The sequence below is a fragment of the Brevibacillus sp. HB1.4B genome, from assembly GCF_013284285.1.
GTDB classification, from domain to species: Bacteria; Bacillota; Bacilli; order Brevibacillales; family Brevibacillaceae; genus Brevibacillus; species Brevibacillus porteri.
Window position 1 is genome coordinate 57,672 of record NZ_JABSUT010000009.1, and the last position, 115,343, is coordinate 173,014.

Annotated in this window: 102 protein-coding genes, 3 tRNA genes and 2 riboswitches (2 of these 107 cut by a window edge); of the genes, 23 read left to right on the plus strand and 82 right to left on the minus strand. The window is 46.9% G+C overall.

Features of this window, described 5'->3' with window-relative positions:
• The 3 genes in view from HP398_RS20975 to HP398_RS20985 are tightly spaced (at most 17 nt apart) and all read right to left on the minus strand, a layout consistent with a single transcriptional unit that may run on beyond the window.
• Positions 1–435, minus strand: partial view of an AAA family ATPase gene (locus HP398_RS20975; RefSeq protein ID WP_017249000.1) — the 5' end (the start) only. Its footprint begins 1,176 nt before the window's first position; the window shows 435 of its 1,611 coding nt (coding positions 1–435); its start codon is at positions 433–435; its stop codon lies off the left edge, out of view.
• Between the two features lie 17 nt (positions 436–452).
• Positions 453–1,019: a 4Fe-4S single cluster domain-containing protein gene (locus HP398_RS20980; protein WP_158527469.1), complete on the minus strand. Its 567-nt coding sequence runs from the start codon at positions 1,017–1,019 to the stop codon at positions 453–455.
• 13 nt (positions 1,020–1,032) lie between these two features.
• The gene (locus HP398_RS20985; RefSeq protein WP_017249002.1) at positions 1,033–2,010 is read right to left on the minus strand and encodes a hypothetical protein; all 978 of its coding nucleotides are present in this window, start codon (positions 2,008–2,010) and stop codon (positions 1,033–1,035) included.
• A 165-nt stretch (positions 2,011–2,175) separates the two neighbouring features.
• Between HP398_RS20985 and HP398_RS20990 the strand changes: the two genes are divergently transcribed.
• The gene (locus tag HP398_RS20990; protein WP_069844850.1) at positions 2,176–2,628 is read left to right on the plus strand and encodes an SgcJ/EcaC family oxidoreductase; all 453 of its coding nucleotides are present in this window, start codon (positions 2,176–2,178) and stop codon (positions 2,626–2,628) included.
• Positions 2,629–2,779: 151 nt separating this feature from the next.
• On the opposite strand, the gene HP398_RS20995 is transcribed toward HP398_RS20990, so the two are convergent.
• The 5 genes from HP398_RS20995 to nrdI all read right to left on the minus strand — a co-directional run bounded on the left by HP398_RS20995 (position 2,780) and on the right by nrdI (position 9,439).
• Complete coding sequence (locus tag HP398_RS20995) at positions 2,780–3,256, minus strand: acyl-CoA thioesterase (protein WP_238144444.1); 477 nt, start codon at positions 3,254–3,256, stop codon at positions 2,780–2,782.
• A gap of 32 nt (positions 3,257–3,288) precedes the next feature.
• On the minus strand, positions 3,289–5,571 hold the full coding sequence (gene metE / locus HP398_RS21000) for a 5-methyltetrahydropteroyltriglutamate--homocysteine S-methyltransferase (protein ID WP_173623547.1): 2,283 nt from the start codon (positions 5,569–5,571) through the stop codon (positions 3,289–3,291).
• A gap of 145 nt (positions 5,572–5,716) precedes the next feature.
• A riboswitch (cobalamin riboswitch) is annotated at positions 5,717–5,915 on the minus strand.
• An 87-nt stretch (positions 5,916–6,002) separates the two neighbouring features.
• Positions 6,003–6,953 carry a class 1b ribonucleoside-diphosphate reductase subunit beta gene (gene nrdF / locus HP398_RS21005; protein WP_017249005.1) on the minus strand — a complete coding sequence of 317 codons (951 nt, stop codon included), beginning with the start codon at positions 6,951–6,953 and terminating at the stop codon, positions 6,003–6,005.
• A 55-nt stretch (positions 6,954–7,008) separates the two neighbouring features.
• Positions 7,009–9,093 carry a class 1b ribonucleoside-diphosphate reductase subunit alpha gene (gene nrdE, locus HP398_RS21010; protein WP_017249006.1) on the minus strand — a complete coding sequence of 695 codons (2,085 nt, stop codon included), beginning with the start codon at positions 9,091–9,093 and terminating at the stop codon, positions 7,009–7,011.
• Positions 9,080–9,439: a class Ib ribonucleoside-diphosphate reductase assembly flavoprotein NrdI gene (gene nrdI, locus HP398_RS21015; RefSeq protein WP_015891428.1), complete on the minus strand. Its 360-nt coding sequence runs from the start codon at positions 9,437–9,439 to the stop codon at positions 9,080–9,082. The genes nrdE and nrdI overlap by 14 nt, the downstream gene beginning before the upstream one ends.
• A 163-nt stretch (positions 9,440–9,602) precedes the next feature.
• A riboswitch (cobalamin riboswitch) is annotated at positions 9,603–9,802 on the minus strand.
• 170 nt (positions 9,803–9,972) lie between these two features.
• Between nrdI and HP398_RS21020 the strand changes: the two genes are divergently transcribed.
• Positions 9,973–10,794 carry an alpha/beta hydrolase gene (locus HP398_RS21020; RefSeq protein WP_173623548.1) on the plus strand — a complete coding sequence of 274 codons (822 nt, stop codon included), beginning with the start codon at positions 9,973–9,975 and terminating at the stop codon, positions 10,792–10,794.
• 35 nt (positions 10,795–10,829) lie between these two features.
• Here HP398_RS21020 and HP398_RS21025 read toward each other — a convergent pair whose 3' ends face one another.
• The 4 genes from HP398_RS21025 to tlp all read right to left on the minus strand — a co-directional run bounded on the left by HP398_RS21025 (position 10,830) and on the right by tlp (position 13,203).
• Positions 10,830–11,342 (minus strand): ACT domain-containing protein, encoded by a 513-nt coding sequence (locus HP398_RS21025; protein WP_017249008.1) that lies wholly within the window; start codon positions 11,340–11,342, stop codon positions 10,830–10,832.
• Between the two features lie 39 nt (positions 11,343–11,381).
• The gene (locus tag HP398_RS21030) at positions 11,382–11,711 is read right to left on the minus strand and encodes a hypothetical protein (protein ID WP_017249009.1); all 330 of its coding nucleotides are present in this window, start codon (positions 11,709–11,711) and stop codon (positions 11,382–11,384) included.
• 21 nt (positions 11,712–11,732) lie between these two features.
• Positions 11,733–12,845, minus strand: a complete 1,113-nt coding sequence (mnmA, locus tag HP398_RS21035; protein ID WP_017249010.1) for a tRNA 2-thiouridine(34) synthase MnmA — start codon at positions 12,843–12,845, stop codon at positions 11,733–11,735.
• 139 nt (positions 12,846–12,984) lie between these two features.
• Positions 12,985–13,203, minus strand: coding sequence for a small acid-soluble spore protein Tlp (tlp, locus tag HP398_RS21040; protein WP_017249011.1), 219 nt, complete (start codon positions 13,201–13,203; stop codon positions 12,985–12,987).
• A 124-nt stretch (positions 13,204–13,327) separates the two neighbouring features.
• Here tlp and HP398_RS21045 point away from each other — a divergent pair, with 124 nt between their 5' ends.
• The gene (locus HP398_RS21045; protein WP_069844841.1) at positions 13,328–13,543 is read left to right on the plus strand and encodes a hypothetical protein; all 216 of its coding nucleotides are present in this window, start codon (positions 13,328–13,330) and stop codon (positions 13,541–13,543) included.
• 3 nt (positions 13,544–13,546) lie between these two features.
• Here the strand turns inward: HP398_RS21045 and HP398_RS21050 are convergent, their stop codons facing one another.
• Both HP398_RS21050 and HP398_RS21055 read right to left on the minus strand, forming a co-directional pair.
• A complete protein-coding gene (locus tag HP398_RS21050; protein ID WP_173623549.1) occupies positions 13,547–13,897 on the minus strand; it encodes a DUF952 domain-containing protein in 351 nt (116 codons plus the stop codon).
• A 19-nt stretch (positions 13,898–13,916) separates the two neighbouring features.
• A complete protein-coding gene (locus tag HP398_RS21055; protein ID WP_017249014.1) occupies positions 13,917–14,162 on the minus strand; it encodes a hypothetical protein in 246 nt (81 codons plus the stop codon).
• A 164-nt stretch (positions 14,163–14,326) separates the two neighbouring features.
• Between HP398_RS21055 and HP398_RS21060 the strand changes: the two genes are divergently transcribed.
• Positions 14,327–15,334 carry a glycerophosphodiester phosphodiesterase family protein gene (locus tag HP398_RS21060; RefSeq protein ID WP_173623550.1) on the plus strand — a complete coding sequence of 336 codons (1,008 nt, stop codon included), beginning with the start codon at positions 14,327–14,329 and terminating at the stop codon, positions 15,332–15,334.
• Between the two features lie 72 nt (positions 15,335–15,406).
• Positions 15,407–15,595 (plus strand): hypothetical protein, encoded by a 189-nt coding sequence (locus HP398_RS21065; protein ID WP_017249016.1) that lies wholly within the window; start codon positions 15,407–15,409, stop codon positions 15,593–15,595.
• A gap of 62 nt (positions 15,596–15,657) precedes the next feature.
• On the opposite strand, the gene HP398_RS21070 is transcribed toward HP398_RS21065, so the two are convergent.
• Positions 15,658–16,710 (minus strand): P1 family peptidase, encoded by a 1,053-nt coding sequence (locus HP398_RS21070; RefSeq protein WP_069844839.1) that lies wholly within the window; start codon positions 16,708–16,710, stop codon positions 15,658–15,660.
• A complete protein-coding gene (locus tag HP398_RS21075) occupies positions 16,707–17,267 on the minus strand; it encodes a GNAT family N-acetyltransferase (protein ID WP_173623551.1) in 561 nt (186 codons plus the stop codon). The genes HP398_RS21070 and HP398_RS21075 overlap by 4 nt, the downstream gene beginning before the upstream one ends.
• 175 nt (positions 17,268–17,442) lie before the next feature.
• Here HP398_RS21075 and HP398_RS21080 point away from each other — a divergent pair, with 175 nt between their 5' ends.
• Positions 17,443–17,676, plus strand: coding sequence for a hypothetical protein (locus HP398_RS21080; protein WP_017249019.1), 234 nt, complete (start codon positions 17,443–17,445; stop codon positions 17,674–17,676).
• Positions 17,677–17,891: 215 nt separating this feature from the next.
• On the opposite strand, the gene HP398_RS21085 is transcribed toward HP398_RS21080, so the two are convergent.
• Both HP398_RS21085 and HP398_RS21090 read right to left on the minus strand, forming a co-directional pair.
• Positions 17,892–18,143 (minus strand): YolD-like family protein, encoded by a 252-nt coding sequence (locus HP398_RS21085; RefSeq protein WP_017249020.1) that lies wholly within the window; start codon positions 18,141–18,143, stop codon positions 17,892–17,894.
• 230 nt (positions 18,144–18,373) lie between these two features.
• Complete coding sequence (locus HP398_RS21090) at positions 18,374–19,348, minus strand: bile acid:sodium symporter family protein (protein ID WP_017249021.1); 975 nt, start codon at positions 19,346–19,348, stop codon at positions 18,374–18,376.
• Between the two features lie 178 nt (positions 19,349–19,526).
• On the opposite strand from HP398_RS21090, the gene HP398_RS21095 reads away from it, so the two are divergent.
• Positions 19,527–19,763, plus strand: coding sequence for a hypothetical protein (locus HP398_RS21095; RefSeq protein WP_069844835.1), 237 nt, complete (start codon positions 19,527–19,529; stop codon positions 19,761–19,763).
• Between the two features lie 136 nt (positions 19,764–19,899).
• On the opposite strand, the gene HP398_RS21100 is transcribed toward HP398_RS21095, so the two are convergent.
• Positions 19,900–20,346 carry a YhcN/YlaJ family sporulation lipoprotein gene (locus HP398_RS21100; RefSeq protein WP_017249023.1) on the minus strand — a complete coding sequence of 149 codons (447 nt, stop codon included), beginning with the start codon at positions 20,344–20,346 and terminating at the stop codon, positions 19,900–19,902.
• Positions 20,347–20,958: 612 nt separating this feature from the next.
• Between HP398_RS21100 and HP398_RS21105 the strand changes: the two genes are divergently transcribed.
• From HP398_RS21105 to HP398_RS21125, 5 genes are all read left to right on the plus strand, one after another.
• Positions 20,959–21,633 (plus strand): O-methyltransferase, encoded by a 675-nt coding sequence (locus HP398_RS21105; protein WP_173623552.1) that lies wholly within the window; start codon positions 20,959–20,961, stop codon positions 21,631–21,633.
• Between the two features lie 173 nt (positions 21,634–21,806).
• The gene (locus HP398_RS21110; protein WP_017249026.1) at positions 21,807–22,298 is read left to right on the plus strand and encodes a GNAT family N-acetyltransferase; all 492 of its coding nucleotides are present in this window, start codon (positions 21,807–21,809) and stop codon (positions 22,296–22,298) included.
• Between the two features lie 76 nt (positions 22,299–22,374).
• On the plus strand, positions 22,375–22,923 hold the full coding sequence (locus HP398_RS21115) for a GNAT family N-acetyltransferase (RefSeq protein WP_173623553.1): 549 nt from the start codon (positions 22,375–22,377) through the stop codon (positions 22,921–22,923).
• Between the two features lie 259 nt (positions 22,924–23,182).
• Complete coding sequence (locus HP398_RS21120) at positions 23,183–23,527, plus strand: YkgJ family cysteine cluster protein (protein ID WP_173623554.1); 345 nt, start codon at positions 23,183–23,185, stop codon at positions 23,525–23,527.
• A gap of 118 nt (positions 23,528–23,645) precedes the next feature.
• Complete coding sequence (locus tag HP398_RS21125) at positions 23,646–24,332, plus strand: DUF4386 domain-containing protein (RefSeq protein ID WP_173623555.1); 687 nt, start codon at positions 23,646–23,648, stop codon at positions 24,330–24,332.
• 65 nt (positions 24,333–24,397) lie between these two features.
• On the opposite strand, the gene HP398_RS21130 is transcribed toward HP398_RS21125, so the two are convergent.
• The 14 genes from HP398_RS21130 to HP398_RS21195 all read right to left on the minus strand — a co-directional run bounded on the left by HP398_RS21130 (position 24,398) and on the right by HP398_RS21195 (position 36,241).
• Complete coding sequence (locus tag HP398_RS21130; RefSeq protein ID WP_017249031.1) at positions 24,398–24,655, minus strand: HPr family phosphocarrier protein; 258 nt, start codon at positions 24,653–24,655, stop codon at positions 24,398–24,400.
• Between the two features lie 33 nt (positions 24,656–24,688).
• Positions 24,689–25,411 (minus strand): KDGP aldolase, encoded by a 723-nt coding sequence (locus HP398_RS21135; RefSeq protein WP_173623556.1) that lies wholly within the window; start codon positions 25,409–25,411, stop codon positions 24,689–24,691.
• Positions 25,412–25,416: 5 nt separating this feature from the next.
• On the minus strand, positions 25,417–26,532 hold the full coding sequence (locus tag HP398_RS21140; RefSeq protein ID WP_017249033.1) for a DgaE family pyridoxal phosphate-dependent ammonia lyase: 1,116 nt from the start codon (positions 26,530–26,532) through the stop codon (positions 25,417–25,419).
• Between the two features lie 40 nt (positions 26,533–26,572).
• A complete protein-coding gene (locus tag HP398_RS21145; RefSeq protein WP_017249034.1) occupies positions 26,573–27,223 on the minus strand; it encodes a DUF4310 family protein in 651 nt (216 codons plus the stop codon).
• Positions 27,223–28,011, minus strand: a complete 789-nt coding sequence (locus tag HP398_RS21150; RefSeq protein WP_017249035.1) for a DUF4311 domain-containing protein — start codon at positions 28,009–28,011, stop codon at positions 27,223–27,225. The genes HP398_RS21145 and HP398_RS21150 overlap by 1 nt, the downstream gene beginning before the upstream one ends.
• 21 nt (positions 28,012–28,032) lie before the next feature.
• Positions 28,033–28,371: a DUF4312 family protein gene (locus HP398_RS21155; RefSeq protein WP_173623557.1), complete on the minus strand. Its 339-nt coding sequence runs from the start codon at positions 28,369–28,371 to the stop codon at positions 28,033–28,035.
• A 3-nt stretch (positions 28,372–28,374) separates the two neighbouring features.
• Positions 28,375–28,737 (minus strand): SFCGS family glycine-rich protein, encoded by a 363-nt coding sequence (locus HP398_RS21160; RefSeq protein WP_069844824.1) that lies wholly within the window; start codon positions 28,735–28,737, stop codon positions 28,375–28,377.
• Between the two features lie 32 nt (positions 28,738–28,769).
• On the minus strand, positions 28,770–29,141 hold the full coding sequence (locus HP398_RS21165) for a hypothetical protein (RefSeq protein ID WP_173623558.1): 372 nt from the start codon (positions 29,139–29,141) through the stop codon (positions 28,770–28,772).
• Positions 29,132–30,277 carry an amidohydrolase/deacetylase family metallohydrolase gene (locus tag HP398_RS21170; RefSeq protein ID WP_173623559.1) on the minus strand — a complete coding sequence of 382 codons (1,146 nt, stop codon included), beginning with the start codon at positions 30,275–30,277 and terminating at the stop codon, positions 29,132–29,134. The genes HP398_RS21165 and HP398_RS21170 overlap by 10 nt, the downstream gene beginning before the upstream one ends.
• On the minus strand, positions 30,237–32,207 hold the full coding sequence (locus HP398_RS21175; RefSeq protein ID WP_173623560.1) for a BglG family transcription antiterminator: 1,971 nt from the start codon (positions 32,205–32,207) through the stop codon (positions 30,237–30,239). Before HP398_RS21175 ends, HP398_RS21170 begins: the two co-directional genes overlap by 41 nt.
• 190 nt (positions 32,208–32,397) lie before the next feature.
• Entirely contained in the window at positions 32,398–34,227 is a 1,830-nt protein-coding gene (locus tag HP398_RS21180; RefSeq protein WP_173623561.1) for a UbiD family decarboxylase, read from the minus strand.
• Positions 34,228–34,300: 73 nt separating this feature from the next.
• Entirely contained in the window at positions 34,301–35,002 is a 702-nt protein-coding gene (locus HP398_RS21185) for a YjjG family noncanonical pyrimidine nucleotidase (RefSeq protein ID WP_017249042.1), read from the minus strand.
• 130 nt (positions 35,003–35,132) lie between these two features.
• Positions 35,133–35,492, minus strand: coding sequence for a YmaF family protein (locus tag HP398_RS21190; protein WP_017249043.1), 360 nt, complete (start codon positions 35,490–35,492; stop codon positions 35,133–35,135).
• A 104-nt stretch (positions 35,493–35,596) separates the two neighbouring features.
• On the minus strand, positions 35,597–36,241 hold the full coding sequence (locus tag HP398_RS21195; RefSeq protein ID WP_173623562.1) for a hypothetical protein: 645 nt from the start codon (positions 36,239–36,241) through the stop codon (positions 35,597–35,599).
• Between the two features lie 117 nt (positions 36,242–36,358).
• On the opposite strand from HP398_RS21195, the gene HP398_RS21200 reads away from it, so the two are divergent.
• Together HP398_RS21200 and HP398_RS21205 are read left to right on the plus strand one after the other, a co-directional pair.
• The gene (locus HP398_RS21200; protein WP_173623563.1) at positions 36,359–36,886 is read left to right on the plus strand and encodes an isochorismatase family protein; all 528 of its coding nucleotides are present in this window, start codon (positions 36,359–36,361) and stop codon (positions 36,884–36,886) included.
• Positions 36,887–37,054: 168 nt separating this feature from the next.
• On the plus strand, positions 37,055–37,303 hold the full coding sequence (locus HP398_RS21205; protein ID WP_254476264.1) for a DoxX family protein: 249 nt from the start codon (positions 37,055–37,057) through the stop codon (positions 37,301–37,303).
• Between the two features lie 89 nt (positions 37,304–37,392).
• Here the strand turns inward: HP398_RS21205 and HP398_RS21210 are convergent, their stop codons facing one another.
• On the minus strand, positions 37,393–37,563 hold the full coding sequence (locus tag HP398_RS21210; protein ID WP_106833229.1) for a tryptophan RNA-binding attenuation protein: 171 nt from the start codon (positions 37,561–37,563) through the stop codon (positions 37,393–37,395).
• 190 nt (positions 37,564–37,753) lie between these two features.
• Between HP398_RS21210 and HP398_RS21215 the strand changes: the two genes are divergently transcribed.
• The 4 genes from HP398_RS21215 to HP398_RS21230 all read left to right on the plus strand — a co-directional run bounded on the left by HP398_RS21215 (position 37,754) and on the right by HP398_RS21230 (position 40,589).
• Entirely contained in the window at positions 37,754–37,963 is a 210-nt protein-coding gene (locus HP398_RS21215; RefSeq protein ID WP_069844813.1) for a CDGSH iron-sulfur domain-containing protein, read from the plus strand.
• A gap of 416 nt (positions 37,964–38,379) precedes the next feature.
• Entirely contained in the window at positions 38,380–39,363 is a 984-nt protein-coding gene (locus HP398_RS21220) for a zinc-dependent alcohol dehydrogenase family protein (RefSeq protein ID WP_173623564.1), read from the plus strand.
• Positions 39,364–39,465: 102 nt separating this feature from the next.
• Complete coding sequence (locus HP398_RS21225; RefSeq protein ID WP_017249055.1) at positions 39,466–39,858, plus strand: YkvA family protein; 393 nt, start codon at positions 39,466–39,468, stop codon at positions 39,856–39,858.
• Positions 39,859–39,947: 89 nt separating this feature from the next.
• On the plus strand, positions 39,948–40,589 hold the full coding sequence (locus tag HP398_RS21230) for a DUF3885 domain-containing protein (protein ID WP_173623655.1): 642 nt from the start codon (positions 39,948–39,950) through the stop codon (positions 40,587–40,589).
• Positions 40,590–40,599: 10 nt separating this feature from the next.
• Here the strand turns inward: HP398_RS21230 and HP398_RS21235 are convergent, their stop codons facing one another.
• On the minus strand, positions 40,600–41,517 hold the full coding sequence (locus tag HP398_RS21235; RefSeq protein ID WP_173623565.1) for an aldo/keto reductase: 918 nt from the start codon (positions 41,515–41,517) through the stop codon (positions 40,600–40,602).
• Between the two features lie 110 nt (positions 41,518–41,627).
• Positions 41,628–41,915, minus strand: coding sequence for a hypothetical protein (locus HP398_RS21240; protein WP_017249057.1), 288 nt, complete (start codon positions 41,913–41,915; stop codon positions 41,628–41,630).
• Between the two features lie 283 nt (positions 41,916–42,198).
• Between HP398_RS21240 and HP398_RS21245 the strand changes: the two genes are divergently transcribed.
• Positions 42,199–42,957, plus strand: a complete 759-nt coding sequence (locus HP398_RS21245) for an alpha/beta fold hydrolase (RefSeq protein ID WP_173623566.1) — start codon at positions 42,199–42,201, stop codon at positions 42,955–42,957.
• A 102-nt stretch (positions 42,958–43,059) separates the two neighbouring features.
• On the opposite strand, the gene HP398_RS21250 is transcribed toward HP398_RS21245, so the two are convergent.
• The 18 genes from HP398_RS21250 to edeP form a co-directional block, all read right to left on the minus strand.
• Positions 43,060–43,133: transfer RNA gene (locus tag HP398_RS21250), tRNA-Gly, on the minus strand.
• Positions 43,134–43,148: 15 nt separating this feature from the next.
• The gene (locus tag HP398_RS21255; RefSeq protein ID WP_173623567.1) at positions 43,149–43,298 is read right to left on the minus strand and encodes a hypothetical protein; all 150 of its coding nucleotides are present in this window, start codon (positions 43,296–43,298) and stop codon (positions 43,149–43,151) included.
• Positions 43,285–46,344 carry a cyclic peptide edeine export ABC transporter EdeA gene (gene edeA / locus HP398_RS21260; protein WP_173623656.1) on the minus strand — a complete coding sequence of 1,020 codons (3,060 nt, stop codon included), beginning with the start codon at positions 46,342–46,344 and terminating at the stop codon, positions 43,285–43,287. The genes HP398_RS21255 and edeA overlap by 14 nt, the downstream gene beginning before the upstream one ends.
• A gap of 154 nt (positions 46,345–46,498) precedes the next feature.
• Complete coding sequence (locus tag HP398_RS21265) at positions 46,499–47,260, minus strand: ParB N-terminal domain-containing protein (RefSeq protein ID WP_244521691.1); 762 nt, start codon at positions 47,258–47,260, stop codon at positions 46,499–46,501.
• A gap of 24 nt (positions 47,261–47,284) precedes the next feature.
• Positions 47,285–48,253 (minus strand): 2,3-diaminopropionate biosynthesis protein SbnB, encoded by a 969-nt coding sequence (gene sbnB / locus HP398_RS21270; protein WP_173623568.1) that lies wholly within the window; start codon positions 48,251–48,253, stop codon positions 47,285–47,287.
• Between the two features lie 46 nt (positions 48,254–48,299).
• On the minus strand, positions 48,300–49,268 hold the full coding sequence (sbnA, locus tag HP398_RS21275) for a 2,3-diaminopropionate biosynthesis protein SbnA (RefSeq protein ID WP_173623569.1): 969 nt from the start codon (positions 49,266–49,268) through the stop codon (positions 48,300–48,302).
• Positions 49,269–49,334: 66 nt separating this feature from the next.
• The gene (locus tag HP398_RS21280; RefSeq protein ID WP_017249063.1) at positions 49,335–49,571 is read right to left on the minus strand and encodes a phosphopantetheine-binding protein; all 237 of its coding nucleotides are present in this window, start codon (positions 49,569–49,571) and stop codon (positions 49,335–49,337) included.
• 25 nt (positions 49,572–49,596) lie between these two features.
• Complete coding sequence (locus HP398_RS21285; protein ID WP_173623570.1) at positions 49,597–50,640, minus strand: BtrH N-terminal domain-containing protein; 1,044 nt, start codon at positions 50,638–50,640, stop codon at positions 49,597–49,599.
• Between the two features lie 43 nt (positions 50,641–50,683).
• Complete coding sequence (edeG, locus tag HP398_RS21290; protein ID WP_173623571.1) at positions 50,684–54,049, minus strand: edeine polyketide synthase EdeG; 3,366 nt, start codon at positions 54,047–54,049, stop codon at positions 50,684–50,686.
• Between the two features lie 41 nt (positions 54,050–54,090).
• Positions 54,091–55,359, minus strand: coding sequence for an ACP S-malonyltransferase (gene fabD / locus HP398_RS21295; RefSeq protein WP_173623572.1), 1,269 nt, complete (start codon positions 55,357–55,359; stop codon positions 54,091–54,093).
• A gap of 16 nt (positions 55,360–55,375) precedes the next feature.
• Entirely contained in the window at positions 55,376–64,030 is an 8,655-nt protein-coding gene (gene edeI / locus HP398_RS21300) for an edeine biosynthesis hybrid PKS-NRPS EdeI (RefSeq protein ID WP_173623573.1), read from the minus strand.
• A gap of 1 nt (position 64,031) precedes the next feature.
• Entirely contained in the window at positions 64,032–66,719 is a 2,688-nt protein-coding gene (edeJ, locus tag HP398_RS21305; RefSeq protein WP_173623574.1) for an edeine non-ribosomal peptide synthetase EdeJ, read from the minus strand.
• Between the two features lie 30 nt (positions 66,720–66,749).
• Entirely contained in the window at positions 66,750–70,733 is a 3,984-nt protein-coding gene (gene edeK / locus HP398_RS21310; RefSeq protein WP_173623575.1) for an edeine non-ribosomal peptide synthetase EdeK, read from the minus strand.
• 33 nt (positions 70,734–70,766) lie between these two features.
• Positions 70,767–74,057 carry an edeine non-ribosomal peptide synthetase EdeL gene (edeL, locus tag HP398_RS21315; protein ID WP_173623576.1) on the minus strand — a complete coding sequence of 1,097 codons (3,291 nt, stop codon included), beginning with the start codon at positions 74,055–74,057 and terminating at the stop codon, positions 70,767–70,769.
• A gap of 17 nt (positions 74,058–74,074) precedes the next feature.
• Positions 74,075–75,238: a pyridoxal phosphate-dependent aminotransferase gene (locus HP398_RS21320; protein WP_017249072.1), complete on the minus strand. Its 1,164-nt coding sequence runs from the start codon at positions 75,236–75,238 to the stop codon at positions 74,075–74,077.
• 15 nt (positions 75,239–75,253) lie between these two features.
• Complete coding sequence (gene edeN, locus HP398_RS21325) at positions 75,254–81,769, minus strand: edeine non-ribosomal peptide synthetase EdeN (protein WP_173623657.1); 6,516 nt, start codon at positions 81,767–81,769, stop codon at positions 75,254–75,256.
• 24 nt (positions 81,770–81,793) lie between these two features.
• Positions 81,794–83,041: a lysine 2,3-aminomutase gene (locus tag HP398_RS21330; protein ID WP_017249074.1), complete on the minus strand. Its 1,248-nt coding sequence runs from the start codon at positions 83,039–83,041 to the stop codon at positions 81,794–81,796.
• Between the two features lie 78 nt (positions 83,042–83,119).
• Positions 83,120–87,625, minus strand: coding sequence for an edeine non-ribosomal peptide synthetase EdeP (gene edeP / locus HP398_RS21335; protein ID WP_173623577.1), 4,506 nt, complete (start codon positions 87,623–87,625; stop codon positions 83,120–83,122).
• A gap of 300 nt (positions 87,626–87,925) precedes the next feature.
• Here edeP and edeQ point away from each other — a divergent pair, with 300 nt between their 5' ends.
• Entirely contained in the window at positions 87,926–88,363 is a 438-nt protein-coding gene (edeQ, locus tag HP398_RS21340; RefSeq protein ID WP_069844795.1) for an edeine self-resistance N-acetyltransferase EdeQ, read from the plus strand.
• 159 nt (positions 88,364–88,522) lie between these two features.
• Here the strand turns inward: edeQ and HP398_RS21345 are convergent.
• From HP398_RS21345 to HP398_RS21400, 12 genes are all read right to left on the minus strand, one after another.
• Positions 88,523–88,604: transfer RNA gene (locus HP398_RS21345), tRNA-Leu, on the minus strand.
• Between the two features lie 44 nt (positions 88,605–88,648).
• Positions 88,649–88,733: transfer RNA gene (locus tag HP398_RS21350), tRNA-Tyr, on the minus strand.
• A 92-nt stretch (positions 88,734–88,825) separates the two neighbouring features.
• Positions 88,826–89,143 (minus strand): hypothetical protein, encoded by a 318-nt coding sequence (locus tag HP398_RS21355; protein ID WP_173623578.1) that lies wholly within the window; start codon positions 89,141–89,143, stop codon positions 88,826–88,828.
• Positions 89,144–89,209: 66 nt separating this feature from the next.
• Positions 89,210–89,776, minus strand: a complete 567-nt coding sequence (locus tag HP398_RS21360) for a thioredoxin family protein (RefSeq protein ID WP_017249078.1) — start codon at positions 89,774–89,776, stop codon at positions 89,210–89,212.
• 27 nt (positions 89,777–89,803) lie between these two features.
• Complete coding sequence (locus HP398_RS21365) at positions 89,804–89,974, minus strand: YycC family protein (protein ID WP_017249079.1); 171 nt, start codon at positions 89,972–89,974, stop codon at positions 89,804–89,806.
• A 504-nt stretch (positions 89,975–90,478) separates the two neighbouring features.
• Positions 90,479–90,676: a hypothetical protein gene (locus HP398_RS21370; RefSeq protein ID WP_069844792.1), complete on the minus strand. Its 198-nt coding sequence runs from the start codon at positions 90,674–90,676 to the stop codon at positions 90,479–90,481.
• A gap of 172 nt (positions 90,677–90,848) precedes the next feature.
• Complete coding sequence (locus HP398_RS21375; RefSeq protein WP_017249081.1) at positions 90,849–91,382, minus strand: TlpA family protein disulfide reductase; 534 nt, start codon at positions 91,380–91,382, stop codon at positions 90,849–90,851.
• Positions 91,383–91,405: 23 nt separating this feature from the next.
• Positions 91,406–92,116 carry a cytochrome c biogenesis CcdA family protein gene (locus tag HP398_RS21380; protein WP_173623579.1) on the minus strand — a complete coding sequence of 237 codons (711 nt, stop codon included), beginning with the start codon at positions 92,114–92,116 and terminating at the stop codon, positions 91,406–91,408.
• A 189-nt stretch (positions 92,117–92,305) separates the two neighbouring features.
• Complete coding sequence (locus HP398_RS21385) at positions 92,306–92,836, minus strand: DinB family protein (protein ID WP_173623580.1); 531 nt, start codon at positions 92,834–92,836, stop codon at positions 92,306–92,308.
• A 94-nt stretch (positions 92,837–92,930) separates the two neighbouring features.
• Positions 92,931–94,157: an efflux RND transporter periplasmic adaptor subunit gene (locus HP398_RS21390; RefSeq protein WP_017249084.1), complete on the minus strand. Its 1,227-nt coding sequence runs from the start codon at positions 94,155–94,157 to the stop codon at positions 92,931–92,933.
• 28 nt (positions 94,158–94,185) lie between these two features.
• Positions 94,186–97,323 carry an efflux RND transporter permease subunit gene (locus HP398_RS21395; RefSeq protein WP_173623581.1) on the minus strand — a complete coding sequence of 1,046 codons (3,138 nt, stop codon included), beginning with the start codon at positions 97,321–97,323 and terminating at the stop codon, positions 94,186–94,188.
• 128 nt (positions 97,324–97,451) lie between these two features.
• On the minus strand, positions 97,452–97,802 hold the full coding sequence (locus tag HP398_RS21400) for a MarR family winged helix-turn-helix transcriptional regulator (RefSeq protein ID WP_017249086.1): 351 nt from the start codon (positions 97,800–97,802) through the stop codon (positions 97,452–97,454).
• Positions 97,803–97,957: 155 nt separating this feature from the next.
• Here HP398_RS21400 and HP398_RS21405 point away from each other — a divergent pair, with 155 nt between their 5' ends.
• Positions 97,958–99,193, plus strand: coding sequence for a sensor histidine kinase (locus tag HP398_RS21405; protein WP_069844787.1), 1,236 nt, complete (start codon positions 97,958–97,960; stop codon positions 99,191–99,193).
• The gene (locus HP398_RS21410) at positions 99,190–99,876 is read left to right on the plus strand and encodes a response regulator (protein ID WP_017249088.1); all 687 of its coding nucleotides are present in this window, start codon (positions 99,190–99,192) and stop codon (positions 99,874–99,876) included. Before HP398_RS21405 ends, HP398_RS21410 begins: the two co-directional genes overlap by 4 nt.
• Before the next feature lie 11 nt (positions 99,877–99,887).
• Here HP398_RS21410 and HP398_RS21415 read toward each other — a convergent pair whose 3' ends face one another.
• The 15 genes from HP398_RS21415 to HP398_RS21485 all read right to left on the minus strand — a co-directional run bounded on the left by HP398_RS21415 (position 99,888) and on the right by HP398_RS21485 (position 112,527).
• On the minus strand, positions 99,888–100,397 hold the full coding sequence (locus HP398_RS21415; protein ID WP_017249089.1) for a hypothetical protein: 510 nt from the start codon (positions 100,395–100,397) through the stop codon (positions 99,888–99,890).
• A 192-nt stretch (positions 100,398–100,589) separates the two neighbouring features.
• Complete coding sequence (locus HP398_RS21420; RefSeq protein ID WP_173623582.1) at positions 100,590–102,116, minus strand: two-component system sensor histidine kinase NtrB; 1,527 nt, start codon at positions 102,114–102,116, stop codon at positions 100,590–100,592.
• Between the two features lie 359 nt (positions 102,117–102,475).
• Complete coding sequence (locus tag HP398_RS21425) at positions 102,476–102,754, minus strand: antibiotic biosynthesis monooxygenase family protein (RefSeq protein WP_235617487.1); 279 nt, start codon at positions 102,752–102,754, stop codon at positions 102,476–102,478.
• A 98-nt stretch (positions 102,755–102,852) separates the two neighbouring features.
• Positions 102,853–103,761 (minus strand): hypothetical protein, encoded by a 909-nt coding sequence (locus tag HP398_RS21430; protein WP_026043125.1) that lies wholly within the window; start codon positions 103,759–103,761, stop codon positions 102,853–102,855.
• Positions 103,762–103,848: 87 nt separating this feature from the next.
• Complete coding sequence (gene thiE / locus HP398_RS21435) at positions 103,849–104,511, minus strand: thiamine phosphate synthase (RefSeq protein WP_017249093.1); 663 nt, start codon at positions 104,509–104,511, stop codon at positions 103,849–103,851.
• A 3-nt stretch (positions 104,512–104,514) separates the two neighbouring features.
• Entirely contained in the window at positions 104,515–105,138 is a 624-nt protein-coding gene (locus HP398_RS21440; protein WP_173623583.1) for a thiamine phosphate synthase, read from the minus strand.
• On the minus strand, positions 105,122–105,484 hold the full coding sequence (locus HP398_RS21445; protein WP_106833256.1) for a hypothetical protein: 363 nt from the start codon (positions 105,482–105,484) through the stop codon (positions 105,122–105,124). The genes HP398_RS21440 and HP398_RS21445 overlap by 17 nt, the downstream gene beginning before the upstream one ends.
• 37 nt (positions 105,485–105,521) lie before the next feature.
• On the minus strand, positions 105,522–105,659 hold the full coding sequence (locus HP398_RS21450) for a hypothetical protein (protein WP_173623584.1): 138 nt from the start codon (positions 105,657–105,659) through the stop codon (positions 105,522–105,524).
• A gap of 95 nt (positions 105,660–105,754) precedes the next feature.
• Positions 105,755–106,171, minus strand: coding sequence for a DUF3054 domain-containing protein (locus HP398_RS21455; RefSeq protein WP_173623585.1), 417 nt, complete (start codon positions 106,169–106,171; stop codon positions 105,755–105,757).
• Positions 106,172–106,265: 94 nt separating this feature from the next.
• Positions 106,266–106,856 carry a GNAT family N-acetyltransferase gene (locus HP398_RS21460; RefSeq protein WP_173623586.1) on the minus strand — a complete coding sequence of 197 codons (591 nt, stop codon included), beginning with the start codon at positions 106,854–106,856 and terminating at the stop codon, positions 106,266–106,268.
• Between the two features lie 109 nt (positions 106,857–106,965).
• Positions 106,966–108,492, minus strand: coding sequence for a tripartite tricarboxylate transporter permease (locus HP398_RS21465; RefSeq protein ID WP_017249099.1), 1,527 nt, complete (start codon positions 108,490–108,492; stop codon positions 106,966–106,968).
• A 17-nt stretch (positions 108,493–108,509) separates the two neighbouring features.
• Positions 108,510–108,977 carry a tripartite tricarboxylate transporter TctB family protein gene (locus HP398_RS21470; RefSeq protein WP_017249100.1) on the minus strand — a complete coding sequence of 156 codons (468 nt, stop codon included), beginning with the start codon at positions 108,975–108,977 and terminating at the stop codon, positions 108,510–108,512.
• 47 nt (positions 108,978–109,024) lie between these two features.
• Positions 109,025–110,083, minus strand: coding sequence for a tripartite tricarboxylate transporter substrate binding protein (locus tag HP398_RS21475; protein ID WP_173623587.1), 1,059 nt, complete (start codon positions 110,081–110,083; stop codon positions 109,025–109,027).
• A gap of 147 nt (positions 110,084–110,230) precedes the next feature.
• A complete protein-coding gene (locus tag HP398_RS21480) occupies positions 110,231–110,884 on the minus strand; it encodes a response regulator (protein WP_069201640.1) in 654 nt (217 codons plus the stop codon).
• Between the two features lie 32 nt (positions 110,885–110,916).
• A complete protein-coding gene (locus tag HP398_RS21485) occupies positions 110,917–112,527 on the minus strand; it encodes an ATP-binding protein (protein ID WP_173623588.1) in 1,611 nt (536 codons plus the stop codon).
• A gap of 223 nt (positions 112,528–112,750) precedes the next feature.
• Between HP398_RS21485 and HP398_RS21490 the strand changes: the two genes are divergently transcribed.
• Entirely contained in the window at positions 112,751–114,241 is a 1,491-nt protein-coding gene (locus tag HP398_RS21490; RefSeq protein WP_173623589.1) for an NCS1 family nucleobase:cation symporter-1, read from the plus strand.
• A gap of 66 nt (positions 114,242–114,307) precedes the next feature.
• Here the strand turns inward: HP398_RS21490 and HP398_RS21495 are convergent, their stop codons facing one another.
• Positions 114,308–115,343: the 3' portion of a methyl-accepting chemotaxis protein gene (locus tag HP398_RS21495; protein WP_173623590.1), read on the minus strand. Its footprint extends 677 nt past the window's final position; 1,036 of the gene's 1,713 nt are visible here — the last part of the coding sequence; its start codon lies beyond the right edge, outside the window; its stop codon occupies positions 114,308–114,310.

Genomic DNA, 115,343 nt, shown 5'->3' on the forward strand with positions numbered 1-115,343 from the left:
AAGTGGTAAATCCAAGATCGTAATCTCCTTTTGTAGCTCAATGGGTATTTCTATACTCGGAGAAATAATAACCGAATTGGAGGGGGAGCCCATTCTTATTTTTTGTGCAAATTCCCGAAACTTCCGGATGTAAATAGGCGAACTGGAGCCTCGAATAAACGGATGCAGATCACACCAAACAAAAAGCGTCGGTTCTTTCGCTAAATCTTCCGCCATCTCCAATGCTACCCGAAAATCTGTACTCTTAGAATCTAGCTCGTCACCGTCCAAAATCAAACCCTTTGTCGCGGTCCAAACGATAATACGTTTATTAAGTTGCTTGCCAATGCTTTGAAAAACCTCCAGCGCCCGCTCCTCTTCTTGTGTAAAAATATAGAGAATACTATATCTTGCGCGTATTAAATAACCTACTTCTTCGATGAAATCCTGTAGCATATTCTTGGGCCTCCATCTTACAGCAAAATTTGTATCTTGTTTTTCATACGTTCAGTAGGAAATCCAGTTACATGAATGGATTCTGTATTTGTTACGAGTTCCACTCTTCTCTGTGGCTTTAACTCGTCAGAAGATATACGACCTGTGAGCAAAAGCAGCTTCTTCCCATGCCAAATCTCATCTGATTGATGAAGATAAGGTCCGACTAATGCCGCATCAAATTGGAGGAGTGCTTTTCTTTTGGCATTGCTTTTTAATATACTCTCTACCGTATAGCCTGAGTAAAGAAGTGCTGTGCCGGTATGAATTTTTCGAAATGCTTCAACCATATCCACCAGTTGTTCCGCTTGATCAAGTGGTTCCCCACCTGAAACAGTGATACCATCAATCTTCAAGTGTCCAAGTTCTGTTCCCAGATTTTGCGGGTCGCGCAATGTGCCTCCTTGACGATCAGGATGCGTCTCTGGATTAAAGCACCCTTTGCAACCTATGGAGCAACCCTGCACCCAGACGACCGCTCTCACGCCGGGTCCATTTACTCTGCTGTGCGTACATATTTCATGTATTCGCAATGTCGATGACAAGCTCGATTTCCTCCTACAAATCCAAGATACGCCCGCTATTCCCACTCGATCTCTCCATTTTAGTCGATGCAGTTTCGTCAGTTACCTCGATATCCAATTTTCGATTGTTTGTGGTATGAGAAGGCGAGGTGGACATGTTATGATTCTCCGATGTTTGTAAGTACCTGCCATCTCGAGTATTCTTGACAATGTCCACTTGCGTCGACAAGTGTGCTTTATCCAGTGCTTGTAAAAAGTAGGTCATGAATTGTTCCGGTGAATCTTGAAAGCTACTCCCTTCCATTTTTAAGCGTATGACTTCATCTTGGGAGATTCCAAGAAATAGGAGCAATCCTTGTCCATCATTCCCACTACCTAATAGACCCAGCTTTTTAATATCACGAAGCTGCCATTCCCTTCGTACTGCTTTCAAGTTCTCATTCATCACGATACAAACAAGTGCATCCTGCTTGACGAGAAAGACTTTGTTTCCCGGCTGTACATTCGTCCAACTTTCAAAATCCTTATACAAAGCGTTGACAATATCTTTTGAAGTAATAATTCCAATTTCCTCTAATTCAAACAAGGAAGCATCATCAATTTTCGTATGGAGCGAAATTCGTCTTTTAAAAGTGTACTGAAGTACTAAAATACCAATGACTCCGAAAGAAATCGCATAAAAAGTCGATAACTTTAGTAGAACGCAAACAAGAATAAGTCCCGCTAGCCCATACTGGCTATATGTAATCTGCTTAATCTTTTGCTCCCCAGTCTTACGGAAAAACGAAAATCCTTTTCCAGGTTGATAATCCGTTAATTGATTTTGTAGCATTTTCTTAAATTTCCCAATCCCCCAAATGCCACCAATTACAAATAACAAACCAATAAGAATAAGAATGACATTTCCAGCAAAAATGCCTACAATAGTAAAAAGGCCAAAAATAATGACACTTTTCCATAACGTCTTAATTTTGGCGTTAATTTCTTTGACAGTCTCATCTTGTGTATCCATATAGGTCCCCCCTCTATCATTATGCTATTATATTACTTTTTTCCCATATAACACAAAATGTTCTTGCTATTAATCGGCACGCTGAGCATGACAGCGTTTTTTTTGCATGCAAAAAATCGTTTATGATAAGCTATCTTCCAATTGGAAAAGCAGGAGGAAACAATCATGCAAAAAACAACAAGCGCAAATGCGATACGCACCCTTTATGAGCAACTCATCACAGGCTGGAATGATCGCAGTGCTACTGGTATGTCCACTCCTTTTGCGACAGAAGGTGAATTGATTGGCTTTGATGGCAGTCAGATCATTGGGCGTGACGAGATTTTCAGTCATCTCGACGAAATTTTCTCCCATCATCAAACTCCTCCCTTTGTCTATAAAATCCGGTCGGTACGGTTGTTGAGCGAAGAAGTTGGTATCGTCCGAGCAATAGCAGGCATGATTCCACCAGGAAAAAGCGAGTTGGACCCCGCATTGAATACGCATCAGACGCTCGTAGCGGCAAAGCAAGGAGACAAATGGGAAGTCACACTCTTTCAAAATACCCCTGCTCAGTTTCACGGTAGACCCGAGTTAGTCGAGCAGTTTACAGAAGAGCTGCGGCAAGGGTTGCTCTAAGGAGGGACTTACGCATCATGCATCATGCATCATGCAGTATGCGTTTTACGAAATGGAAGTCATTTTGAATGTTTGAAAATGGTGTATGAATGCGAATAAAGATGCCTCCAGTAACCTGTTGCATACAAGGTCAATGGAGGCATCGTCTTCTTTACATCTCTACCTTACGCTTTCTTCTCAATCCATGGCGTTCCTTTGCTTTTTCATACTGTATGCGCTCTTCTTCTGTATCAGGAATGACACCAGGTACGATCGTCGGCTTTCCTTGATCGTCGAGGGCAATCATCGTCAGATACGCGCGTGCTGTCATGCGCTTTTCCCCCGTCAACAAGTTCTCCGCTTCCACTCTCACGAATACCTCCATCGATGTCTTATGGGTCCAGGTGACATAGGCCTCCAGGTTGATCGCTTCCCCTGTTTTGATTGGTGCGAGAAAATCGAAGGAATCACTGGACGCAGTGACAACAGGTTTACGGCAATGTCGCATGGCTGCGATGCAGGCGATCTTGTCTACATATGCCATGACTTTCCCGCCGAAAATGGTATGGTGGTGATTGGTATCCGGTGGCAAGACGAGATCAGTCAAAAAGGTTCTCGATTGTTGGATCGGTCGTGCTTCCGTCATCATTTGTGTGGCTCCTCTCATCGTGTGCACCTTCCCTACTGGGATGTCAAACGATTCCGAATCGCCTTCGTTGCCGCAACCATGTTTCGTAATGACTGAACGGTTTCTTCTCTCCCTCTTGTCTTCAGCCCGCAATCCGGGTTAATCCAAAATTGATCGGGTGGAAGTACTTGTACACCCCGTGCTACCATATCTTCCATTTCTGAGACTGCTGGAATTCGGGGGCTATGGATATCATATACGCCGAGCCCGATGCCTTTGTCATACGTACCTGTTTCGAACACAGACACGAGCTCTCCGTGGCTGCGGGAAGTCTCAATCGAAATTACATCGGCATCGAGTTCGCTGATGACATCCATAAAATCATGGAATTCGCAATAGCACATATGGGTATGAATTTGGGTACTTGGCGCAACGGTAGAGGTCGCTAGACGAAACGCTCTGACGGCCCATTCGAGATAAGCTGCTTGCTCTTCTTTTTTGAGCGGCAATCCTTCGCGAAGTGCTGGCTCATCGACTTGGATCATGAGAATACCCGCCTCTTCCAAGGCTTCTACTTCTTTTCGCAATGCCAAGGCGATTTGCTCGCACACTTCTTGTCTGGAGACATCGACCCGCGCGAACGACCAATTCAAAATGGTCGCTGGACCAGTTAACATACCCTTCATTGGTTTGTCCGTCAATGATTTTGCATACACACTTTCTTTGACTGTCATTGGTGCAACAAACTCCACATCTCCGTAAATAACAGGTGGCTTTACGCAACGGGAGCCATACGACTGCACCCAGCCATTTTTCGTGAACAAAAAGCCATCGAGCTTTTCTCCAAAATATTCGACCATATCTGTTCGTTCGAACTCCCCATGGACGAGGACATCCAGACCGAGCTCTTCTTGTATATCGATCCATTCCTTGATTTGCGCTTGAATGAAAGCATCATATTGCTCCGCTGCCCAGTTACCTTTTTTAAACTGTTGTCGGGCTTGGCGAACCTCTGACGTCTGCGGGAAGCTACCAATTGTGGTCGTTGGCAGCAGTGGCAACTTCCACGTATTTTGTTGAATCTCACGACGTTCTTGGTATGGAACGCTTCTTTCAGGTTTTCCAGCTGCCATTTGGCGTAGCTCATTCTTCACTTCTTGACGATTCCTCGCTGGGGATAGTGCCAGCTTGAGCAAGTCCGTTTCATTTTGAGCAATCTCTTTTGAGATGACATACTTACCATATCGGAATCCTCGGACTAAAAGCTGAACTTCCCCCAACTTTTCATCCGCAAATGCCAATGCAGGCATGACTTCCTCAGGCAAGTCCTTCTCTGCTTCAACCGATACTGGTACGTGCAATAAGCTACTGGACGGCTGCAACCACAGCTTTTCGAGTGGAACAATCTCGGAAATTTCTTTGACTAGTTCCCACTTCTCCTCAATCGATGCACGCCATATGTTTCGACCGTCGATGATTCCCGCTGCGAGAATCTTGTCTGCTGGAAACCCGTGTGTTTTGAGATTGGTCAGATTACGCTTCGCTCCGTGTACAAAATCAAGACCGATTCCTTTTACCGGTAAGAAAACTAGCTCCTCATACCAATCCACCGCTTCAAAATAAGTTTGCAGCATGCACTGGATATGCGGTAGTGCTTGACCGATTTGCGTATAGATACGTTTGATGATGGCGCGATCACGCACCGAGACATCCAGTACAAATGCAGGCTCATCGATTTGCACCCATTCCACGCCGTGTAGCTCCAACTCCCGGAGAACGTCTATGTAAAGCGGAACGAGTTGATCCACGATGGGCTCAAATTCGTTTTTCTCATATCCTTTGGACAATTTGACAAACGTATACGGACCTACAATGACAGGCTTTCCGATGATTCCAAACTTTTCTTTGGCCTCCAAATATGCCTGGAGAGGCTTGTTCTCCGTAATGACTGGTTGACGTTCACCGAACTCCGGGACGATATAATGGTAGTTCGTGTTAAACCATTTCGTCATTTCACTGGCGACAGCTTCCTTCGAACCGCGAGCCATGGCGAAGTATGTGGCTAACGAAACCGGGCCACCCTCGTATTCATAACGCTTGGGGACCATTCCAAACATCACAGCCATATCCAGCATGTGATCGTAGTACGTAAAGTCACCCACAGGGATCAGCTCGACCCCTTTTTCCTGCTGACTCAGTAGATGTTGTTGACGGATTTGTTCCATTTGCTGCTCCAAGCCCACCTCACCGATAGTGCCTGCCCAAAATGCTTCCAATGCCTTTTTCCACTCGCGGTTCTTCCCGATCCGTGGATATCCCAAATTGCTGCTTTTCATGAGCTTCCTCTCCATTCTTTATTCGATCTTGACTTGAATCCGCCCAATAAAAAAAGCATCTCCAACGATCAAAAAGAACGTTAGAAATGCCAAATAAGCACTGAGATCACAGCATCCTAACACCTCCCTATCTCCCGTAGGTTAAGCAGTGTCGTCGAAACAGGCAGGTCTCCTGACTTTGGGATCATCATCTGCACATGCCTTCCCAATCCGTTTGGATCAGTGGCTGAAAAATGTGCCGACTCCCCTCATACAGTGGCGGGACCGTGTCGGATTCTCACCGACTTCCCTTTTCATCCTTGGTCCATCTTGATGACCAAAGAACCTGTTTCCACTCTTATGAAATTGTCATGGTTCTGTGAAGTGCCCCCCATAAATTAGCAGGGCAGCATACTGTTCATACAGTAACACAGAATCCATTTTTTGTCATACTAAAATTTAAAATCATCATCGGTCAACGGCTCTACGTTTAGCGTACGGACATAGCCATTTCCTTTTTTCGAGAAGAAGTCATGCTGCTTCGTCTGCGTGCGAATGCCGTTCAGTACGATCGGGTTCACTTCTTCCTCTGGGAATAACGGGTCCAGCCCCAGATTCATCAATGCTTTGTTCGCGTTGTAACGCACGTACACATGAACCTCGTCAGCCAATCCGATTTCCGTATACAACGAAGTCGTATAGGCCTCTTCATTTTCTTGCAGCTCATGCAAAAGGGCATACAGCTCCTCTTTTGCTGCGGTCTGCTCGACCACACTCAGACCTTGATATACTTCTTGCGCAAGAACGCCGACATAGAGTCCGTGGATGCTCTCGTCGCGAACAATCAGGTCGATAATTTCCCCGCTGCTAGTCATCTTTCCTTGCCCCGCCAAATAGAGCGGATAGAAGAAGCCGCTGTAAAACAGATAGCTTTCCAGGAAGACAGAGGCTACCATCGCCATGTACAAGTCTTTCGGTTTCTCAATTTCTTGATAGCGTTTCGAGATGAGGGCCGCTTTCTTTTGCAGATGCGGATTGTTTTCCACCCACGAAAAAATACCGTCAATCTCTTCTGTCGATGCCAGCGTTGTAAAAATACTGCTGTACGATTTGGCATGGATTTGCTCCATCATGCCCATGAAGGCGAGAACCGCTTTTCTTTGCAGTCCATCGACATGCTCCATGATCTTCGGCATCCCTACTCCACCCTGGACCGTATCCAGCAAGGTGAGACCGCCCAATACTTTTTTATACGTGTCCCGTTCAGTCGCACTGAGCTCCATCCAGGACATCTTGTCATCTGACAGTGGTATCTCATCATCCGTCCAGAACTGCATGATGTTCTGATTCCAAAACGTCATCGTAAAATCGTCGTCCGGCCTGTTCCAATTGACTGCTTTCATATGGCGTTCCTCTTCTCTTTTTGCTTGATGCTTTTCCTTTTATGAAGCTCGTTCACTAAATCGCGCAGCTAATGCACTCTTCTACAGTCAAATGCTTCGTACGCGTATAGTAGAGTGACTTCAGACCTTTTTTCGCTGCGTAAATGTAATAGCGAGCCAGTTCTCTGGTTGAAATATTGCTGTTCACGTGCAGCACAGTCGAAATTCCTTGGTCAATGTGCTCTTGAATTTCGGCAATCAGATCAATCACTTTGAATTGATCGATCACATACGCCGACTTGTAGTAAAAATAGTTTTCCTGCGACAAGTACGGCATCGGGTAATACGTCGTAGAGTTAGCATATGTTCTCGTTTCGATATGCTCAACGATTGGCATCACACTAGAAGTCGCATTCTGAATGTAGGAAATACTCTGAGTCGGTGCAATTGCCAAACGGTACGCATGGTAGACGCCATGCTTTTGCACCTTTTGCTGTAGTTCCGCCCAATCCTCTGACGTCGGAATGTGCATTCCTTCAAAGAGAAGCTTTGCTTTTTCCGTCCGCGGGCTGTAATCGTTCGTCAAATACTTGTTAAAATAAGTGCCTTTTGCATATTCCGATTGTTCAAAGCCCAAGAAGGTCTTGCCTGTTTCCTTGGCAATTTCCATGCTTTTTTCCAAGGAGTAGAAGTTCATCATCATGAAAAACGTACGAGCGAAATCCTTGGCTTCTTCACTTTCGTAAGCGATTCTGTTCTTTGCCAGATAACCGTTCAGGTTCATCGCACCGAGACCTACTGAGTGCAGCTCACTGTTTGCCTTTTGAACGCCTGGAGCGTTTTCTACACGCGTCATGTCACTCACGGCTGTAATGGCTTCGATTCCTTCGTGGACGGATTCACGGATCATTTTGCGTTCCATCACGTTGACGATATTGAGCGATGCCAAATTGCAGCTAATATCGCGACGGATGATATCCATCTCGCCGTAATTGGTAATCGTCGAAGTCTCCTGCAATTGGAAGATTTCCGTGCACAGGTTGGACATTTTCACCGAACCGAGATCTTTCAGTGCATGGTTGTTGTTCGCATTCGTTTTGTTCATGATGTACGGATAGCCCGATTCCATTTGAATCATCGCGATTTTGGTCAACATCTCGCGTGCGCTCATCACGGTCTTTTTCTTGATGCGATCGTTTGCCAAGAGCTCCTCGTACATGTCATCGAGGTCCATATCATCCAGATGCACACCGTATTCTTTGTACACGGAGTACGGAGCAAACACAGTCAATGGCTTATTTTCTTCAGCCAGCTTGTAGAACACGTTTGGTACGATCAGGCCGATGGACAACGTTTTGATGCGTGCTTTTTCATCCGCATTGATCTTTTTGCAATCGAGAAACTCGTTGATATCCCAACCGAAGATGTTGTAGTACGCTGCACCCGAGCCTTTGCGTTGCCCCATTTGATCTGCGTAGGAAAACGCATCTTCCAACAGCTTGAGAACGGGCATAACACCTTTTGCTGCGCCCTCGACGCCTTTGATCGGCTCTCCTCGTCCGCGGAGCTTGGACAAGTTCACGGCCACACCGCCGCCAATTTTGGATAGCTGCATACAAGTTCCCAAAATAAAGTTGATGGAGTTCAGTGAATCATCCATTTCGAGCAAGAAGCAGGAGACCATTTCTCCACGGCGGCTTTTGCCTGCATTCAGGAAGGTTGGTGTCGCTGGTTGCAAGCGTTGATCCATCATGGATACTGTCAAACGCTTAGCGAGCTCAAAGTCACCTTGTCCAAGGGACAGTGCCACAACGGCCACCCGGTCTGGATACTGCTCTAAGTACATCGATTTATCGTTCGTTTTCAACGCGTAATCTTTATAAAATTTGGAGATAGCCATGTACGAAGCAAATTGAAAATCAGCGTCATAGGCCAAACGGTAAACTTCATCGACCTGCTCAACAGTGTATGTTTCATAGACGTTTTCATAGAAGTCATTCTCGATCAAATAGTCCATGCGCTCTTTGACACTGCCAAAAGTCATCGTATTGGACTGCACTTCTTCCATGAAGACCGCAACCGCTTCCCGATCCTTTTCCAGTTGATAAAATCCGTCATTGCCACGCTGCATCAGTTCGTTGTTCAATTCAATATGCCGCAATTGCTGCCACCCCACTCGTAAATTGTTCCACGTCACGGCCGGTACCGGACAGTTCAAATTTAGAAATCACCGGAACGCCATATTGGCTCGCGATCGTATCCGCGCTTTTGGCAAAGCTGGTTCCCCAGTTGCGGTTACCGCTGGCGGATACTCCCCGCAGATGGACATGATTTCGCTTCAGGAACGTCGCCACCTTCTCCGGCACTTGTCCGAATCCCGTCGTGTATGTTATCAAAATGAATGGCTCGTCTAGCACCATATCTTGATCAATTTCCACATGTGGCAAATTAATTTTGTTGACGAATCTTCGGACGTTTCCTGTTTTTGAATCATAAGCGATTAGCATGTCCCTCATCCTATCCCCTGCTATTTTTACTCTGTATGTATGTTATTTAGCCAAAGTAAAAGCGCATCCGACGTTTACATGCCGAATGCGCGTGATGACTTCCATCTAGCAATTCGCCAATACGAATTGCGCGCTCGAACACTTCCCTATCTCCCGTAGGTTAAACAGTGCAAGCGGTTAGGCAGGTCTCCTGGCTTTAGGATCATCGCTCCATTTTCACCTTCCCAATCCCTCAAGATCAGTGGCATTCTTTCGCAAATGGAACTCTCTCATTACAGTGGCGGGACCGCGTCGGATTCTCACCGACTTCCCTATTAAGTCTACCAAATCTGGCTGGTAAACACCTCACCGCATCAATATGTAGTTGGTAAAACTTACTTTACCTCAATATATCGTAGGAGTCAAGCTCAGTATGCGCTCTTTTCGAAAACTAACTATTCTCCTTTTTCGGCTATTGCCAATCTCTGGTTCTCGTTCATATAATAGATTTTGTGTGCGTTGGTTAGCGTTGGAAAGATTGGAGAGTAGCCCTCATGAAAAGCACCGACTATCAACCTGTCGTCATTCCTCGTTCTTACAGTAAAATCATGACTTATCAAGAGCGTGACTATCACATTTTTGTAAGTATACCTGCCGATCCCCCTCCGGAATCAGGCTTTCCCGTCATATATTTGCTAGATGGCAACTCTGTTTTTGCAACCATGACCGAAGCGATACGAATACAATCACGTGGCCCTGAACGAACTGGCGTGTATCCTGCTATCGTCGTCGGGATTGGGTATCCAACGGACGGTCCGTACCATCCTGCCCGTTTCTTTGATTACACGTATGAAGTTCCCGTCACAGAGCTTCCTGGCAACCCACAAGGAGCCGACTGGCCTCAGATGGGGGGAGCAGAGCAGTTCCTCACCTTTTTAGAGGAGGACCTCAAGCCGAGTATCGAAAACGACTTCCCCATCGATCGGACGCAACAAGCGATTTTTGGACATTCGTTAGGTGGCTTGTTTGTCTTGCATGTACTTTTGTCGAGACCACACGCTTTTCAGCGTTATATAGCTGGCAGTCCTTCGATCCATTGGAATGAGAGCGTACTGCTTGCGAAGGAGAGTCAATTACCGAGCCTGCTGACAGATGACCTCGACGTCCATGCACTCCTCACCATCGGGGAGTTGGAAAACGATGGGCGATTCTTAGTCAAAGAAAAATCTCTGGCGATGATCGAACGATTGTCCTCCATGGGCAAAGGTCAAATCAAGGCTTCCTTTAAAGAATTTGCTGACGAAAATCATTCGTCCGTCTTGCCCGTCTTAATTTGCCAAGGACTCAAATTCGCTACGAAAAAAACTGCCCGCTAATAACGGGCAGTTTTTGTTTATCATGATTCGCTCGCTTACTGCAGAGATAACACTTTGGTGATTTGGGGCAGCTCTTCGATGGCAGATACAATCGTCGGTGTAATCTCTTCATCGGTCACAGAGATAAGCAGGGCATTCTTCCCTTTTTGCTCACGCGATACATTCAACTTGGAAACATTGATTTGATGTTCGGCCAGTTTTCGTGAGACATCATAAATCACACCTGGATAATCGATATGGCGAACCAACAATCCATGGGCACCTGGAGGTATGCGACACGCACAGTAATTGATTTCACTGATGTACACTTCTCTCCAATCTTGCGCCAAGGTGTACTTGTTCGCTCCTACCCGCAACACCGCCAAATGATTCGCATATTCACCGGAGCTATGTTGGACAGGAACCTTCGTCCCTAGTCCTTCCACTAACTGCGTTGCAATTTCCTCTTTATTTTCATGAGCAAGAATACTTAATTGTGCACCCGCTAACTCTGGCTCGAGTCTTTGAATCAGTTCAGCTAGTTCACGCAGTCCAGCATATTGGGTCATGTGTTGCCTTCACTCTCCCAGTCAGGTTTATCCTTGTTTTCACGGCAGAATCCAAGCTTCCGGCTCTTTCTTGATAGAGGATTCGTTATCAGCACGATACCAAGCCGTCAACGTTTGTCCATCTTTCGTATAGTAGATTCGGTAGATGGTATTGCCTTTTCCGCTATTGGTAAAAGGACTTTCCTCCTTCGGAACCGCTGTCACTCCACCCGCAACTACAGCCCCGCCGTTCTCCTTGATGACGTTTTGGATCGTCGCCATATGCTCTTTACCCATGGAGGCCATCCCAAAATAAGAGATGATCGCCAAGAGAACCGCTCCCGCCAAAAACGAAACGATAATCACTTTTGATTTTTTCGTAGCATCCACCGAGTGCTTCCCCCGTCTATCTTAGTTCTCTTTATCAACTAAGCGTACCTTGTCAATCGTACCGCCACCCAAGCACACTTCCCCATCGTAGAAGACGACAGCCTGACCAGGTGTTACTGCTTTTTGCGGCTGGTCAAAAATGACCTCCACGTTTCCGTCCTCCAGCAGGTGAATAGTTACTCCCTGATCTGGCTGGCGATAACGGAATTTCGCTGTACAAGTAAATGTTTCGGAAGGCTTTTTATCACTCGTCCAGCTAACGTTGGTTGCCAAGAGGCTCTTCGAGTACAGACGGATATGATCAGAGCCTTCACCTACGATCAGGACATTACGCTCCAGATCTTTGTCTACAACAAACCAAGGCTGTCCGCTCGTGCCATGACCTCCACCTATTCCTAAGCCTTGTCGTTGACCCAATGTATAGTACATCAGTCCGTCGTGCGTGCCGATGATTGCTCCTTCTACGGTCTCGATATTTCCTGGTTTGGCAGGCAAATAGTTTTGCAGGAACTCACGGAAGTTGCGCTCTCCAATAAAACAGATCCCTGTACTATCCTTCTTTTTCGCTGTATAGAGTCCTGCTTTCTCTGCGATCTCCCTTACTTGAGGTTTCGGGAGATGACCAATCGGGAACATCGTTTTGGAAAGCTGTTCTTGGCCCAATACATTCAAGAAGTAAGTCTGATCCTTGTTGTTGTCAGCGCCACGAATGAGTTTGTATTCGCCATCAATGTGCTTGACCTGCGCGTAATGGCCGGTGGCAATATAATCCGCCCCAAGATCCATGACCTTGGCAAGAAGCTCGCCGAACTTGATTTCACGGTTGCACATGACATCCGGATTCGGTGTACGGCCTCGTTTATATTCATCCAAAAAATACTGGAATACCTTATCCATGTATTCTTTTTCAAAGTTTACCGTGTAATATGGAATGCCGATCTGTTCACAGACGCGCCGGACATCCTGGAAGTCTTCTTCCGCCGTGCAGTGGCCGAATTCATCGGTATCATCCCAGTTTTTCATGAAGATGCCGATGACGTCATATCCCTGTTGCTTAAGCAGGTAAGCCGTCACGGAGGAGTCGACTCCGCCGGACATGCCGACAACGACGCGTGTATCTTCTGGTCGCTTCATAAGTCTTTCTCCTCTTATTCAATTTGTACCATTACAGATTACCATGTTTCGCAAAACAAATCATGTTTTGTTACACTTTTGCCCAATAGAATGAAAAAACGCCTGACGCATAGTTGGCGCCAGACGTTTGGTAGTAAGGTTAAGCCTGCGAAGATTCATCCTTGATTTCCGCGCGATATCCCTCGATGCTTTCTTCACGACGCTGATTTTTTGCTTCGAGGTTTGTTCTTTCCTCCTCGGAAATCTCGCCAGCATTAGCCGCTAGGTAAGCTTCGGACTCACGAATGTTCTCTTCCGTATTAGAAATCATGTTTTGCAGCTTTTCTGCGTTGTCAGAACGGTCATCCGGCTTCGCCATGATCGATACGCCTCCTACAAAGGGTTATATGCAACACCTTTACCATTGTGCGCCAATCATGGTTTCTTTATGTACCCGTGTTATAATAGAAGAAACGGATTAAACGAAAAAGAGGGTTTCCCCTATGGCTTCCTTAGATTTGCTGGAAAGAAAGCTGCTTCGGATCATCTCTGATACAGATCCCGTCCGCCTGAAACGACAATGGGTGAAGGGGCAAAAGGTACCTGTATCCGAAGTGGAACAGCGCATGCGAATCGATCTTCTCTTGCGCAGACTCGACAAGCTACCTGAGGCCAAGCGCCAAGAAGTGCTTGCGCTACTCAAATGGTTTAACTGGTAGAGATTAGCGGATGGACGTTCCCAGACGCCACTGGCCGTCTATCCGATTCAATTGCTTCATATCCATAATCGCATCTTGATTCAGCGGTCCATAGATGTGCGGATACAGCAATCCATCCTTCGCTGCCTCGTATTTGACTTCCGAAGTCGTTTTGGTTTCATCGACAACGAGTACATACAACTCCTCGTCAAACTGTGCGTAGACGCGGTTTGCTACCTTTTCAAGCAGCTCGTCCCCTTTTGTCGCGTGAATAAAGCCTTCCTGCTCGTAATCGCGCGGTAAGTAGTGATCCTTGTCCATCCACTTTTCCCAATATGCTTTTGGTACCATGCAGTAAATGATAGAGTTTTGCATGTTTCTCCTCCAAATTTGATTATTTTTTTGGCATTGCTTTGTTCAGGTGACGCATAGCTTTATCATAGAACATCTGGTCCATCTGCCCTTGATCATATCGCCATTGAATGAAGTTACGCAGAGAGTGCAAATCCACCCAAGCATCCTTCGCTTGCGGATTGCGGTCAGGTACGTCTCCTGTTATTTCACCCTCGTAGACAAGCTTCGCCATCTCGGTTGGGTGCATGCCGATCTGATAAGCGATTTGGTGTAATGCGATTTTCATGGAACCTCCCCTTGCTTTCGCATGGATACATCTTATCTTCCGTCTATTGTGCCAGTCTTTTCGAATGATGCCAAGCCCCTAGCACTACTCCCAAAGGTTGTACCTTCCTCCTTACGTTTTGCTACAATGAACACAGTATTACAAGGAAGGGGCAGTATCCCATCATGTCAAAACAACGAGATCAACTACAAAAGAGATGGTTCCAGCGAAAACGCATCTGGATTCCCCTGCTTATCATCGCATTCCTGTTTCTGGGTAACAGCTCTTATCTTGCAAAAGAGCCAGAAGGGGAGCCTTTTTTACTTGCTCACCGCGGGATGGCACAAACCTTTCATATGGAGAACATCACCAATGAAACTTGTACGGCAGAACGGATTTATCCACCGGAACACCCGTACCTGGAAAATACGATTCCTTCCATGAAAGCCGCTTTTGATGCAGGCGCGGACATCGTCGAGCTCGACGTGCAATGGACCAAAGACAATCGATTCGCCGTGTTTCATGACTGGACGCTCGACTGTCGGACAAATGGAACCGGTGTGACGAGAGATTATACCTTGACCGAATTACAACAGTTCGACATTGGCTACAATTACACAGCGGATGAAGGGAAAACCTTTCCCTTCCGTGGAAAAGGGATTGGTATGATGCCCTCTCTCGATGATGTGCTACAAACTTTCCCTGATCGCTCCCTGCTTATTCATATCAAAAGCAATGACCCACTTGAGGGGAAAGCGTTGGCGGATGTTTTGGCAGCATTGCCCGCTGAACGATTGGCACAGCTTTCTGTTTATGGAGGTGACAAGCCAATCGAGATACTGAAACAACAAATGCCAGAGCTGCGTGTCATGTCCAAAGCATCACTAAAAAGCTGCCTCATTCCGTACATGGCAGTGGGTTGGTCAGGATATGTGCCCGATGCCTGTTCACAGACTCAACTACATATTCCCGATCAGATCGCCCCTTGGCTCTGGGGTTGGCCGAATCGTTTCATGGCAAGAATGGAAGCAAAAGACACCCGCGTGATCTTAGTCGCAGGCAGTGGAGAAGTGTCGCAAGGCTTTGATGTTCCGACTGATTTAAAACGAGTGCCCGCAAGCTTTACAGGGGGCATATGGACGAACCGGATTGATCTGATCGGTCCAGCCTTTCACGAAAACGTAGAAAAATAATGAAACGATTCTCTAACATATTCGTATATACTTATACGGAATAGACTTCCAACCTAACTAGGAGTGATTGATATGCTCAAGAAGCTTTTGAAAAATTTACTCGGTAATCACTCATCTTCGCACAAGTACCGGAAATACAGCAGCAGCGATTACAAACATCGCAGAAAATACAGCTCTAGTAGTAATCGGTACGGACATTCCCATCACGGCAGCTCTCATTATAAAAGAAAGCGTTCCAGCCGTAGCTTCTTCAGTAGTTAAACAATTGTTTAACAAATGAGCTGACAACAAAACTCCGCTAAGCGCTAGCGGAGTTTTTTCATTTAACGAGACATGATTTCTACGAAACGATCAAGTGGTAATGCATGTACGGTTCTGTTTTTCTGGCCTTGTATCGTTTCCGCCATCAGCATGGAGTTCAGGATCGCTTCCTTGACCGCTTCGATTGCTGCTTCAAACAGTGCATCCAGTTGTTCGGACGGAAACATTTTCATTGTGCTCATTTGCTCGTCGCCATATGAATAGCAATTTCCTGTGGAAAAGGTCAGAAAGAAATCACCGCTGCCCTCCTCGCCAATCGCACCGAGCTGTGCCATCGCGAGTGACGCTCGCTTGGAAATGCGCTTGCATTGTGTCGGCAAGAGAGGCGCGTCTGTCGCAATCGTGACTAAGAAAGAACCATCATTTTCTGGTGTTACCCACGGCAAAGGAACTTCATTTTCGGAGATCATCTGGCCCACAGGAATGCCATTCACTTTCAAATCCTGTCTTCTGCCAAAATTCGTCTGCACTAATGCCCCAACAGTAAAAGTGCCACATTCAGTCTCGACGATGCGTGAGGAGGTTCCGATTCCGCCCTTGAATTCAAAGCAGATCATCCCGGTACCTCCGCCTACATTGCCTTCCTCGACATTTCCTGTATGCGCCTCTACAATCGCTTCTTCCAAATCCTCATACTGAATCTGCGTCTTTTCGAGATCACTTAACCAACCATCCCATGTCTCCGCAACGATTCCATTAGAAAACGGTTCAAGCCCCTCGATTTTTCTCGTCGCACGAGCAAGATGGTGATGTGCCAGCCCTAGCAGATGGCTTCCCGTAAATACGATCGGTGTCACAAGCGTACCGGTCTCTTCTATCCAGTGACTTCCCGTAAACTCTCCCGTACCGTTAAAGGAGAAAAAACCAGCAGGAAAATGCTGCCCCTCCAATTGTCCGTCGTTGGGAACTATCACCGTGACACCTGAACAAACGTCTTCCTTGTGAATCGTTTTGTGGCCGACTCGCACTCCTTTTACATCTGTAATTGCATTATACACACCTGGGGTACCCGTCCCAATCAATACGCCACATTCTCTCGCTCGTTTTCTCGTCATGTTACTCTCCTGTCATTTTTGAATCTTCCCATAATAATGGTGTTGTAGAAATTGCCATCGGAAAGAACTTTGTCGCCTCTGAGTACCCCTTCGATTTCAAAACCAAAGCGTTTGTAAAGCTCAATGGCTTTCTCATTCGTTTCCATCACATTCAACGTCATTTTGGTAATGTGGTTGGCGTCTGCCCAGGCAACTGATTCTTGCAAGAGATTTTTCCCAATGCCATAACCCCAAAACTCTTGTAAGACGCATACACCAAACTCTACTTTGTGTGCAAATCTGTTTAAGTAAACACCTGCACATCTGGAAAACCCGACAATCCGATCCTGTACAACCGCAACTAAAAACAAGTTTCTTGGACTTTCTGCATCCCTATTGATGATGTATTCGAATCCTTGCACATCGATGAAAGCCTCTCCTCTTTCTCTGTCCAAATTTTCAGTCTCTCCATCGATTTGCAGTCGCAATTCCGACAACTGTTCTGCATCTGTTTCTATTGCAGAGCGAATCGTGTAGGATAACCCGTTCACAGAAAGTAGTTGTTCGCTGATTATCATCATTTATCTCCTTTGGTAAAATTTCGGTCTTTTATTCTATCATAGGTAGCAATCTTTGTGAATCTTCTCTCTTCATACTAGAAAGAGGAAATTACATTGTTTACATAACATTTATTATGTTCATTTATACGCCTGACTGTGGATATGCTACAATAAGGGAAAGGAGCGTGCTCGCATGAATTTTTCCAAATCATTTTATTATACGGTCGACCATTCCAAGGTAGAGGAATATAAAAAGATGCTTGATCTAATGAAAGTCCCCTACATCGTGGAAGCACCGATCGTCTTGCTAAATCAAGGAGCGAATGAATACTCCTTCGTTTTTCCTAACATGTCAGGTCGTCTTTATGGAATGGTGAGCAAGTTATTTCAAGCCGATGGGAAGCCATATCCGAAGAATGAAACATAGGCAAAAAAAAGGACCCCATGATTGGGTCAAATAGGAAGTGGAGAGAATGCATGCTATGTAACATATTCTAACACGAAAAGAACGAATGTCAACCAAACTTTCGAATTTTCTGTGTTTTTGCGTTAGGTTTTATTACATATAGACTTGGGTTTTTGTGCAAAAAAGAAAGAAACCCTGCATGAGTTGAATTTCATGTAAGGTTTCTAAACGCACAGCTATGCATGGACATTGATAATTTTCTCCATCTCGATCCATTGACTAATCGTTTGGTTTGCTAATTGAACACGCCTGGCCTTCGGGTCTACCCATTTGACCACACCCCACATGCTGCACGTATTCCCCCGCTCCCCCTCAAAGGACACACACCAGCTCACATTCAATGGATAATTTTCTCTTCCCGAATCTCGTAGCATGTACATAAATGCCTCTCTTTCTTTGTCCGTTACTTCAAGATCGCCGTTAGCCACGCGTTTCCACCCGCCTCATCCTGTGTGAGAAATTGTATTTCCATTATAGTGATTACGAACACAAGTTCGCAACCTTTTTTTCAATTCCTCATGAACGGGGAGAGAAAACGGTAGGTACTTGCCTTATGAGAGGTTCCTCTCGAAAAGTCTCCCCATTTGTTCTGCCGAGTCTTGAGGACCATAAGAAAAAAGCCGTTTTCCAAAAATTAATTGGAAAACGGCTCTTACTTTTAACTGGATAATTCCTGTGTTTGATGCTGCGGTCTTTTCTCGACCAGCTCCAAAAACTTTCCGAAGGTAGAAGCGAGTATTTGCTGAAAAAGCATACCGAGAACAACGGGAAGTGCAACAGGCGCAGGAAAGTACGTGATCGCCATAACTGCCCCAGCACTAATGTTTCGCATTCCACTGTTGAAGGTTAACGTGACGATCACATCACGCTCCCATCCGAACAGCCTTGCGATCCCCCACCCCATCAAATAACCCAAAATAGCTACAAACAACACAAGGACCGCCATCCCCACCAGTTTTGCGTCCATCATATGAAAGTAAGACGAGACCATCGAGCTGTTGATCGCGACGACAACACCCATTCCCATCTTAGAAAATGGCGCTAATTTTGGTGCCAGCGTTTTTTTGACGTTCCCTTTTGATAAATGGTTGAGCAGCATACCGACAAGCGATGGCAACACGATCATATAAAATAAACCCTTCATCAATTCAGCCAAATCCATCTCAACTGTTGCCCCTAAAAACAAGGACATTCCCAACGGAACAATCAATGGGGAGAGCATCGTATCCAACAAAATAATGGATAGCGTTAGTGCGATGTTCCCGAAATAAATCGATGACCACAAAAAGCTCGTAATCCCCGTTGGAATTAAAGCAGCCAATAAAAAGCCCGTGATGACATGGATATCATCTGGATAAAACAACCGTGCCATTGACCAAGCAATTAGCGGCATAAGGGCATGAAGAATGAATAAGTTGACGATTAAAGGTAGTGGTCTGGTCAGTACCTTTGCAAATTCTTTAAATCCTGAACCCAGACTGCCGGCAAATGTCATGAAGGCAAATACCCAAGGAGACAAAAAAGCAAACGGTTGCAAATGTGTCCCTGCTATTACGCCAATGGCAACACTACTCGGCGTGAGTATGGGCATGATTTTCTCTAGCGATCGATTCAGTTTGGCTAACCCGTTCATCTGATACACCTCAAGTCTCGTCCTTTGATGCTATTGATGTGAGGTATGTTATCATGAACAGATTATTGTTACAAGACCAAAGTTCATTAGTAGATTACATACAAGTCATATATTCGCAATTTCACCTTGCATACTTTCGCACCTGGGAGTAAAGCCTATGACGGAAAGGAGGTATTTTATGAACGGAATGGATTGGGTAGAATTTATCCGAAAAACCGAAGATAAGATGTATCACCTCCATCGAGCGATAGATGGAATCTGTAATGATCCCGACTATAAGGAATCCGTTACGACCTTGACGGAAGTGGTAAGAGATTATCAAGTACTTGTGGAAAAAGCCAAGGGTGAATTACGCGGCATCGACTTCCATCGAGATCGAGAGCGCGCGCATCATTACGATCATGATCACCACTAGCCTATATAGACTCCCAGTTAGGGAGTTCTTCTTCGCTAGGTAATCACAGAATATTCATTTCACCTTGATCATTCTGTCAAAACAGACAGCAAGAACCTCACTCTACCCATATAGTGTGTGAGGTTTTTGAAATAGGCTAGCCCTTCATTTTCTTTTCTATTTCTTTTAAGGATTTCTTCTTCTGGCATGCTGCTTTTACATCGGTTGGCCACGGTTCGTCACTTAGCCTTTGTAAATCTTTTATCAATCGCTTGTCAGCTGTCACATGAATATTGGCATCTGGAAAAGCCTCTTTTAATTTCTTTCCGACTTCTTTTTGAATCGATTCCAGCTTGAACCGATTAAAATTCGTTACTTGAATAGCTACGTCGAGCTCTTTGTCGATTTGCACAGCCACTATTTTGTCTATGCCCTTCACGCTCGCTGTAATCGATCTCGCGCGCTCTTCCCATTGATAATGTCTAACGGGAACAGGCATGCACAAGGACTCCGTTTTTTGCTTCGTTTCTGTACCAGATTGCTTCGTACACCCCGTTACAATCAAAGCAAAAGCCAGCGTCAGCACCACGAAAGTTGCCCGCACACAAAACACCTCCTGACCAAAATCACCTGTTACTAGCTTGACCTGGAACGGAGGAAGTATGTAAAAAAAAAGCGGTGACTCCTCTGCATAATTTGAGTCACCGCGGACCCCAAGAACATTGCAAGTCCTATGTATAAGGATATAAAAAATCGCATCGAAACGCGATAGGAGATAGCTGGATATAACATGGAACAAAAAAAATCCCAACCAACAAAAAGTGGTTGGGGCGTACGGGGTAGTACGCATATGTCATACGTGAATGATATAAGCATAAAGGACTTCGCTTCAATTGACAACGAACAATAATAGGTACATTTACCTATCGGTGGAACAAAAAAATTGCGCCGACTTTGACTGCATCATTTAGTCGAACGCGTTGAATAGAATCCCCAAGGTTGGATTATACTAGCTAGCTTGGATTACTTTTCTATTATCTTGAAAACTTATCGTTCACGCTATGCGAAAATAATGGTAACAGGTGAAAATCTTTCCTATAAAGCTTGATCTACTATAGAAACCCTTCGCTGAAATGTGTGATTTGCTACAAAAAAGCCAGCCAGAAGTTTCTAATCGTGTTATGATATCCCTGTAAAATCTTGAGGAGTTGAGATCATGAATAGAGAGCAATGGACAGCGGTTGATCACTATTTTACGGATAAATTACTGGAAGCCGATCCCGTTCTAGTCACAGTTCTTCAAGAGAACGCAGCTGCAGGCCTTCCAGCTATTGATGTAGCACCCAATCAGGGTAAATTCCTTCATCTGTTAGCACGGATCCAAGGCGCTCGTTCGATCTTGGAAATTGGCACTCTTGGTGGATACAGTACCATCTGGCTAGCCCGGGCACTCCCTGCTGACGGGCGTCTCATTACTCTCGAATATGATCCGAAGCATGCAGAAGTTGCACAATCGAATATTGCACGCGCAGGACTCGATCAAATCGTAGAAGTGAAAGTCGGACTTGCCCTTGATTCCCTCATCCAACTTCACAAAGAAAATCAGGGTCCTTTTGATATGATTTTTATAGATGCAGATAAAAAAGGAAACCCCGACTATTTCCAATGGGCATTGAAGCTCTCTCGCAAAGGTACTGTGATTATCACGGATAATGTTGTACGAAGTGGTCAAGTCTTGGACGAAACAAGCACGGATCCTAATATTGTCGGTGTACGTCAATTCACCGATTTGGTAGCGGAAGAGCAACGTGTCAGTGGAACCGTTGTACAGACAGTTGGCAGCAAGGGCTATGATGGCTTTGCGATCATGCTTGTCACCGGAGAGAACTAGTCTTTTTCACTTTCAAAGGTTGTAACGAGTAGGAGTGTGTACATCTTGTTTAGGCTTGGTTTACCTAGCTTTATGCTCATCGCTAATGTCATTTTGGTTCTCACGGTACTTTCGTTGATTATCAAAGTGTTGGTGAAGAGAGAATAGCTGATGTTTTTTGGAGGTGCTTTTCCTTGGAGCCATTGCGTGATCAGTCCCTTGCTTTACGTGAAGTAACAGAAGCAGATCTCCCTATATTTTACAGGCAGCAATTGGACAAATCTGCTCATGAGATGGCGGCCTTTACTGTCAAGGACCCTGAAGATAGAGACGGATTCACCGCTCATTGGACAAGGATTTTGAACAATGATTCGATTGTGAAAAAAGCCATTGTCTTGAATGGGCAGATTGTCGGTCATGTTTTGTGCTTTGAACTGTTTGGCTTGCCTACGATTGGATACTGGATTGACAAAAGCTTTTGGGGTAAAGGAATCGCGACAAATGCACTTACCCTCTTTTTAGAGGAACTCCGAACACGTCCTGTATATGCGCGTGTCGCTCATGACAACATTGCATCCATACGTGTGTTAGAAAAAAACGGTTTTCAGCCTATTGGTGTCGATCGGGCATTTTCGGAGGCACGAAGTGAAGAAGTGGAAGAACTCATTTTGATCAAACACACATGAGGTCAGAAGCGCTTCCGTGAGCGCTTCTCCTTTTTTTATGCAGCGCTCATTTTCTAAATGGAAAGGGACATCCTACATGCAAGCAACGATATCTGCCATGCACTTAGAAACAGAACGACTCATCATCCGTCCTTACGCAGAGGATGATTTGATGGAATCTTTTGAACTCATGCAAAACCCGGAGTTGTTTACCTACCTGCCCATGGACGTATTGCCTCTGGAAAACTACAAGCGCTTATTTCGCTGGCTACGAAGCAGTTATGAAACCCCTTTTGACAAGCCTTTTAAATATTCTGTGGCCATACGCGAAAAGGCTACTGGCAGGTTCATTGGCTGGTGTGGTGTTGACGTTCTCGATTTTCTGGCTCCGGAAAAAGAGCTCTATTATTTAATCGGACGGGATTATTGGGGGAACGGCTATGCTTTTGAAGCTGCCTCCGCTCTTACTACGTACGCATTTGATGTAATCGGATTGGAACGATTGTACGGAAAAGCACACCCAGACAATAAAGCATCGCTACACATCATTGAGAAACTCGGCTTCTCTTTTGAACGCGTCTTAGATGGCCTAACTGGGGACGACGAGGACTGCAACGGTGAATGGTTATATGTTTTGACGAAATAAACAAGAGAGCATACAAAGGGGCCTGCTGTATGGCAGCCCATTCACTCCCCTACCCAAACGTTCCGCCATTCTTTCGAAAGCATTCGTCAAAATCTTCCTACATGTGTTATAATAAAAGTACAGTATTCTCTTCTTACCGAATTTTTGAATAACCAACACAATTGAATGCGGTAGTTCTTAAGATGATCTCCTGAAACAGCGAGGATCATCTTTTTTGTTCTTTCTAGCAAACATCACATGACGAAAGGTTGTAGATGATATGGATGCATTGCCTTGCCAAGGCTGTAAAGGATTGTGCTGTGGTCCAGTTCCCATAACAGAGAAGGAGTATAAAATGATACACAAGAAATTGAAAGCGCTTCCAAAAAAGCTCCGTGACGATCTGAAAAATCAACCGAGAATGTTTGGAACTTGTATCTTCTACGACATGCAAAAAGATCTGTGTGGCATCCATAGCGTTCGACCGGAAGTGTGTCGCGCTTTTGGGTATTACAAAGAGCTTGTCTGTTTTCGCAAACCGGAATTGGCAACGAAAGAAGCGCTGACCTTCAAAGAGAAACAGATTGGGTATTTGAGTATTGATTTTACTTGGCAGCATTTTTAAAGAAACGGAGCTTTCAGAATGAAGCAAATCATGGATCTCAACTGAATAATAATGTTATAGGAAGGCAGCATCACTTCATTTCATCCGCCGAGGGTAGTGTATGAGAAGGAGGCTCATTATGCTGAGAAAGAGTACAAATGCAGGTAGAAGGTCAGCAGTAATGACTGGGGTGTTATTAATAGTCGGGTTGGTTACAGGTATATGTAGTGTTGTTCCTGTTATAGATGGAGCAAACTACCTTGTCGAAGCTTCTACAAATGAAAATCAGGTACGAATAGGTGCGTTTTTCCAGTTGTTAATGGTCGTTGCCTATGTTGGTATACCTATTTGGTTATATCCGATTTTAAGTAAGCATCATAAAGGTTTAGCTCTTGGCTCTGTTGCTTTTGGGATCATTGCGGGTGTGTTCATTATTATTGGTGTAATCACTCTTCTGTTGCTATTGACAGTAAGCCACGAATTTGCAAAAGTTGGAACTTTGCATGTATCGTATTTTCAGACCCTGGGTGGATTGTTACGGGAAGGACGTGATTTGGTTAACCATGTGGCAACGACACTGGCATTTGTTTTGGCTATGTTCTTGTTTACCTGCGTATTTTACCAAACAAAATTAGTTCCACGGTGGTTGTCAGTCTGGGGTCTTATTGGGTCTACATTGTCCATATTGGCAAGCTTATTCTTTATGATTCGCTTCATCGGTCTGGATGCAACCTACATGACGTTGAACATTCCAATAGCCTTTCAACAATTGGTTTTGGCTATATGGCTAATCATGAAAGGATTCAACTCAACGGAACAGGATTGAGAAAGGGATGTCTCCTGACTTTTCATTGGAGACATCCCTTTTTTTACACGCTTTCACGCATCCCTTTACTCCACACTAACCAAAACGCGCTCCAACGCATCCAGCGCCTGTTCCGCGTCTGCACCATCCGCAGTCAAGACGACCGACTGTCCTTTTGAAACAGCAAGGGACATGACGCCGATAATACTCTTGGCATTCACCTTCTTCTCATCCTTGTTCAATCCGATTTCACTGGAAAAGGAAGCTGCCACTTTCACAAACAAAGTAGCCGGACGCGCGTGTAATCCCTGTGCCAACCCGACGATGACCTGTCTCTCTCTCATCTGATTCACTCCTACCCCTTTCTCGTAAAATTGCTACAGGCCTTCTATAGCAGTCAGCAGTTCTTCTACCTGATCCAAACGAGTCAATCCCGTTTCCTTGTCGACGATCGATGTATAAATGTGAGGAATGACCTGCTTTGCACCTGCGGCAAGGCATACCTCCACAATCGGACGAATCGAAGCTGCATCGATCCCGCCAGTCGGCTCAAAAACGGGAATCCCGTAACGTACGGCTGCTTCTGCCATCGCTTTGATTTCATTGAGCCTCTCCAGCCCGTCAACTGGATAAAATTTGACCGAGTGTACGCCAATCTCCGCCAACATCGCGGCGGCTGCATCGCAAGAGAGCCATTCAGACACTTTGTTGCTCATTGGTCCTGTGGTGACTTGAACCTTTCCTGGTTGTCCGCCGGGGGCAATCAATGCATTCACGATGGTATGCGAGTTGCCGACTGCCTGTAGCCCCCCGAGCGTATAGCCTGCTGCCGGAAATACCTGATTGACGTGATCTGGCTGTGTCTGCACCGCGACTTCAGCGACCTTTTTCCATTGAGTAGGATCACCTGCGCCCAGCCCTACAGACACTGGTACACCTGCTTGCTGATATTGTTCAACTGCGGTTATTGCTGCTTCTACGGACGCAAATCCTTTGACTAAGATTCCGATAAGAGCGCGGCCATCAGCCACGGAACATATTTGTTTTGCGTTTTCTACATCCCTTGCCAAAACGTTTAAACGAATTTTCGGTGTGCCCACTTTTGTTATTCTCCTTCTCTCTGTTTTAGCAGCAGTTCCTTCATTCGCGCTGCGATGATGTGCTCTTGCCCCTGGTGAAACGGTCGTGGATCAAAGGCAATCATACCCGTATTCACATAATGGTTGCGGGTAAAAATAGCTGGATTTCCTTGCTCCAGTTGGCGTGTAAGCTCCCGAGCAGTCATTCCCGTCACTCGTTCGTCAAGCTGAACTTGCACGCGATAGATCGCCCGACCTGCCTCATCCTGTGCGATCACTGCTTTCACACCAGGCAAGCTGTTCAGTTCCCCTGCCAGCCACTCTACTCGCCTACGCTGCTCGGGAACATTTTGCTTTTCGGGGTGATATTGTCCAATCGCTGCAAGTAAACCCGCAATGGCTTCCTTTCCTACCTTCATGGCACGACCGATGCCTTTATATTGCGCGCGACATGCAGCCACCAGATCGGCACGACCTGTGATAAACCCAGACGTTGGCCCGCCGATTGCTTTTCCGCCACTGTAGATGACCAGATCGGCACCCATCGCTACATAGCGCCGCAGATCCTCCTCCGCCGCTGCGTCTACGATTACCGGAATTCCAAACTCCCGACCGAGTTGAAGCATCGTGTCTAGCGACTGCATCCCTTTTTGAATCGCATGATGAGATTTGACATAGAGCAGCGCAGCGGTCTGATCATCAATGGCTTCTCGCAAATGGTCTTCTTCTACGTGATTGGCATGCCCGACCTCTACGACTTTCCCACCGCCCAGTGCAATCATCTGTTGAATGGAAGCACCGAAGTGCACCGCGTGTCCTTTTTGGATAATGATCTTGTTATTCAACCCGTCGGAAAGAGGAAGCCGTTCGATCAAACTCAGATGGCAACCGGCTATGACTGCCGCTACACTAATGGCAATGCCTGCAGCTGCTCCCGAGGTAGGACAACCGTCTTCTGCTCCGGTCGCCTCTGCGATATGACGACCTGCCACAATCATCAGCTCGCTAATTTCTACATAATCCATGGCCGCTTCTCCCATGGCCTGTGCGATAGAAGGATGGACGGCACTTGCACCCAGTGCCGTCATCTTACCGCTTGCGTTAATGACTTGCTTCAACCCTAGCTGCTGATAGATTCCCATGGTTTGCCCATCCTTCCTGTGAAAACTCTTCGCTCTTCCGTCATTGTGTCGGGATCGGGAAAATGGCTCCAAGGATCATGGCTCCGATAATCGCACCACCCGCAATCGGTTTGTTGTAATAGTAAAAAATCGCTGCACCTGCTGTTGCGCCGAGTCCAACTGGAATCGAAGCCATAATCGCCGAAATGACAATCAATGGACCTAAGTAACGACCTGCTGCATTTCCGGCTCCCATCATGACATCCGCACCAAAAGTGGAGTTCGATGCGTTGATCGTGTACTTCCGAATCAAAATAATCACGGTACCAATGATGAAGCCCAAGAGTGCACCTGTCGCCAGCGCCAAAGGAAAAGAAGTCAACGGAGCTGTAAAGCCTGCTCCCAACATCAATGCTGGAACGCCAATCCCGATACCTGTTTGCAACGAGCCGCCAATATCGAGAATTCCAACCAGCGGTCCCTCCAAAACGCGGGCGAACAAAAAGCTCGCACCAAACGCAGCAGCCGCCCCGTATCCGCCACCCTTGATCCCTGCCTCCAGCATCGCAACGATGGCGATATCGTTAAAGGCCCCGACATGATACACATAGTAAAGATGAGTACCTGCAAAGATGCCTGAAGACAAACACGCCACAAAGAGGGGAAATGCCCATTCTGAATACCAAAACCCTTTTGCCTGCAATTCACCCATTACTTTTTCACCACCGATCCGAATGTTTCGTGAAGCTCTATCAACCACTGTGGAATTTCTACATACATGCTCTTCAAGAGCGCGACGTCAAAACCGCGGAAGAAGCCACTGAATACAAACAAGAGAATGACTGCAATAAACATGGATTTCGTAATTTTGTTCCAACCACTGTCATCCAAGCCTTTACCGATCAATATACCCAAGACGATTCCAGGCACCGCATTGCCCATGACCAAATGCGATAAACCGCCCAAGACCGTTCCCCAAATCCCTGTCCGTTTGCCTGCATCCATCGCCGCCATCCAGAACACAATCGGCATGATCGGGTTGATCAACCAGTTCGCAGCAGGAACCAGTACCTTTGTCGCGACGAGCTGCATCGATTCGGGAATCGCTGTTGCTGTAGAATTCAAAAGTGTGACCACAACGACACCAACCGCCGCCCCGGCAATCGCCATTTGCTTTGGATTGTGCAACGTCTCTGCCACATTCTTGTTACGCCAGAGCAGCACAGCCGCTGCCCAGTTCGGGATGACGCGATGATCCACATCTTGCGTCAAAGCACCGGCACCGACAACAGACGCCCATGAGTTGAACAAAAAGCCAAGTCCAAATGAAAAGTGGGAAATGGGATCGCCCGCACATGCGTTCAGCTCTCCAAAAGTCCGGAAGGCTCCCATCCCTTGGACATTGGGTGCATGGAACATCCTCGCCGCCCCCGCACCAACACCGAAGCCGACCAATGCCCCGATGACGATCGACTTCAACACAATCATCAAAGTAACCATGAACCTACCCCCTGTCTGCTTCTATCGCTGACGAACCAACTGCCCCATACCCGCAGTCTGCTCGGTCTGCTGCTGAAACGTTATGTTTTCTACCTGGACCAGTCCCAGCCTCACTTGAATATCTACAGTGATGTCATACCGCGTTCGTTTGCGTGGAAAGAACAATCCAAAAAACCGCTCATGCTTCACTGTTTCTGTCGCAGACACAATGGAAACTCCTACTGGTTCGATTCGCACGACCAAATCACTCGTCTGTCTCGCCACTACATGCTTGATTTGGGAAAAAATCTTGTTGAAGGCTCCTTCTTTCGTATCGCCACTGCCGGATAATCGCAAGGTCAGCGTCGTCTCCGTGTACATGGATTACTTCCCTCCCAGCTTGATATATTCTTCCACCATGCGTCTGCCCAGCTCTTCTATATCCATGAAGCCAAAACCAATCACTTTTTTGCCGCTACGCAAGGCAGTAATACCAGCATCGACTGAGCGCAAGCCGTACTCGACTGGAAAACCATACTTGGTCTTGGCAGTCAGTGCCCCAGCCCCACCACTTCCGCAAAAGGAAAGCCCGAGATCTGCACTCTCACTGACCATGACATCTCCTACCTTCATATCAGCGCCAACACCTGGAATGACGATCGCGGTCCCGCCAGCAGCTTCGATTCCTTTTGCGATGTTCTGTCCTTTTCCGAGACGATCACCAATTACGATTTTTACCTTAGACATATACATACCCTCCTTTTATTCACAGCGATGATTTACGTTGGCCCCATCTGCATGGCACGAATGGCTTCAAAATGAACAGCCAACAGAAACGCTTCAGTATCATCTGCCTGCCACGCACTTTTTTCTTCTGAGAGGACTTTGTGTGAGAGTGTAACCATATCGGGATGAATTTCGGCGAACAACTCCGCTTCAATCACGGGCAGCTTTTCACCGTTTGTCATCCGTCGTACAAATGCCAGTACATGAGCTCCGATAGCTAGCCAGCGATCTCGCGGTATATGAATCTCCATGAGGCGAAACTCCTCCTCTATTTTTTGGAGAATCTGTTTTGATTCAGAAATTTCAGATAAATAATCCGATTTTGTCTCAGCCAGTTCCTTGAGAATGTCATCAATCATTTGCATGTCAGTACCTTTCCCGAAGTAATCGCTTGATAAGCCACTATTCTTTCCTTTGTCTCCAACGTTTCTTGTTCACTGTCCGTCAAAATTGTCGGCTCTTTTTTGATCTGCAAAATGGATACGTCCGCGCATGCCCCTATTTTCAACGTTCCGATCTCGTTTTCCAGCCCGAGAATTCGTGCTGGACCTAGCGTACTCGCCGCAATCACATCGTCGAGCGAGTAGCCCATAGCGAGAAACTTCGTAAGTGTGTGCGTCAAGCTGTGCACAGGACCATCGATGTTGCGCTGGTGAACATCCGTGCTAATGACATGTGGCATAATACCTTGGGCCTGCGCATGACGCAGTGTTTGGAAGCTGAAGCTCGCTTCGCCGTGCCCGATGTCGAGTAAGACTCCCCGCTCCAACGCGTCTTGCGCCTCTGGAATCAACTCGCCTCGTTCGTCGAACATCCCTCCTTTTTTTCCGTGAAACGCATGTGTCACCACGTCTCCTCGGTCTAGCAGAGGCAATATTTCCGTGAGTTTTGGCGGAGCGTTTCCGATGTGCACCATCATGGGAACGCCCGCTTCCCTTGCGGCTTCCTTGGCTACGAGCAAGGGATGGATCCCGTTTTGCTTGACGACAGAACCGCTCATGCGGGCTTTTATCCCTCGTAGTATCGGCTGTTCTCGTATGAGGGCTGCCGCTTCTTTCGGGGTTAACCGCGACATGTCTGCGAGCTCCCCGCCGCCTGTGCACAAACCATCCCCTGAAATGTTCAGAAATGCCAGAACACGAGTAACAGAAGGATACACTGCTTCTTCAAGAAAAGCATCAAACGACCATAGCCCGACACTGCCAGCATCTACTACGGTTGTCACTCCTTGCTCGACGCCGACCCGATCCGCGACTACGCCCAAACTCGTCTTTGTCGGAAAAACGTGAGCGTGCAGATCGATCAGACCGGGGGTCACCACATATCCCTCTGCATCGATCGTCTCCTTGCTTTCCAGATTCATCCCTTGGTCATCGGTTGTCTTCCCTTTCTCATACAACCCAACGATCCGCCCTTCCCGAATAGCAAGATCATAGTGCCCGTTCACATTCTGCGAAGGATCAATGACCTGTCCGTTGCGTATGAGTAGATCCACTTTCACTCTCTACCGTCCCCTTTCCTAAAAAATAGCGCATAATGGCCGTCACTTCACTAGGCGGAACTTGGAGGTTTGCCTCAGCCAACAATTGGTTCAGCTTTTCACGCCATGCCTTCCATTCTCTCGATTCTGCCTCAGTCGCCGATTCCCACTCCTCCTGATAGGGTGAGCCAAAAGCCAGTCGATTCACCATCAACAGCAGGTGCAGCGTCAGTCCGCTTGCCATTTGTTCCGTTACGTACTCCCGAAAAGCAGTCACGATTTTTTGACTGATCTCATACCCTTTGCAGATAACTTCCTGGGACAATCTCTCCACCACCGGCAAATCTGACGGATTGAGATCAGTAGTCAGTGTTGGGAACCAAGCTTCCTTGCGAGCATTCACAGCCTGTTGTCGATTTCCTTCCGCCACTTGCAAAGCTTCCAGACAGTTCTGAATCTGGTTGATATCTTGGCGTGTTGGAAGAGGACTGACAATCACAACAGGCACCTCGGCTTTGATCGGCAGGACACTGATGATGACATCCACGCGACGACTCGCCAAATACTTCTCTACCTCTGTGCTGGAACACAGACCTACGACCCGAAGTGAACGCAATTCGCTTTCCAGATACGTTTTCAAAAACCGCGAAGTCCCTCTGCCTGTTCCGCAAACGACAAGCGCATCTGCCTTTTTCTGCTCCAGCCAGCGATCATAACCTGCTTGGAAATGCAGGACAAAGTAAGCAATGTCTGCATCAAGCCAATAGACCCCCCGATGCCAAAATACTTCTTCGCAAGAGCGTTTGACTGCATCAAACATGCGTGCGTAGGAACGGCGAATCTCCTCCGTCAGTGGATTCGCAAAAAGAACTCCCTGACGATAACGGTTCAAGCTATCATCCAGATGAGCAAAAAGCAGTCTGACCAGCTCCTGATCCTCGTACAACGGTGCCAACATCCGACTGCTAACCGCTTCTGTCAGCTCCTTGGTTGCCTGGAAAACGTCCAAAACGATCCTACCTGCACGCGCTTCTCTTGGCACCTGTTCAGTCCCTAGTAGCGGAAGGCACGCATACGCAATCTCGTGTTCGGGAATATCGACGTTCAATCGCTGGCAGAATGCTCGAACCTCGTGTGAAAACAGCTCGTACCCGCTCCAATGCCTCGCTTCTCCCATCTCGGCATCATCCGCATTGACCATTTGGCCCCTTTGTACACGATGGACGACAATGCATAAGCGAATCAGTAAACTAATCAACACTCGGTCTGCCAGCGTCTCCGCAGCAGCATTCATCCATGCTTTGATGCTGTGAATGATCTCCCCTAACTCTGTCCGACTGATCAGCCATTTCTCCAATAACGGACCTGTTCGCGCTTCTTGTCCATACTCTAAAAGCATTCCCTGTACCATCCGATACATGTCGATTCCATCCAGCAGATCGTGAATCAAGTTTTCGAGAGCATACCGCTTGTGCCGCTCACTCCCGTCCACACGTACACCGTACCTTGGCTTCGTGACGAGCTCGAGACGCCAGCCATCGAGCAGCTTTTCCGCGTCCTTGACATCGGCCACGACAGTATTGCGACTGACTCCCATATGGTCGGCCAAATCGTTCATCCGCTGATACCCTTCTGACAGCAGAAGAATGAACAAAAAATGCTTGACCCGATCCTTTTGCGGCAGAATGAGTGTCTTGCTGTCATCCCTTTGCAAATTTTCCTTCAAAGCATTTCGATGCTCTTGCTCTTCCGTTATCCACAGCCCTTTATTCGGTTGAGAATGGAGGATGACATTTCGTTCCTTTAGCCATTGCCTGACGTTATCCAGGTCGTACTTGACGGTGCGTTCGCTTACCTGGAAATCGCGCGCGACGTCCTTAATTTTCAGCGGATAGTAGCTGTCGAGTATCACCTTCAGTAATGCATGGGAACGTGTGGTTAAGAAGACCATTCCTTTCTCCTTTCCATAAAAAGCTGTGTCCTTGCTTGAGATTCATTATAGAAAACGCTTTCTCAGTGGTAAAGAACGATTCCTTTCCCCATCAATCGTGCAATTTTTGCAATTATCAGTTCGATTCGACAGCGCATAGAAAAAGCCCGCAACGAAAGGTTACGGACCTCTACTTTTAAAATGAGCTCACTTACAGGATTCCACCCAAGCTCGCACCTTTGACAAACAGTCGTTCGATATTTTTCTCGACAGTTGGATCGGGTACCAATGGCGGTGCTTGATGGGGCTTGGTACGTGCATCGATAATCAGATTATCACAACCCCAATGCTTGTTCTCGTAGTAGCTGTTCACGCCGTAAATGTCGTGGGATGGATTACTGCGTGTAAAGGTTGCCCACAGGAAGTTTTGAAGAGACGTGCTCATGAATGTACTGTCGTCACAAAGGATGATCATCGGGCAAGACGGGATCGGACCTCTCGCTTGAATCGCGTCACACAGATTCTGTAATTGCTGCTGGGCGCTCGCGTAATCGGTAAAAGCAGGACCTTGGATCGACACCACACCTGGCATAATCAAGCGGGCATTCTCAAACTCTCGCAAATCCTTCAGCTCATCCGGCACCTCTTTGCACAGCTCTCGTTTTTGATCGCCGTAAGCAGCGAGGACAACCTTACTGCCGCTGTTTAAGCCTGTTCCCGAATAATCCAACGTATCAATGGTCGTGTTTGTATAAAAATGAACATCGCGATGCAGATCGATTCTCTCCAAAATATAGGTCATAAAATCGACTTCATCATGCGTCGTCAATGGTCGATTTTCTTCTGCGGTAATGAATAAATACTTGGCCAAGCTCAATTGGCCAGTTCCTAAAATGCGGTTGGCAATGGTGAGCATCTCCGTCGGCTGTTTGACTTGCTGATAAGGCGTATATCGCTCGCTTCCGATGGCAAACAGCAGCGGATGCACACCGGCAGCATCTACAGCATGAACTTCTTTTACACCTGGGATTTCTTGCTTGATCGCATCGCCCGTTAACTCGTGAATCAGTTGACCAAATGACGTATCTTCTTGTGGCGGACGGCCCACAACTGTGAATGGCCAGATCGCATTCGGCTTGGCGTACACTTTCTTTACCTTCATCACAGGGAATGGATGGATCAGACTGTAATAGCCCAAATGGTCGCCGAATGGTCCTTCTGGTTTCGTATCTCCAGGATAAATATCTCCCGTGATTACAAAATCCGCATCATTGCTTATGCAGTAACCATCGATATAGCTGTAGTGAAAACGACGCCCAGAAAGCAAACCGGCAAAAGTAATTTCGCTCAAGCCTTCTGGCAACGGCATGACAGCCGATAAAGTATGGGCAGGCGGACCGCCAACGAAACAACTTACTTTCAGCGGCATCCCCATTTTGGTCGCTTTGGCTTGGTGGACACCAATTCCACGATGGATTTGATAGTGCAAGCCAATTTCTTTGTTTACCTCATATTCATTACCAGTCAACTGCACACGGTACATCCCCAAATTGGAATTCATGATTCCAGGCTTGTCCGGATCTTCCGAATAGATTTGGGGCAACGTGACAAAAGCTCCACCATCCATCGGCCAGCTTTGGATAAGTGGCAAGTCTGTTATGCTGATTTCCTGTGCGGTTACCGGCATGCTAGTCGATTTTTTTGCAGGCAAAGCCTTTAGAGCAGCAAAGCCGTTTTCGATATTTTTAAATGGCTGCTTTAGCGCTTTCATCGGATCATTGCGCATAGCGATTATATTTTCAGCGGCTTGCCAGGTGCTTCTGAAAATAAACTTGCTGCGCTCAATTGTGCCAAAAAGATTGGATACCGCACGAAACTTTGAGCCTTTTACGTTTTCAAACAGTAAGGCTGGCCCGCCAGCTTCGTACACCTTCAAGTGAATCGCGGCCATTTCTAGATAGGGATCTACTTCTTCGCGAATACGGACCAAATGTCCGTGCCTTTCCAAGTCAAGGATGCACTCTTCTAAATTCTGATACATATCTATAGGGCTCCAATCACTAGATTCTAGATTTACCTGTAGATCAATACCTTCTCATCATACAGGAAAGATCCTACAAATTCACGTTACCCTTCCGCACAATTTCTTGAAGCTCGCTCAGTTCTCTGATTTCGTAGGTTGGCTGAATGCTCGTCTGATTTTCCTTGCCCAGAGGGTTGAACCAGCATGTATCGATCCCGTAAAGGGCTCCCCCTTGTATATCAGAGGTCAACGAATCTCCCACCATCAATACGTTCGCCTTCTCCGTCCATTGCAGTTTGGAGTACGCGTATTCAAAAATTTCCCGATCCGGCTTCTTATAGCCGACCTCTTCGGAAATAATCAGGTGCTCAAAAGAGTTGCTAAGCGGTGAAGCGGCAATTCTTGCCGTTTGCACAGAGGCGAACCCATTCGTAATGATCGCCAAGCGGCAATCCTCCAAACTGTTGCACAATTCAACCGCTCCCGGTACCAAATGCACTTCTTTGCCCAAGGATTCGAGATAGGCGCTGCCGAACGCCTCTGCATCGACGTCTAGCTGAACAGCTTTGAAAAGTCTTCGAAATCTCTCTACACCCAGCTCTGCTAGAGTGATTCGCCCCTTTTCTAAATCCTCCCACAATCCTTTACTGATCTCTTTGTAAGTCACTCCATAATCAGACGATCCCGTAGCGAGTCCAAACTGAGAAAACGTCTTTTGCAAAGCATTTTCTTCTGTCGTTTTGAAGTCGAGAAGTGTATCATCTACATCGAATAATATGACTTGATAGCGCATGGTAACCTCCATAAATCTTTACTGATCAAGTATTCGTACAAACTAACACCTTTCTATCATATCAAAAACAGAAGGCCAACCTGCATACAAAAAGCCTCGAACTGTATCATTCGAGGCTGTGCGAGATTTATTAGAGGAGCGGCTTCTGGATCAACGTGGCGAATTTGAACCGATGGACATGTCCGTCGTTAAACGTGGTCCTCCCACTTACGAAATGAACATGTTTTCCATTTCCAACCGGAATTGCGGGTCCAGTTACAATTCGCACGCGATGGAGATGAGTGAAGAAGTCTGTATTGGACCGAATGACATGAACGTGGCTTTTTCCTCTGGGGATTGCTTGACCAGTGACGCCAGCAAAACGGTGATTGTGTCGATCTGCTCCTTCTTCTGCAAGCTGCGTGCTACCTAAAAACTCATGAACATGTCTCTGAATTCTTGTTGTACGTTTACTTTTTAACTTCCATTTTAATCTTTTTTTATTAGCCATTGTTTTCATCCTTCCATCCCAGGCTTGCTATCACTGTATTCAGTGTGACAAGGAGGCGAACTGGTCAATAGCTTGTTTCCTACGAAAATCCATACTACCCTAACTTAATTCGCGCTTTTTCCTACATAGCTCCCTGCCATGATGATCGAATTCGTGTATCCACCACTTACATTTTCGAAACCTGAGAGCAAGGTTGGGACCCCAACAAATTCAACCGTATCATCTTCATAGACATCTAATGCACCTAGGTAAACAACTTGGTAGCTATCCTCCTCGTCATTGACGACATGCAAGACGGAAATCATCCCGATTTCCGGTATTTCTTCTTCTTCGATGCTCAACACCGTTCCTTTATCTTGAATCATCGAAGCATGATACTTGGAAATGTTTTTATTGATATGTTTCGGTTGCACATTTTGATCGACTAATTGCTGAGCTTCCTTCACTTTGTCCCCAGTTGCCGGAAACAGATGAGCATGCTTTGCCAAAAACGCTTTGGATTCCGGTGGAAATTCTTCTCCAGCTTCAAAGCCATTCCCTTCATGTAAGGCGAGTACAGCCATCGAAAAGTACATATCGTCATTATTATTTTCTGATTCCGCAACTGCCTCTGTACCTTCACTCGTGGAAGAAGAGCCTTGTTTGGCTAAATTGGAAAACACGGATGAAGTACTTGAATTCGTTGAACCACATCCTGTAACGAGAATGAATGCGACAAAAATGAATGCATAAGAAAATGAAATTCTCATCTCACTCAACCTTTCCTATTATTTCCTTCCCCTCATTATCTCATGGTATTTCCCTTGCAGGAAGTCCACCCTTTCCTTCCGAATTCTCTCTCTACATGGTAGAAGGAAGGTGAAACAATGAACGCACTCTTAGTGATTGATGTGCAAAACGGAATTGTGAGTTGTGGGGATTACAAAGAGGAACTCTTTTTGATGGAACAGGTGATCAAAGATTTTAAAGAGAGCAATGGTCCTGTCATTTTTGTCCAGCATGTGGATGATGCAGAAGAAAGTCCCCTGAAAAGAGGCTCTATCGGTTCTGAAATACACCCTTCATTAAAAGACTATTCCGACTTCATCATTGAGAAGCAAACCCCTAGTTCTTTCTTCCAAACTGAACTCACACAGACTTTAGAAAAGCTAGGAGTCGATCATCTTTTTATCATTGGTTTTGAGACGGAATTTTGTTGTATGTTTACGGCGATCGCTGCCTATGATCGCGGCTATAAAGTGACGTTCATTAAGGACGCAACTGGAACAACCAATACCGCCGAATCATACAGCATGCAAGGATTAGACATTAAACAGTTTGTCGGAACCGTTCTCCGTTGGTCAAGTGTCATTGAAGTAGTAAACTACACCGAGTACACTGAAAAATACAAGTGATGTGAGCAGGTCGTACCTGTTATCCGAGGACTCGCAGATACACGATCCTTTGTAGAACGTTCAGTCATTGCTATATGACAAAAGATGTCATAATGGGCGGTTTATACTGAATCCATCAACGAAACGATTGGAGGATTTCAGTATGATAGGTCTGCGTATTTTTGCAAAATGGGTAATGATCGTAGGGTTGTGATCGGTTTAGGCGAAGTGCTCGGCGGGCTGGGCTTACTGATGAAAAAGTATGCGCGGTACGCCGCCTATACGCTCGCAGTGATTATGCTTGGTGCTACAATCACTCTTCTTTTACACGGTGATATGACTACGGTAGCGATTCCGTTTGTCTTACTCCTTGTTTTCTTGCTTATCGGTCGCCAGAGTGGTAGCAAAAAACAGCCGAATAACGCTACTCCGATTTAATCCGACTGCTCACAAAAAAGGCCGTCAGTTCCCACCCGTAGCTAGGTGAGGATCTGACGGCCTCCCGCTTTTTCTTTAAGCTCGTTCGTTTACAAATGCTTTTTTATAAAGTGTAAGAGGGTCTGACCTTGTGCGGTAAGAATCGCTCCCTTACCTTGGCATTTGGGGCATGATTCCTCTTGCTTGTTTTCATTCACTAGAGTCCCCTTGCCTTCGCATTCCCAGCAGGATTGCTCTAAGTCATCCATTGAAATCGTCATGATGCAAAACCCTTTCCCTGCTAAAAATAACCGTACCTTGTCCTGATTTTAACACGAATTCGTCATGTTCTGCCAGCAAGTTCACTATCGCGATGGCTGGCTCTTCCTATGTAGTCAAACAATTATTTTTCACATACCCTTCTGCTCGAAATCATAGTAGGTAAAGATAGTAAAAAAGGAGGGATGACATGTGGATCAAGAAAAAGTAACCATCAAGATTAACGACAATGGATCAATTCGTGTGACTGGTGCAGTTGAATTGCTGGATGGAGCAGGCGACAAGTATGAAGTCGGTTCATCTTTTTCACTCTGTAGATGCGGTCAATCCGAGAAGAAACCGTTCTGTGATGGCACGCATAAAAAAGTAGGCTTTGAAAGTGCACCACGAGCAAAAGCATGATTTGAAAGAGCGCAGATGCGCTCTTTTTTCACTTATTTATCGCTTATGATGTCAAATTGTTTCATCATTGAAATATTGGTATAATTTTGAAGAATACTGTTGGAAAGGTCTTGATTACATGCTGTACTTCGTAAGTTTTATGGTCGCTTTGTTTCTCATCAGCTTTTTTAATACACTGCGACAAGTCATCCATAACCCGAATCAATAACTTATGTCTGCAGCTATCACGGCATTTTTAGGAGCGGTCCTATTTATCTTGATTGTCCTGAATCTCTAACATTACGCAAGCCAAATTCTCGTTTTGATTGACGGGGTCTATTTCTTATACCTAAGATAAAGACATTCCGATCCCATACGCATTGACGAAGAGCTATCCTTCGTTCGGTTATGGCTGACAAAGTTAGGAGTACACTACCATGTATGCACAAACAGTACGTTACGATCAATTTGGCGAACCTCATCAAGTATTGAAGGTTGAACAGCGGCTCATTGAACCTCTGAAGCAAGATGAAATTTTGGTGAAAATGAGCGCACGTCCTATTAATCCTTCTGACGTCATTCCGATTCGTGGTGCCTACAAGCATCGCATCAACCTTCCCGCCATTCCTGGGTATGAGGGGGTTGGTACCGTTATGGATACAGGTCCTTTTGCTCCCCGCTCTCTTATCGGTAAACGTGTTCTGCCTTTGCGCGGTGAGGGTACGTGGCAAGAATATGTAAAAACGACAGCCGAGCTAGCCATTGCGGTTCCTGATTCGATCCAAGATGATATCGCTAGTCGGTTGTACATCAACCCGATCACTGCGTGGGCCATTTGCAACGAGACACTACAAATGTCTCCTGATCAGGTATTGCTAGTCAATGCCGCCAACTCAGCCATTGGTCGCTTGTTTATTCAGCTATCCGCTCTGTTCGGTTTTAGGGTGATCACCATCGTCCGAAACGCAAGATATACTGAGGAGTTAATGCAACTTGGGGCGTGGCATGTCATCGACAGTTCACGTGCGTCTATTTATGATGCCATCATGAGTGTAACGAATGGACAAGGTGCTCATGCGTCTATTGATTCCATTGGTGGCCCAGATGGTTTAGAGCTGGCGAAGTCTACACGTGCCGGCGGGATTTTCTTATCGTTAGGTCTTTTATCGGGAGTTCAAGTGGATTGGTCGATCATCTCGAAAGCGCTTGGCGTTTTCCCCCAACTTTTTTTATTGCGCCACTGGAATCAACGAGTTTCCGTGTCTACCTGGCACGAAACGTTTGAGAAAGTCATCGAGCTCGTTCAGAATGGGAAGCTCCTTTTCGAAGAGCCTGGAGAGAGATTTGCTTTACAAGATGTTCGAGAGGCAGTACAGTTTGCGGAGAGCCGTCAGCGTACGGGGAAAATCATCTTGGTGTAATCGAAAAGAGTACATGGGATGTACAAGTCGCTTAAAAAACACCGAAGCCAAAAATGAGCGTTTTCTCGCCCTTTTTGGCTTCGACGAAACACAGGAGGTCCTATGGCTAAACATGAAAAGATGTTTCTTAAAAATTATGAATCAAAAGCCTCTGAATATCTGAACGATAAAGAAAAAGCATCAAATCTCCTAAAAAAAGCAATGAAAAAAGCAGATAAAAAAGCGATCGGAGATGCTTGGGAGAATTTACAGCTCCTCTTTCATATTTTCGGTGATTGGACGAGTGGAAAATATCGAACAATCCCTGTTAAATCCATATTGATGATTATTGGCGGAATTTTGTACTTTGTTTCACCCATAGACGCCATCACAGATTTTATTCCTGTTGCTGGTTTACTAGATGACGCGACAATCATTGGATTGGTGTTTCGACAAGTGAGCAGCGACCTTACTCTGTACAAAGAGTGGAAAGAAAAAGATTTTTTACAGGAATAGAGGAACAATCCATTCAATGGATAGTAGGAGAGTCTCTATTCTCTCCTATTTATTTTCTCTGTATCCTATTAGTAGAGCGAGGTGCTTTGATGACAGCACACGAGTATTTACAGCATACCTTTCCAACGTTAAAGCTAAGACCACCTTTGTTTTACAGCTGGGATATTGGAATCCGCTTTGAACTAGGCGTGAACTATGATTATCATTACGTTTATGAAAATTGCCCCTACTTACAGGGGGTTTATACGCGAGCGATTGCCTTATTTAAGGCTTCACATTCACCTAATGATGACATTTTTATCGTAGTGGATGTAAACGATTTTGGAGACAGTCGGGCCTTTAAGCGTAAATTGAACGCCTTTTCCAAGTATGTGAAGAATAAATCACTTTTGTATAAGCTTAGGCAAAATACCATTCCTTATGTTTTTCCAGAAGACGATGAGAATGAAGTCTATCGAACGCATCGGTTCTTCATGAAGTGTAAGACGTCGGACTTTGCCTATGTTCCCATGATAAAAGCAATCTGCCGTCAGGATATGGGATTAAAACCACGTATTTTTCATCGCGTCTACTTTATCAATACGAGCAAACATACCATCTTTCACATCTATGACGATCGAGGCTGTGATTTATTAGCCACTTCTCCTGAAACAATCAGAGGGATATATGCCAGCTATCCTCATTGGATATTAGATTATGACAGAGCCAAGATCGATCAGGTATTTTTGTAAATGGAATCAGTTACGGCAACACATTTCCGGCAGAGCGATAGATGTCATACCACTCCTCTCGCGTCAAACGAATATGGGTCGCTTTCACGCACTCTTTCATTCGGTCGATATTCGTCGTGCCAATGACAGGTTGCATGTTCGCCGGGTGCCGTAGTAACCAAGCGATGGCGATTGTTGTGTTGGATACCTCATATTTAGCTGCCATTTCATCGATTTTTTTGTTCAACTCAGGAAATTTCTCGTTCCCAAGGAAAGATCCTTCGAAAAATCCATACTGGAACGGCGACCAAGGCTGAATCGTAATATCATGCAGCCTGCAAAAGTCGAGTACACTGCCATCGCGGTTCACAGCCGAGTTGTTCTCCATATTGACGTTGAAGCCTTGCGAAATCATCGTCGCGTTCATCATGCTGAGCTGCAACTGGTTAGCGACGATTGGTTGCTTCACATACTTGTTTAACAGCTGGATCTGCATCGGATTTTGATTGGAGACGCCAAAGTGGCGTACTTTACCCGTGCTTTCCAGAAGATCGAACGCTTCCGCTACTTCTTCCGGCTCGACAAGAGTGTCTGGGCGATGCAACAGCAATACATCTAAATATTCCGTTTTTAGACGTTGTAGAATGCCATCCACAGCATTCAAAATATATTCTTTGGAAAAGTCGAACATGCCGGGCCGAATGCCACATTTCGATTGCAAAAGGATACGCTCACGAACGCTAGAGCTCATCTGAATCGCTTCTGCAAATACTTCCTCACATCTGCCCTTTCCGTAAATATCTGCATGGTCGAAGAAATTCGCACCTTCTTCAAGCGCCGTTTGTACGAAGCGCTCCGCTTGCGGCTTGTCTAGTGACCCCATCCTCATGCACCCAATTGCGATGACTGGTACTTCTAACTTGCTCGTGCCGAGTGGTATGGTTCTCATGTCAAACCCCCGATTCTAATAAGTGGGTCGTGCGATAGAGCAAAGAGCCTTCCCCAATTACCTGGAAGGACTCTTGTTTGGTGTAACTTCCCTGTACACCCGTGATTCTTCTATTTTCGGTAGTAATATTTCGCCCATTCGTTGATGATTTGTTTTCTCGTCTTCGCCTTCACCTTAGGGACATCGCTTGTCTCCCAATCTCGAATAGCCTCTCGAAATGACTTGTAAAACCAGAAATCATTAATAATCCATGAGCAAAAAATTTTTCGATACATGCGTCCCGCATGAATGCCAGAGCTGTATCTTCTTACAGCCTTACTTGCTAACCGTTTTGCAAACTTTTTACTTGGTCCAGTCTTGTCCTTTACAACCGGGAACTTCTTATAACTTTTACTCATCACTAACCTCCTTTTTGGGAAGTTAATGACCGTAATTCATCTCCTTCATCGCACACCCTCCTTCGGGTTTATCTACATGAAAATACTCATGAACCACTTAAAAGTTTCGCTTGTTCCATGAAAATAAAGTTTTAGACTAGAAAATAAAGTACTAGACTGATGGTAAATTATTCAACTAATGGGCAAGGCATCTCCATTGTTCATGCAAGTAAACTTACAAAAAAAGGGATTATTAAATTGTTTGTGGAAATTCACCTAATGAATAATATCTGGAGGAGATAAAATGAGTGACATGGTAATAAATGAAACGAGTCAAAAACTCGACATAGGCGGAGTTAAACTATGTTTTAAATATTATGGTGAAATAAGTGATTTTCCAACGGTGGTTTTTGATTCTGGTTATGGGTGCACATTAAACTACTGGAGTTCCATTAGTACTGAAATTTCAAACCAAACAAGGATGTTCATTTATGATAGAGCAGGTATAGGTGAAAGTGAAAGTGATGAGAGACCTCGACATAGTCAGCAAATCATTGAGAATCTTAGAAGCTTGCTTCAGAAAGCAAACGTGTCCCCCCCTTATGTTTTGGTCGGGCACTCTTTTGGGGGATTGAATGTTCGACTATATGCAAGTACATATCCAGAAGAAGTTGCCGGGGTGATTTTATTAGATCCATCTCATGAAGATCAAAATAGAATCATGGTTCCTTTATTTTCGGAAGAAGTTCAGGCAGAGTACTATAGTCAGTTTGTTCTTGAAGGCTCTATTCAAGAAATTGAAGAAAGCTTTGATCAAGCTCGAAAATCTAAATCACTTGGTAACAAGCCGCTCATTGTCGTATCAGGTACATTACAACCTCATCATAATCCTGAATCTATGTCTGCTTGGATCGCATTACATAAAGAGCTTACTAAATTATCAACCCTTAGTAAGCATATAATTGTTGAAAATGCCGGTCATGCAATTCATATTGATCAGCCAAATGTTGTAGTCGATATCGTTAAAGACATGCTACTTTTATGTAAAGCTCAAAGTAATTGAGGTCATTCGTTCATCAGTGTTTTCTTTGATCGGATCAGTCTAAAACTTATTTGAACAAACAAGAAAAGCCTTTGTAAGCAAAGGCTTTTCTACCATTTCGTATGGAGCGGGTGATGGGAATCGAACCCACGCCGCAGGCTTGGGAAGCCGGAGTTCTACCATTGAACTACACCCGCATGATGTTATCGCATTCATTCCAACTGCTTCCAATTATATAACTGTCTGAATTGTTTGTCTAGTACATCCAATCGAATGGAACCGTGCCACTCATGTAAGAAAAGACCGCCGGGTATCATCCCCGTACGGTCTTCTCTGCATGCTTTGCCATCAGGCATGCGCAAGTGTTTGCTCCGAAATAATTCGCCCACTCTCCATTTTCACTACCTGATCAGCAAGATGGAAGTAGCGATCGTCGTGTGTGATCGCAATTACACATTTGCCCTGTCTTTTCATTTCTGGCAGCAAGGATTCGTAAAAGAATTGACGATATTCTGGATCTTGGTCAGCAGCCCACTCGTCAAAGAGGAAAATCGGCCGATCTCTGACCAGACTGAGCATTAAGGCAAGACGCTTACGCTGCCCAGTAGACAGCTTCGTCGTGCTAAACGTTCCCGTTTCATCCACTTCTACTTTGTCAGCGATGCGAAGCACCTCTAAATGTTTGCTCACTTCTTCTTGCTTTGCTTGGTAATCGATTCCATACATCTTCTCAAACAGATAGAAATCACTGAAAATCGCGGAGAAGAATTCGCAGCGTTGATCAGCATTCACTTTTTGGCCGTTCATGAAAAACTCGCCCTCATCTTGCTCATACAATCCGGTAATCAGCTTGGCAAACGTTGACTTCCCGCTACCGTTCCCACCAACAATGAAGACGATTTCCCCTTTTCGGCAGGAGAAGTCCAGCGGACCTACGGAAAACTCTTCGCCCTCTTTGTTTTTGTATCGGAAACGCACCTGTTCAGTTGAAAATCTCTCAAAGTCTTGCGTGTTCCGCTTAGCCAAGCTTTCCTCTTCTCTTCTCGTTTCCACTGATAACGAATCAAGCAGCGCATTCAATCTCTGCCAGCTGATCTTGATCCGAATCAGCTCCGGTACCGCATTCAAAATACCGTGAACGGGCCCTGTCATATACAGGAAGACAAACACATAACTAATCAGCATTTCTTTTTGCAGGGAAGGGAAGAGAACCGGGAATAAAAAGGCAACCGTACCGATTACCACGACGAATAGCAATTCCCCAATCAAATACACGTTCACAAATTTAAATTGGCCCGCTGATTTCTTATGTCGATAGTCAGAGCAGCTTCTTTCCATGTCTTCTTCGAATTCTTTTCGTTGTGCCTGCGTTAGATACAGCTCCTTGAAGCCCCCGATCATATCGGTAATATAGGAGAAAAACACATTTTGGATGTCTCTGGTTTCCTCCCATACTTTGTTTGCAAAGCGACCTGCCAGCGTATACAAGCCTACAGCCACAAAAATGACAGCCAGACAAAACAAAAATCCGTATAGATCCAGCGAGCCTAGATAAATGAAGCAAAACACGAGTGTAACCGCACTAGTTAGTGCCACAACGACACTATTGGCGAACGTACTAATCGTTTCCGTATCATTATTTAACCCCGCATATATTTCACCGTTATCAAGTGTCTCGTACTTTTGATAAGGGGTCCGAAAAATTTTGCGGATCAGTTCCATTCTTTTTTCGTATACGATTTCATTTGTGATCACAATCAATCGGCTACGCATCATTTTCTCCCCGACGATATACAACAAGATACCCAGGAGAAAATACAGGAAAATGGATGCATGAAACTTGTTTGTAGAAGTGAGCGCCAGATTGATCATAAAAATAATCAGCGCATTCCCAAATCCGCTGATCAGCCCCTGTATGACAATAGAGGTCATGGATGTTTCTTGCGATTTCGGGAACAAGCGGGTGAGTGTGATGTAGACATTAAACAGAACGAGTCCTGCCACCAATGCGTACATAGCGTAAAAAATGGTGATGGGAAGCCAAACCTCGATGAACGACCATGGTAAGCCCATAAAAAAAACATCTGGCAAGTAGTATAAGGCGGCTGTCAAAACACTTCCCATGACAACAAATGCAACGAAGGATGCCAGACAGATTCGCCCCGCATTCGCGGCGAGTTTTCGTTCGCCTCGATAAACTTGCACGAAAATCTGCACGATCGCCCCACCAAGTACCAACAAAAGGATACCAAGGATCACGAGAGAAATGCTTGCCATACGATCCGCTTGAAGATTGGTGTCAGACACGATTAAGGGAGCTTCTTTGCCTAGTACGAGATTGACGGCCCCCTCTGCGATAACAGATGCGTTCAACGAGTTGATATTGGTCAAAACGACGGCGCCCAGCTTTTCCTCTGGACGAAATACCATGTACGAAGAAAATGCAGGGTTATTGCCGCCATGCGAAATTTGCCCTCCACCATCCTGATAAATCATCCAGCCTGATGCATACGAAAAACCATCTCCAGCAGGAGCTACCGAACGATCAGGAAGATGGGAAGCACGCACCAGCTCAGGACGAAATGCAGATGCCTCCAACCCCAACTGAATCTGTAACCATCGTTCCATATCGTTTAAATTGGAAACGACATAACCGGCTGGCGTATTTCCACGATATTCCGGTGCATCATACACGCGTGGGGAAAATAGTTCGATTTTGTGCCCTCTTGCCATCTCTGCCACGGGTGCCTGTGCCTTCAAAAAGGTATGGGTTAGCCCCAATTTAGCAATGACTTGTTGCTGCACATACTGTTCATAGGACTGTCCGGTAACTTTCTCGACCACATAGCCCAGGATATCGTAGTTAATGGTGGCGTATTCATACTCGGTCCCCGGCTTGCGAACCAGTTCAGTATCATTGATCGCTCGCACGGTTTCTTCGATTGCATTCTCACTGGAAGAAATAGGGATGGAGCCAATGCTTTCAAAAGGAATCCCGCTGGTATGATACAGCAAATGCTTAATCAGGATCGGTTGCTGTTGTCCTTTATAGGTAACGCGAAACCACGGGATATAGCTCTGAACCGGATCGTCCAGCGAAAGTCGCTTTTGCTCGACAAGCTGGTGAACAGCTAGCGACGTAAAGGCTTTGGAGTTCGATCCGATTTCAAACAATGTGTCAGCAGTAACCCGCTCTTGCTTCTGGGTGTCAGAGAAACCAAACGATTGCTTGTAAATGGTTTTCCCCTCTTTGACGACCACAACAGCTGCACCCGGGATTTTTTCCGACTCCATGGTTTTATTGACTAGCTGCTCGATTGCCGTTGTGATTTCCGTATCCTGTCGAACGCTCGTTTCGGCGTACACGGACATACTGCCGGAAAATACGAGAACCAGACATATCAGCAAGAATCCTAGTTTTCGTCTCGACTCATCTATGATCTTTTGCAGAATGATCCACTCCTTTTTAGGCACTGCGTCTGTGGGAAAGACCGCAACCAGTACGTGATGTAATTGGGATTGGATAGAAACCGTGGCGAATCAAACTCGCCACGGTTTCCTATTACGCATCGCACATATACACGGGTTTCGAGTAGAGGCGCAAGGTTTCTCTCCATTTTTTAACCAATCGCTCCCACTGTTCTAGCTCGATTTGCTCCTGTTTCAATAGGCTAATCGGGATACACAAGTTTAATAGACGCCCATCTATTTCAAAACGGGTAACACCCGCAGGCAAAACATGCCCTTCCGATACGATACGCTCCAATTCTGCCAGACTGATTGGCGGGAACCGTATCAAGGCGGCTCCTGTTTCCGGCCATTCGAGCATCCCTGTGGGCAGACGATGCACCTGGTGGCTATAGTTGTAACTGTCCACTAATTGACGCCATAGCGTCATTCGCCACTCATCATCGTGCCGATTCTCATTTGGATACAGATAGAAGCGTTTCTTGTTCCCTATCTTCATTTCTGCCACAGGCGTTTCTCGTAAACGCTCTGTTTCCCATCGAAACACAGAATCTTGCTCCACTGATTGCAACCATGTAGCGACTGGCACAATATGATCCCACATATCCAAGTGAAAATCCTCATGCTCCACTACCTGTACGGGGATATGTTTGCACCCAAGCGCTTGAAGAGCAAAGGTCCGATGTGCACCATCAATGATCAAATACTGGCCGTTTTGCATGAGAATCGCCAGCGGAGGATGGCGCAAAATACCTTCCTCCTCAATGATCTGTCTGGTCTTGTGTAGTCGCTTGTATTCATGTGACTCGTGCAAACAAATTCGAGATGACTCTACCAGTTTTAGATTTGCCAGCACATCGTACAAAATGGTAACCTCCAGTTAGTCTTGCAAGTGAGTTCCGATCCCCTGCGAGAGTGCTTGTTTGTAATAGTAGCCAGCAATGGCGATATCAAAAATCGCCATCCCCATCGGATTAAACATGATGGGCTCATCTTGTGGAAAGTCTTTCATCTGGTCAAGGCAGACGATATCTGTGATGGATTTGGTATCTTCTTTTTGCAACCCTCTCTCTAGATGCATGATCTCGATGTCCGTGTTCTCACGGCAAACTTCGATCCAGTCGTCTACGATAATGGAGCGGGTATAGTCGAGAATTTTTGGTGTAAAATCGCGTAACGACACATTTAACAACAAGGAATGACGTTTTGGTTGCTTGTCAATAAAACCATGCGGTGATACTGTGCACGTAATGAACACATCTGCTTCGCAGTATGCTTCTTCCCACGTTTGCGCGATAACCGTTTTCTCTTTGATCTCAGCCGGAATATACTCCTGTTGGATACCCGCAATGTCATAGAGAACCACCTTGGCGATCTTCTCTCCTAATAAGGCCGTTACCATTTGCAGATGAAGTCTGCCAATCGGACCAAATCCGATAATTCCGACCGTTACATTTTGCAGGGGGCGTACTTGTTCGTAATGCTTGAGGAGAAGACCGGAAACAGAAGCAGTTCGAATGCCGCTGACCAGAGCCGTATTAATCGTTGCCACAGGCTTACCTGTTCTGGCTTCGTTCAGGATGGTAATCGAATGCGCGCGTTGGATACCCTCTTGGAGGTTTTTCGGGAAACTGGCAATCCACTTGATTCCCGCCATGTAGGTATCTCCGCCTACAAATGCTGGCATGGCAATAATGCGGTTTGACATGTCATGATATCGCAAATAAGGTTTAATCGGCTGCGCATAATCTTCCTTTTGTAAGGCATGCACAGCATGTTCAATTACACCAATGGTTTCCTTCCAATTCTTGCCGATCTTTTCGATATCACTCGTGTTTAGATATAACACCGTGCATCCCACCCTGCTTATCGTAGTAGATTTGATTAGACACTGCTTAATTGCCAACGAAAGAATGCTTTTGCTGGTGTAACCACTGAACCCATTCCTGGTTGTATACGGTATTGACATAGGGCATACCGCCGTCTGGGCATAAAAAGACAACATTTGGCTTGGCTACGTGCTTTTGATCTTTGAAATACTTTTCAATCGCCCAGTAGGAAGTCCCAGAAGATCCTCCAGCAAAAATGCCATGCTCAGCGTACAGCTGATAGCAAGCCTTGACTGTGTCCTCCTCCGAAACATGGACGACCTCATCAATAATCGCGCCCTTAAGTATGTCAGGCCGCATGCTCGATCCAATTCCCGGGATGTATCGTTTTTGCGGCTCTTGTCCAAAGATAACGGATCCTTCTGTATCGACAGCAATGATTTTGATGTCTGGAAAACGTTCCTTCAATCGCTGCGAAATTCCAGTAATTGTGCCCCCAGAGCTAACGCCGATAAAAGCATAGTCCAATGTCTCAAAGCTGTCTGCGATCTCGGCTCCCAGTCCGTAGTAATGGGCTCGAGCGCTATCCGGATTTCCGTACTGATTGGTCCAAAACGAGTTATTCGTCTCATTCAGCAGGCGATTGACCGTTTGGATGCGCGTTAGGAGAAATCCTCCTGTCTCGTCACGGTCCGTTACTTTTACGACCTCATGGGAAAATGCCCTGAGCAAGTTCTCGTAGACGGGATTGATGTTTGGATCGATGACTGGAATAAATTTAATTCCGAGTCGCTTGCACAAAGTCGCCAAAGCGATAGCAAAATTTCCCGAAGAAGATTCGATTACAGTAGTTTCCTGCGTGATCTCTCCTCTTTTGATCGCCTCCTGTAATATGTAAAAGGCCGGCCTCACTTTTACACTTCCCATGAGGTTGTTGTATTCCAGCTTGCAAAACAGATTGATGTGCTCATGCTCAAGTTTGTTTAAAGGCGTATTGCCAATCATGTGACTTATGGCCATCATTTTTGTTAGCATATTGAGCCCTCACTCCCGATTTTTCCCGTCTTCGTCCGATTGACTATATACATCTTGGCCCTTCGATCAGGCAGATTTTTCATCCATTTTTTGCTGGATGTAACCTGCCAACGTTTTCATATCTTGAAAGTTTTCCAAATGGAGCATGTCATCATCGAATTCAATGCCAAACTCCTTTTCAACCTTTACGACCGACTTGATAAAGGTCAAGGAATCAATGTACTCCGTAAGTTCTCCGCTTTCGTTCACGTACTCAGAAAACAACCGGAGGAGCGTCTCGTATACTTCGTTTTCCCTTTCCATAGGAGTCCCTCCAAGTGGTAGATGCTTACACAACAACGCCAACTCGTTCCAGTACTTCTCTTGTTTTAACGACCGCTTCATATTCCTGTGTTTGTATGCTGCTGATTTTTTGGAGAACGCGATGAACCATGTCACTGCGATTACTGTCAAAAGCCTTAAGAATCATATTGGTCGTAATTTTCCATTGATGCCCGATACTGCGATACTGCTCGGCAAGATCTGCAAAGTTTTCGTACTTCTCACTGATCGCCTGCAGGACATTGGCATACATCGCTCGTGTTTGGGCCATGCTGATCAAGCTGTGGTTAAGGATATCGAGATGATCGTCTGTAATCTCCACTCCGCTAGCGAGAAAAGCCTCTACGTCTTTGAGAAAAGGATCAAGCGATTTCAACCCAACCTCGACGTTGACATCGTCGGGTACATCCAACTCCCGTTTGATTTGACTTACTTCGCAACGACCCTCTAGTACGCTGAGATTGCTTCTGACTGCTTCTATCAACTGATCGGGCGTCGGATGCAGGGAATCGGAAAGTACCAATTCAAATGAACGATTGTGGAGTGGATACCATTCACCTGTACCTGCATCCCGATAGGAAGAGTTACTAGCCTGTAAAAATTGCTCGATGGGCAACAGTCCTTTGTAGCGGTAGTAATCATCGACGATCAGAAGCTGGTTATCTTCTCTTCCTGTGACAATGATGCTATGCATTTCTGGCAGGTCCTGATAATAAGGGTTGTACGGGAGTTCTGCCATATTGCAGAGGACGATTGTCGGTACCTCCCGTTCCAAACGATCTTGTATATTTGCCAAAAATAGGTCGTCTTCTGGTTCAGCCCGTCCTTCTACGCGGATATTGTGAATCCACTTCAACTCATCGACTGTTCTCATGTATTGACCATTTATATCTCCATAAGGCGAATCCTGCGTTTTAAGATAGATGGCACCGCACTGCTTCCATGCTGTTTCCAAGGCGGAAAAGTTCAGGTATTTCAGAACTGTGTAGATAGAAGCACCGATGCAATCCAGGTTCGGATGCTTGCTCGGTTGAATCTCGGTGAGTGACATGAGCACTCTCCTTCCTGTCTATCGTAATGGTAAACACATGCGACTATCGGATATCCGAATCACGTTCTCGCAAGGCAAATACTTGTTGCAAAAATTGACTAGTGAGAGACCTCACCTTATCGACAGCAGCTTCCATATCGGATCGCTTCAACATTTTTTCTTTGTATAAGCTAAGAGCATAGCGGTTCACCACGTGATTGGATGCCTGCAAAATCTCCTCCGCCATTTCGCGTACAGACTGATCCGCCTGTGGTATGTACCAATCCACTAATGTTTCCATCCACAGTTCTTTCCCGCCTAATTGAACGTAGAGCTCGTTTAAATTGGCTTCATGAAAATAGTTGTCTGGCTGCTCCGTTAGTGACAGCAACAGCGTAAGCTCACGGCCAACTTGCTGTTTACTCTCAACCACTTTTAGTAAACACAGCAACTCCTGTTCCGCGCTGGTACGTAAGATTGCTTCGTCATCTGTAACGCGATCGAGCACCATGATCAGCCGGGATTGCGGCTCTAAATTCGCATAAATCTCCTCAAGCGTTTGATACGTGGTGGAAAATTTATCGTACTGGATTCGTTGAGCCTGCCCGCGAGTCAAATGATTGTGATTGATGATCGTATAAACCTGCTTGTCATGGTCATAGCCAGTGATGACGGTGAGATGATCGGTATGTTCCTTCTGGTATTGCGGCGTGTAAAAGGTGTAGTACTCGTCAAACGCAACCATTACGGGCTTTCCTTGATCCAACTGGTGAATGATCGACTCATGCAATTCATCCAGACGAGCGACCGGGACGAGTTTGACTCGATAGCCAAATTTGTAAAGCATCTCCTCATCCGACAAATATCCCATAACCTCAGCATGCTCCCGATACGAATAGGGGTACCCCTCTGCATCAAGCTGATAGCCGCGCTTCAACCCTAGAAAAAGCTTAAAATACGGAATCAGATGGGCATCCTGCTCTTCCATTAATAAAGCGAGGCCGCGATCATAACAATTCCATTGACGCCAGGATAATTGACTGACATCGGCATACGAGCTGCGTTTGATTTGCGTACCATGCAATGATTTTGTGTTTCGTGATTGAACAGTTTGGACGGCAGTAGCAGCTGCCTCTGCTTTCGCAACCTGTTCAACTTCATGCCCAGCAGCATCAAGATAGGCAGCAAAATCGGAAATCGTCAAATGGGTAAGCAGGTCTTGTACTTCTACTTCTCGGTTCATCCGCTTTGAGATTTCGCTGATCATTCTAATCGCGATGATCGAGTCCCCGCCCAGCTCGTAAAAATTGTCATGGACGTCTACTTCTTCAAGCCCCAGAACATATCCCCAAATGTTAGCCAGCTCTTGCTCTAAAACGGTGAAGGTATCCTGTTTTCTCCCACGTACCACCACGTTTGGCAGCTTCGCTTCTCCAGATATTTGCGGTGCAACATTGTCTTTTTCTCTCCCGGCATCCTTGTCAAGAGAATGAAGGGAAGAGATGTCCAGCCAACAACGCTTACGCTCAAACGGATAAACAGGGAGGTGCACGCGGCGCGGCTTTTTAAACGTATACATGGCACTCCAGCGTACATCTGCCCCACTCACATACAATTCGCCGAGCTCTTTCAGATCAGATAACTCTTTGCTTTGCGCCAATAAAAGCTTTTGCAAAAGTGCATTAGATGCCTTATTCATCGCTTGTTGTTCTGCCTCAGTCAGTATCCCAGGCTCTCTATCCGCTTTTTCCTGCGAGATTACCTTGTGCCAGCCAAAGAAAATATCTGGTTCAGAAAGTGTTGTCCAGTCGCTCGCGCACAACTTGGAGATTTTTGCAAAAAAATCATCCATGTCCCTGCAAATCAGCAGCAAACGGTAGCCGTGGTGACTACGTCCCGTATTTGCCGTAAAGCTGAGACTTTCCAATGTCGGCATTTCCTCCACAGGCTTGCTGGTCCACTTCTGAAAGCGGAGCAACAGGTTGAGCAAGCTCTCCTTGCTTTTAGCGGATAAAGCGATTGCCTGAAACCCTTCGTCTTGCTTGAGAGGCTGAATGAATGGTGCTTCCTCTACAACGAGGTGCACATTCGTTCCACTCATCCCAAACGAACTGATTCCGGCCCGTCGCACGCTTTGCTCTGGTTCCCACTCTGTCAATGTGTCATGGATGTAAATGGGGGATTGTTCAAAAGGAATCATCCGATTCGCGCGCTGAAAGTGCAAATGCGGAGGTATCTGCTTTTGTTTCAGAGACAGGATCACCTTGAAAAGACCAGCCATACCTGCTACGTGGTCGGTGTGACCGATGTTCGTCTTTACCGAGCCGATCCCGCAAAATTGGCGACGGTTTGTGTAGGCGCGAAACGCTCTCTCCAACCCGTCCATCTCCATAGGATCACCCAGCTTAGTGCCTATGCTGTGCACCTCGATATAGGAAAGGGTTTCGGGGTCTATCTGCGCGTCTTTCCATGCCTGCTGAATCACTTCGGCTTGTGCCAATGAATTAGGCGCCGTAAGCCCGAAAGAATGGCCGTCTTGATTGGCGGCGCTTCCCTTGATCACGGCATAAATCGAATCCCCGTCTGCAAGAGCCTTTGTCAACGGTTTTAGCAAAACGGCGCCAACGCCTTCACCGACACCCGTACCGTCTGAATCATTGTCAAAAGGGCGAGTACGCCCAGATTGCGATAATATTCCCAAATCATTGCTTCCATCTTGTAAAGACAGCAAGATGAGCTTGACACCGCCGGCCAGCGCCATCTCACATTCTCCTCGACGAATTGCTTGGCATGCCAGATGAACAGCCATCAACGATGAGGAGCAGGACGTATCCACAAGCATGCTCGGACCTTTGAGATCCAACAGGTAGGAGATGCGAGAAGCGATGACCGATTTCATATTGCCAATGATTGAGGTGGACAGCGCATCTGGTTCCAGCTCTCGAATCATTCGTCTATACTCTTCACCAAAATCACTGCTAAACCCCAGATATACACCTGTACGGCTACCAGCGAGCATCGTTCCACCATACCCCGCGTCCTCAATCGCCTCCCAGCATGTCAGCAAAAATAAGCGCTGGTTCGGGTCCATCTGGCTGGCTTCCTTCGGAGAAAGACCGAAGAATTGCGGATCGAATTTATCAATTTCATTCAGGTAGGCAGCTTCTCGAAATTGAATTTGTTCCATCGTCAAGCCTTTGGCGAGTAACAAAGGAATCAAATCGTTCTGGCGCGCTCTGGGCAGCTCTCGCACACAATCTTGACCAGCTTGCAACAGACGCCAAAAGTCTGCCGGGTTTTCTGCGCTTCCGAATCTGCAAGCAGCACCAATCACCGCAATATCGTGTGAATTGGATTTGCTGTCTGTTGAATGAGCATCCGTCTGCTGTTTATTCAGTTTGACTCGGTTCAGTCCTAATGGCTTGCTCACTGCATTCTTCCTCCTTGGTTCCTCTGCTCACCTGGTTTGGCTTAGCTAGCTTGCCATTCGTTGCCGATCTCAGGAAATCGCTGTTGCAAGTCCGATTTGCTGGTCAGCTGATCAAAGCGCATGGCTTGTTCCGCGTCAGGAGCTTTTTTTGTTTGGAAGATCAAACGAAGCAGAGAAAAAGCTTCGCGTACATCTCCATAGCCCCCCTCTTTTTCTCCTTGTTCCAGCTGTTGTCTCAGTTGTTGTAGCGCTTGATAGGGAGCGATCACCCCTTGCTGGTACGCTTCTTCATCAAGACCGCGATTTTTCGTGCAAACAGCAATCGCAATGCAAGAATCGACCAGTTGGGCAATTGCTGCTTGATTACGCGCTTTGGCATCCTGAAGCTCTTGCTGATAACGATTGATCTCCCCCTGCTTGTCAAAGGCAAAGGCGCGAAGGGGATATCCTTTGGCCAAATTTGTCAGTACATTTTTAGGGCCGAGCTCAATTACGGTATTCGCTCCCTGTTTTACCAAGTAATCCATCGTAGATTGCCAGCGAACAGGGCTGGTTGTCTGTGCTGTGAGCAAATCGACAAGTTGATCAGCATGGGCATAGGGTTGTGCTGTCACATTGGAAATCACAGGCCATTTGGGATCGCAATACGTGTATCGCTTCAGTTCTTCATGTAATTGTTCGGCTGCTTGCACCATGAGTGGTGAATGGAAAGGCGCACTCACCTTGAGGCTGACTACGGAAGTCGATCCATGCTGCTTGCACGCTTCTTCTACTTGCCGCACCGCATGTGCATGGCCGGAGATGACGATTTGATCAGCGGAGTTATGGTTGGCGACCACGACGATCGCATCGTCACGAGAATGTTCCCGACAAATCTCCTCGACAAGTTGAACATTCAACCCAAAGATTGCTGACATCGCTCCGACACCCTGCGGTGTGGCCGCCTGCATGAACTGACCGCGGCGATAGACAAGGCGGACGGCATCTGCAAACTGGATGGCACCGGCACAAGTCAGGGCCGTAAACTCGCCCAGACTGTGTCCAGCCACCCACTTCGGTTCGATGTTCATTTCCTCTGAATAAACGCGGAAGGCTGCGACACTTGCCGTCAAGATTGCTGGCTGTGCATGCTCTGTTTTGGTCAGTTCTTGTACATCCCCTGCAAAACAAAGGGTCTGCAGGTTAAATCCAAGCGCATCACTTGCTTCTTCAAAGGTGCGAGCGGCAATGGGATGGGCCTCACATAATGCTTGACCCATTCCAACATATTGCGAACCTTGTCCCGGGAATAAGAGTGCGATTTTGTCCATTTTTGATCACCCTTCTCTACGTCATGTATTCATTCACTAGCATCCTGAGCAATTGCTGGTAATCCTGAGTCATCTCCGTGACTTTTTCTGCGCGGAGGCAATCTGGGTCGAATGCACACACGATATCAATCACGTCTTTTCCTTCCTTGATCCAGAAAGTAAGCTCATGTTCAAGGTGTGTGAATGATGCATCTGTAAACTCATTGACACTGCCGAAGAATGGAATAATGGTTCCGTCGTTGCGATCCGTCCGCAATTTTTTTAGCCACAACGAGGCTTCTCCCGTCATTTTCTCGATGAACTGTCGCTTCTGCTGCACCTGCTTGAATAGATCGAAGAAGGTATTGACCTCTGACATGTTCACCCGGAATGGATAGGCATTCATCTGCAGCTCCTTGGCGACAGCCACTTCCATATAAAGATCCTGCTGTCCCGTCAATTCAGCCATGAGGTATAGATACATCGAAAGCAGAACGTCTCTAACCTCAACAGCCTCCATTTGACTTACCTGCTGCACATTCTCAAACAGATCATCCGTAAGTGAGAATTGGACCCAGTTTGTGTCCGAATTCGCTTCTCCACTAGCCCAATACTGAGACGGCAACTCGATCAGCGAGACACGATCCAACTCCTTCAACCAATAAGTGGTCGTATCGGTTTCCTCTTGTTCATCTGCTACATCTAAAGCGGTGTTCTTCAAAAAGTTGGTTAGGCCAAACAGCGTAGGATGGGCGAACAAATCGGCAATTCGAACCCGTCCAGGGTAAAGCTGTTCAAGCTTGGCATGAACTTGCACCAGTAAAAGCGAATTACCGCCTATGTGGAAGAAGTTATCCTGCATACCGACCGTTTCACGCTTAAGCACTTCCCGCCAAATGTCAGCCATCTGTTCTTCCAGTCTGGTAGCAGGAGCTTGATATTCGGTGTGCTTGTCTTGAAGGGCATCAGGCTCTGGCAATGATTTGCGATCCAGTTTTCCGTTTGGTGTCAGCGGCCACACACTCATATGCGTATAGAAATGTGGAATCATGTAATCGGGTAAACTTTTGCTCAGCATAGCTCGCAATTCATCGCTGTCCAACGTTCGAGTTGCCATATAGTAAGCAGCCAGGTAAGGATCGCTAGCGGTATCTCGCACACTGACTACCGCTTCCGTAATATCCGGATGCTGGCAAAGGGCACTTTCAATCTCACCTAATTCGATGCGATAACCGCGTACTTTGCACTGAAAATCGGATCGTCCCACATATTCAATACGTCCATCCGGCAGCCATCTCGCGAGATCACCTGTTTTGTACATGCGTTGACCAGGTTTAAACGGATGAGGGATATAGCGCTCAGCCGTCAGTGTTGGCTGACCGAAGTAGCCTCTCGTTACCCCATCCCCTGCAATGTAAAGATCGCCAGTGATCTTCATCGGCTGCACTTGCAGATGCTCATCGAGGATGTAGACTTGTGTATTGGGCAAAGGTGCACCAATCGTTACTTCCCCTACGTCGGTCAAGTCCTGCACCGTAGACCAAATCGTTGTTTCCGTCGGACCGTACAGATTGTAAAGTCTCGCCTTCGTCTGTGTGCGAAGCCGTTGGAACAAAGTCGCCGAAAGGGCTTCTCCTCCAAGCAGGATCGCTTTCAGGCAGTCAAGTGCGTGCAAGTTGCTCTTCTCTTCCAGCATGAGCTGTAAACGGGATGGAGTCAGTTGAAGGAAAGTGATTTCTTCCTGCAAAATCAACTCCTTGAGCACTTGCGGGTCTGCTTGTTGTTCTTCCGTTGCAATGACTACGGTCATCCCTTTCGCCAGCGGTACAATCGTTTCAAGCAGAAAAATATCAAACGAAATCGTTGTCACAGCCAGCATTTTGTCTGCGCTGGCAAAATCGATGTGTTCCCCGATCCCCGAGCAGAAGTTCATCAAATTGCCGTGCTCAACCATAACGCCTTTAGGCTTGCCTGTAGAACCCGATGTGTAAATGACATAGGCGAGATCGCCAGGTGTAGCCTGTAGCGGAAGATTGGAATCGTCTTCCCTCTCCAACCGAGAATCATTTACGTCCACTCGGACAACACTTCCCCACTGCTTCTCTGCCAGAGAATCGTGGGTTAAAACGAGACGAGTCATGCTATTTTCCAAAACGTAGGAGATACGTTCTTCTGGATATTGCGGATCAATCGGAACAAACGCAGCCCCTGCTTTCAAGATCGCCAAGAGTCCGACCATCATTTCCACAGAGCGATTCGTCAAAAGGCCCACGCAAGTATCAGCAGTGACGCCGTGTTGCTTGATCAAACGAGCTACTTGGTTTGCCCGCTGATTTAATTCCGCATAAGTGACTTTCCCATCTCCGCATGTGACAGCTAACGCGTTCGGCTGTGTTGCCGCTACTTCTTCAAAGAGCTGGACGACTGTTTTTTCACGAGAGTATTCCAAACTCGTGTCATTCCACTGCTCTATCAGAAGTAAGCGTTCTTCTGCTGCCAGCATGGACATCTTGCCGATCAACTGTTCAGGATCTTCCACCATCTGCTCCAGAATCTTCTGGAAGTGTGTGGACATCGACGCGATCGTCTCTTTGCTAAACAGTTTGTTGCTGTATTCGATATCGACAATCAGGCGCTGTTCTCGCTCAATGATGTCAAAGGTCAGATCAAACTGCGCAGAGCGCTGTTCAAATGGATAAGGAGAGAGCGTCAACCCATTTGCACTCATGCTTCCCTTCGCATCGCCGGTATTTTGCAGAATGAACATCACATCAAACAATGGGTTGCGCGCCGTATCCTTTGGCAACGTCAGACGATCCACCAGCATTTCGAACGAATAGTCGGCATGAGAGAGCGCCGCTAGTGCCCGTTCTTTTACTTCCTGAAGGAAATCTGTCACGGTTCGATCGCTTCGCGGGAAGTTTCTCATCGCCAGTGTGTTCAGAAAGACACCAACGATGTTTTCCAGGTCTGCATGATGACGGCCAGCCACTGGCGATCCAATGATAATGTCTTCTTCGCCAGCGTATTTCGACATCATAATGGTGAGCGCTCCCAGTAGTGTCATGTACAAGGTTGAACCATTGTTTTTTGCCAGTGCCAGTATCTTCTCTGTCATCACTTGAGGAATCTCAAAGGTCAGGACATCCCCCTCAAAGCTCTGGACGGACGGTCGAGGGTGGTCCGTAGGCAGGTTAAGCACAGGAAGTTCTCCATCCAGCTCTTTTAACCAGAATTTCTCCTGAGCGGCCAATACCCCATTACCCAGCTGCTCTGTTTGCCACACGCTGTAGTCTTTATATTGAATCCGCAGCTCTGGCAACTCGAGTCCTTGATACAATTGGAAGAACTCGCGGATCAAAATGTTGATGGACACACCATCGGAAATAATGTGATGCATGTCGAACAGCAACAAGTGTTTGTTGACATCCATGCGAATGAGCATACCGCGTACAAGCGGCGCTTTTGACAAGTCGAATGGTTGAATAAATTGTTCGACCGTTCTCTTGGCCTCGTTCTCGTCGACTTCACTATACGTCAACGTAAAATCTACGCTCGGTTGAACCGTTTGCATCAAAACTCCATCCACGATGGAAAACGAGGTGCGCAGCGACTCATGACGCTGCACCAGCGAGACAAATGCATGTTCGAAGGCCATTCTGTCCAGCTCGCCTTCAAGCATCATGACTGTAGGGATGTTGTAGGCAACTGCCCCTTCCTGCATTTGTTCCAATACATAAATTCTCTGCTGAGACGATGTGGCGGGATAAGCTTCCCGATACTCTGCTACAGGAATCGCTGACACAGCTGTTTCTTCATTCGGAGCCAGTAACACAGCCAATTGACGGATTGTCGGAGTCTGAAACAGGTCGGTGATTGTCATCTCTTTTTGCAACTGCTTGGTGACACGGGAAACGATACCGATTGCCAAAAGCGAATCGCCACCCAGCCTGAAGAAGTCGTCGTCAATGCTCAATTCGGAGTAACCCAGCACATCGGACCAAATCTGACCCAAGTCTTGCTCCAACACCGTGTACTGATCGCCTTCCTCCCTGCCAGACAAAACAACACGGTTTTGTATGGTAACTGCGGATGGTACTTCGCGTTCCTTATGAGATTTCACGCTTGCAAAGATCGTGTCTCCGAGCTTTACTTTCAGCGACGGTGCCCATTCCTTCAACACTTGCAAATCAAATTGTCCAATGATCAAATGCTCAGTTTGGCAAGACAGCGAAGCATCAAAGGCCTGTATCGCCCCATCCATTGGCATGTAACCGATAAAACCAGGACCTGTTATGCCTTCAAACGCATACCAGTTCAAAGCGATCGTTGGTTTTCCCGTTCGATTGCGAGCTGCACTATAGGCATCCAGGAAGCAGTTGGACGAGACATAGTCACTGCCAGTCGCTCCACCCCAAATCGAAGCAAGTGATGAGAAGATCACAAAGAAATCCAGATGCTCCGGTTCAGCTATTTGATCGAGGATGACTGTGCCCGCCATCTTCGCTTTCAAACCATTTTGAAAATGGGAAAACGACTTCGTCTGAATCGTCTCGAAGGTGATATGCGCCGCGGATTGGATAATACCGTTGATCGGTCCGTAGCGGGCGCGGACTTGCTCGGAAATATCCTCCATCTGCTGACGGTCGGACACGTCGGCTGCGTAGCAGACTACCTGCGCTCCCATTTCCTCTAGCTCAATCAGTTCTCTCAACTTTCGTGCCTCAGCAGCACTGCAGTCTGGATGCTGTAAACGCTCCTGCCACTCGTGGTTAGGTGGAAGTGGAGAACGATTAATCAGCACGAGCGTCACATTTTTTTGAGCGGCTAGATGCTTACTAAATGCCAGTCCCAGTTTTCCGGTACCTCCGGCGATCAAGTAAACGCCATTTTCACGTATCTCTACAGGCCGTTTTGGAATTTGATCGATATCGCAGCGATTCATTTCTGGTACGATGCGATTTCCTCTATAGGCCACCAAAGTGTCATCCCGATTGCAACGAATTTCCGCTAGAAGCTGACCAGCCAACTGCGATGTTGAACACCCTTCTGTTGCGAGATCCAGGCTAAAGCATTGCAGTTTTGGATTTTCCTGCGAGATAACCTTGGCAAGACCGAACAAGGGAGCTTTTTCTGGAAAAACAGGGCCGTTGTCATCTACTGCTTGTGCGTAGTTCGAAACGATCCGTAAATCTAGCACCTGCTTCAGATCCAGCTCAAGCAACGCTTGTGTTAAATGGAACAAACTGTAAACGCCAAGATGTTGCGCTGACTCCAGAGCTTCAAGCTCTCCGAGACCATTTGGCTGTTGGACGCCCGAGGTCAAGCTCCATAGGTGGATAATCCCAGTCAGCTTTTCCTTTTTGTCCCCGAGTCTCTCGAACACACGCCGCAGATCTTCTGGCTGGCTGGGGTCTAGGATAAACTCGTGGGAAGAAACGGAGGCAAAAGCCTCACCGCTGCGAAGTTTGAACACTTCATGTCCTTCCGATGCCATCGCGTCAGCAAGAGTTTCTCCTACACTGCCTTCATCTTGAAACACTAACCAGATCCCTGGACGTTGGGACTGATGATTGGTTGTTAGCTCTTTCGTTTGCCAATTGATCTGGTAGAGCCACTCTCGATACTCTTGTGGCGTATACGCTGAGTGCCCGACCAATAACGCTGAATCAGACAGATCAAGCAGCGCTGTTGACGACGGATACATGGCAACCGATTGATAGTTCGTATCCCGAAGAGCCTTTTCCCAGCGTGAGGCATCCATCAGTCTGGATTGGTGTCGCAGATCGGTGTCTTCGTACTGCCACCAGTCTGCGGCAAGCCCCCCGATCACATTTGCCGTTGAACGATTTTTCACGAGCTCAATCGCAAACAGCACGCCCTGCTCTGCAAGCAACTGATGCAAAATCGATAAGGATGCCCGAACATCCTTCGTCCTGTGTATAGCATGATTAGCGATAATCACATCGTATGCGTGTAGATCGAATCCTTGTTCGGCTGGGGCCTTCTCCATGTTGAACAGGCGGAACTCCACAAATGGATACACTTCTTTGCACTCTTTTTCTGTCTCATCGAGAGTCCCTTGGACACTATCCGTAAACAGATAAGTGACTGCTTGATTTTCAATCTTCGGCAGCAAGAGGCGTGCAAGACTGCTTGAACCGCCTCCAACCTCCAGAATACGGACAGGACGGCTATACGAATGGATGTATTGGGCAATTGTTTCCACTGCCATAAGTCCAGAAGGGTTTTCAAGAGTAATGCGATCCGCATACAGCTTGAAAAAGTCAGAAGTATCGTCCGACATAAGTACGGTCTGCCCTGTCATGATGGTTGAGTAATGGGCAAAACACGTTTTTAACTGGGTGAACGTCTCACGCTCATTCGGATAACGATCTAGACAATCCTGATAAAACGTTTCCGCATCGAGACCCTCTGCTTGAGCAGCAAGTCGATATGTTCCTGCAACTTGTTCAACAAGGGACGCTTGAACGACGAGCCCAAGCATGAGTTGGAAGAGATGTTCATTCCTTCCATCAAACCTTACAGCTTCACTCAATTCTTCCAGCGTATACGTTTGACTCTGCTTGTGGAAAACGCCCAGTTGATTGAAGCATTCAAGCGATGACAAGCCGGAATAAAAAGTCTCATCCTCTTCCAAGCCTGTTTGCTTTTGGACATTCACCTGATTCAGTAAAGTTTCCCCAAACGTAAAGAAGGTGGAAGCAATTTTATGAACATCAGCAGTTGCGTTCTCATGTGCCGCCTCAGTTGCTACAGCAGCGGACTGCTCAATTGTTTCGCTTACAGATTGATCCGATTGCACCCAGTGGCGGGTTTTGGCAAAAGAATAGGTTGGCAAAGGTACTTTTTTCCATTTAACTGGACGGTAGAATTCATTCCAATTAATTGGCACCCCTCGCACGTACTGTTTCGCCATGTCTACTGGGTCAGAGCTGTCTAATTGCATGCTGATCGGCAATGAACTTTCACCACGGGAATTCAATACCCCGTAGAACACCTGGTTCCCATCAACAAGCGGAGCACCGTCCTCCATCCGTTTTCCCGCGCACAGGCCATGGATCTTCTGCAAAAGGTCCTCTTTGCTGTTGATGATAAAGGCAAGGCGATACCGATAGTGTCCGCGCCCAGTATTGGCAGTAGCGCACATATCAAGAAGGGAATGCTCAGAAGGCGCTGATAAAAATGCTTGGTATTTCTCGAGCAAATCCCATAGTGACTCACTTGTCTTGGCAGATAACGTAAATAGGTAATTGCCAGATTCTGAAACGGCTGTCGCCTCGCGCTTAGGAGGCTCTTCCAAGATGACGTGGGCGTTTGTCCCGCTCAGGCCGAATGCACTTACGCCGGCTCTCCTCACAGGTTGGTCAGCCTCTACATCCCAAGCCTTTAGCACATCATTTATATAAACAGGCGAATCTATAAAAGGAATTAAGGTATTCGGACGTTTTACATGTAGCGTCGGCGGAATCTGACGATGCTTCATCATCAAAGCCGTCTTAATGATCCCAGCTACACCGGATGCCGCTATCGTGTGCCCGATATTGCTTTTGACTGAGCCTATTGCGCAAAATTGCTTACGTTTTGAAACTTTCTGAAAGGCATGCATGATCCCCTCAATCTCAACAGGATCGCCTAATCTTGTCCCGGTCCCATGTGCCTCAATGTAGGAGATGCTCTCCGGATTGATTCGCGCCCGCTCCCACGTTGTTCGCAACAAAGCAGACTGGGAAATCGCATTGGGCGCTGTAATACTGGTAGAACGGCCATCACAATTGACCGCTGTGCTTTTAATCACGGCATGGATATAGTCGTTGTCCTTGACTGCTTGATCGTATGACTTCAAAAGAACAGCGCCAAGACCTTCTCCCCATACTGTTCCATCAGCAAAGTCATCAAATGCTTTGGTTTTACGTTCTACAGAAACGATGCCAAAGTCAGTATCTTGTTGAATCGGAAACAGGGAAAGGTTCACTCCACCTACGAGAGCCATTCGACAATCGTTATTTCCAATGGCCTGACATGCTTGGTGCAGAGCGACCAAGGAGGAAGAGCAAGATGTATTAATCAGTTGGCTCGGACCTGACAGATTCAGCAAATAGGAAATTCGTGAAGCAATAATTGCTGCAACGTTGCCAGCCAGCGAGGACGAATCAACGTTTTTCAGCACACGCTGGTATTGTGATTCATTGTCACAATATCCCAGAAATACGCCTGTAGGAGAACCGCTGATCATCTTCTCGCTATACCCGGCATGTTCAAATGTTTCCCATGCCAACTCGAGAAACATCCGCTGATAAGGATCCATGGTTCGAGCCTCTGCAGGTGATATCTCGAAAAACGCATGATCAAATAAATCCACGTGATCGAGATAACCCATCCGCTCATACGTAAAATCTGTGTCGTTAAAAAATTCTCTCGCTACCCTCTCGACATCTGGACGCCTTGCAGCAGGGATATCACTGATTGAATCGTGCCCTTGTTGCAAATTGTTCCAGTATTCTTCGAGGCTGCTGGCTCCGGGAAAACGACAAGCCATACCGATGATCGCGATATCTTGGCGAGTGTTTACGTTGGCAGAGGACAGTTCTTTCAGCAAAGGAAGTGCTTCCTTCTCTTGCAGTCGATGAGCAGCCACTTGCTGCAAGATGTATTTTTTTAGCAAACTCATCCTATTTCCCCTTCCTTTTGTCGATCAGTTCGGCACCCTTGTCTACGGAGAGAACTCCCTCCTTGACCTCCCTCAGCAATTCCAAAAGGGATTCATCATCATCGCCTTGATCTTCCATTGATGCAAACTGATCCTGTTTTCTTTGTTCGAGAAAATCCACAAACATAGCAATCGTATAGTAGGAAAACAAATGTGCGACGCTAATCTCGCTATCCACTTGTTTTACAATTTGCGCATGCATTTTGAGCAACAGCAGGGAATTCCCTCCCAGCTGGAAAAAGCTGTCGTGTACCCCCACTTTTTCGATTCCCAAGATTTCTTTCCAGATGGTAACCAGCTGTTCTTCGTTCTCATTTCGTGGGGCTACATAGTCAGCATCGGACGCCTGTTGTTCATCCACTTCAGGCAGTAGCTTGCGATTGATCTTGCCCCCTGCTGTCAACGGCATTTTTTCAATGCTGACAAAAAAGGAAGGAATCATGTGATCGGGAAGCCGTTCGCTGAGATAACCACGCAAGTCACTTGCGGTCAATTCCTGAGCATTCGGTACGTAGTAAGCGCACAATCGAGCCTTCTCTTCTTGAAATAGCACGGCACACTCTTTTACTAGCGGGTGGGACAATAGAACCTCATCAATCTCGCCAAGCTCAATTCGGTGCCCGCGTACTTTTACTTGATGATCGATGCGACCGCAGAACTTGATATTGCCATTCGGCAGATATCGCCCAAGGTCGCCTGTCCGGTAAAGCTTTTGATAACCAATTTCCGGATAAGGGTTGTCAACGAAGCTGGCTGCTGTTTTCTCAGGATCGTGCAAGTAACCGTGTCCCAAGCACAAGCCTGTTATATAAATCTCCCCTTGATGCCCCGCCGGAACTAGTTTGCGATTTGAATCCAGCAGCAGAATTTTCGTATTGGCTATCGGCTTTCCGATCGGTATCGGTCCCTGATGGGTATGGTCGATCTCAAAGTAGATGACACCAATAGACGTCTCCGTCGGACCGTACAGATTCGTAATACGAACGTGGGGAAACCGCTGAAGAAACAGATGCACGGTGTGAGCCGTAATTTCCTCTCCCCCCAAGATCAGGTGGCGAATCGAAGAAAGTGAATCGTGTATGTCCTGCCGTGTTTCCATTTGATCCACCAGCAGGTTGAAGACCGACGGCACAAAGTCCGTAATCGTAATCTGATAGGTTGAAATGGCGTGCAACACTTGATCGAGCGTCATCTCAAATTCAGGAATCGGCAATACTGTACGACCACCGTGCAAGAGCGGCCAGAAAAGTTGCCAGACCGAACTGTCGTAGTGATGGGGAGTCGTCTGGAAAATGGCGTCCTGTTCCGTACAACCGTAGTGTTCATCCATCCAGCGAAACCGATTGAAAATACCGATATGAGGAACGACAGCACCTTTTGGTTTGCCGGTGGAACCAGATGTATAGATCACATAAATCGGGTCGTCCACATCGACCTGGACATGTAAGTCCCCTTCTTCCCGGATTTCATCCGCATCGACGATTACAGCACGTGTCAATTGTACGAATGATGGTTCCTGACGTATTTCTGGTCCGATCAGCGTCACCGGACAATCCAATTCATCCAGTAGCTGCTTTTTCCGTTCGTTCGGACTCTGCACGTCTAGCGGGACAAATGCCGCACCTGTTTTCATCACGGCTAGCAGGGAAATGACCAAATTCAAGCTACGATTCATCAAGACCGGAACATAGCTTCCTTTTCCAATGCCGCTGTCCTTCAACATGTGTGCTAGGCAATTCGCTTTCCCATTAAGTTGAGCATAGGTAAGGGTTTTGTTGCCAAACACAGCTGCTGTTAGGTGAGGAGTACGCGCTGCCTGTTCTTCAATCAGTTGATGAATCGGCTTTGGAGCAGAATGAGGAACATCTGTTTGATTGCGGGTATACAAAAGATCAGTCCGCTCTGCTTCTGTCACCATATCGATTGTGCGAACCAACCGCTTGGGATCGGCGACCACTTCACGAAGAATTTGTAGATAATGGCTGATCATGCGTTCGATGACAGCCTCTTGGGACTGCTCGCCCGCATACCGTACGCGACCTGTGATTCCATCTTCTGTTTGCTTCAATGCAAACACCACTTGCAGGGACAGGCCTTCCAAAGCAGCAATATCTTGCATGTTTTCTAGTACGAAAGCAGTATCTGTCAGTGTCATCAGATCGGTGTCGGATAGATCAAGCCATTGCATCATTTGCGAAAACGGATAGTTCTGATGCTCAATTGCCTCTTTGACCAGCTGCTTACCCTCTTTCGCCACTTCTGCAAAAGTAGCTTCTTGATGCATCCGTACACGCAGCGGCAGTACCCGATTCCAAGCATTAGGGGGAAGCGGATTCTGAAAGACGGGCGTGAGAATGATCATGTCGTCTGTCTGCTTATACCGATTCAGCATGATTTGAAACGTCGACAGAAGGAACAGGTAGAGCTTCATCGGATGATGATCGCAATGGGACGCAACGGCAGCGTTCAAATCATCTGGAAATACAAAAGATATTTCTTTTGTCTCCTCCCCATCGCCCTCCTTCTCCGTCCCTTCGGCTGGAAGGAGGGAGAGCGTCCACTCCCCCTGTAGCTTCTCGCGCCAGTAGTGCTCCTCCCGGCTAAATTTTCGACTGGTTAGCAGAATGTTTTGCGAAATAGTAGTCTCCATATGCCCTCCCCCTCTTACTCACCGCTTGCTCTAAAATTCAAAATCCCAATCGACGCCCTGTGCTTGAATAAGGGCTACCTCACGGGTCAATTCAAAGTCATGCAGGAGGCGCTCGGGATCTTCCATCACCTGCTGCAACAAGCTTTTGAAGTCATTCACAAACTGTTCCATCGTTTCTCTTCCAAACAGGTCACTGCGGTAATCCAGCTTACATGTAAGTCTGTCAAAAACAGGATAAGCCGACAGATGAAGGTCAAGCTTAGCCGTGTTGTTTTGCAGTGGATAGTTTTTGACGATCATGTCTTCAAGCTCCAGCTCCCCTTCCGGATTGTCCATGTTTTGCAGGACGAAGATCGTATCAAAAAGGGGCTGACGACCTGTATTTGGCTCAAGACCAAGAGTCTGGACAAATAGATCAATCGGGTAATCCGCTTGTTCAAAAGAGGCTAGCGTATGCTCACGGACCTCCGCAAGAAACTCGCGATACGTTTTCTCGCCTTTTGGATAATTGCGTAGGGGAATGGTGTTGATAAACATTCCGATTACTTCATCAAACTCTGCAAATTTACGCCCAGCTACTGGAGTTCCGACAACAACATCCTCTTGGCCGCTGTATTTGGCAAGCAACATGTTGTAAACCGACAACAGCACCATGTAAAGTGTCGCATGTTCCTGTGCTGCCAGGTCCTGCAACCGCTGCTTCTCCTCTGCCGATATCTCGAACTCAATCGTCTCACCAGGAAACGTAATAGATTCTGGCCTTTCGTAATCAGTCGGAATCGATAGAAGTGGAGCTGGGCTGGTAAACAAGTCTGCCCAATAGTCAGCTTGAAGCTCCCCTGACTCGAGTGCAGATTCTTGCCAAACAGCAAACTCTTTTTGCTGAACTTCCAATGCAGGAAGCGTCACGCCTGCATAGAGTCGAACAAAGTCCTCTACAAGAATGTCCATAGATACACCGTCTGAAACGATATGGTGCATGTCGAACAACAAGAGATGCTTTTCCGGTGCAATCCTGATTAGCCCTGCACGCAGCAAGGGCGCTTGACGCAAGTCGAATGGCCGTACAAACGTTGCCAGGTTGGCCTCCAACTGCTCTGCACTTGCTTCGCTCACTTCCAGACGGAAGACTAGCGAATCATGTACAATTTGAACCACTTGCCCATCTATATAATCAAACGAGGTACGAAGAGATTCATGGCGGTCAATCAATCCTTGAAAAGCATGTTCTACCTTCTCACGGCTCAAATCACCCTCGATGAAGCGAGCAGCCGTAATGTGAAGACTTGTGTCAGCAGGATTCAACTGCTGAAGAATAAAGAACTTACGCTGGGCAGCCGTAACAGGATAGTACGATCTGGCTTCGACCGGGAATCGTCTTTTCATAATCGTCTTGTCTGCTCCATCAATCACTTTGCCAAGATCCTGAATAGTTGGGTGATTAAACATGGTTCGCAGTGGAAGCTGTACGCCAAACTGCTGTGCAACCTGCGTAGCCACGGCGTTGATTTTTAACGAGTGCCCGCCTAGAGCGAAGAAATTGTCCCGAGCGCTGATTGTTTTTGGATCGAGCTGTAGCACATGCGCCCAGATGTGGGTGAGAGCTTTTTCCGTCTCGGTTGTAGCTGACACAAAAATAGATGTGTCTATCCGATCCTGTATGCCAGGCATCGGTAGAGCGCCTCTGTCCACTTTTCCGTTAGGGGTAAGTGGCAATACATTTTGTTTTACATAGTGCATCGGCACCATGTATTCCGGAAGCACCGTAAACAGATAATCACGCACATCTCGGACGGAAAATTCCTCCAGGGGAACGACATAGGCACATAAGTACTTTGCACCCGTGTCCTCTGAAAGTGCTAATACCACTGCATCCTTGACCGCAGGATGTCTGCGCATAACCTGTTCAATCTCACTCAATTCGATTCGGTAACCCCGAATCTTGACTTGATTGTCCATTCTCCCGAAGTACTCAATATATCCGTCCTCCGTGATCCGGCCTACATCACCCGTTCGGTAGAGGACATGATAGTCAGGGTCTTCTACCCAACTGGCATACGGATTTGCTAGAAAAACTTTTTGCGTCCGTTCCTCATCTTTGTAGTAGCCGTATCCAACCCCCGGACCGGCCACACCTATTTCACCTTTTACGCCACGCGGGCAGATACACTGATTTTGATCAAGTATGTAAATATGAGTGTTCTGGATCGGTATGCCGATGGGAACCACAATCTGCTGATCGCTTGGCATTTCCCTGATAATGTGGTGGGTAATATCATCGGATGCTTCCGTTGGCCCGTACATATTCACCAATGGAATTTCCGAATAGCAGGCAAACCAGCGCCGTACCAGAGGAGCAGGCAACTCCTCTCCTGTCACTGCCATCCACCGCAGATCAGGGAAGCTACGTTCGGAGTCGGACCATTCTTGAACGAGATCGAGCAGCACAGAGAGCAGAGATGGTACCACTTCCGCTACGGTGACGCGGTTGGAACGCAGTACGTTATGAAGGGCCTGCGTATCCATTACCGTCTCTGTATCGACCACTTGCACAGAGCCACCCACCAGCAAAACAGCCAGATATTGCCAAACAGAAATATCGAAGCAAAGGGAAGCCGTTTGTGCGACAAGATCATCCTCGCAGAGGGATAGATCGTTGATTTTAGCGAAAATGTGGTTAATCATTCCACGATGGTGCACCATAACGCCTTTCGGTTGTCCGGTCGTGCCCGAAGTGAAGATGATGTAAGCCAAGTCTGTTCCCGCACTCTCCCGATCGATGTCCTCTCCCGAAAGTGACTCTACTGATTCGTCGGATTGACCAAAGACATAGAGATACTTCAGCTCAGGTGAGGATGCTTGAATCGACTCCAGTCCATCTAGCAAGTCGGGCTGAGTTATCAACCCTGCAATCTCGCTCTTCTGCACAATGTACAAGATCCGATGCTGCGGATAGTCTGGGTCAATCGGTATGTAGGCTCCCCCCGCTTTGAACACCGCGAGTATCGCAACAAGCGTATCCACGTTGCGCTTCATATAGATACCGATTTTCGTGCCAGGTCGTAATCCTTGCTGGATAAAATGGCGCGCGAGTCGATTGGATCGCTCGTTTAATTCCTGATAGGTTAAGGTTGTTTTTCCGTCTGTCACCGCTTTGCGATGAGGAGTCTTTTTTACTTGCTCCTCAAAGAGGCGATCAAAGCTCTGATCGCGCGGAAAATCAACCCGGTTGTCGTTGAATGAAAGAACTAACTCCCGAACCTCTTCCTCAGATAAGCACGCTATCTCAGCGATCTTCTGATTCGGTTGCGTTACGATAACCTGATAGATACGGACTAAATGCTCCATCATCCGTTCCATCATAGGTAGTTGGTATCTTTGCCCCACGTAACGCACGAGTAATTCGAGCGAGTTTCCCTTTTTAGAAAAGAGGAATTGCAACTCGCTCGAAACCTGTTCCAGGCTGTCCTGATCATGAAGGACGTCCAATAAGCAAGTCGCCTCAAAAAACGGTGTGCTGTTCCCCTGCTGCGGTACTTGCAGTTCCTCGATCAACCGCAAGATTGGGTAGTTCTGATGTTCCACAGCGACCTTTAAGATCTGCCGAACTTCTTGTAGCAGCTCCTTGATGCTCCATTCCGGGAGTACCTGATGACGCAAGGGCAGTACCTTGTTCAAAAACTCACCCGGCTCTGTTTGACGAAAGATAGCCGTTCCAACGCATATGTCCTGATGTCCCGTATATTTGGACAACAAGATGCCAAATCCACTCAGCAAAGCCATGAACAAACGCTGATCCGAGCCATTGCTCAAATGAATCAGTGCCTTGCTCAGCTCGTCCGGAAACACGATAGTCAGCTCACGAAGTTCAGACTGACGCTGAAACGAGGCCCGAGAGTCTGTTGGAAGGTCGAGTGAATGAAACTCTCGAGAGAGATTCTCCATCCAATAGTCTTTTTCGCGATCAAACTGCCCACTGGCCAGCAAGATGTTTTGTGCAGTTATCGTTGTCAAGCCAATCCCTCTTTTCTGTCCGTCATGTATTTCTTAAAAAGCAAAGTCATCGTCGTCCACTTGTCCCTGTGCTACTTGTACTACTCCATGACCGATCTGAAGTTGTCCGATGGTTCGGTTCGGGTGGGCTACCATTTGCTCCAGAAGAATGACAAAGTCTTGAGCCATCTTCTCGATTGTTCTTCTGTGATACAAGTTCGTGTTATATTGCCAGTGCATGCATATGTGATCCTCAGCCTTAACCACTTCCAAAGCCAAATCGAGCATGGCGGCTTTGCGTCTGAACTCGTACGGAGCAAACTCGATTTGATCGAGATGAACCTTTTGCTGCTCTGCTGCATGATGCAGGGTCAGCATGGCGTCAAACAACGGGTTCCTTGCTGGATCGCGAGACAATTGAATCTGGCTTACGAGTTGATCGAATGGATAGTCTCCATGCTCAAAACCGCTTAACACGTTTTGGCGTACCTGCCCGATATACTCTTGGACGGTCAATTCTTTCTTCGGCCTGTTTCGCAAGGCCAAGGTGTTAACAAACATTCCGACAACAGGGGCAAACTCCGCACGTTGTCTACCATCCATGTCGCAGCCGATGACGATGTCTTCCTGATTGCTGTATTTGGATAACAAAACAGAATAGACGGCCAAAAGAAGCATGTACAGCGTCGCAGAACTCTGACGGGTGAACGAGTCGAGTTTTTCCAACCACTCTCCAGACAGCTCTGTCAGCAACTCGTCTCCATCAAATGTCATGGTTTGGGGGCGAGGATAATCGGTCGGGATTGTCAACGGTTGCGGCTGCCCGGAAAATGCATCCAACCAGTAGGCTTCATGCTCAGCCCAACCAATCTCGGCAGCTTGTTCTGTTTGCCACCAAGCGAATTCCTTGGCCTGTACCGACAATTCCGGCAACACGTGTCCTTGGTAAAGGGTACAAAACTCCTCAAGCAAGATGGACTTCGATATGCCATCTGAAATGATATGGTGCATGTCGAAAATCAACAGATGCTCCTCTGATGAAACCTCAATGACACCGATACGAAGCAAAGGGGCTTGCTTTAAATCGAATGGCCGGAAAAAGCGTTCGATTGTCTTTTCCACAGCTTCCTCGTCTGCTTTCCATGTCTCGATCTGTACAAACAGGTCACTGTGTACTTTTTGTTTCACCTGACCTTCCATTAAATGAAACGAGGTGCGCAGCGCCTCATGTCGTGCGAGGAGTTGATCCGCAACGTCTTGAAGACGCCCTGAATCAAGGGAACCGTTGATCCGCATAACTCCCGGTGTATGATAGCTGGTAGCATCTTCTTCCAACTGCCACAACAGGTACAGCCGCTCTTGTGCGCGCGTGACAGGGTAATATTCCTGATCAGAGAGCAAGACGATCGGTTTTTGCTCCATCTCTTGGAGATTGCCTGTGAGCCTTGTCGCCAAACCACGAATCGTTGGCGCATCAAACAGGTCGCGCATGGAAAGCTTCACTTGAAAGTCACTTTCAATCCGGGATAAAAGCTGAATGGCCTTCAGCGAATGTCCTCCCTGTCCGACAAAATGATCAAGTACACCAGGAGATGGAATCTGTAAAACATCCGACCACAACTCAGCCAGCTTTTGTTCGATAGGATTTGCCGGAGGCACGTAATCACTACTGACGCCGGGCTTTACCGCAGGCAAAGCTTTACGATCGATCTTTCCATGCGGGGTAAGCGGCATCTCGGACAGTTCCATAAAGTAACTCGGGATCATATATCCGGGGAGCCACTCTAGCAGGTGCGTACGAAGCCCATCTGGCTGAACGCCATCCTTTTGCCCTACATAGTAGCAAGCCAGTTCGGTCATGCCCATTTGATCAGTTATAGCCAATACAGCTACCTGATTCACAGCAGGATGCTGAAGGACAGCGCGTTCCACTTCTTTCAGTTCCACACGATAGCCGCGCACTTGAACCTGATCGTCCATCCGCCCTAGATATTCAAATACGCCTGTTTCGCTGAGTAATCCTACATCTCCCGTACGGTAAAGGCGCTCGCCGGTAATGGGATGATTCGTAAAAGCTTTCTCGGTCAACTCAGGCTTACCCAAATATCCGTCGGTGATGCCAATGCCCCCGATACAAATCTCGCCCTTGACATCTGGGGGACAAATTTCCCCCGTCTGTCCAAGGATGAACATATGAGTATTGGCAATGGGAACACCAATAGGGATTCGGAGTGTTTCTTCAGCGGGCTGCTCTGTGCAAAGATAGACAGAGGCGTATATCGCTGATTCTGTCATCCCGTAAATATTGGCGATTCGCGCGATACGGAACAGACGATTCCATTCGCGAACCAGATTAGCCGTCAGTGCTTCTCCTCCATTAAAGACCCACTTCAAGTGGGGCAACGGATCTTGTTCATTACGAGAATGCACATGAGCCAGAAACACATTCATCATCGCTGGAACGAACTGGGTGACTGTAATGCGTTGCTCTTGCAGCCAGTCATACAACGCTCCCGGATCTTTCCCGTCTTCCTCTTTCAAAATAGACAGCTTTGATCCAACCATCAGCGGCCAAAACAATTCCCACACCGAGTCCGTAAAAGAAATCGAGGTTTTTTGGGCAACTACGTCTGTCTCGCTTAGCGGAAATGTCTCCTCTAGCCAAAACAACGTATTCAGGACCTGTTTGTGCGTAATCATGACGCCCTTCGGTGCACCGGTCGAACCAGATGTGTAGATGACGTAAGCAACATCATCCTCTGAACCTGCCGGGGCTATCGCCTCATCCTTTTGACCGCGAATATCGAGCGCTGTATAGACCTTGTATCCTTCGTGCTGGAAGGAAGTCTCGTCCAAACAAATGATCGTTTCGATGCTGTCAGGTAGGTCGGGTATGATCTCATCGAGATAAATAGATTCTGTTACAAGCACCTTGCAGCGACTATCCTGCAAAAGATACCGAATTCTAGCTCGGGGATAATGCGGATCAACCGGGACGTATCCCCCACCTGCTTGGAGGATTGCAAGAACTGCCGCTACCAAACGGGAGCTCCTGTCTGCGAGTATTCCTACGAGTTGCGAAGGAACTACACCCGCATCTTTTAGGATACGGGCTAGCTGGTTTGCTTCCGCGTGTAGTTCTGCGTATGTTCTTTCTCGATCCGCCTCTACCACAGCGACTCTATCAGGCGTTTTTTCCGCTTGCCGGGCGAACAGTTCAGCGATTGTTACTTTGTTGCGATACGGTTTGTCTGTCTGATTGACTCGGGTTAACAAGTTCGCTTCATCATCAGTGAGCAGGTTAAACTCGTTCAGATCCAGATCGAGCTGCATACGTCCATTCATTGCGACTCTTCCCCTTTTTAGGTGGTGGTGAAAAAATCCCGCAAACGATTAATTCCCTCGTTATACTTGGCGGCAGAGTATGAGAGGCGCAGTGTGTTCGGGATACCAAAGTCAGAACCCGGTACAGTTGCCACATGTGTAGCTTCGAAAATTTGCGTAGCCAACTCAAGCGAAGTGCTGATACCTTTTCTCTTCATAAATGCTTCGCAATCAAGCGTGAAGTAGAAGCTGCCTCTCGCTGGCAGAGCACGGACATCCGCTACATTTTGGAAAGCATCGATCGTGTAGTCCCGACGACCTTTGTACAATTGGACCAAATGATCAACCTCATGCTGGTAATCAAGCGCAGCCATTGCTCCGAACTGTACGACTGGGTCAGCTGTGAGCAGTGTGTGGTGCTGAATGACCGTCAGTGGCTGTACCAGCTCATCTGGTACGATCGCATATCCGACACGTCTGCTATACATCCGATATGCTTTGGAAAACGCATCGGTTGTGATGAACGTAGACTTGGTATTTTTCAGCTGCATCACGGATTCGCACTCGTCATCGAAGTAGGTATTCGCATAAATTTCGTCATTGATAATAGCCGCACGACCGTCTACGATGCTGTCGATCGTATACAATTCGTCTTTTGTAAGAATATTTCCCAACGGGTTTCCTGGCGTGTTGATCACGACCACTTTCGTCTTGTCTGTAAAATTCTCTTTAAACGACTCCACATCAAGTCTCAATGTATCCATATCAATTTTGTAGTAACGAACTTTCGCTCCGACTAGCAGCGCGCAGAAATGGTAAAGCGAGTAGTACGGAAGTGGCAACAACACTTCATCGCCCTCTTTAAGCAGGAGGTAGAACAGGTTACGGAAGAGTGTGCTGGTACCGACACTGATCACGAAATTCTCCGGTTTAATTGACACATCGTATTTTGTTTTATAGTGGGTCGCGAGCTTATCTTTCAGTTCTGGCAGCCCACCTGGATACACGAGCGAATATTTTTCAAAGCTGTTCAATGCCTGTTGCATGGAATTGATAATTTCGGGATGCAGCGGCATTTCTGACTTCCCAAGAGTCATGCGGATTGCTTCTCCACCGTTTCTCTCAAGCTCATTTGCCATCTGGTCCAGTACAAACATCAAAAAGCGCTCGTCGTGAAAATTAATAGAGGATCTGATTTCCATATTTTCCTACCCCTTTTACTTTATTTTGGATTTTTCTGCTAACATTTTTAGGATTTTCACATAGCGATCCGAAAGCGATTCAACATATGCCGTCTGAAGCATAGATGGATCATAGGTAAAAACGACATGGATACCTTTCGAAGTTTCTGCTACCTGAAGAACTAACGGACTTCCAGCCATTTCTGGCTCAACTGAACGTTTGACTTCACGTTTCCAAGTAGCTGACTGAGCTTTGAACGGAATCGTCTGGTTGACAAAAAGTGTCGGCCATTCCATATGCGTCGTCGCTTGCCAGTGCTCTGACGGATACAAAGCGAGCGTTTGCATTCGGGCACGTACTTGCTTCGTTTGATCCAATAATTGTGAAAACGAACTGATCGTCTGCATATCGACGGTGAGTGGTACGATGTTGTCAAAGTTGCCTAGCGTTTGTTCCAGCACATCTTGCGTCCGATTCGTTGTCACTACCCCAAGTGTCAAACTCGGCAATTGGGTGACCTGTCGAAGCAACAGCAGATAGGAGGCAAGCAAGATATCTCCCAGCTCTTGATCGGCATGAGTAGCTACATGCAGCAAATCAGCGTGACCTATCGGGTCGATAGACTGCTCGACTTGTCGCGTCGCTACCCCACCCGCACCAAATGGTTGAGCAGAATGTGGATTTGCTACTGTCAACCACTCGTGACGCTGGGCCTCGAGATGCCCGTAATAAAGCATTTTTTTCTGCCAAACAGCGAATGCTTCGTAGCGAGGCTGTTCTTCCACAGTCGGCTCATGCCCTTCTGCAATCGCCTGATACAGAGCCTCCCATTCTTCCAGGAGAAGTCCGAGACCTCGCCAATCACTAAAGGAGCTGTGAAGACTTCCAATCAATCGATAGCGATCAGTAGCCAGCTTTATCAGTTCAAAACGAGCCAAACTTCCTGCTTTGTCCTTAAACGGCCTCTTTTGCTCGGCAGCCAATCGTTCTCGCAACCATATCGTTGCCTCTGCCTCGCTTTTCTCCTGTAAATCACATAGCGCAAGCGGAATCGGTTCGGAAAAGCCTTGGGGCGATAGCAGAGGAAAACGTCGCACAAGAGTTTGCCATGCTTGCTGCATATACGCCAGTTCGATTCTGCTTCGAAGCTCGATGTCAAAACATCTGACAGCCACAATCCCATCTTCTTGTTCCTGCTTGAGCAAACGTTCCTGAACGAAGGAATAGATGGGCGTTGTTTCCGAATGAAACTCGCCTAGAATCGGCTTAGGTCTTTCTGCAGCTGATTTCCCGTCGGTTAAAAGTAGGTAGGGGGCATCTGTCAGTTGCAGAATACTTCCTGCCCGGTCTGCAAAAGAAACGGGAATGCCGCATGCTATCAAGGTGTCGATCCGTTCGATCAGGTTCGCTACCCGATCCTCGATTTGGTAAACGCCAGAACCACTTTTCATGAGCTCGCGTTGTTCTTGTGTGTGCTCCATTCGAGGCTCGACTAACTGGATGCTGCTCTCTCTCGCTTTGCCAAGTGTGATAATACTGGCTTGCGATTGCCGATCCAGATATTTCTCGTGAACACGGTAGCCCATAAACGTATAGAACGACAGTGCCTTTTCAGCATCTGAAGTAAGCAACCGGACAGCAGATCGCTGATCGCTGCTTTGCCATTTGTCATGCGTCATGTTCTCGCTCTCTACAAGTTCAATCAAGCCAACTGATTCCAGAAAGAGAAAGGCAACGAGTCTATGATTGAAAAGTACCGCTGGCTTTGGAGCGCTGACCAAATCGTATTTGAAGCCAGAATCAACTAACATTTTCAAAAAATGATCAATATTGGAAACAGAAAAACATAGATGGTACGGACCCGTCCCCTTTTCTTCCAACAAACGAACACAAGGTGACGTTTCATCGACAGGCGCGATTAGCTCGATTGGCACACAGCCCGGTTTCATGCACATCGAGAGATACACGTTTTGTTCTGGATCATGCAGGGAATCGCTTGCATCAAATCCAAGAGTGCCATACATGATTTGAGCCGGACCCAGTTCTGGAACTGCAACTCCGACATGATGAAGGCGGTTCATCACGCCCTCTTTTTCTGTTTGGTGATATTCGATCTCAACATCATCCAATCGCTGTTTCGGATGCTTCAGAAGCGCTGTGAGTACACGCAAATAGTTGTCCGCGAAGCCTTCCATTGTCTCCGCTTTAAACAACTGGGTATCGTATTCCAGCACGCACCTGAATTGATCAGCAAGCGGTGTAATATCCAGCTTAAAGTCAAGCTTCGACGTCTTCGATTCATGCGGAACCTCTTCAAATTGCGCGTCGCCCACTGTAAACTGCACTTCTTGCTCCCGCTGGTTATGGAAGATCAGCATCGTATCAAACAATGGATTTTGCGTTTGCTGGATGCCTGCGGCGCTACGAGCAACGATCTCTTCAAACGGATACTCCTGATGTTCGTAGGCCAGTAGCAGACTGCGCTGAACCTCTTGTACAAAATCGGTATACACAAGATCGGCACGTGGACGATTGCGTATCGGAAGGAAGTTGATAAAGACACCGACGATCCGCTCCAAATCGGGATGGTTTCGTCCAGCTACGAGTGAACCGACAACGAAATCTTCCTGAGACGTGTATTTCATCAACAACACGTAATAAGCTGACATCAAAACAGCATGGACAGTCACTTCGTTCTGCTTGGCAAATGCATGCAAATCACCGTACGTAGAATCAGTAAGGAAGAACGTATGGTGATCCCCCTGGAATGTCTTAACAGAAGGACGCGGGAAATCCAGCGGAAAAGACATGATCGGGACTCGGTCGCTGAAAGCATCCACCCAGTATTTTTCCTGCTGATTCCACTGATCGCTCGCCCGCTTCTGCCACTGCCAGTCTGCGTAGTCCTTGTACTGAATAGGCAATGCAGGCAGCTCTTCACCCACATACAATCTAGCGAAGTCTTCCATTAACACATTCAGTGAAATGCCATCCAAAATAATATGATGAGAGTTGAACAGCAGATAATGCTGAGTGGCTGTGACCTCGACTAGGCAAACTTGAAGGAGAGGTGCTTTCGTCAAATCAAAAGATTGCCGGAAGTCTTCCATCAGTTCGTCCAATGTCTTGCCGTCGCTATGAATGGTTTTGATCTCAAATGGCACATTGTCGCTAATGTACTGATACACTTCCCCATCCTGTACCACAAACGAAGTACGGAATGCTTCATGCCTTTGGATGATTTCCGTAAACACACTTCTCACTCGACTTACATCCAGATGACCGTTCACCGCGATTACACCCGACATGTTGTAACTGGTGCTTTCCCCTTCTATCCCATGCATCACGAAAATTCGTTTTTGTGAAGAAGAAGCCCTGTATCTCTCCGCTTTACTTACCCGATCAATCGGCGCGTAGGATATCGGCTGTCTACCCCTGATGCGGTCAGCTAATTGTCGAATGGTCGGGTTCTGGAATACATCCTTGATCGTGATGTCTGTTTTACTCTCTTTTTGCAATCTGGTCACGAGTTGGGCGGCCTTCAGCGAGTGGCCTCCTAGCGAGAAAAAATGATCGTGCACACTTATTTTTTCGACTGCCAAAAGTTCTCGCCATATTTGTGCCAATTGCTGCTCAAGTTCATCTGCCGGGGCCTCTTCCTTTCCCGTGCGATACTGCGTGTAATCCAGACGTTGCAAGGCAGTCTTGTCTACTTTTCCACTCTGCGTCCGAGGCAACGCATCAAGATGGACAAAAAAGGCAGGTAGCATGTAGTCAGGCAGATAAGTCAGCACTGCTTCTCGCAGAACGTGTTCCTCAATCGGATGCATCGCAACCAGACATGCAACCAAATAAGGATCACGTTTTGACTCCTGAATGGCCACTACCGCTGCTTCCCGGACACCAGGCTGACGGCGCAGGACAGCTTCAATTTCCTCCAACTCAACGCGGTTGCCACGAATCTTGATCTGAAAATCCTTACGACCAAAATATTGCAGATGCCCTTCATCCGTCCAGCAGGCCAAGTCTCCTGTACGATAAAGCCTGCCAAACGGGGTCAGGATATAGGACGCTTTGGTTCTTTCCTCATCAGCGATGTAACCTTCCGTTACTCCCATCCCGCCTACGTACATTTCCCCTATTACCCCTTTGGGCAACAGATGAAAATCTTGGTCCAGAAGAAAGACACGAACGTTGTAACTCGGATGTCCAATCGGAAGCGGGTTTTCAAAAGGCCCTTGTCGCGGTACACAATACCCAGATGCTGAGATACTATTTTCCGTTGGGCCATACAAGTTGTACATCTGCGCTTGAGGTAGCAAGGCTGCATGTCGCTCCACTAACGAAGAAGACAACATCTCTCCTGTACACAACACTTTTTGAATCGAATTCATCGAGCCATCAGTCACGTGGTCAAGCAAAGCGTGATACATCGTAGGGACGACGAGTATCACGTTTGCCTGTTGGCTCTCGATGGCAGCGGCGAGCTTTTGCGGAGACTTGTTTTCATGTCGCTGCAATAAGCAAAGGGTACCGCCGCTGATCAGTGTGCAGAATATCTCGACAACAGATGCGTCAAAAGTCAACGTGGCGATCTGCAACGTTCTCGTCTGCTCTCCGAACCCGACAAACTCAATGTGCCACCAAAGAGCGTTGATTAATTGATCATGCTTTACACGCACACCTTTTGGTGTACCTGTCGAACCAGAAGTAAAGATGGCATACGCAGTACTCGAAGGTACCGTTTTTCGCTGTGGTGTTTGAATTAACTCCTGCGCCCAGCATGTTGGTTCATCCAGACGAAACACCCTTGTTTGCAAGTCAGCGACGAGTTCCAGATAGCTACCCTCTGTCACAATCAGACTAGGCTGAATCTGGTTTACGATCTGTTCGATTCGCGCTTTCGGCAAGTCTGGATCAAGCGGGACATAGTAACACCCAGTTTTGAGGATAGCTAGCAGTGCAGTAATCATTTCAGGGGAACGATCACACATGATAACTATCGGTCGACCTGCATCTGTCACCTCCTTTTGCAGAGCCCAAGACAGGCGATTGGCTTGCTCTTGTAACTCCTTGTAGGTCACAGTCTGCTTTCCTTGTACAAGCGCAACTGCATCCGGTGTTTTTTCTGCCGCTTGATCAATCAACTCGTGCACGCAGTAGTTACTCGGAACTGGCACGACCTTCATCTGTTCCTCGATCATCTCGTGCCGCTCATGATCACTGAGCAAAGTAAGATCACGAATCTCTTGATCCGGATCAGCCGCAATCTGCTCGAGAAGGCTCAGATAATGAAGCGCCAGGCGTTCGATTTCCTTCGCTTGAAACTTCCATGCCTGGTAGTTGACATGGACTGTCCATTCATCACCTGGTGATACTTCCAGCACCATTGGATAATCGGTTGTTTCATGTGAAGTGATATTCTCCAGCTCGAAGTCAAGTTCCAATCCGGCCAGCGTCTTGTCGATCGGATAGTTTTGGAAAACGAACAAACTGTGCGCCAAAGGGGTTTGTGCGTCCATCTCTGAGCAGTTTTTCAACTCAACTGCTGGCACGTACAAATGCGGGGCCATCTGGTGCTGTTCTTCCATCATGACACCCAGTAGATCTTTGACTGTTGTCGTTTCTGTCCGTTTGACCCGGAGCGGATACGTCTTGATGAAGAGGCCGACGATATCCTCTACTCCAATGAGATGGGCAGGACGTCCGGCGTACGCCACTTCAAAAAGAGCATCCCGCGTATCGCTGTATTTTTGCAGCAAAATACCCCATGCGGCTTGCAACAGTGTGCTGATTGTCACACGGTAACGCTTGGATGTTTCCTCCAATGTCTTCGATAGCGTTTGACTGAGCCGAAGATGATAAGAAGAATACCGCGGCTCTTCGTTACGATCCCGCATATAGGGAAGCGGTGTAGGAGAGCTAATTCCTTGTAAGGAATCTTTCCAATACGATAACGATTGTTCTTTCGATGCTTCTTTGAGGAAACGCAGATACTCCTTGTATTTCGCCTTCTGTTTGATCGCAGGGGACAGCCCCGAGCACAATTGTCCATATGCTGTAAATATCTCTCTTAGGAGAATGCCGGAACTCCATCCGTCCATGAGTATGTGATGAAATGACCATATGACTTCATAACGATACAACTCCATCCTTACTACTTGAATGCGAATGGTATTGCCCAACTCAAGCGTGAAGGGTGTTTGCTTGTCCTGTGACAACAAGACAGACAGTTTTCTTTCCCGCGCTCCAGATGGTAACTCGCACCAATCGAAATAAGGAATCTCCAATGTCTTTTGCTTGAGAATCAGCTGGACAGGGGCTTGAAGCCCCTCCCAGCGAAAAACCGTACGAAGCATTTCATTGGCCTCAAACGCCATCGTAACAGCCTGCGTAAACAAATCCAGCTGAAACTTGCCACGAAGGGTTAGCCGATGCTGTTCGAAATACAAATTGGAATCCTTTTGGAGTCGGTAGTAAAACAGCATGCCCTCCTGCGTTGGACTTAACGGCAAAATGTCAGCTATATTGTTTTTGTCGATCTTGTTCATCACAATTTTTCTCTCCTGACTCCCTTACCGAACAGCTTCACTCGGCAGGTTTTCCACGATCTCCCCATCTGCATCCACGTACGGCAAACCATTGTGTTTGAACACATGGTCGAGACAATACATCTCTCCCTGCTTGTAGTCCAAAATCATCAGGTCTTCTGAACGGGTTGGGATTAATTCCTTCAACCGCTCTGGAAGATAGTCTGGTCCGACCGCTTGATGCCATTTCAAAACAATTTTTTCAGGACGCTCAGCTGTCGGATAAAAACCACAAATCTCTAATTTTCCAAAGTCGTGCGAAGTAAGGAGTACCCCTTTTTTCTCCAAGCCACCCAGATTGCGTTTGGACTCGGCCACATTCCGGAACGCCTCGTCCAGTGGAATGGCATACTGCTCGACTCCCCTGACTGGCATAAACACTGTCAAATAATACGAAATGATTCGATTATCGAGAAACTTCCGTTGCAAGTCGATCAAGGTTTCGACAGAATCGTTTACTCCGCGAATAATGGCAGGCTGTCCGCGAATCTGTACACCGACAGATAGCAGCGCTTGTGTTGCTTGGATCGAAACGTCGCTAATTTCCCCGGGATGGTTGAACTGGGAAATCACACTTACCTGCTTGCCGGGTGTCTGTCTAACTTGGTCAAAAAACGCAAGCAGCTCTCCATCAAGAAAACGAGCCGGATCATAGGCCAAAGCCTTGGTTGCAAAACGAACGAGTCGAATACTCTTTACACTTAAAAGAGTGCTAATCAGCTTGATTAAGTCAGAGCTTTTACGGAAGGAAGCTGGATCTCCGCCAGTAAAGAGGACATTATCGATGTACGGATGAGCTTCCAAATACTGCACTGCCCTTTCTGCTTTTTCCATAATATTGGTATATCCAATATCTTCATGGCGGATTTCGTTCACTTTATAGCAGAACTGGCAGTTGGCAATACAAAAGTCGTCGATGTGAAGCAACAATGTCTTTTTGTACTTGTGTTGCAGGAAAGCTGTTTCATCCTGACGGTACGACTTGTTGCCATACGGATCAAAGCGCCCTTTATAGGGTTTCTCTCCCGGTGGCGGAAGCACGATATTGATCATCTGGGTACGATAAGGCTCTGATTGACTCGCAATCAACTCGGCATAATAGCGAGTCACCTTAAATGGCATATAAGACTGCTCCAGTAATGCACCGCGTTCTTCCTTCTCTGCTTCTGTAAAGCCGACAATTGTTGCGAACTCCTCAAATCCTTTTTTTCCCATTAATACCTTAACACTCAATGTAATCCCTCCCGTTCATTCATAAACACTGGTCATCTTTGCTTTCTCGAACACTTGGTCAACCATGTGATTCGCTTGTTAACCAAACAGCAAATCCAGTTCTTTTTGTGTCAATTCCACATCTTCGAAATCCGATGGAGTAAATTCTGGGACGTCCTGTCGGCAACAATGATCTATGAGCTGCTCTAATTCATGGAAAAACAACTCGAGTAACTTCTCCATGGTCTCCTCGCGATACTTTCGCAAGCTGTACGTAACAGAAACCTGGAGTTCTCCTTGACGAATGAGAGCAGCCACGTCAAGCAGTGCTGTCAAATGATTACCCACTCCGGCATCAACAGCCAAGTTTCCTCCCATGAGAACCAGATCATCACTCAGTTGATTATCAACGGTTCCCAGATAATTGAATCGAACATGGGACTTTTCCTCTGCCGTGAGCAGATGAGGCTTTAGCCAACCAAACCCAAGCCCTCCCATCGGAATCTGACGCAATTTCTCCTTAACTGCTTTTAGGTGATCAGTCCGATTGGATGGATTCGTTTCGAAAAGAACAGGATACATGCTGGTAAACCATCCTACTGTTCTGGTTACGTTCATCGTATGAATAGCAGACTCACGCCCATGCGACTCCATTACCAGCAAGAGACGCTCCCTTTCAAACACATCACACAATGTCCGGGTAAGTGCTGCAACCAATAGGTCTTGGGGACCTGTGTTGAACATTCGGTTGGCCGTTGTCAACAGTCGCGACGTTATCTCGGCTGAAAGTGTGCGTGTAGATGTAGCGCTGTATTCTACCAAGTCTTCGCCAAAATCGTAATCCGTAGGAAGTTTGTCTTCCGGGATGGAAAACATGTCCCAAAATGCTTTTTCTTTGATTGCCTGATCCGACTGGTAAAAGGCGGCGACTTCCTTTATCCAAGCTTGCATCGAATGTGTTTTATCCGGCAAGACGATCGGCTCATTCCGTTTAAGACTGGACAAGGCACTCATCAAATCTTCCAGGAGAATCCTCCAGGAGACACCGTCCACAACCAGATGATGGGCCGTCAGAAACAATCGCTGAGGTCGATCGGGACCTAATTCAAAGAGACAACCGGTAAACAGCAAAGATTCTTCCAGCTTGAAGCTCACAGCGCAAGCTCCCATCGCCTCAAGCATTTTACTCTCCTGTTCTTCCTGCGGTAAGGAAGCAAGGTCGACGCAAGACACTGACACTCGGCTGGTAAGGTGGCTCTCATTGTAAAAGAGCTTCCCCTCTTTTGCAGAGTAATTGAGTCGCAAACAATCGTGATGGTTAACCAGTGCAGATAGACTCGCTTCAAACTCCTCCAGCGTTACTTTTTCTTTGCTTTCAAGGAGCAACGACTGGTTCCAATGATCAGCATTGCGGAACTGTTGGGACAGAAACCAAGAAACGATGGGAGATGACGGCAACTCGCCAGTACACGGCTCTTGTGAGATCTGTTCCACTCCCCAGCTCCAGTCACTTCTCGCTTTTAGTTCTGTAATCGTGTCATAAATCAAGATGTCTCTCACCGGAATCTTGATTCCTCGCTGATGCAATCGATAGGAAACCTGAATCGCCTTGATCGAATCCCCCCCTAGTTGGGAAAACGGGTCATGTAGACCAAATGGTGAACGACCAAGCACGTCCTCATACACTTCTACCAATAGCTTGTCAAACTCGTCACGAGGACTGGTTTCATCCTCCGCACCTTTTCGCTCCATGACAGGTTCGGGAAGCTGTTTTCGATCTACCTTGCCATTTGAGGTCAGCGGAAACTGTTCAAGCTGCACGATTTGCGACGGGATCATGTAGGCGGGCAATCGACTTGCTAGCTCTTCGCGGAGCTCTTTTTCCCGGAAAGATGCTTCCGTGATCAAATAAGCACAAAGGTACTTACGCCCCCACGTATCCATGCGATCGATCACCACTGCCTCACGCACAGAAGAATGACCAAGTAGCTGCTGTTCAATTTCACCCAATTCAATGCGGTAACCATGAATCTTCACCTGATAGTCAGCCCGTCCCAGATACTCCATGACTCCATTTGGCCGATAGCGGACCAGATCGCCCGTCTTGTACATCACTTTTCCTGGCGAAAACGGATCGGGTAGGAAACGCTCTTGCGTCAATTCCTCGCGGTTAAGATACCCCCGTGCCACACTATCTCCCGAGATGAAAAGCTCTCCTGTCGATCCGATCGGGATTGGTTTCCCATATGAATCCAAAATGTAGAGCTGCACGTTACTGATCGGATGTCCAATCGGTACAGATCCCTCAACATCGATCTCTGGATCGTATTGATAGATCATGCACCCGACTACTGTCTCGGTAGGGCCATACTCATTGAGAATTTCGATTTGTCCGTTCCATTTCGCATGAATCGCCTCAGCCAGACTCACCTTCAAGTCCTCGCCGCCCACAATCACTCTCTTTACTGTAGTAGAAGGCAAAGCGATTTCTTGCAGCAAAAACAGATGGGCAGGTGTTAGCTTTACGACATGGGAGCGTCCATCGCTAAAGATGCGCGATAACACAAACTCTGAATCAGAGTTCGGATAGATAACCATCCGATTTCCCTTTACCAACGGGCAAAAAATGGACGTAACCGTCAAATCAAATGCCAGTGAGGAATAAAAAGCAAACGCTTCTTCAGGACAGGAGAGATAACGGTCTTTTGCCCACGAAATATAGTTGACTAACCCTCGATGAGAAACCATGACTCCCTTCGGATTTCCGGTAGAGCCTGAGGTATAAATAACATAGGCCAAATCCTCTGGCTGATTAACCGATTCCAGGATTGCCCCATCATTTAGATACAAGGACGAATCACTGAGCTCCAGGATTACTTTGGACCACGAAATAACCTCTGTTCGCGAGGTGTGTCGAAGCAACAGGTCCGCTCCAGAATCAGATAGCAGATATTCGATGCGCTGAGAAGGGAGTTGAGGGTCAATCGGAAGGTAAGCCCCGCCTGCTTTTAGCACGGCCAACAGCCCGATGATCATCTCTGGCGAATGATCTGCCAGAAGCGCAACAATAACGCCAGGGCCAACTCCTCGGTTACGCAACGACTGAGAGAGTCGATTTACTTGATCATGCAGTTCCTGGAATGTCAGCATGCGCCCCTCTGACTCCAATGCAACTCCCTGTGGCGAGCGTTTAACTTGCTCTTCAAACAACTGGACAACCGTCTTCTCGCTGGAATAGGAAGCAGCTGTATCGTTCCACGTTTTGAGCTGTAGTGCCAACTCTTCGTCAGCAAGGAAGTTCAGATTGGACAGTGGTACTTCTGGATTCGCGATCATTTGATTGAGCAGCCTTACGAGATGATCCGCTATTCGATCAACATCATTTTCCGTGTACTCGGCGATCTTATAATCCATTTCCAGCGTCAATCGTTCATCTGTAGCCCATTCCCTGATAATTACTTGGAGCGAATACAACTGGTGACCGTTGTAAAACTCCTCATTCGTCACGGGATACCCACCAATGGTGAAGGGCAGCTGCGTGCTGTAATAATTTACACAAATCTGAAACAGGCTGTCATAGCCATGTTTCTTCAATTCCAATTCTTGAGCCAGCAAATCGTACGGATATTTCTGATGAAAAAAACAGGAAGTCAATTCCCTGTTGACATGTTTAACATAATCGAAGGCATCCATTTCCATCGGAACTGCCAGACGAAATGGCATAGTGCTGGTGAACATCCCGAATATTTTGCGCTCCACTTTGCCTGAACGATTTAACAGCGGCGTACCAATCACGATCTCTTCTTGCCTCGTACAACGCTGAAGGTAAAGACTGACGAGAGCCACAAACAAGGAATTTAGCGAGCATTTCATCTGGTCTGCAAATTGGCGTATTCTTGTCGAATCTTCACGGTTGAATGCATAGACTTTGCGCTTGCCCTCGGTCGTATCTGTTGCCTTTGCTAATGTCGTGATCACAGGCAAGCTCTGAAACTTGTCCCGCCAATATCTCTTGTCCTTTTCAAATCTCTCAGACTGAGAATAGGCATGCTCCCTGTCGACAAAAGCTTGATACGCGTGTTCATCTCCTACATGAACGGTACCGCCTGCTAACAACGTGTCATAATAGTGAGCAATTTGTTCTGTCATAATGGAGATGGACCAACCATCAGCAATCAAATGATGAAACTTTACAAAATATCCCGCTTCTTCGTCACTCAGTTGAATCAGACAAAAGTAGAATAGAGGCTCCTGTCCGATCGAAAATGGTTTTGCAAACAAAGCTTGCAGGAATTGTCTGCACCGATCAGGGGCATTCGGTTCTTGTCTGAAATCAAATACCTGCAATGGCTGCGGTTCATACTCCCCAACAAACTGAAGGACTGTCTCTTCTTCCTGATAGTTGAGTCGCAAAGCATCGTTCTTTTGAATGAACAGGTGAATGGCCGCTTCAAGTACATCCAGTTTCACTTTTCCTTGAACCCGCACCATCCCCCCTAACGTATGGACAGGAAGCTGTGGATGTAATTTTTCCGTATACCAGATACGCTTTTGTGGATGACTTAAAGGATATCCGCCATTCCATTGCTTCTTATCCTGATGCAATGCATTTCCCCCCTTTCGGAATTGTGCAGATGTAATCACAATTCGGATATGGCAAAAAATCTAATTGATTACAAATACTTCCATCCCAACTATATCGATGACTCTTCTATAGTGTCAAATGAATTTTCCATTAAATGTTATTTCTGAAAATTAGATGAATTCCATCTCTTTTTTCCATTTTCTAGCGCTGCATAGAATGGAAAAAATTTTGTGCACGCTATTGATTTTGGCTGTCTTTTCACGTAGGATAAAATGTAATATATTGGCAAAAACACCCCCTGGAAGGATGAATGTGATTAGATGTCTGTGACACTTCGTGAAGTAACCCTGGAAAACTGGGAAGAGTGTATTGAACTGGAACCTACTCCTGAACAGAGTGAGTTTGTTGCCCCGAACCTCTACTCCATAGCCGAAGCAAAGTTTCAAACTACATTTGTCCCTTTGGCCATATACCATGAGGACACGATGGTTGGCTTTGTCATGTATGGGCTTGACCCTGACGATGGAAACTACTGGATTTACAGACTCTTAGTTGATGCCAACTATCAACGCCAAGGCTACGGACGTGCTGCGATTTCGCAAGTCATTGATATACTGAAAGCAAAAGACGATTGTCAAAAAATTGTCATTGGTTATGCTCCAGCCAATGTCGCAGCCGAAAACCTTTACGCTTCACTCGGATTTCAAAAAAATGGCATGGTTCTGTTTGGCGAGACGATTGCAGAATTGAACTTTTAAGCCAGCTATTTTCGTTCCCCGAAAATGAAACAGCGGCGACCTAAGACCTAAAAATCAAGTCTTAGACTCGCCGCTGTTTGAATTGTTTTCCGTATATGAAAAAAGCACACCTTCCATGTGTCTGTAAACATCATGGTTAGTGTGCATTCGTTTTTAATATGGTGCCGGTGAAGGGACTTGAACCCCCACGGTTTCCCTCACGATTTTGAGTCGCGCGCGTCTGCCATTCCGCCACACCGGCATGTGAAACTATGAAAAAATAGCACATCATCAATATAAAATCAATGGTGGGGAGAGACGGATTCGAACCGCCGAACCCGGAGGGAGCAGATTTACAGTCTGCCGTGTTTAGCCACTTCACTATCTCCCCACAATATGTGCTGTCTTTCTTCTGCGTTTACTTTCTTCAACCAGAAGCGACATTTATTAATTTACCATGAACTTTGTTTGACGTCAATATATTTATTTGGATTGACTCTCTTTTTTCGCCAAAATCTCCTGTGCCCACTCGTGGAAGACGCGCAGTGCCTCGTCTACTTCTTGAAATATTGCTTCTTCCTCACAGGAGTATTCCGGGAAGTCAAGTATGCGGTTTTTACGAATCTTCACTTGCTCTTCTTCGCATTTTATCTCCAAGAAGTAGGGAACGGCTTCATCTATTCCATAGCTGTTTTCTAAAAACTCGTAGGTACGTACCCACTCCAGAATTCGAACTTCCGATGCCTTTAAACGAAGCACCTGCTCCAAGGACATAATGGTTTCATTCCCGTAGTAATACATGTTATTCAGCCCTTCTGCATGAAAATGGACGGAGCCGTGACTCCGCCCTGTTATTGATGTGATAGATTAGATCGAGGAAAGTAGCTCTCTCAGTTCTTTGACAATCACTTGCTGGTAGCCAGTACCTTCTCCATATTGCTCGAGCATTTCGGCACGTGCCACTTTGATCTTGTCTTCATAATCTGGGGCGTTTCGATCCGGGTTTTGCTGTTTAAACGCCGTCATGACAGCTTGGACATGCTTCGGTCTCGGTCCCCATTTTGCCAGAACATGCCCGCCTGTGTCCGCAAAAATAACAACAGGGATCGCCCGACCGCCCATCGTGAGAAACTCATCCATGAGATCGAGGTGTTCTTCCATCACCATAATTTCCACGGGCATGTCTGTTTCTTTCAAAGCATGCAAGACGACTGGCAAGTTGCGAACGACGTCGCCACACCAGTCCGCAGCCAAAATCAAGCATCTGAGGTCATCACGATGCTGGAGCGAAGCAAAAAACGCACGGTCTTGTTCATCCGTCCATGAAAATGCATCCGACCAATTTTGGTATGTATCCTGATTCTTTGTCATGCTTTCCACAAACGCCTGTGGCTTGAGCCCCGTACGGAATTTATGTGCTACGTTTGCCCCCATCTTTTCTCCTCCTTTTGTATCGCTCGCCTATTCTTGGTTTTTATTTGCTGCTTCGTTTGCTTCCTTCTCTTGATTAGCCAGCTCCATCATTTTTTGCAACAAGATATGCTGTGGCATGTGCATGAGACGCTCCAAAGGTACCTGAAGAGCTTCCGACAGCTTGACAGCCGTCTCTGGTGATATTTGTAATGGACGCATGTCATTTTTGCCCCTTTCCCTTGCTTTTATCAGTCCCTTCAGTATAATACACAGCCGTTAAACCTGCCAGCATACAAGTCTGGTACTCTGAAGCCTTTAAATAACAAGCTAACATCATTGATTAAAATGACATTAGCTTGCTAGGCAGCAGATGAAATTAGGAGTTTACGAATCCCACTAGATGAAAAAGTCGTTTATTTGGTCTGCATTCTTGCCTATTTGCCAAATAAGCATCCCCAGTATCACGTATTTGAATAAGACCAGCCTTTTCCTGGCTCGAATTTTGGGGGCAGAGAAAGCCCAATCTTTTCTTGGTTATCAGTCACATGGCTGTCATCCCCACCAGTTACACATCGTCATCAAGTACTTTGTGACATGTTGGCTCTACTGAACCACTTTTGACCCATTTACTCACCTCTCAACTCCTCATAAAAAATGAAAAAAGAGCCACACGAAGGGACTCTCTCTCATAAACCCAATATTCCGCACATGGAAAAGGACGAGCTATGGCTTTTGCTTAGTGAGGATGCATGGTACACCTAAGCCGATCGCGCCGGGCTGGGACATCTGTTCCAGATATGCCAACCCTCGTGCACATTGCTGCTTGCATACTTGACATGTATGGGACGTTACGATTTTCAACTGTACTTGATTGGGGTGCTGTCGCGAATTCTTCTTTTTGATCTTTTTGCCCTTGGCCATCCGTTTTCCTCCCTTTGCCCTAGATCACTCCAGTCTATGAAGGAGAACAACCCCGCTCTTTAGGCAAACATACAAAATCAAGATATTCACTTGCAAAATGGGCCTTGTCATACGTGTCTACAAATAGAAAAAGTCGCCGGAGAATTCTCTCCAAGCGACTTATGAGCCTTCCCTATGGCTTTGGACTTAGCAACTGGCGCAGTTCTAGCTCCAGTGTAGGAGCATCAACCATTCCGATTATCTTCTTTCGTACAATTCCATCTGTGTCAATCAAGTAAGTAGTTGGAAATGCCATCACCTTGTAACGGTTCGACACAGTACCAGCTACGTCCATTGGTATCGGAAATGTCAGCTTGTAGGTAGTGACAAAGGCCATAGCTGTTTCCGGGCTGTCATTGCTCGTGACGTTCACGCCATAGAGATCAACCTGTCCACCATATTTTTCGTAGACTTTTTGTAAATCTGGCGCCTCCAGCTTGCATGGTCCACACCAGGAAGCCCAAAAGTTCAAGACTACTGGTTTTGCCCTTTTTCCTTCTACCTTGTACGTCTGCTGGTCTAGTCCTGTCAGTGTAAAATGAGGAGCCGCAAAGCCAACTTCCGGTTTTTGAACCTCTGCTACGATTGCGGCCGTTTCTTGAGGCTTTTCCCAAACAGCAAGTCCGACCCCCAATAATACGAGCACCGCGAGCAACAGCTTTTTCATTTTGTCACCTCTGCCCTACTGAGTTAGAATCCCGTAAAGCCTCCGTACATTTGAATAAGAACGCGTGTAATATCCGTCAGTTTATCTGTATACAGAAGAATACCAAACAAAATCATAATGGCTCCTCCGATTTTCATAAACATGTCGGAATACTTCACAATCGCGTTCACCTTACTGATGAAGAACGTCATGACAAAAAATGGAATGGCGAATCCGAGCGTATACGCCAATGTGTAGGCCAAGGCGCTTGCAGGATTGGAAACACCCATGACGATAATGCCAGAAAGAATAGGTCCCACACAAGGTGTCCATCCAGCTGCATACGTCATTCCCACCAGTATGGACCCAGTATACCCCAATGGCCTCGATTTTAAATCGATTTTAAAAGAACGCATCATCCAATCCATTTTAAACACGCCAAGCATAACCAAACCAATGATAGCAAGCAAAATACCGCCCAGTTGACGAATCAAGTCCTGTTGGTCAGTGAACAAGCTTCCGATCCAAGATGTAGACAGCCCGAGCGCAACGAAAATGATCGAAAACCCGACTATGAAGAAAAAGGTATGCAAGAAGGCTTGCTTGCGAAAAACAGCTCTCCCTTTCTTCACTTCATCAACCGTAACCCCAGTTATGTAAGACAAAAAGGAAGGATAAAGCGGCAGGCAGCAAGGGGAAATAAAAGAGAGAAAACCTGCTGCAAAAGCCAAAAACACAGTAATATCGCCAGTCATATGTACCTCCGGTGGGTATTTTATCCACTATCTTCTCATTGTATCGAATCTTTTCCCCCTTCAAAAGTAGCAATGACACTTTGTCTTAAAACCGTGACAATTTACTTTACATAATATTCATTATGTCTTAAAACTCAGCACAAAACGTAACAATTGGATGGATAGATCTAGTCCACTTTAGAAAATAGATCAGATTTGTGACAAATGTGACATGTATCTTTCTCGGAAGACATGTAGATGATGAGCAGCATGCCCAAGGATAAAATAGACGAGTGCAGTTGCAGTTGTCTTGTCCTGAATAATCACGCCCGAACGACTCAACTCTTCTTCTGTAAGCCCTTTTACCAGTGCTCGAGTAGAAGAGCGCACAGTCCGATACTCCTCGAGAAGATCAACAAGCGGTCGACGGTCAAAATTCGTACGACTGACGTACATGTCCTGATGCCTAGGCAAGGGTGTCTTATCTCCGCGGGAAGCACACAGCAAGCGATAGCCCATGATTCGCTCTGTATCCATAATATGGCCGAGAACTTCCTTTCCACTCCATTTATCTTCCTGATAACGGAACATGCTCTGTTCCTCCCCGCAAGATCGAAAGCATGCAAGTATTTCTTCCTCCTGAGCGCAAAGCAACTCATTCAGATTCCCTTCAGGTGCGATTTTGATATAGGTTTCAAACTGCGCAGGATAATCACCAGACTGTGGTTTGCGGAAGCACAAAGGAATACACCCCCTTTTGGAATAGTGAGACGAATACTTCCATTGTACACAAAAAAGAGGCGGATGTACTCCGCCCCTTCTCTGCTATTCTTTTTTACTGAATAGTGACTTTGCCGCCATCTTGAAGCAGTGTTTGCCCTTTTACCACGATCTTATCGCCGGCAGACAAGCCTTTCAAAATTTCGATCGTATCACTAGAGGATTTCCCTGTAGTGACCTCGACTTGTTTTGCAATGTCACCTTCCAGCTTAAATACATACTGTTTACCATCGCGATCAAAGACCGCACCGCGCGTTACCACGATCGATTTTGCTCCACTTTCCCCAACCGTTGGGAAGGTTACATTCACTACCATATCGGACTTCAGCTCATTGGATGGGTTTGGAATCGTAATCTCCACTGGATATGCCTTGAGTTGCGTATCCATTACAGGACTCATCGCCGTTACTTTGGCATCAATCGTTTTTCCTGTCGATTGTACGTTTACTTTTACGGTAGTTCCTACTTTTATTTTTGTGATGTCTGCTTCTGACAGATTCGCTTTTACCAGAAGTGGATTCGTGTTAACGACAACTACAACCGGCTGCTGACCTGCCATTTGACCAACTGCGCCGCTTACGCTGGAAATATATCCATTGATCGGAGACGTCACAGTCGCATTCGCTAATTGCTCACGAGCATTTTGCAGACTTACTTGCGCTTGCTGTACAGAGGCTTCGGAAACTTGCACACTTGTTTTTTGTCCCGCAGATTGCACTCCCTGCTGCGCGTTATCATAAGAGGTCTGTGCCGTTGTCAGTTGAGAATTTGCCTGCTCCATCTGCTGAGCGGAAATCGCTCCTTGTGAAAAGAGCTGTTGCATCCGCTGCTGGTTTACTTTCGCATCCTGAAGTGCGGTTTCTGCCTGCTTCAGGCTATTTTTCGCTTGAACCAAGCCTTGATCAGAGCTGCTGCCTGCTTGGTTTAAGCTCGCTTTTGATACGTTGTAGGCTGCTTCTGCTTGTTTGACACTGTTCACCAGATCTTTTTCATCGAGCTTGAACAATACTTGACCTTTTGTCACGTATTGGCCCAGTTTCACTGGCAGGGAAGAAATTTTCCCACCCATTTTCGGGGAGACTTGCACTTCCTCACTCGGTGCCAGCTTTGCCGTGAGACCAGAATCGGATACCACCGTTCCCGTTGCAACAGTTTCAATCTGTACAGGGGTTGACGCTTCCACTGTTTCCGTAGGCGGCGTTTCCGCTTGCGGGCTGGAGCACCCTGCCACTAGCGAGATGGCCAGTAGTGCCAAAATGACGGGTTTTTTATTTAGTTTCATGTATGTCCCTCCTCTTCCCACAAACGTCTTACGATTCCAAAGCGGGATTGATTGTCTTTTGTTTCTTAGCAAGTTTCTTTTCGAGTTTCAACTTTTTCTTCAAGCGTCTCTTTTTCCCTAAATCATCAAACCAGGAAGCAACGACAGGAACCAGAACCAGTGTAATCAGTGTAGAGAATCCGAGACCGAAAATAACCGTCACGGCCATTGGTGCATTCGTCTCAGATCCGGCACCGCCAGAGAATGCGAGCGGTCCAATCGCCAGAATGGTGGTGAGTGTCGTCATCAAAATCGGACGAAGACGAATCGGTCCAGCATGCAGGATCGCATCATACAGCTCCATGCCTTTTGCACGCAATTGGTTCACGTAGTCGATCAATACAATCGCGTTGTTCACGACCAGACCGATCAACAAAATGTACCCGATCAAAACCCCAACGCTGATCGTTGTGCCTGTCGCCAATAGTCCAAGCAGAACGCCTGTAACGGTCGGTGGCACGGAGAACATGATGATAAATGGGGTGTAGAGCGATTCAAACTGCGCTGCCATTACCATATAGAGAAGCACAACTGACAGTACAATCGCGAGAGCAAGGCTAGTGAATGATTCCATCATTTCTTCACTTTGCCCGCCAAAATCGACTGTGTAGCCGTCTGGGAGATTCAGTTTCGAGATTTTCTCTTGCACTTCCCGTGTGACAGAGCTCAGGTCACGCCCTGCCAAATCACTCGTTACTTGAACTTCACGGCTGGAGTTGGCACGGTTAATCGAAACCGGCACGTCTACTTTACTGATAGTCGCAACTGAGGTCAGCGCGATCTGTGCTCCACCTGGAGCGGAAATACGCATATTGTTCAAGAAGTTTATATCTTCCTGAAACTCTTTCGGCAGCTTGAGGTTGACGTCAATCTCGTCATCACCTGTACGATAATACGTTACCGTTTGACCTTGGAAGGAAGTGCGAACACTGGAGAGAATTTGTCCAGTCGTCAAGCCGTACAAGCTCGCTTTCCCAGCATCGATCTTCACTTCCAGCTCTTGTCTTGATTCTTCCAAGCTGGTTGTTACGTTACTCGTACCAGCTACCTTCTCAATTTCACCTTTAATGATACCACTAATGTCTTTCAATACGGCCAGATCATCCCCGCTAACCTTTAGTTGGATTGGGGAACCTGTAGTCATACCAGATGGTGCGCTTACCTTGATTTCAGGTCCAGCAATATCTTTCAGCTTTTCCTGGAGATCCATTACAACTTCATTGGAGGAACGTGTGCGCTGGTCGAGATCTACCAGCATCAGGCTGATCGTTCCCTGATTGGATGACAAGGTGCTCGCTATCGGTGATGCATTGCTACCAACCGAAGTCGCAACAATTTTCTTCTCCGGAACCGTGTTGACAATTTCTTCTACTTGTCGGGTAACTTTTTCAGTTTCAGCCAGAACGGTACCATTTGGCATTTTGATGGAGACATTTACTTGACCTTGGTCCATGGCCGGGATAAACTCTGCCCCGATCAATGGAGTTAATGCGAGAGAGCCCACCATCATAACCACCGAAGAAATCATGACCGTTTTACGATGGCCCAATGACCATTTTAACAATCTTTGGTAGCCTTTTTCTACTTTGCTAAATCCAATGTTAAACCACGTAACAGGATTGATTCCACGATAGTTCTCATGATGTGTATGCGACGGAATTTTGTTCAAAATTCTCGAACTCAGCATCGGCACGAGCAAAATAGAGAATACAAGCGCCGCAATATGTGAGTAAACAACCGTCAATGCAAGTGGTCCAAACAACTCAGAGGCAATACCTTCTGTGAGGGCAATCGGCAAGAATACGCAAATTTGCGCCAAAGCCGAAGCCATAACTGCCGTTCCTACTTCTTTGGAACCATCCAAGGCGGCTTCCATCATGCCTTTTCCCTGTTCTCGATGGCGGAAAACATTCTCGAGCATAACAACTGCAAAGTCAATCAATGATCCTAATCCCAATGTCAAACCGGAGAGGGAAATCAGGTTGATCGTCTGTCCAGTCATGTACATCAGCAAGAACGTAGCAACGATCGATACTGGAAGAACGATGACCGCAATGACCATGGATCGCAAGCTGCCCAAGAAGAAGAACAGCAAGATCATACCGATACCGCCACCCAACAGGGCATGTTCAGCGGTGGTGTAAACGGAATCCTTAATGTAGATGGATGTATCCAGAGTCGTAATGATTTCTACGCCTTCTGGCAGCTCGCTTTTGATTTTCTCCAGCTCAGCTTTTACGTCATCTGCTACCTCAATGGTATTTCCGCCTGAAGCTTTTGTCACTTTAATCCCCAAGCTAGGTGTTCCATTTACGTAACTCATTTGCGTTACATCTTGATGCGTGTCTTTTACTTCGGCAATATCGCTGAGCCTGATGGAGTTTCCACCGACAGAGATTGGTGTCAGCGCGATTTGTTCGACATCAGCAAACTCACCTTGTACACGGATGTTGAGCTTGGCGTCACCCTCGCGTACCGCTCCACCGGAACCTGACATGTTGCTGGTTTGGAGGGCTTGCTGAACTTGGTCAAGTGACAGTCCGTACGCCGCTAGTTTGGCTGGGTCGACTGTAACATCGATGATCCGGCTTTGTCCGCCGCTGATGGAAGCAGATGCGACACCATCAATACGCTCCAGGCGTGATTGGATCATATCCTCTGCCATCTTTTTCAATTTGTTGATATCTTGCTCACCCGTCACCGCAAACTCAATGATCGGTGTACTGTTCGGGTCAATGCGCAGTACGCGTGGCGCTCTAGCTGAGTCAGGCAAAGAGCCACGAACCTGATCTACCTTCTCCCGCATGTCGAGAGTCGCCTGATCAAGGTCTGTCCCCCAGTTAAACATGAGGATAACCTGCGAAGCGCCTTCCATCGATACCGATTGTATACTATCTAAATCGGATACCGTTGCAAGTGCGTCTTCGATCGGCTTCGTTACCAGTTTTTCTACCTCACTCGGAGATCCGCCGTCAACGGATGTAACCACGACAGCAACCGGGAAGTTAAGATCCGGCATGAGATCAATCGACAAGCGAGGCAGTGAAACGAAACCAAAAATCATCATGGCCAGAGTCAACATAATCATGGTGACCGGGCGTTTAATCGATAGTTCAGAAAGATTCAATCCACTCACCTCTTCTTTATATATCTGCTAATTCTTTGTGAGTAATAGTTCGCATGACGAAATGAATAAGGTGAACCTCGTAGTAGCATTTCGTTTAACGAAATATCAAGGGATGAAACAAACCATTTTTAAACGGTTTGTGAATTTCCCCATTTCACATCTCGCTGTTGGTATACACGCTCTGTCAGTGACACCCACACAACTCGTCGATCTGATTGGTCTCGGAACCTGCGTACCAGTTTTTCCTGCTCCAACCGATTAATGAGACCGGAAGTTGTGCTGTATGAAAGACCGACAGTCTTACTTATGTCCCCCATCGTTTTTGGCCCATTTCCAAGCTGCTCCAGAATCAAGACCTGTTGCCAAGTTACATCGCTTGTATCCAGCTCTTGCTCAGAAATCGTGGTAAACAAAACACTGGCTTCTTGCAGGAGTTTTGCCAACTGAATCAGTTCTTTCATGAGAACCTCCCTTGCCATCCTTACTTAACCACTTCACACCCATAACTAATCGTTTATTTCCCAAAAATAATTCTACTGAAATGTATATGTAGTGAAGTCTACCCAGGGGTAGATTTCTGACAGGGATTTATCTATCTGGAGATAGACGACAACGCATGCTAGAATGAAGTTAAGTGATTATTCGGCAGAGAAAGAAGGACTTCTCATTGTTGAAGATAATGATGAAAGCCATACAAAAACGTTTACTAATCATGTGGTTTTCCATCTTAATTGTATTAGCTTTGCTTCCTGATTCATTTAAACGGGAAACTCCGTTGCAATTTTCTCTTACCATTGTACTATTTATTTGTTACCTTGTGGTATTTTGGACTTCCAAGAAAAAATGGAAGCCTTTCCAATTCGAGTTAGTGACAGTCGTGCTTGGAATTGTCTCGTTACTAAAATCCCTCATCTTGGGTGGAGAGGGCTTCGGCTTGATGCTCCCACTCGCTGTTTTTATCGGTTTTCACATTCATGGACGCCGTGCATTGGCTTATGCTACTTTTTTTGGTACGTGCAGTACGCTTTTTTTATATTTTGAAGAAAGCCTGAAATTCACGCACATCATCTCTTATATCCTTACGTATGTGGGTTGCTATATCGGCGCACGTGGCTATCGGATTCAAACTGAAGCGTACGAAACCAACCAACAGCACCTGGAGCAGTTGCAAAAAGCACATACAGAGTTGCAAGAGGCGCACTTACAACTTCAAGAAGCAGCACTTCACTCCCTTCAAGTAGCGGTTCTGGAGGAACGAACGAGAATTGCCCGTGATATTCACGATGCATTGGGCCATAGTTTGACTTCACTCATTGTCCAGCTACATGCCTTGAAGTATATGTTGCAAGATGGACCTGACAACGCACAAGAAGCCGTGCGCAACATGCTTGGTGTTGCCAAGCAAAGTCTGGAGGATATTCGCACGTCTGTCCATACATTGGCCCTGGATAAAACCTCCTTGGGGCTTACGCCTCTGCGAGCTCTCTTATCGCAGGCTCAAAAGCATACAGGAATAAAAATGGAGTTGATATGCTCCGATCTGGACATTCCGCTCTCTCAAGAAATGACGATAACGTTTTATCGAATTTTGCAAGAAGCGATCACCAATTCACTACGTCATTCTGACGCAAAAGAAATTCTCGTCATCATTGAACAAAAGAAGGACATCCTTTTGTTGTCCATTCGAGACGATGGAAGCATCACGAGCGACCAAAAAATCAAACCTGGCTTTGGCCTAACTGGCATATCTGAACGAATTCAGTTATTGAACGGAACTCTCGCGTATCGCATTCGAGAGCCTCACGGATTCCAACTCGATTTCAGCTTTCCGATTCGCCAGACTGAACCTGAAAGGAGCATGCGAACATGACCGGTAAACAAAAAGAAGGAGCCATTCGCGTGGTCCTAGTAGATGACCAAACCATGATTCGCCAAGGGTTGGGTTATGTCATTCAAATGCAATCCGATATGGAAGTAATTGGGGAAGCTTCCGATGGCGTGGAAGCTGTTGAACTGATTGGCGCCCTCGCACCTGATGTCGTTTTGATGGATGTTCAGATGCCCAACAAATCTGGCATTGAGGCCACAAAAGAAATCATGCAGCAGCATCCTCGCACAAAGGTATTGATTCTTACCACCTTTGACAATCACAATTATGTGGTGGAAGGGATTCGTGCTGGAGCTGTCGGTTATATGCTAAAGGATGCCGACTCTCAGGAAATGCTTGACCTCATTCGCAGAGCCCATCAGGGAGAAGCCCTCTTCCACACCGTGACAGCTGCAAAAGCCCTTGCCGAAGCTCTGCTAGGTCAACGTGAGACACCTGATTCGACTACCTCTTCCCAATCAGTCTTGCTAGATGAATTGACGGATCGAGAGTTAGATGTACTTCAACAGATCGCAGATGGCTATCGAAATGATCAGATTGCGCAAAACTTGTTTATATCAGAAGGCACTGTAAAAACACACGTGCATCGGATTTTGCAAAAAATGGGTGTCGAGGATCGTACCCAGGCAGTGGCCAAAGCTCTACGGCACAAAATCGTGAAATAAATCAGACAGTTTTAGGCAGGAGGACTAAGTGGAATCAAGTTTCCATCCTCCTGCTTTATGCTGATAGAAAACCCTCCGACCAGCTGTGCGCTGGACATCGCTTCAAATACAGCAGCAGCCGCTTTCTTTGTATCGATCACCCGGCAAATGACTGCCAACGTCCTCTCGCTGTCTTCCCCACCGTCGCTGTGGCCATTCCCTGTCTTTCCCAAGCATTCGTCTAACAGCTGTTCGATCAAATAGCGCATCTCAATCTCTGACTCACACAAATGGGGAAAGCGAATGATCATCGGATGGAAATCGTTCTCTTTCATGACCTGATATCCTTGTTCTTTCATCTCTTCTGCCCAGTTCTGCAAAACTTCGTCAGGCCTTCCCTCGATCTGTTCTGCTACTACAGCAAAATAGTCACCAATTTCCCCTACATTTCCGTAATGAACGGTGTAAAGATGCTCCGTTTCCTCATACCAAACTTCCCAGTAGCTCCACCTCGTTTCGTTTCTTTTCAGCATCCGAATCACCGTTGTTCAACTCCGTTCAAATTGTAACCGTTTTGTAAATTATTCCACTGATCGACACGCCTTGACAACAACTTACAAAGAGATTGATTCGAAAGACTTGCAACTTTTTCGCGAATAGGACCATCTACTCAATCGAACATAAAAAAAGACGGATATCCGATCCGTCTACAGTCACAATCCTTTTTTGTTTTTTTAGGAAATGGAAAGAGGTAAACGAATCTCAAAACGAGCTCCTTTTAGTTTCGGAGAGTTTTCCGCATAGAGTTCGCCACCGTGATCCGCGATGATTCGTTGTGTCGTAGACAATCCTAACCCCGTTCCCTCTTGTTTGGTCGTATAAAAAGGAACGAATAAATTTTGGAGGCAAGAATCTGATAGACCGGGTCCGTTGTCTTCCACAACAATGATCACTTGATTGAGAGATGAGTACACTTTCACTTGAACGAGGTTGCCTTGGGTCATCAAAGCTTCAAGGGCATTTTTCAAGATGTTCAAGATGGCTTGCTTGATTCGCGAACGATGACCAAACACATGCCACTCGCCTTGTGCAATGTCCAGCTCTAGCTTGATTCCTCTTCGATTCGCTTCTGGCTCCAGTAAACGAATGACTCCATGTAACTCATCCATCACTAAGAAACGTTCCGATACGATTTTATCATCCCTGTACCGGGCCAAAACAAGGACATCGTTCAATAACCCATCAATGCGTTCAATTTCCGTTAAGATGACTGAAAAATAAGATTCACTACGATTTGCTTCCCCTTGCTCCCGCAACAACTGAATGAAGCCCTTGATGGCTGTCAGTGGATTCCGAATCTCATGCGCCATCCCAGCAGCCAGCTGCCCAACGGCTGCCAGTGCTTCTCGCTTGCTCAATTCTTCTTCGTACTTTTTGCTTTCCGTAACATTCCGAAGAACGGCGATCGCTCCCCACATCTCTCCACCGTAATAAATGGGGCTCGTACTCACTGTCGTCCATTTGCCTCTGTATTCCGCAACATAATGGCCGGACTGCCCGCGTTCAATTACCCACTGAACAAAACGCTCGCTTATATGCGGGCGGAGGGCATGATCAATGTTTTGACCAATGAGTTGATTCCGATCTACGCCAAATAAATGACAGACGGCGTAATTCGCTTCAATGACTCTTAACTGGCGATCGATCATCAAGACGGCAATATCGCTGGATTGCAGAACCAATTGAACAAGCTCCTGTTCAGCGAGCATTGTAACATCTTCTCCTTTGGCCGAAGTTGCAGGAGAAGTTTGTGTTTTTTCAACTGGAAATTGATGCGAATTTTTGTTAAAGACATCGTCCATTTGATGCAAAATGTAGTCCATCGATTGATAGAGACGAATCTGTCCTTGCAAAAGCTCTACTCGCTCCATTTCCGTCGTGGCAAGAGAAAATGAGTTGATATTCATTTCTTCCATAATAACGTCGCGACACTTGCGCAAAAATTGCTGTAAATACGTAAGATTCATTCCGAGTAACGAAAATTTATACGCAATTTCGCTCAATTCTCGTTCGAATGCATACGTGTCGATTACATTTACTACTTCAATCCATTTCGTGATTTGCTGAACAAACAAAGCCTCTGTATTTTCGCGGTCTTCTAGAAGCAAAGCAGAGTAATGATGATCTGAAAGAAAGGAAAACGTCTTGGCCACCGCCGCAGGGACCAAATGAGTAAGATACTTACTTATTCGATTTTTCAAAACACTCTGGCTCCTTTTCTCCGTGCTTCATTGAGGCTATTTTCCCAAGTATGTATAGGCTCTATTATGGACGTAAATGAGACAAGATGTAAAGCGGCTTGATGATATCCTCGTGCAGAGAATGACACCATCCAATCTGGTTCTCTTCTTATCCTTACAGACAAACAATCTCGGCTAGCATCCTATTATCGCGCGTTATCTATTACCTTTTTCGGACCCTTCACCTCCTGATCACGTTTGACTGAAACCGCTTTCCCAACATTTTCTATCATATCACGATCGAGCATAAAATGGTAAAGGATGTTTATTATTCAATTATCCAAAAAGCATTTGCCCCCGCAGAGACAAATGCTTTCGCTTTATGAATGGGATTTGACAGCGTAATTGCGCAAATCCGATTTTACCGGGCTATTTGGGTTGGTTCCTGTATGCGCGCGCTTGAAAGCTTCGCTTTCTGTCCAATTTTTAAACGATTCCTCATCTGTCCATTTCGTAAAAACGATGTATTCGTCACCTTCCGTTGGTGCCAGGAAAAGGAACTCCAAAAAACCCGGAACCTCCTTCATCCGTTCTCCCCCATTACCAAATGCGCGTTCCAAATGGGATTGGTAGTCTGCTGGTACAGTCAGTCTGTTCATGGATACATACATGATGGTCACACATCCTTTTCATTGGGTTCATCTACCAACTCCCATTATACTACTACTTTTGGTGAAAAACCTAATAACCGCAAACGCTATTCGCGCCTGCGGTTGATTTGTTGCTCGAGCATGATATCCATCAAGAGTGTATCTTGCAATGGATCTTTGGGGTCTAGCGTCAGAAGCGCAGCGACAGCGGCCATCGCGCATCGAACGGATTGGTAGGAATAAAAGGCATCTCGCTCCGATTCGCTGAACAAAGATAAATCCGATCGTTCTTGGGCCGGGTATGGGAAGTCAGTCTCGACACCAGCACGATCCAGAACAATGAGTGCCTGTTTAATCGCAATCAATGCCGCACTGACACTAATGCCGTATTCTTGGCGAAGATCCTCCCACACCTGAAATGCAGATTTCTCTACCCTTTCCTGATTGGGGCGCGTAATGATTCCTGTTTTACGCCCTTCTTTCAATAACCAATCCACAAAAATATCATTGCGTGGAGGAAAAGCGTATACTTGCAGCTTCATTTCCATTTCTGTCGGGTAATCCTTGGCAAAACGCGCGTGAGCCATTGACATTTCGTAGCGCCGCGATGGATGCCCAGGAACAGTGACAAATACCGTATCTTGTCGCACTGCTGCGATCTGCAGCTTGGTTCTTGCGGGTATCCTGCCTTGAGGTGCCTTTTCCCTGCGAATATTGCCAGGAATCAACTCTACTCCGAATTGATGGTACTCCAACGGTGAATCTATCCAGGGGATGGGCTCTCTCGACTGTATTTCGTATAGCCCGTTAAACGTCACCCATTCACCCGGGCGGCGCTGGCTGCGAACCAAAACAGCATGAACTTCCTTTTCTGGTGGCAATTCCGTATCTTGATCCTCCGGTGGGGGATGCATTCGCTTGTGTTCGATAAGAATGCAATCGGTCATGAACAATCGCTCGAGCAATTCCCGTTTGCTCACCCATTCATATCCGATACGGTAAATCCGATTTTTCATCGGCTTCACCTCCTTTTGATCACCAATATTGCATCATCCTGGTTTGTTTCTATTACCCTACCATATGTAATCGTCGCTTTGTCCGTGCTAACGAGATCGTACAATTCGCTGTAGCGCTTGCGCAGCTTCTTCAGGTGAATCGGCCTGGCTGATCGCACTGATAATCGCGACTCCATCGGCCCCGGCAGCAAGCACTTCAGCAGCATTTTCCAAGGTAATGCCACCAATCCCGACGATAGGCAAGTCATGACCGACTGCCTTACGGATCTCCTCTAGCCCATCTGGTCCGATTGGCTCGCCTGCATCTGCCTTGGAACGGGTAGCGAACATCGCTCCTACACCAATACAATCAACGCCACCGTTCTGGGCAGTGAGCGCCTCTTCGACCGTACCTGCCGAAACACCGATGTACATCTCGGAGCCGACTTTAGCCCGTACCTCCGACAAAGCCATATCATCTTGCCCGACATGAACGCCGTCTGCCTGCAAGCGAATCGCCAGATCTACATCGTCATTCACAAAAAATACGGAATCATGGTCACGGCATAGCTGTTGCAGTTGTCTGCCCAGCTCATATCGTTCCTCAGCGGTCAGCTTGCTTCCTTTATCACGCAACTGAAGCGTGCCTACTCCTCCACGCAATGCTGCTTCCACAATTTGCACAGTCTTTTCGTTGGAATACCCGCAGTCCTGCGTACCAACGACAAAGTAGACACCCATCTTTTCCCGAAGTCTTTGTATATCTCGCATGCTTTATTTTCCCTCCCAACGATCCAATGCCTCTCGATAAGCGCTGGCTGCTGACTTGGCATCAGTTGCATCGGTGATCCCCGATAAGACAGCAATGCCCGCACAACCTGCTTTCAAAACTTGCGCCGTCCGATCCGGTGTGACGCCACCGAGTCCGATGATCGGTGTATCCCATCGTGCTGTTATCTGCGCAAGTTCTGTTGTTCCTCTTGGCGCAAGACCTGGCTTCGAACCACTCGCAAAAATATGCCCGTAGAGCAAATAATCGACTTGTGCGGCAATGGCTTGCTGTGCTTCCTCCACGGAATGGACGGAACGCCCTATTTTTTGACCTTTCTTCAGCACCATTCTCGCTTCCGCAGGAGACAGACTATGGTATGCCAGGTGAGCACCGGCACAACCTGACGCAGCAACCACGTCCACCCGATCATTCACGATCAAGGCCGAAAGGGGGGTGACATTCGCCAATGCCTTTACCCAGTCCATGCATTCCTTTGCGGTACGCTGCTTTTCCCGTATGTGTAAAAAGTTCATACCACCTGCATAAGCAGCTTCTGCCATTCGCAATGCCTCATCGAGCGAATGCCGACCGCTCGTAATCACATGCAGCTCACGAGTGCTCGACATCAGGTTGGACACCGCCTCCAGCGAGTGCTGTCACACACTCCTGTAGCCATTGCGTCGTTCGGTCTTCTTTGTCCGTCGGCGACTGAGCCAACAGCTCAACCACGAGCCGACGCAAGAAAAATGCCTGCTGCACGGTAAGTGGAAAGGTAATATTTTTCGGTTTGGCTTCCTGTTTCTCCAATGTCTCCACACCCGCCAGCAAAATATCACCGATGGACTCCACGAGTTCGTGAACCTGCTCATTTTGCTTCAAATCGTCATAGCAGCCATCATATAGTCTGCACAAAAGTAAAAACGCCTGTGACGACAAGGTCACCGGCTGTACATTCTGCATCGGTTCCGTCATACGTTTCCCTCCACTCACTAGAAAAAAACAAAATCTATTATATCACATCATGACCTGTATCAATGAAGAAAACCGCTGATTGCTCAGCGGTCTTTTGAAGTTCCTTCATTTCGATCATTATGGTTCGATTGTCGTAAATTTGTGTTGCGATCTTTTTCATCCAGCGTTTTGCCACGGTTTTTTCCGAGGTCCTTGCTGTTGTTGTTCTTTCCCAATTGATTCACCTCCTAAGTCGTTCATAGGATAGCGTAACCAATTCGGGTCACTTTATTAGCTGGTTGCGAGTAGTCTCTTACGTTTGTAGATCGCGTATCCGATGGCGAACGGTACACGCCACCCGAGCAAAAAGGCCAACGTAATGAAATAAGTCACACCTGCAAAAATAAGCGTAGTCGGTACACCTGTCCACCAGGAGCGGATCAGTAAGCCAATTGGTGCAGCTACTGTCCACGTAATCAGTGCAGATAACAATTGTCGGCCCGCAGATTCATACGTTCGCTGTCCGTAGCTCTTGAAAAGCAGAATCGCGATGATCCATCCCACCAGGAAAGGGGCTAATGTTTCGATAATCCCCATGACCGTGACAGGGTAGCTATGAATGATTTTTCCGTAATAAACAAAAAGCACAAAGGCGATCAGATCCCCGAGCAACAATAAATAGCCCGGTGGCGACAAACGCAGTCTCATGTATACCCTCTTTTCCGGGTCTTGTCAGAGTAAACCCTCTTGGTTCACCCCTATTGTACACATGCGCTGAACGCCCTTCAATCAATCCAAGCCTTTATTCACCAAACAGCAACAATTGCAGCTTTTGCTTGACTTCTGGCCATTCACAGTCAAGTATGCTGAAGTATACCGAGTCGCGAATGTATCCATCTGGCAACACCATATGATTGCGCAGGACTCCTTCTCGAATGCCACCGATTCGGGCAATGGCACGTTGCGAATTCAAATTGCGCGAATCTGTTTTGAGCTGTACGCGTATACACCCCAATTGTTCGAAGCAGTGACGCAAGAGAAGCCATTTACATTCTGTATTGACGCCCGTTTTCCAGACGGATGGGGTCAGCCATGTAAACCCGATTTCCAATCCGCGATCCTTTTTCGCTATCCCTAAAAATCTCGTGCTCCCGATGATCTGCCCATCTGCTTGGCGAATGATGACGAATGGTAATTCTGTTTGGGCTTGTTCATTTTCTAAAGCTTGCAGAATAAAAGCCTGAGCATCTTCTCTCGTTCGAATGGTAACGGACATATGCGGCCAAATCTCTTTGTATGCGCCTGCTTCCCAGATTCCATCCACATGTGTCATTCTGAGCGGCTCCAATCGGACCAGCTTGCCTTCTAAGATAACAGGTTCAATGTTTAACATGTCTGTCTCTCCTCTACTGTTCTGCTTCATCCATCAAGCAGAACAGTTTCCCGAAATTTTTCCAATGATACGGGCTCGCGAGGACACTGTCAAGACAAATAGTAGGGTGTTACGCTTCTTCACTGATAATGACTTGCTTCCCTCTGCGCTTTAAGAAGAGAGGGATCAGCAACCACAGAAGCGCACAAACCAGAAAAGCAGCGGAAAGCGGCTTCGTGAAGAAGATCGAGAAGTCGCCATTCGAGGTGGTCAACGCTCTTCTCATGTTATTTTCAATCATCGGTCCCAACACAAGGCCGAGGACGAGCGGCGCCAGTGGAAAATCGTTTTTCGTCAGGAAATAGCCAGCTACGCCACAAATCACGAGCAAAATCAAATCAAACGTACTGATTTGCACAGCGTACACACCGAAAACGGAAATCGCGATAATGAGCGGAATCAAGAAATGGGACGGTGTTTCAATGATTTTGGCAAACACTTTCACTAATGGCATGTTCAAAATCAACAGCATGACATTTCCGATAAACATACTGGCAATCAAGCCCCAGGCAATCTGCGGATGATCACTGAATAATAGCGGCCCCGGTTGTACGTTATACATCAATAATGCACCCATTAAAATTGCAGTGGTACCGGACCCTGGAATACCCAACGTCAATAGTGGAATCATCGCACCGCCAGAAGCAGCATTGTTTGCAGACTCCGGTGCTGCTACCCCTGCAATCGCTCCTTTTCCAAAGCGGCTAGGATCTTTGCTCAGCTTTTTCTCAAAAATATACGAGAAGAAGGATGCGAGGGTAGCGCCAGCACCAGGCAAAACACCAATGAAAAACCCGAGCAATGAGCCGCGTGTAATCGGTCCGGCACTTTCTTTTAGGTCTTGTTTGGAAGGCAGTACCCGCCCCACTTTAATAATTTCCTTTGTGGATTGATCGTCTTCGATAATCGTCTTGAACACTTCTCCAAGGGCAAACAACCCAACTGCTATCGTGAGGAACTCCAAGCCTTGGTACAAATCGGGAATATCGTAGGTAAACCGAGCCACACCTGAAACGGTATCCATCCCAATTGTCGCAAGCAAGAGTCCCATGACTGTCATAATAAGGGCTTTGGTCATCGATTTCCCCCCCAGTCCGCTGACCGCACACAAGCCGAGAAGCATGAGGGAGAAATATTCAGCAGGGCCGAATTTCAAAGCAAGATCGGATAATGGATCAGCCAAAAACACAAGAGCAATCAATGCCACGAGCCCTGCGACAAAAGAACCAATCGCTGCAATCGACAACGCTGCGCCAGCACGTCCCTGTTTGGCCATCTGATAGCCGTCCAATGTCGTAACGACTGAAGAGGATTCACCCGGCGTATTTAACAAAATGGATGTTGTGGAACCACCGTACATCGCGCCATAGTAAACGCCTGCCAACAAAATCAGTGCGCTAGCCGCTGCACTTTCAGGAGGTAAGCCAGAAGTCAAAGAAGCCGTAACGGGCATCAATAACGCCACTCCGCTCATTGGACCGATGCCAGGAAGGACCCCTACCGCAGTACCGATCAGGACGCCAATAAAGGCAAAGACAAGATTATGCCACTGTAAGGCAACGAGAAAACCATCCGCCAAAAATTGCAATGCACTCATGCTAATCTATCCCCTCCCTAGACGCCTAGCCAGGCAGGTAGTCCTGGAAGCGTACCTTTTAGCAAATGCACATAGATGACATAAACGCCTACTGAAAACAGTAAGGAAACGATTCCTGATTTAAGAATGTTTTTACTTCCCATCATAGTGAAGGCGTACAGAAGGAAAGCGAAGCTCGAGATGACATAACCGAGTTGCTCCAACACCAATACATACAAGACTGTCGCTGCCAAAATGAATAAAAACCGCTTGTATCGCAGTGGACTCTGTGACTCGGATGAGGAAGCTGCCACGCCCTTCTTGTAGGTCTCCCACAACAGTCGCAAGCTCAACAAGATCAGGATGACGCCAAGCCCAAATGGAAACATATTCGGTCCGACCTGACTTCCGTAAGCACTAGACGAAATATTCCGACTTTCAGCAATGAAGAGTGCACCTACTAGCGCAAAAAACAGGCTACCGATACGATCAAACATCAGGTTCATGTATACCTCCTACGGTGTGGAAAAAGGAGGGGATGCCCCTCCTCTCCCTACTTCGACATACCAAGTGATGTCAACAGTTCTTTGACCTGCTTATCTTGTTCGTCCAGGAATGCTGAGAAAGCAGCAGCGTCCTTGTACTCACTTTCCCAACCGTTTGCAGCCAATTCTTTTGTCCATGTCTCATGCGTGGAAAGTTCTTTCAGCTTTGCATCCCAGTAAGCTTTTGCGTCTGCTGGCATATCAGCCGGACCGAAGACACCGCGCCAAATCGTGAACGTCGCATCAATGCCTTGCTCTTTTAACGTCGGGATATCTTTCAATTGGCCTCCGAGACGTTCATCAGAAGTAACGCCCAGTACGCGGATTTTACCTGCTTTCAGATATTCACCTACGCTGGAAGCATCTGTTGCAATGATATCTGCATTACCTCCCAACAAGGCTGCCATTGCTTCTCCGCCGCCATCATACGAGACGTATTTGACGCTTTTTGGATCAATTCCAAATTTAGCTGCTGGCAATACCCCGATCAGATGATCCATCGATCCTGGCGCAGAGCCCCCTGCCAGTGTAATTTTGCTGGGATCAGCCTTGATCGCGTCCAGCACGCTCTTGATGTCCTTGTGAGGTGAATCCGCTTTCACAACGAGGGTGCCGAAATCTTTCGTCATTTGCGCCAATGGTGTGACATTTTTGTAGCCAAATGGGCTGTTCCCCTCTTTTTTGTTATTGTTAATCAAAATAGGAGGAGAGCTAACGAATAATTTATAAGGATTGCCTTTGTCTTTGCTTACATATTCAGCCAAGAACACGGTTCCCCCACCACCCGGCTTGTTTTCTACCGTGATGGTTTCCGTAACCAGCTTGCTTTCCGCCAACACCTTTGCTACCGAGCGAGCTGTCTTATCCCAGCCCCCACCTGCACCGGATGGAGCTACATACACGATCGGCTTTTCTGGGTATTTGGATGCCTCTGCGGCAGGCTGCGGCGCTTGCGCTGGTTGTGCTCCTGGACTTGCTGTTCCCGTATTTCCAGTACCTCCACCACAAGCAGCCAATGCTAGTGTAAGAAAAGTGGACACTGTGATTAGCACTTTTTTTCTTTTCATCAAACAAATATCCCCCTTAACCCGCTTATTTGTAAGCGCTATCACGCTTGAACATAATGTACCACCGCGGTAGCTAGGGGAATAGTTTTCGTGCATAAGGTCTATTTTGAAAATTAATCACTTTTTGTTCATATTGTTCATGGAACATTATGGAAGATAGCGATATTTTCTTTCCGGTCTGCCAACTGTGCCATAAATCAATTCAGCACGCGCTTTTTTTTCCAGGACCAAGTATTCTAAATACCGTCGTGCCGTTGTTCGACTGGTTCCAATCTCGCGGCCAATTTCCTCCGCCGAGACCCCCTTGTCTCCCGTCTGTCTGATCGCCTCGATCACTTTTTCCAAAGTTAAGTGGTCAATTCCTTTTGGTGCAAGGGCATCTCGATTTTTCGGGGCGACCAGCCTTCTGGTCAGCATTTGGTCAATCACTTCCTGGTCCACCTCGACCGCTTCCCTCGTCCGAATGACGTGCTCCCGATAGCTTTCTAACCGTTCACGAAAACGTTCGAAAACCAGCGGCTTGACGATGTAATCGAATACTCCGCCTCGCAGCGCTTCCTGTACCATTTCCATTTCCTTGGCTGCGGTGATCATGATCACGTCTACTTCGCGGTAATGTTGCCGAATAAACCAGACCAGCTCTGTTCCCAACATGTCAGGCAAGTACACATCCAACAAAACGAGTTGAGGGCGGGTATAAGAAAGCAATTCTTTAGCATCCGTCCCATTCGTTGCTGTAGCAATAACTTCAAAACCTTCAATCTTGCTGACAAATCGTTTGTTGATATCGATAATCCGCATATCGTCTTCTACGATGAGAACCTCCAGCTTTCTCAAGACGCCACCTCCATTCTTTTGCGTAGGGATACTGTGAAAAGTGCACCTCCTAGCTCGCTTTTGCCAATGAGAATATAGCCGTCCAATTCGTTAATAATTCCGTGCGCCTTGGCCAGACCAATTCCGCGATCTTCGCCTTTTTTCGTTGAGAAACCGTGCTCGAATATTTTTTCTCGCAATTCTTCCACAACTCCCGGTCCCGAGTCCTCGATTTCGAACATGATCTCATCGCCCGTGTCAGACAAGTAACACTCCACTCGTTTGTACTCGACGCTTGGCTCATTGACCGCTTCCAACGCGTTTTGGATCAGTGTCCCCAATAAAACCACGATCTGCTGTCGGTTGATCGTCGGTGGGAGCTCCTTCAAGTGACTGTCGTGATGGATGACGAATTGAATTTTCAACTCCTTGGCCCGGTTGTGCATGCCTAACAACAATGCCCCTATTAACGGATCTGGAATTTGCTTCGCCAAAAACAAAATCATCTCTTGCTGTGCGGACGTTTCACTCGTAATCAGCTCGACCGCTTCTTGAATCGAGCCAAGCTGTAATAAACCAGAAATGGTATACAACAAATTGTGAAATTCATGTGTTTGGGCGCGAAGAACATCCGCATAACGCCTTGCTTGGGACAACTCAGAAGCTAGCTGGTCAATTTCCGATTTGGGACGAAAACTGCTGACTACTCCTACGACCTTCCCTCCGAACTTGATCGGAAGTCGATTCACAATGATTTCTTTTCCGCTCATAATGGACTCGCGATCTAATTGATGCTCACCTGATTCAAGAACTTCTGGCATACGACTGTCTGGTAGCACTTCCACGATATCTTTGCGATGAAACTCTTCTTCCGGTAGGTTCAGAATACGAATGGCAGCCTTGTTCATCATCGTGATGCGCTTATTGCGGTCAATCGCCACGATGCCTTCGCGGACTGACTCCAGTACAGCATTTCTCTCTACGTACAAGGATGCGATCTCCTCTGGCTCCAATCCCAAAATTAAGCGCTTTAAATAGCGACTGAGTGCAATCGCACCAGCCACACCACACAACAAGGCGAGAAGAGTCAGGATCAGGATGCGGTCTTGGTAGAGGTCAATGGCCTCCTCGATATCTTCCAGCAGAAACCCAACGGATACGATTCCGATGATGTCCCCTTTTTCATTTTTGATCGGCACCTTCCCTCTCAATGATGGTCCCATGCTGCCGACCGCCTTCGATATGTAAGATTGACCATGCAAGAGTCCTGGCTCGTTATCTCCTCCCACCATTTCCTTTCCAATCCGCTCCAGAATCGGATGCGCATACCGAATTCCCTCATGGTTCCCCACGACCACAAACTCTGCTCCGGTTTGCATCCGGACGTTTTCAGCAATGGGTTGAATGAGCGCAGGAGGGTAATCGCTTGAAAAAGCACCACGCAGCTCAGGATCGCTGGCAACAATTTTCGCTACACTCAATGCTTTTTTGCCCACCTGCTCTTCGATCGAAGACGCAACAATGGAAGAAAACACCGCGCTAACTGACGAAACAATCAGAATAATGATAATAGTAATCAATAAGATCATTCTGGTTTGCAAAGACATTTGGATTTTGCTTGTCGTCACAGCTCGCTCACCCCTTGCTTCATCTTACCATCCCAATTAGGAAAAAAGGTAGAATCATTCCCATTGTCAATGGCGAAGCTTGTCGTTGCGGGTTGTCTTTTTACGACGAAAAATCAGGTATTAGGCCTTCTTTCCCCCAATATAATGTTACAACTTGTATTCAAGACAAACTAGGGCGCTTGTCCGAATACGAGACATCTTGAATAGCAAAGGAGGGAAAGAAATGAAGACGCAGACGGTATCAAATGGAATTGTTACCCTGACGAAAGAAGGCGAAGAGGCAATCAAGAACAGTCCGCTTTATAATGAAGGTCTTCGGCCAACGAGGACGGCAGAGCACAGCTGGACATCTTACAACTTCGCCAGCTTGTGGATCGGAATGTCGATCTGTTTGCCGACGTATGCAATGGCCGCAGGGTTAATTTCCTTGGGTATGAACTGGTGGCAGGCCATTTTGACGATCATTCTCGGTAATTGTATTGTCCTTATTCCCATTCTTCTCAACTCTCATGCCGGGACGAAATTTGGCATTCCGTATCCAGTTTTTGCGCGCCTCTGGTTTGGCTCCAAAGGAGCGCACATCCCTGCTGTCGCACGCGGTTTGATTGGTGCTGGATGGTTTGGCATCAACTGTTGGTTCGGAGGTGCTGCCATCGATACGCTCTTGATGTCGATGACAGGCTGGGCGAATGTTCCCGGACATCTCTGGATATCCTTCTTTGGCTTTTGGCTGTTAAATGTATGGGTCGCTTATCGCGGTCCCGAAGCGATCAAAAAAATGGAGGCTTGGGCTGCTCCCATCCTGATCATCATGAGTTTGGCTCTCCTCGTCTGGGCGCTTACGAAAGCAGGCGGATGGGGACCGATGCTCTCAGCACCTTCGAAATTCACTACTAACGCAGAATTCTTGAAGGTCTTCTTCCCAGCATTGACGGGAGCCATTGCTTTTTGGGCAACAATGGCCCTCAACATTCCGGATTTCTGTCGGTATGCCAAAAGTCAAAAAGCTCAAATCATCGGACAATCCTCTTCGTTACCAACCACGATGGGTTTCTTCTCGTTCATCGGAGTTGCTGTCGCTTCTGCTACCGTCGTGATCTACGGAGAAGCGTTGTGGGATCCTGCTGCCGTGTTGGCTAAATTCTCTCCTTTCGCCATTTTCCTTGGAACGATTGGAATTATTCTTGCCACATTGACGACTAACGTAGCGGCCAATATCGTTGCTCCCGCCCGAGCAGTGGAAAATCTGGCCCCTCGCCGTTTCTCGTATGAAACCGGCGCCATCATCGCCGGGGTCGTGTCTCTCTTGATGCAGCCTTGGTACATTCTAGAGAACTTCGGCAACTACATCTTTTTATGGCTGGGAACGTACGGAGCCTTGTTAGGCCCGATCGACGGAATAGCCATTGCCGACTATTGGCTCGTGCGCAAGCGGCGCATTCATTTAACAGAGTTGTATAAAACAAACGGAATCTACGCCTACAAAACGGGCTTTAATGGCAGAGCCATCTGGGCGATGCTAATCGGGATTGCGATTCCTTTTATAAGTAAATACATTCCGGGCTTATCCATTATTTGGGACAACGCTTGGACTATCGGGCTACTGATTTCACTCGTGCTCTACACGTGGATGATGAAAAACGACGCTTCGATTTTGAGTGCCAAGGATTATGAAAAAATTACAGCAAACAATAAACAAACGATTGCTTCCTAATAGCAAGCTACCAAAAAAGACTGGCTGCCCCCTTGGGTTTGCCAGTCTTTCGTTTCATTACTTGCTCTACCATTTGAATTGACTGATGGACTCTTGCAGCTCTTGAGAAAGCTCATTCATATTCGCGCTGGAACGGGCGATTTCTTGCATGCTGGCAAGCTGTTCTCCTGCCCCTGCCGATACTCCTTGGGTATGTACGGCTGCTTCCTGTGCGAGGCGATTCATTTCATCCATAGCAGATGCGACTTGCTGTATGCTTGCGGACATTTGCTCGGTAGCAGCGGACACGTCCTGAATTTGACCCGCAACCTCCTGAGAAGACGCTACGATACGTTGGAAGGTGACACCCGCTTCTTGAACGACTTCTGCACCTTTTTTCGCCTCTTGGGTTCCATCCATCATGACATGCACGACTTGCGTGGTTTCTTGCTGGATTTCCCCAATCAGTCTCGCAATCTCGCGCGCAGATTCCTCTGACTGTTCTGCGAGTTTACGAACCTCATCCGCCACGACAGCAAATCCCCTGCCGTGTTCTCCTGCACGCGCCGCCTCAATCGCTGCGTTGAGCGCCAGCAGATTCGTTTGGGACGCAATTCCAGTAATCACATCAACAATTTGGCCGATGGCTTCTGACCGTACGCCGAGCAGTTGCACGAGATCCGCTGCGTGATTCACCGAGTCGGAGATCGTATTCATCTGATCAACAGCTTGCTGAATATGAATGCTTCCTTGCTCCGCATCCTCTGCTGCCTGCGCCGATGATTCAGAAACGGCTCCGGACGTATCGGCAATCCGCTGGATGGCAATCGACATTTCTTCCATGACACGCACACTTTCTTGCGTACGTTGCGTCTGTACTTCGGAGGCAGAGGCGATTTGCTGCACACTGCTGATCGATTGTTCTGTTGCATAAGCGGACTGCTCCGCACTCGCAGACAATTCCTCAGAGGAAGCAGCCACTTGCTCACCCGCCACTTTTACTTGTTCAATCAATGAACGGAAATTCGTTACCAATTCATTGAACGCAGTACCAAGTGTACCTACCTCGTCACGAGTCACGTAGGTGACGGGAGCAACTGCCATATTCCCGCTTGCCAATTGC

Bases quoted from the DNA above. Each gene is read 5' to 3' on its own strand.
- HP398_RS21230 (WP_173623655.1), top strand. From the start codon at position 39,948: ATGACAGCACACGAGTATTTACAGCATACCTTTCCAACGTTAAAGCTA.
- HP398_RS21130 (WP_017249031.1), bottom strand. From the start codon at position 24,655: ATGAGAGAGAGACAGGTCATCGTCGGGTTGGCACAGGGATTACACGCG.
- HP398_RS21390 (WP_017249084.1), bottom strand. From the start codon at position 94,157: ATGAAACTAAATAAAAAACCCGTCATTTTGGCACTACTGGCCATCTCG.
- mnmA (WP_017249010.1), bottom strand. From the start codon at position 12,845: ATGAAGCGACCAGAAGATACACGCGTCGTTGTCGGCATGTCCGGCGGA.
- fabD (WP_173623572.1), bottom strand. From the start codon at position 55,359: ATGGACAAAATCGCACTCTTATTCCCGGGACAAGGTTCGCAATATGTT.
- HP398_RS21175 (WP_173623560.1), bottom strand. From the start codon at position 32,207: ATGGTCTTCTTAACCACACGTTCCCATGCATTACTGAAGGTGATACTC.
- HP398_RS21065 (WP_017249016.1), top strand. From the start codon at position 15,407: ATGCTCAAGAAGCTTTTGAAAAATTTACTCGGTAATCACTCATCTTCG.
- HP398_RS21160 (WP_069844824.1), bottom strand. From the start codon at position 28,737: ATGTCTAAGGTAAAAATCGTAATTGGTGATCGTCTCGGAAAAGGACAG.
- HP398_RS21165 (WP_173623558.1), bottom strand. From the start codon at position 29,141: ATGCAAATGATTGATGACATTCTCAAGGAACTGGCTGAGACAAAATCG.
- HP398_RS21190 (WP_017249043.1), bottom strand. From the start codon at position 35,492: ATGGCTAATAAAAAAAGATTAAAATGGAAGTTAAAAAGTAAACGTACA.
- HP398_RS21400 (WP_017249086.1), bottom strand. From the start codon at position 97,802: ATGGCAAGGGAGGTTCTCATGAAAGAACTGATTCAGTTGGCAAAACTC.
- HP398_RS21480 (WP_069201640.1), bottom strand. From the start codon at position 110,884: ATGCGGATTATCGATATCAACAAACGATTTGTCAGCAAGATTGAAGGT.
- HP398_RS21150 (WP_017249035.1), bottom strand. From the start codon at position 28,011: ATGGTTACTTTGATGATTGTGTTGAAGTCGATCGTCATCGGGGCATTG.
- HP398_RS21410 (WP_017249088.1), top strand. From the start codon at position 99,190: ATGACCGGTAAACAAAAAGAAGGAGCCATTCGCGTGGTCCTAGTAGAT.
- thiE (WP_017249093.1), bottom strand. From the start codon at position 104,511: ATGCGAGATATACAAAGACTTCGGGAAAAGATGGGTGTCTACTTTGTC.
- HP398_RS21125 (WP_173623555.1), top strand. From the start codon at position 23,646: ATGCTGAGAAAGAGTACAAATGCAGGTAGAAGGTCAGCAGTAATGACT.
- HP398_RS21465 (WP_017249099.1), bottom strand. From the start codon at position 108,492: ATGAGTGCATTGCAATTTTTGGCGGATGGTTTTCTCGTTGCCTTACAG.
- HP398_RS21375 (WP_017249081.1), bottom strand. From the start codon at position 91,382: ATGAAAAAGCTGTTGCTCGCGGTGCTCGTATTATTGGGGGTCGGACTT.
- HP398_RS21460 (WP_173623586.1), bottom strand. From the start codon at position 106,856: ATGTTAAACATTGAACCTGTTATCTTAGAAGGCAAGCTGGTCCGATTG.
- HP398_RS21470 (WP_017249100.1), bottom strand. From the start codon at position 108,977: ATGAACCTGATGTTTGATCGTATCGGTAGCCTGTTTTTTGCGCTAGTA.
- HP398_RS21220 (WP_173623564.1), top strand. From the start codon at position 38,380: ATGTATGCACAAACAGTACGTTACGATCAATTTGGCGAACCTCATCAA.
- HP398_RS21070 (WP_069844839.1), bottom strand. From the start codon at position 16,710: ATGACGAGAAAACGAGCGAGAGAATGTGGCGTATTGATTGGGACGGGT.
- HP398_RS21320 (WP_017249072.1), bottom strand. From the start codon at position 75,238: ATGGAAATCAGATCCTCTATTAATTTTCACGACGAGCGCTTTTTGATG.
- nrdI (WP_015891428.1), bottom strand. From the start codon at position 9,439: ATGCTAATCGCTTATGATTCAAAAACAGGAAACGTCCGAAGATTCGTC.
- HP398_RS21200 (WP_173623563.1), top strand. From the start codon at position 36,359: ATGAACGCACTCTTAGTGATTGATGTGCAAAACGGAATTGTGAGTTGT.
- HP398_RS21370 (WP_069844792.1), bottom strand. From the start codon at position 90,676: ATGGCCAAGGGCAAAAAGATCAAAAAGAAGAATTCGCGACAGCACCCC.
- HP398_RS21055 (WP_017249014.1), bottom strand. From the start codon at position 14,162: ATGAAAATCGCATTACACCAAATCGCTTATCAGATCGGCATGCACCCA.
- HP398_RS21195 (WP_173623562.1), bottom strand. From the start codon at position 36,241: ATGAGAATTTCATTTTCTTATGCATTCATTTTTGTCGCATTCATTCTC.
- nrdF (WP_017249005.1), bottom strand. From the start codon at position 6,953: ATGAAAGCAGTCAATTGGAACAGGCCGGACGACGATTTTACGATGACG.
- HP398_RS21205 (WP_254476264.1), top strand. From the start codon at position 37,055: ATGGGTAATGATCGTAGGGTTGTGATCGGTTTAGGCGAAGTGCTCGGC.
- HP398_RS21120 (WP_173623554.1), top strand. From the start codon at position 23,183: ATGGATGCATTGCCTTGCCAAGGCTGTAAAGGATTGTGCTGTGGTCCA.
- edeI (WP_173623573.1), bottom strand. From the start codon at position 64,030: ATGAGTTTGCTAAAAAAATACATCTTGCAGCAAGTGGCTGCTCATCGA.
- HP398_RS21235 (WP_173623565.1), bottom strand. From the start codon at position 41,517: ATGAGAACCATACCACTCGGCACGAGCAAGTTAGAAGTACCAGTCATC.
- edeQ (WP_069844795.1), top strand. From the start codon at position 87,926: ATGTCTGTGACACTTCGTGAAGTAACCCTGGAAAACTGGGAAGAGTGT.
- HP398_RS20995 (WP_238144444.1), bottom strand. From the start codon at position 3,256: ATGATGACGGAAGCACGACCGATCCAACAATCGAGAACCTTTTTGACT.
- edeN (WP_173623657.1), bottom strand. From the start codon at position 81,769: ATGAACAAGATCGACAAAAACAATATAGCTGACATTTTGCCGTTAAGT.
- HP398_RS21455 (WP_173623585.1), bottom strand. From the start codon at position 106,171: ATGAGACTGCGTTTGTCGCCACCGGGCTATTTATTGTTGCTCGGGGAT.
- HP398_RS21440 (WP_173623583.1), bottom strand. From the start codon at position 105,138: ATGTCGAGCACTCGTGAGCTGCATGTGATTACGAGCGGTCGGCATTCG.
- HP398_RS21140 (WP_017249033.1), bottom strand. From the start codon at position 26,532: ATGGGAATCTATCAGCAGCTAGGGTTGAAGCAAGTCATTAACGCAAGC.
- HP398_RS21280 (WP_017249063.1), bottom strand. From the start codon at position 49,571: ATGGAAAGGGAAAACGAAGTATACGAGACGCTCCTCCGGTTGTTTTCT.
- metE (WP_173623547.1), bottom strand. From the start codon at position 5,571: ATGAAAAGCAGCAATTTGGGATATCCACGGATCGGGAAGAACCGCGAG.
- HP398_RS21185 (WP_017249042.1), bottom strand. From the start codon at position 35,002: ATGCGCTATCAAGTCATATTATTCGATGTAGATGATACACTTCTCGAC.
- HP398_RS21025 (WP_017249008.1), bottom strand. From the start codon at position 11,342: ATGACCCAATATGCTGGACTGCGTGAACTAGCTGAACTGATTCAAAGA.
- HP398_RS20990 (WP_069844850.1), top strand. From the start codon at position 2,176: ATGCAAAAAACAACAAGCGCAAATGCGATACGCACCCTTTATGAGCAA.
- HP398_RS21210 (WP_106833229.1), bottom strand. From the start codon at position 37,563: ATGACGATTTCAATGGATGACTTAGAGCAATCCTGCTGGGAATGCGAA.
- HP398_RS21145 (WP_017249034.1), bottom strand. From the start codon at position 27,223: ATGGGTGAATTGCAGGCAAAAGGGTTTTGGTATTCAGAATGGGCATTT.
- HP398_RS21090 (WP_017249021.1), bottom strand. From the start codon at position 19,348: ATGAACGGGTTAGCCAAACTGAATCGATCGCTAGAGAAAATCATGCCC.
- HP398_RS21105 (WP_173623552.1), top strand. From the start codon at position 20,959: ATGAATAGAGAGCAATGGACAGCGGTTGATCACTATTTTACGGATAAA.
- HP398_RS20985 (WP_017249002.1), bottom strand. From the start codon at position 2,010: ATGGATACACAAGATGAGACTGTCAAAGAAATTAACGCCAAAATTAAG.
- edeL (WP_173623576.1), bottom strand. From the start codon at position 74,057: ATGAATGGACGTATGCAGCTCGATCTGGATCTGAACGAGTTTAACCTG.
- HP398_RS21060 (WP_173623550.1), top strand. From the start codon at position 14,327: ATGTCAAAACAACGAGATCAACTACAAAAGAGATGGTTCCAGCGAAAA.
- HP398_RS21180 (WP_173623561.1), bottom strand. From the start codon at position 34,227: ATGTATCAGAATTTAGAAGAGTGCATCCTTGACTTGGAAAGGCACGGA.
- HP398_RS21490 (WP_173623589.1), top strand. From the start codon at position 112,751: ATGAAGACGCAGACGGTATCAAATGGAATTGTTACCCTGACGAAAGAA.
- HP398_RS21240 (WP_017249057.1), bottom strand. From the start codon at position 41,915: ATGAGTAAAAGTTATAAGAAGTTCCCGGTTGTAAAGGACAAGACTGGA.
- HP398_RS21020 (WP_173623548.1), top strand. From the start codon at position 9,973: ATGAAAAGCACCGACTATCAACCTGTCGTCATTCCTCGTTCTTACAGT.
- HP398_RS21095 (WP_069844835.1), top strand. From the start codon at position 19,527: ATGAACGGAATGGATTGGGTAGAATTTATCCGAAAAACCGAAGATAAG.
- HP398_RS21115 (WP_173623553.1), top strand. From the start codon at position 22,375: ATGCAAGCAACGATATCTGCCATGCACTTAGAAACAGAACGACTCATC.
- HP398_RS21080 (WP_017249019.1), top strand. From the start codon at position 17,443: ATGAATTTTTCCAAATCATTTTATTATACGGTCGACCATTCCAAGGTA.
- HP398_RS21075 (WP_173623551.1), bottom strand. From the start codon at position 17,267: ATGATAATCAGCGAACAACTACTTTCTGTGAACGGGTTATCCTACACG.
- tlp (WP_017249011.1), bottom strand. From the start codon at position 13,203: ATGGCGAAGCCGGATGACCGTTCTGACAACGCAGAAAAGCTGCAAAAC.
- HP398_RS21425 (WP_235617487.1), bottom strand. From the start codon at position 102,754: ATGAACAGACTGACTGTACCAGCAGACTACCAATCCCATTTGGAACGC.
- HP398_RS21050 (WP_173623549.1), bottom strand. From the start codon at position 13,897: ATGCAAAACTCTATCATTTACTGCATGGTACCAAAAGCATATTGGGAA.
- edeJ (WP_173623574.1), bottom strand. From the start codon at position 66,719: ATGGAGACTACTATTTCGCAAAACATTCTGCTAACCAGTCGAAAATTT.
- HP398_RS21155 (WP_173623557.1), bottom strand. From the start codon at position 28,371: ATGTACACGGAGACGACGCTGACCTTGCGATTATCCGGCAGTGGCGAT.
- HP398_RS21430 (WP_026043125.1), bottom strand. From the start codon at position 103,761: ATGAAAAATCGGATTTACCGTATCGGATATGAATGGGTGAGCAAACGG.
- HP398_RS21225 (WP_017249055.1), top strand. From the start codon at position 39,466: ATGGCTAAACATGAAAAGATGTTTCTTAAAAATTATGAATCAAAAGCC.
- sbnA (WP_173623569.1), bottom strand. From the start codon at position 49,268: ATGCTAACAAAAATGATGGCCATAAGTCACATGATTGGCAATACGCCT.
- HP398_RS21475 (WP_173623587.1), bottom strand. From the start codon at position 110,083: ATGAAAAGAAAAAAAGTGCTAATCACAGTGTCCACTTTTCTTACACTA.
- HP398_RS21285 (WP_173623570.1), bottom strand. From the start codon at position 50,640: ATGTCACTCACCGAGATTCAACCGAGCAAGCATCCGAACCTGGATTGC.
- HP398_RS21445 (WP_106833256.1), bottom strand. From the start codon at position 105,484: ATGACGGAACCGATGCAGAATGTACAGCCGGTGACCTTGTCGTCACAG.
- HP398_RS21045 (WP_069844841.1), top strand. From the start codon at position 13,328: ATGGCTTCCTTAGATTTGCTGGAAAGAAAGCTGCTTCGGATCATCTCT.
- HP398_RS21380 (WP_173623579.1), bottom strand. From the start codon at position 92,116: ATGACTGGCGATATTACTGTGTTTTTGGCTTTTGCAGCAGGTTTTCTC.
- HP398_RS21245 (WP_173623566.1), top strand. From the start codon at position 42,199: ATGAGTGACATGGTAATAAATGAAACGAGTCAAAAACTCGACATAGGC.
- HP398_RS21365 (WP_017249079.1), bottom strand. From the start codon at position 89,974: ATGCGTCCATTACAAATATCACCAGAGACGGCTGTCAAGCTGTCGGAA.
- HP398_RS21360 (WP_017249078.1), bottom strand. From the start codon at position 89,776: ATGGGGGCAAACGTAGCACATAAATTCCGTACGGGGCTCAAGCCACAG.
- HP398_RS21355 (WP_173623578.1), bottom strand. From the start codon at position 89,143: ATGTATTACTACGGGAATGAAACCATTATGTCCTTGGAGCAGGTGCTT.